We start from the raw sequence: 114,765 nt of genomic DNA, 5'->3' as shown, positions 1-114,765 counted from the left end.
AAGGATAAAATGCTAATAAGAACGATAGCTGTGAGCTTTTGCATCGCCGGGGGAAATCCTCTATCTTGAAATCGCCTGCGTGAAGCAGGTGTGAAACGGGTTGTCCGTTGAACGGCGGCTTCATCATACCGGAAGCCGTAAGGCACACCAACGAGTGAATAGTAACATGCCATCTGAAAACGCCGAATTACGAAAGGTCGGTCTGAAGGTAACTCTGCCGAGAGTCAAGATCTTCAATATTCTGGAACGTGCTAAAGAGCATCACCTGAGTGCTGAGGACGTGTATAAGAAGCTTCTGGAGCACGGTGACGATGTGGGCCTGGCAACCGTCTATCGAGTGTTGACTCAGTTCGAGGCTGCCGGCCTTGTGCTGCGTCATAACTTTGAGGGTGGCCATGCGGTGTTCGAGATGGCCGGTGATGACCATCACGATCACATGGTTTGCACTCAAACCGGTGAAGTGGTCGAATTTGTTGACGAGATCATAGAAGAGCGTCAGCAGAAGATTGCCCTGGAGCACGGCTATGAAATTGTTGATCACAGCCTGATTCTCTACGTTAAACCTTTAAAGTCCGATAAGAAGTAAGCCAAAAAAGGGGCCAGCAAATGCCGGCCCCAAGTGTTCTCCGAAGCGGGAAGCAATTCAGTGATGGGTCGCCTGACCCTTTACAAACATTTCCCGGGCATGGGCAATGGTATGCTCAGTCATGTCTACGCCTCCCAGCATTCTCGCTACCTCGCTGATTCTTCCCTGATCGTCCAGTGGCTCAATGCGTGAGTAGGTTGCATCCTGCTCAGTGAATTTGCTGACAAACAGGTGTTGATGGCATTGGGCGGCGACCTGTGGCAGGTGGGTAACGCACAGGACCTGGCCGTTGCTGCCCAGTGATCGCAACAGGCGGCCCACCACCTCGGCGGTACCGCCGCCAATGCCGACGTCAACTTCGTCGAACACCAGGGTTGGCGTGGTTGAGGTCTGAGCCACGACTACCTGAATGGCGAGGCTGATCCGCGACAGTTCGCCCCCGGAGGCGACTTTTGCCAGTGGTCGGGCGGGTTGGCCCGGATTAGCGCTGACCAGAAACTCTATGTCTTCCATGCCGTGCGGTGCCGGCTCATCGTTGCTGTTGCGGCCAAGTCGAGTCACAAACTGCACCGCGGGCATGCCCAGCTGAACCAGTTCGGCGGCAATGCGCTGGTCCAGCTCTGCCGCTGCCTGCTCGCGCTTTTCGCTCAGCTGCTTCGCCAGCTCATCGAATTGCTCCCGCTGTTTACCAAGCTCGATATCCAGTTGCTCCAGGCTGCCTTCGCCGCCATCCAGCTCCGCCAGTTCACGATCCAGGCGTTGGTGCAGTTCGGGCAGCTCTTCGGGAGTGATGCGGTGTTTGCGAGCCATCTGATAGATGGCGCTCAGGCGCTCTTCCACCTCGGCGAGTCGGGCCGGATCGGCTTCATAATCTTCAACAAAGTGGCGAAGGTTATCTCCGGCTTCGGCAATCTGTATTTGCGCCTCGGTCAGCATCTGGATGGTGTCTGCCAGCGCAGGCACATCTACCGGTAACTGTTCCAGTTGCTGCAGCGCTTGTCGGAGCAGGTCGGCTGCATTGGTGTCATCTTCGGTGCAGAACAATGCTGCCTGATGACTGCTGTGCAGCACCGCGTCGGCCTGGCTGAGCTGGGCCTGTTCCTGCTCCAGAATTTCTTGTTCGCCACTTTCAAGGGCCAGTCTGTCCAGTTCTTCGACCTGGTAACGCAACAGTTGCAATTTTGCCTCGGCTTCGTCGGCATTCTGGCGCCGCAAGTCCAGCTTTTGGCGTGTCTGGTTCCAACTTTTCCACGCGTTACGGGTGTGTTCTGCAAGATTGTCTGAACCGGAGAACTCGTCCAGTAACTTGCGGTGGGTGTCTTTTTGCAGAAGTGACTGATGCTGATGTTGGCTGTGAATGTCCATCAACTGACCGCCAAGCTCCTTAAGCTGAGACAGCGGGCAGGGACGACCATTGATAAAGGCTTTTGATCGACCGTCTTTGCTGATGGTCCGGCGCAGGATGCAGTCATCTTTGTCATCGAGCTCGTGCTCTTCGAGCCACTGGCGCGCTACCGCAATACGGGTGATATCAAAGCTCGCGGTGATATCGGCACGCTTGGCTCCGTGGCGAACAGCTCCGGCATCGGCACGACCGCCCATGGCCAGGCCGAGCGCGTCCAGAACGATGGATTTGCCGGCACCGGTTTCTCCGGTCAGGGCCGTCATGCCCTTGCTGAAATGCAGGTTAACCCGCTCAGCGATGGCGTAGTTGGATACCGTAAGTTGAATGAGCATGCCGATCACCTCCGATCAGAGCTGGAAAGTCTCTGAATGATTTTCTGGTACTGTGGTTTCATACAGTTGCTGTGAATATATACAGTGTTTTTCCTGTTTGCAAATCATCCATGGCTGAAAAACATAAAGAATGCACTGCTGAAGGTTGAAACCTGACGGGTGGGCCCCATATTCGTTCGCAAAGCCGTATTTTCCTGCCGTTTCAGGCGGGCTCATTCAGCCGCAGGCCTTCGGGTCCTGGGAAAATCCATCAGGAGTTGTCATGAGTGCTGACGATAAGCGCAACGAACAGATAGATGAACTTAATGAGGCAGTGGACCCCACTGCCGAGCAGACCGGTGGCGCAGATTCTTCCGGTTCGGCCGAAGCTTCCGAGCTTGAGGTTCTGAAAGCCAAGCTGCAGGAACATCAGGACCAGGCGCTGCGCGCCCAGGCAGAAATGCAAAATGTCCGTCGCCGTGCAGAGATTGATGTTGAAAAAGCGCATAAGTTCGCCGTGGAGAAATTTGTTAAAGAACTTCTGCCGGTCGCGGACAGTCTGGAAAAAGCAGTTGAAAGCACCGAAGGGCAGGAGAACGCCGGCGAGTTGGTGGCCTCCATTCGGGAAGGCGTGGAAATGACGCTCAATCTGTTCATGAACAGCATCAAAAAGTTCAATGTTGAGCAATTGAATCCGGTCGGCGAGCCATTTGATCCGAACCGGCACGAAGCTATGTCGATGGTGCCAGCGCCAGATGCCGAACCCAACAGTGTGGTGGCGGTGGTGCAGAAAGGTTACCTGTTGAATGGTCGTGTGGTTCGGCCAGCCATGGTAGTGGTGGCTAAGGCTGAAAGTGCACCAAAAATCGACGAGCAGGCTTGAAATTCTGATTAAAGCGCCAATATAGCGAGTAACCAGCAAAATCCGGGTACTTATCCCGGGACAGCATTCAGAAAGATTTGGAGTGATTCGATGAGCAAAATTATTGGTATCGACTTGGGAACCACCAACTCCTGCGTAGCCATCATGGATGGCGACAAGGTGAAGGTTATTGAAAACGCCGAGGGTGATCGCACCACCCCGTCCATCGTTGCCTATACAGATGACGGTGAAATTCTGGTCGGCCAGTCCGCCAAGCGTCAGGCGGTGACCAACCCGCACAACACCCTTTACGCCATCAAGCGTTTGATTGGTCGTCGTTTCGAAGACGATGTAGTCCAGAAAGACATCAAGATGGTGCCGTACAAAATTGCCAAGGCAGATAACGGTGATGCCTGGGTTGAAGTGAAAGGCGATAAAATGGCGCCGCCACAGGTGTCTGCTGAAATTCTCAAGAAGATGAAGAAAACGGCAGAAGATTACCTGGGTGAAAAAGTAACCGAGGCGGTCATCACTGTTCCGGCTTATTTTAATGACAGTCAGCGCCAGGCGACCAAAGACGCCGGCAGGATTGCCGGCCTGGATGTGAAGCGAATCATCAACGAGCCGACCGCTGCTGCCCTTGCCTATGGTATGGACAAGAAGACCGGTGATCGCACCATCGCGGTATATGACCTGGGTGGTGGTACCTTCGATCTGTCCATCATCGAAATCGCAGACGTTGACGGTGAGCACCAGTTCGAGGTGTTGGCCACCAACGGTGATACCTTCCTGGGTGGTGAAGACTTCGATCTGAAAATCATTGAATTCCTGGCAGACCAGTTCAAGAAAGACAGTGGCATCGACCTGCGCGGCGACTCCCTGGCTATGCAGCGGCTGAAAGAAGCGGGTGAGAAAGCCAAGATCGAGCTGTCCAGCAGCCAGCAGACTGACGTGAACCTGCCGTATATCACGGCCGATGCGTCGGGTCCCAAGCACATGAATGTCAAGTTGACCCGCTCCAAGCTGGAATCCCTGGTGGAAGATCTGGTCCAGCGCAGCCTTGAGCCCTGTAAGGTGGCGCTGACGGATGCTGGCATGAAAGCGTCTGAAATCGACGAGGTTATCCTGGTTGGTGGTCAGACCCGTATGCCGCTGGTGCAGGAGAAAGTGAAAGAGTTCTTCGGCAAAGAAGCTCGCAAAGACGTTAACCCGGATGAAGCTGTGGCCATGGGCGCTGCTATCCAGGCGGCCGTTCTCTCCGGTGATGTGAAAGACGTTCTGCTGCTGGACGTAACCCCGCTGACCCTGGGTATCGAAACCATGGGTGGTGTGGCGACCCCGCTGATTGACAAGAACACTACGATTCCGACCAAGAAGTCGCAGACCTTCTCTACGGCAGATGATAGTCAGACGGCTGTAACTATCCACGTAGTTCAGGGTGAGCGTAAGCAGGCTCAGCAGAACAAATCGCTCGGCCGTTTCGACCTGGCCGACATTCCGCCGGCTCCGCGCGGTGTGCCGCAGATCGAAGTCACCTTCGACATCGATGCCAACGGCATTCTGAACGTGTCAGCCAAAGACAAGGCGACTGGCAAAGAGCAGTCTATCGTGATCAAGGCCTCTTCCGGTCTGAACGATGATGAAATCGAAAAGATGGTTCGTGATGCCGAAGCCAACGCTGACGAAGATCGCAAGTTCGAAGAGCTGGTGCAGGTACGTAATCAGGGCGATGCCATGGTTCACGCCGTGCGCAAGACGCTGACCGATGCGGCAGACAAGGTCACTGACAGCGAGAAAGAATCCATTGAGGCCGCGATCAAAGACCTCGAGGAAGCGCTGACCGGTTCTGACAAGGAAGCCATCGAGAGCAAGACTCAGAAACTGACCGAAGTGTCTTCCGAGCTGGCTCAGAAGATGTACGCGGATCAGGCTGCGCAGGAGCAGCAGGCAGGCGGCCAGGAGGAAGGTCAGTCGCAAAAAGCTGACGACGCTGTCGACGCCGAGTTCGAAGAAGTCAAAGACGACGACAAGAAGTAAATCCGAAGTACATCAGGCAGTTGGGGAAACGCGAGCAAGACTCGCGTTTTCCTCGTTATATAACAGGGTTTTAAAGCATGGCCAAGCGCGATTATTACGAAGTACTCGGCGTATCCCGGGACGCGGACGAGAAGGACATTAAGCGGGCATACCGAAAGCTCGCGATGAAATACCATCCGGACCGTAACCCGGACGACGTTGACGCTGAGAATAAGTTCAAAGATGCCAGCGAAGCCTACGAAATTCTGGCGGATTCCAGCAAGCGAGCCGCCTACGACCAGTTCGGTCATGCCGGCGTAGACGGTCAGGCCGGAGGTGGTTTCGGTGGCGGCGGCAGTGGCAGCTTCTCCGATATTTTCGGCGATGTGTTTGGCGATATTTTCGGTGGCGGCGGTGGTCGTGGTCGAAATACCCGCGGCGCCGATCTTCGTTACACGCTTGAAATTGACCTGGAAGAAGCGGTCAAGGGCAAAACTGTCAAGATCAACATTCCCGGCCACAAAGAATGTGATACCTGCGACGGCAGCGGTGCCGAGAAAGGTTCTCGTCCCGAGACCTGTGGTACCTGTCAGGGTATGGGGCAGGTGCGGATGCAGCAGGGTTTCTTCACCGTGCAGCAGGCCTGCCCTACCTGTCGGGGGGCTGGCCAGGTTATCAAGAACCCGTGTAAGTCCTGTCACGGCCAGGGTCGGGTCAGGCAGGAGAAGACTCTGTCGGTGAAAGTGCCTCCGGGGGTTGATACCGGTGATCGCATTCGCCTGTCCGGGGAAGGTGAAATGGGTGTGGACGGTGGGCCTCCTGGCGATCTTTACGTGCAGATGGCGGTGCGCGAGCACTCTATCTTCACTCGTGATGGCCGTAACCTGTATTGTGAGGTGCCCATCAGCATCGTGGATGCAGCCCTGGGTGGCGAGCTGGAAGTGCCGACCCTGGATGGCCGGGTAAAACTGAAAATCCCGCCGGAAACCCAAACCGGCAAGCTGTTCCGTCTGCGTAACAAGGGCGTTAGCCCGGTCCGCGGTGGCCCCGCCGGCGACCTGCTGTGCCGGGTAACAATCGAAACGCCGGTGCATCTGACCAAGCGTCAGAAAGAGCTGCTGGACGAGTTCCAGAAAACTCTGGATGGCACCAACGGCACCCATCATGCGCCGAAGAAAACCTCCTGGTTTGAGGGCGTGAAAAGCTTCTTCGACGAAATGAAATTCTGAGGGCAGAGCAGATGCGGGTAGCAATCATTGGCGCCGCCGGGCGCATGGGTAAAGTATTGATCGAGGCGGTCGACGGCACCGAGGGGCTTGAGTTGGGCGCCGCGGTGGTTGAGCCCGACAGCAGCCTGATTGGCGCCGACGCGGGCGAAATGACCGGTGTTGGCAAAACCGGCGTGCACATGGCTGGCAGTCTGGCAGAGGTGAAAAACGACTTTGACGTGCTGGTCGACTTTACTTTTCCGGACCTGACCCTGGAAAACGCGGAATTCTGCAAGGCCAACGGTAAAATGCTGGTCATTGGCACCACCGGTCTGACCGATGCCGAGAAAGCGCAGCTTGCCCTGGCGGCAGAGTCCATCCCGGTGGTCTTTGCGCCCAACATGAGTGTGGGCGTTAACGTGGTTCTCAACCTTCTGAAAACCGCCGCGGCGACGCTGGGTGATGACTACGACGTCGAAATCATCGAGGCCCACCACCGCCACAAGAAAGATGCGCCCTCCGGTACCGCCTTGCGGATGGGCGAAGTGGTCGCCGATGCGTTGGGTCGTGATCTCAAGGAGTGTGCCGTCTACGGTCGCGAAGGTTTCACCGGTGAGCGTACCCGCAAGGAAATTGGCTTCGAAACCATTCGTGCCGGCGATGTGGTGGGCGATCACACGGTGTTGTTCGCCACCGAAGGCGAGCGCATCGAAATCACCCACAAGGCCAGCAGCCGGATGACCTTTGCCAAAGGTGCCATGCGCGCCGCGTTATGGCTCGACGGTAAAGCAGCCGGTTTGTATGACATGCAGGACGTTTTAAGCCTGAAGGGTTAATGGTCGTGGACAAAAATCGCCAGATTTCTTACAATGGGGCGATTTAACTGCACCAAGCGTACCTTTGAAAAGTTTATAAGAAAGCGGGACCGGGTTAAGACTCTGTCTCGCTTTTTTGCAACCTGAATATGCGCTTGCGTTCCTGTTCGTGACGAACTTACGCCACTCGATGAGGATACAAGCCTTGAGTACACCAGCAATCCTTGCACTCGCAGACGGAAGCCTTTTTTACGGCACCGCCATTGGCGCAGACGGAGAAACCAGCGGCGAGGTCGTGTTCAACACTGCCATGACCGGCTATCAGGAAATCCTGACCGATCCGTCTTATTCACGCCAGATGGTCACCCTGACCTACCCGCACATCGGCAACACCGGTGTCAACGAGGAAGACGTGGAGTCTGACCGCATTCACGCCGCCGGGCTGATCATCCGTGATCTGCCCCTGGTCGCCAGCAGTTGGCGCAATCAGGGCAGTCTCGACGACTACCTGCGACGCAACAACATTGTTGGCATTGCGGACATCGATACTCGCCGCCTGACGCGCATTCTTCGGGATAAGGGTTCCCAGAATGGCGCCATCGTCGCCGGCGACAACGCCACCGCCGAGCGCGCGCTGGAACTGGCCAAAGCCTTTCCGGGTCTCAAAGGCATGGACCTTGCCAAAGAAGTCACCTGCGACAAGGCTTATCAGTGGAGCCAGACCGAGTGGGATCTGGCCACCGGTTACGGCGAGCAAACCGAGGCCCGATTCAAAGTGGTGGCCTGGGATTACGGCGTAAAGTACAACATTTTGCGGATGCTAGCGGCCCGTGGCTGCGACGTCACCGTAGTGCCTGCGCAAACCCCGGCCTCCGACGTGCTCGCGATGAATCCGGACGGCATCTTCCTGTCCAACGGCCCGGGCGACCCCGAGCCCTGCGACTACGCCATCACGGCGATCAAAGAGGTGCTGGAAACCGAGATTCCGGTGTTCGGCATCTGCCTGGGGCATCAGTTGCTGGCCCTGGCCAGTGGTGCCAAAACCCTGAAAATGGGCCACGGCCACCACGGCGCCAACCACCCGGTGCAGGACTTGGCCAAAGGTACGGTGATGATCACCAGCCAGAACCACGGTTTTGCGGTGGACGAATCGACCTTGCCCGCGAACGTGCAGGCGACCCACAAGTCGCTGTTTGACGGCACCCTGCAGGGAATCCGTCGGACCGACAAGGCGGCCTACAGCTTCCAGGGTCACCCGGAAGCCAGCCCCGGTCCTCATGACGTGGCGCCGCTGTTTGACGAGTTTATCCAGTTGATGCAGGCACGATCCGCCTGAGGGCTGATCACCACGGATAACGCACAGGCGCCGCGTTTTGCGCTGCAAGAATTCAAAAGTTGCTGACAGGTTTACCAAGACATGCCAAAACGTACCGACATCAAAAGCATCCTGATCCTGGGCGCCGGCCCCATCGTGATCGGGCAGGCGTGCGAATTCGATTACTCTGGAGCTCAGGCCTGTAAAGCCCTGCGGGAAGAGGGATACCGGGTCATTCTGGTGAACTCCAACCCGGCTACCATCATGACCGATCCGACCATGGCCGATGCCACCTACATCGAGCCGATCACCTGGAATACGGTCGAAAAGATCATCGAGAAAGAGCAGCCAGACGCCCTGTTGCCCACCATGGGTGGTCAGACCGCGCTCAACTGTGCGCTCGATCTGCAAAAACACGGCGTTCTGGACAAGCATGGCGTGGAAATGATCGGCGCCAATGCCGATACCATCGATAAAGCCGAAGACCGTGACCGTTTCGACAAGGCGATGCGGAAAATCGGCCTCGAATGCCCGCGCGCCACGATTGTGCACTCCATGGCGGAAGCCTGGGAAGCGAACAAAGACATCGGTTTTCCGTGCATTATCCGCCCGTCCTTTACCATGGGCGGCTCCGGCGGGGGTATTGCATACAATAAAGATGAGTACGAAGAAATCTGCACCCGTGGTCTGGACCTTTCCCCGACCAATGAGCTGCTGATCGACGAATCCCTGATTGGCTGGAAAGAGTACGAGATGGAGGTTGTCCGCGACAAGAACGACAACTGCATCATTGTCTGCGCCATCGAAAACTTCGATGCCATGGGCGTGCACACCGGTGACTCCATCACCGTAGCGCCGGCCCAGACGCTGACGGACAAAGAATATCAGATTATGCGGAACGCCTCGCTGGCGGTTCTGCGTGAAATCGGTGTGGAAACCGGCGGTTCCAACGTACAGTTCGGGATTAACCCGGACGACGGCCGTATGGTGGTTATCGAGATGAACCCGCGGGTGTCCCGTTCCTCGGCACTGGCGTCCAAAGCCACCGGCTTCCCGATTGCCAAAGTGGCGGCCAAGCTGGCTGTGGGTTATACCCTGGATGAGCTGCAGAACGAAATCACCGGGGGCGTGACCCCGGCGTCGTTCGAGCCGAGCATCGACTATGTGGTTACCAAGATTCCCCGCTTCACCTTTGAAAAGTTTCCGCAGGCGGATGCCCGACTGACCACCCAGATGAAGTCAGTGGGCGAGGTGATGGCCATTGGCCGCACCTTCCAGGAATCCATGCAGAAAGCTCTGCGCGGTCTGGAAGTGGGCTCTGATGGCTTTGATGAACAGCTGGACGATCTGGTCTGCGAAAATTCACGGGAAACCCTCACCCGTGAACTGAACGTGCCGGGCGCCGAGCGGATCTGGTTCATCGGTGACGCCTTCCGTGCCGGCATGTCGGTCGACGACGTGTTCCAGCACACCAAGGTGGACCCCTGGTATCTGGTGCAGATTGAAGATCTGATTCGTGAGGAGCAGGCGCTGAAGTCTGCGGGCAAGGCTGATATCGATCACGCCACCCTGTTCCGCCTAAAGCGTAAAGGTTTCTCTGATGCCCGCCTGGCCAAGTTGCTGGGACTGTCGGAAGGCAGTCTGCGCAAACTGCGCCACGACCTGGGTATCCGTCCGGTCTACAAGCGGGTAGACACTTGCGCAGCCGAGTTTGCTTCCGACACTGCCTATATGTACTCCACCTATGAGGAAGAGTGCGAGGCGGAGCCAACTGACCGTGACAAAATCGTCGTCATCGGCGGTGGTCCCAACCGTATTGGTCAGGGTATTGAATTTGATTACTGCTGCGTACATGCGGCTTTGGCCATGCGCGAAGACGGCTACGAAACCATCATGATCAACTGCAACCCGGAGACCGTGTCGACCGACTATGACACCTCTGACCGGTTGTACTTCGAGCCAATCACCCTGGAAGACGTGCTGGAGATCATCAACGTCGAAAAACCCAAGGGTGTGATTGTTCAGTACGGTGGTCAAACGCCGCTGAAACTGGCTCGTGGCCTGGAGGCCGCTGGCGTGCCCATCATCGGCACCAGCCCGGACGCCATCGACCGGGCCGAAGACCGTGAGCGTTTTCAGCAGATGATTCAGCGCCTCGGCCTGAACCAGCCTGAGAACGCGACGGTACGCAGTCACGAAGAAGGTATTGTGGCCGCTCGCGAAATCGGTTACCCGCTGGTGGTACGCCCGTCCTACGTGTTGGGCGGCCGCGCCATGGAGATCGTCTATGATGAAGCCGAGCTGACGCGCTACATGCGCAATGCCGTGCTGGTCTCCAACGACAGCCCGGTTTTGCTCGATCACTTCCTGAACGCTGCCATAGAGGTGGATATCGACGCCATCTGTGACGGCACTGATGTGGTGATCGGTGGCATCATGCAACATATCGAGCAGGCCGGTGTTCACTCCGGTGACTCTGCCTGTTCGCTGCCGCCCTACAGTCTGCCCAAAGATGTGCAGGATGAGATGCGCGAGGCCGTGAAGAAAATGGCCATCGAACTCGACGTTATCGGTCTGATGAACGTGCAGTTGGCCTGGCAGGATGGCATGATTTATGTCATCGAGGTGAATCCACGGGCCTCTCGCACGGTGCCTTTCGTGTCAAAGGCCATCGGCGTTTCGCTGGCTGCGGTTGCCGCCCGGGTGATGTCCGGCAAGACCCTGAAAGAGCTCAACTTCACCCAGGAAATTGTGCCGACCTATTACGCAGTGAAGGAATCGGTGTTCCCGTTCAACAAGTTCCCGTCGGTTGACCCGATCCTTGGCCCGGAGATGAAGTCTACCGGTGAGGTGATGGGGCTGGGCGACAGCTTTGATGAAGCCTTTGCCAAGGCCGCTCTGGCCATTGGTGAGCGCTTGCCTCGTGAGGGCACGGCGTTTATGTCGGTCCGGGATGTCGACAAACCCGGGGCCGCCCAGGTGGCCCGTGAACTGGTGGATGCCGGTTTCAAGATCATTGCCACCACGGGCACGGCCAAAGCACTGAAAGAGGCGGGTATCACCGCGGAGCGTGTTAACAAGGTTCGTGAGGGTCGTCCCCACATCGTTGACGCCATCAAAAACGGCCAGGTACAGCTGATTATCAATACCACTGAAGGTCGCAAGGCGATTTCGGACTCGGCGCAAATCCGCCAGTCGGCGCTGCAGACCAAGGTGACCTACACAACGACTCTGGCAGGTGGCGAAGCCTTCTGTCGGGCGATCAAATTTGGTCCGGAGCGCACCGTTCGTCGCCTCCAGGACCTGCACGCAGGGAAGTAAGATTATGGCTGACAGAGTACCCATGACGCAGACGGGTGAAACCCGTTTGCGTGAAGAGCTGAAAAAACTGAAGTCCGAAGATCGCCCCCGGGTCATTCAGGCCATTGCTGATGCCCGGGAGCACGGTGACCTCAAGGAAAACGCTGAATATCACGCCGCTCGCGAGCAGCAAAGCTTTATCGAAGGTCGTATTCAGGAAATCGAAGGCAAGCTGTCGGTGTCTCAGGTGATCGATGTCACCGCTATGGAAAACACCGGCAAGGTGATTTTCGGTACCACAGTGCACCTGGTGAATATGGACACTGACGAAGAAGTGAAATACCAGATCGTTGGCGAAGATGAGGCGGATATCAAGTCCGGTAAGCTGTCGGTATCCTCACCGATTGCCCGTGCTCTGATCGGAAAGAGCGAGGGTGATGTGGTGGCCATCCGGATTCCGTCTGGCACCGTGGAGTACGAAATCTCTGAGGTGGAATACATCTAAGCGATTTCTGGCAACAACAAAAGCCGGCGTGGAATTAATATCCAGGCCGGCTTTTTTATCTGCCGATTATTTGGTTCGAAGCAGGTTGGACAGCTTCGGATTCGGTTTCTTGGCCCGGCGCAGGATAACGGCAATTTTGCCGATGGTTTGCACCAGCTCGGCCTTGGAGCTCTCGCACAGAGCCTCGATGGCCTGCTGGCGCGCTTCGCGATCCTGGCTGGCTACTTTGATCTTGATCAGCTCGTGATCGTTCAGGGCGCGGTCCAGTTCATCCTGAAGCCCCTCGGACAGGCCTTTGTCGCCAACAATGATGACGGGCTTGAGGTTGTGGGCAATGGCCCGGTACTCCCGGCGCTGTTCCGGTGACAAACTCATGATGTAATCTCTTTATCGGTGCAATTAATAAAAGGTCAGCGGCATACCGGCTGACAACGTCGTATAATTTCAAGATTGTAACAGATAGATACTCACTACAAATGGCTGTAATCACGTACAGAAGAGCGTTAAAGACGACGAGCCTGTAAATAGCTTGATTTGCCGCTTTCCGAAACCGGCAAGCGTGGGCTGTGGGAACGTTCTGGCGTTGTCTGGGTCATAAAGACACGATGCATTGGAATTGTGTTTGTGTGGTTTTATCGGGGATAAGGTGTTTGGATGACGACTGGTTTTAGGGTGTTCGTCCTGCAGGCGTTGTAATTTCAGATATGGCGCCCAATATGAGTAGTAGTCGGTCGGTAGCGGATGGGCCGTTTCTGGTGGACGAGCGTACATTTGGTGTAAGGTGTCCGAAAAGGGCTGGCGGCCTCGCAGCCGCGGCCCTGCAATTCACAGGTGATGATCCTTGAACGATATGGCAAAAAATCTGGTTCTCTGGCTAGTAATAGCCGCCGTGCTGCTGATGGTGTTTCAGAATTTCACTCCCACCACCAGCGGGCAACAAGTCAACTATTCACAGTTTGTGGAGATGGTCCAGCAGGGCCAGGTCCGGCAGGTGACGATTGACGGTCTGCAGGTTCAGGGTGTCCGCGGTGACGGCTCCCAGTTCCAGACCGTTCGCCCGCAGGTCTCTGACAACAAGCTGATGGATGATCTGCTCGCCAATAGCGTCGAAGTGATTGGTAAGGAGCCTGAGCGCCAGAGCCTGTGGACACAGCTTCTGGTAGCGGCGTTCCCGATCCTGATTATTATTGCGCTGTTTGTGTTCTTCATGCGCCAGATGCAGGGCGGTGGGGGTGGCAAAGGTCCCATGTCGTTTGGCAAGAGCAAAGCCAAACTGATGAGTGAGGATCAGATCAAAACCACCTTCGGTGATGTCGCCGGCGTGGATGAGGCAAAGGAAGACGTTAAGGAGCTGGTGGACTTCCTGCGGGATCCTAGTAAATTCCAGCGGCTCGGTGGCAGTATCCCCAAAGGGGTGCTCATGGTGGGTCAGCCGGGTACCGGTAAAACCCTCCTGGCCAAGGCGATTGCGGGGGAGGCCAAGGTGCCGTTCTTCTCGATCTCCGGTTCGGACTTTGTAGAAATGTTTGTGGGCGTGGGTGCATCTCGAGTCCGGGACATGTTCGAGCAGGCCAAGAAGCAGAGCCCGTGCATTATCTTTATTGACGAAATTGATGCGGTGGGTCGTCATCGTGGTGCTGGAATGGGGGGTGGTCACGATGAGCGTGAGCAGACCCTGAACGCGCTGCTTGTCGAAATGGACGGCTTTGAGGGTAACGAAGGCGTTATCGTGATCGCTGCCACTAACCGTCCGGATGTACTGGACCCTGCATTGCTGCGCCCGGGCCGTTTTGATCGGCAGGTCGTGGTTGGTTTGCCAGACATTATCGGCCGCGAGCAGATTCTCAAGGTGCACATGAAAAAAGTGCCACTGGATGAAAGTGTTGAGCCGGCTCTGATTGCCCGTGGCACCCCCGGATTCTCCGGTGCCGATCTTGCTAACTTGGTGAACGAGGCGGCTTTGTTTGCGGCACGCCGTAACCAGCGCCTGGTATCCATGGAAGAATTTGAACTCGCCAAAGACAAGATCATGATGGGCGCTGAGCGCAAGTCGATGGTAATGAGCGAGAAAGAAAAGCGGAATACGGCATTCCACGAGTCTGGCCACGCCATCGTTGGTCGGCTGGTGCCGGAACACGATCCTGTCTATAAGGTCAGTATCATTCCGCGTGGGCGTGCTCTGGGTGTCACCATGTTCCTCCCGGAAGAGGACAGGTACAGTCACAGTAAGCGCTTTCTGATCAGCTCCATCTGCAGCCTGTTCGGTGGCCGTATCGCCGAAGAGCTGACGCTTGGGTTCGATGGCGTTACCACCGGTGCGTCTAATGACATTGAGCGGGCAACCAGTCTGGCCCGCAACATGGTGACCCGTTGGGGTCTGTCTGAGAAACTTGGGCCGCTGCAGTATGATACGGACAGCGAAGAGCCCTTCCTCGGCCGTTCTGCAGGCCAGAGCCAGACGGTGTACTCGCCGGAGACGGCCCAGCGGATTGATGAAGAAGTCCGGAACATTATCGACACCTGTTACGAGACCGCCAAGCAAATCCTGGTCGACAATCGTGACAAGCTGGACCTGATGGCCGATGCTTTGATGAAGTATGAGACCATTGATCGTCACCAGATAGATGACATCATGGAAGGCCGGACGCCCCGCCCGCCGAAGGGTTGGGGAGACAACGGTCCCACGGGTGGTGTTAAAGCCGATGAGCCGGAAGTGGCTCAAGAGCCGCGGGGCTCAGATGATGGTCGGCAGCCTGGAGTGGGTCGGCCCGCCGGCGAGCACTGATCGCTCAGGCTGATTAAAGCCACACAAACGCCGCCCGAACTTCGGGCGGCGTTTGTGTTTGGCGCCTCTGAATCTTGAATATCCGGAACACTTGCTATGAAAATGAACTTTGCCGGCCGAGTGCTGGACCTGTCCCGATGTCATGTGATGGGCATTCTAAACGTAACGCCGGATTCTTTCTCGGACGGCGGTCGATTTAACTCGGTGGATACGGCGTTGCTACGCGCCCGGCAAATGGTCAACGATGGCGCGGCGTTTATTGATATCGGTGGAGAATCGACCAGGCCGGGGGCATCGTCGGTTTCCACGCAGGAAGAGTTGGACCGGGTATGCCCTGTAGTCGAGTCGGTGGCCCGGGAGCTGGATACGGTGATTTCAGTAGATACCAGCAACCCGGTGGTGATGACGGAAACGGTAAAGCTGGGTGCGGGCCTGATTAACGATGTTCGCGCGCTGCAGCGGGATGGAGCGGTGGAGGCAGCCGCAACTGCCAATGTGCCGGTTTGCATCATGCACATTCAGGGTGAGCCGGATAGCATGCAGGATGATCCCCGCTACCGCAATGTCCGCCGAGCGGTTAGCTCGTTTCTGACCGAGCGAGTGCGGAGAGCAGAGTGCGCCGGTGTGCGGGCAGAAAATATTATTCTTGATCCGGGGTTCGGATTTGGCAAAACCGTTGAGCATAATTTTCAGTTACTGGCAGCGCTGGAACAACTACATTTGCTTGGCCATCCGCTGTTGATTGGGGTGTCTCGCAAATCCATGCTGGGTGCTGTGACCGGTCGGGAAGTAAACGAAAGGTTGCCGGCGAGCCTCGCTGCCGCGACAATATCCGCCATGAAAGGCGCGAGCATCCTGAGGGTGCACGATGTGCGGGAAACTGTGGATGCCGTCAGGATCGTGACGGCCGTAAAGGAGGCAATCTGATGTCCCAGCGCAAGTATTTTGGTACTGACGGTATCCGGGGCCATGTGGGCGAAAGCCCGATTACACCGGAGTTCATGCTGCACCTTGGCTGGGCAGCAGGCCAGGCATTCAAGCGCAAAGGTCAGCACAACAGCGTATTGATTGGTAAAGACACCCGGTTGTCCGGTTATATGTTCGAATCAGCGCTGGAGGCCGGGTTGTCGGCCGCCGGGGTGGACGTGAAGCTGCTGGGGCCGATGCCGACCCCGGCCATTGCCTATCTGACCCGGACGTTCCGGGCATCGGCTGGGATTGTGATCAGTGCGTCTCACAACCCGCACCACGATAACGGTATCAAGTTTTTTTCCCCTTCCGGTACCAAGCTCGACGACGCTTTGGAGGCCGAGATTGAGCGTTGGTTGGATACACCCATAGAAGTGTGTGACCCCAACGAGTTGGGTAAGGCAAGCCGCGTGGATGATGCGCCGGGTCGCTATGTCGAGTTCTGCAAGAGCACTGTGCCCAATGAGTTCACTCTCGACGGCATGCACATTGTGCTGGACTGCGCCCACGGTGCCACCTATCACGTGGCCCCAAAAGTGTTTCAGGAGCTGGGGGCGCAGCTGACTGTGATTGGCGCCAATCCGGATGGCCTTAATATCAACCTGAACGTGGGCTCCACCCATCTGGATGCGTTAAAACAGGTTGTTGTCGAAAAGAAAGCAGATTTGGGTATTGCCTTTGATGGTGACGGCGATCGGGTTTTGATGGTTGACCAGGACGGCTCTGAAGTCGACGGCGACGAATTGCTGTATATCCTGGCTTCACAGCGTCACGCCAGGGGTCGGTTGCACGGTGGGGTGGTCGGAACTCTGATGACCAACCTGGGTGTAGAGTTGGCACTGCGCGAGATCGGTATCGAGTTTGAGCGCGCCAGTGTTGGCGATCGTTACGTGATGGAGCGGCTGTTGGCAAATAATTGGCTGGTCGGCGGCGAAGGCTCCGGGCACATGGTGATTCGTGACTGCACCAGCACCGGCGACGGTATCGTCTCGGCATTGCAGGTGCTGCTGGCGATTCGGGGCTCCGGAAAAACTATGGCGCAATTGCGTCAGGGGATGAGCAAGTTGCCACAGAAAATGGTCAATGTACGGGTTGCCCAGCGCTTTGATCCGCTCAGTCGTGCTGATATTGTCGAGGCCATGCGCAGGGCAGAGGCGGATCTTGGTGGCGCCGGCAGGATCCTTTTGCGGGCCTCTGGAACCGAGCCGTTGATCCGGGTGATGGCTGAGGGGCAGAACGCGGACGATATCAATCGCGTTGTTGATCAGCTGGCCCGGGTGGTTGAGCAGTCAACACCCTGATTTTGTGGGCTGAGGCGGGTTGTGCAGGTCAAATGACTGCTGTATAGTTCGCCCTCCCTAAAGTCGGGACGATTGAGATTGGGTATGCGTCGCAGAATTGTAGCCGGTAACTGGAAAATGAACGGGTCAAAAGACCTGGTGCAGCAGCTGGTTGGCGATATTCGCGAGCAGGTTAGCAATCTCGACGATTTAGTGAGAAGTGGGTTGGATGTGGTTATTGTTCCTCCCGCGCTTTACGTTGATTCGGTCGTTTCCCTGTGTGGAGCCGAGTTGGCTGCTGGGGTTCAAAATGTCAGTCAGTGGCGTTCAGGTGCATACACTGGTGAGGTTTCGTCCGATATGGCGCGGGATCTGGGTTGTCAGTATGCGCTGGTAGGGCACTCCGAGCGCCGTCAGTTGTTCGACGAAACGGATTCGGTGATTGCCCTGAAGGTCGCGCGTGTTATTGAATCTGGTCTGGCCGCTGTGCTGTGTGTCGGCGAAACGCTTGAAGAGCGTGAAGCTGGTGAAGCAAAGCGAGTTGTTGCGGATCAGGTTGAGAAGGGGTTGGCGATGGTAGGTGCCGATCAATGGTCGCGTGTGGTGGTTGCCTACGAGCCTGTATGGGCGATTGGTACCGGCAAAACCGCCACCTCAGAAGATGCCCAGGCCATGCATGCAGAAATTCGCGGCGTGCTTGAGCGAATAAACGCTCCGTCCGAGAACATTTCGGTACTTTACGGGGGCAGTGTAAAAGCGGATAATGCGGCCGCTCTGTTTGCAGAGCCCGATATCGATGGTGGTCTTATTGGTGGTGCGTCCCTCAAGGCCGAAGAATTTGTCAGTATCTGCCGGGCTTTTCCGGCAGGTGCGTAAGCCGACACGAATACGAGAGTCTGTATGGATTGGATGGAAACACTAGTAGTGGTAGTTCACGTCGTGATTGCCGTGGCGCTGGTGGGCCTGGTTCTTATCCAGCAGGGCAAAGGCGCAGATGCCGGTGCGGCATTCGGTGGTGGAGCCTCCCAGACGGTCTTCGGCAGCCAGGGCAGCGGTAGCTTCCTGACCCGTATGACCACGTTGATGGCGGTTGTTTTCTTTGTAACAAGTTTTTCGCTGGCAATCTTTGCTAAGCAGCGTGCAGAAGTGGCAGGTGAGGCTGGTATTCCGGTGGTTCAGGAATCCCGTCAAGCACCGGCTGATTCCGTACCTGGTAACGAAGCATCTGCAGATGGCGAAGCCGGGGTCGGGGAGTCACAACTTCCCGATCTCGAGTAAAGGGTGCTGCCCAAGTGGTGGAACTGGTAGACACGCTATCTTGAGGGGGTAGTGGCGAAAGCCGTGCCGGTTCGAGTCCGGCCTTGGGCACCATTATTAAGTACGGCGGCTTGGAGTATCCAGGCCGTTTTTTTTGGTCAGTCCTTGACCACTCCGCGCGGCGTCACTATAATCCGGCGGATATTGGTTGCTGCGATAGTTTCGTGGTGTCCAGGCAGGCCAGGTGTCTGTCGGCAGGGGGCCGGTTTGGGTTGGCTTTCTGCGTATTCTTGCAACAAAAAGCCCCACTCGTAGGGGCTTTTTGATTAAGGGGCCTGGCATAAAGGGCCCTGGTGCATAAAAAGGGCTGATCAACAGCCCTTTTTTTGTTTTTGTGGTACGAAAATCTCAAGACGGAGGCGGCGACACTTGTCAGCCAAGCTTAGACAACTGGAAGACATCCTGCGCCCGGTAGTAGAAGGGCTGGGGTATGAATTCTGGGGTATCGAATATCGTTCCCGGGGCTATCAGTCCATGCTTCGGGTATTCATTGATGATGTCGAGAATGGCATTGGCATCGAAGACTGCGAAAAAGTCAGTCGTCAGGTCAGTGGCGTAATGGACGTGGAAGACCCGATTCAGAGTGAGTACACCCTTGAGGTGTCTTCTCCGGGTATGGACCGGCCATTGTTCCGTCTTGAGCAGTACGAGGCATTTGTTGGTCACCAGGTACAGATCAAGTTGCGCATGGCCTTTGAAGGACGGCGCAAATTTCAGGGGCTGATCAAAGGGATAGAGGGCGACGAAGTCGTGATCGTGGCGGATGACCATGAGTACCTGTTGCCGTTTGACAGTATAGACAGAGCCAACATAATTCCGGTTTTTGAATGACACATTCGAATAAATTTGTAGGTGTATCGATTATTTTTAGGGCAGGGCAATCCAATGAGTAAAGAGATCTTGCTGGTCGTGGAATCCGTCTCGAACGAAAAAGGTGTCGAGAAGGATGTGATTTTTGAGGCGATCGAACTCGCACTCGCTACCGCTGCCAAAAAACGTTATGACGACGAAGAGGCAGACATTCGGGTTTCCATCGATCGCCGGACCGGGGAATATGAAACTTTTCGCCGCTGGCTGGTGGTGGATAACGATGCGGTTCCGGCGCTGGGCACAGAGCTCACCATGCAGGAAGCGGAAGAAATCGACACCAATCTGCGTCCTGGCGACATGCACGAAGAAAAGGTTGAGTCGGTTGCCTTCGGTCGGATTGGTGCTCAGGCTGCCAAGCAGATCATTTTCCAGAAAGTTCGCGAGGCTGAGCGCGCCAAAATTGTCGACAGCTACCGTGACCGCGTAGGCGAGCTGGTGTCTGGTACGGTCAAGAAAGTGACACGTGACAACGTCATTGTAGATCTGGGTGCCAACGCCGAAGCCTTGTTGCCCCGCGAGCACCTGATTCCGCGTGAAACCTTTCGTATGGGCGACCGCGTGCGGGCACTGCTGCTGGAAATTCGTACCGATCACCGCGGCCCACAGCTGATTCTGAGCCGTTCTGATGCTCAGATGCTGATTGAGTTGTTCCGCATTGAAGTACCGGAAATTGCTGAAGAGCTGATTGAAATCCGTGGCGCCGCCCGTGACCCCGGTTCGCGCGCCAAGATTGCGGTTAAAACCAACGATCGCCGTATCGATCCGGTAGGCGCGTGTGTTGGTATGCGTGGCTCCAGGGTGCAGGCGGTATCCAATGAGCTGGGTGGTGAGCGGGTTGATATCGTGCTGTGGGACGATAATCCTGCGCAATTGGTTATCAACTCGATGGCGCCGGCGGAAGTGGCCTCCATCGTGATGGACGAAGATCGTCATACCATGGACGTTGCCGTTGCCGAAGACAATCTGGCTCAAGCCATTGGTCGGAACGGGCAGAACGTTCGTCTGGCGACCGAACTGACCGGTTGGACGTTGAACGTGATGACCGAAGAGGAAGCGGGTGAGCGCCAGGAGCAGGAGTATACTCGACTGGTTGAGCACTTCACCAAGCACCTGGATGTGGATGAAGAATTTGCCAGTGTTCTGATCGACGAGGGCTTTACCTCTATGGAAGAGGTGGCTTATGTGCCGATGGAAGAAATGCTGGCAATTGACGGGTTTGATGAAGACACCGTCACAGAATTGCGGACCCGTGCAAAGGACGTGCTGTTGAACCAGGCGCTGGCAAGCGAAGAAGCCCTGGAAGGCGCGGAACCCGCGGAAGATCTTCTGGAAATGGAAGGCATGGACCGTTCTCTGGCGTTCAAACTCGCCGGTATGGGTGTGCGTACCATGGAAGATCTGGCCGAGCAGTCTGTAGATGACCTGCTCGATATTGAAGGTATGAATGAAGAACGTGCGGGTCAGTTGATTATGACGGCACGTGCACCCTGGTTTGAAGACCAGGCCTGATTCGGGAGAGGAGACCAGTATGGCTGATGTAACGGTAAAACAACTGGCCGCAGACGTAGGCGCTCCCGTGGATCGTTTGCTGAAGCAGATCGTAGAAGCGGGCCTGAAAGCCCGCAGTGAAAACGATGCTGTCACCAGCGATGAGAAGCAGCAGTTGCTGGCGTATCTGAGAAAGAACCACGGCGATGCCGGGGCTGAGCCGCAAAAGATTACACTGAAGCGCAAAACCACCACCACGCTGAAGGCCGGTAAGGCCAAGACTGTGAATGTGGAGGTGCGCAAGCGTCGGACTTATATCAAGCGTGCCGAAACGCAGCCTGAGGAAGCCGAGGCGGAAGTGCAGAAGCTGGAAGACACGGTAGTGCAGCCGGTGGCCGAAACGCCGGTCGTCGAAGAGGCGCCGAAGGTGGCTGCAGAGCAGCCAGAAGAAGTGTCTGCGGCGCCAGAGCCGGAACAGGCTGAGGCCGCACCTGCGGCGAAGAAAGCGCCTGAGCCGGCAACAGCGCCGGAGGACATGCCCATGCCCCCGCCGGAAGACGAAGGCCGGGATCGCAAGCCAAAGAAAAAGAAAGAGAAGGTGCGCGAGCGTAGCGACGATGTCGAAGAAGGCAAGCCCAAGAAGAAACAGGCTGGCCATCGCGGTCCTCGCAGCCGTCCGGTTGACGAACCACTGGTCATTTCTGAGGACGAGGACGATAGCAGCCCTCGTAAGCAGTTGCGGGCTAAAAAGAAACCGAAAGAAAAGCGTCATGCTTTCGAGAGGCCAACCAAGCCCATGGTTAGAGAAGTACAGATACCAGAAGTCATCACCGTCGGTGATCTTGCACAGCGCATGGCGGTAAAAGCCGCCGATGTGATTAAAACGTTGATGGGAATGGGCGTTATGGCCACTATCAACCAGCCGCTGGACCAGGAAACCGCCATGCTCGTCACCGAAGAGCTGGGCCACAAGCCCAGAGCTGTCAGCGACGATGCTCTGGAAGAGGAAGTGCTGAGCAACATCTCTGTGCAGCACGAAGGCAAAGAGAAGATCAAGCGTGCGCCAGTGGTCAGTGTGATGGGTCACGTTGACCATGGTAAGACCTCGCTGCTGGATTACATCCGCCGCACCAAGGTTGCTGCGGGCGAATCCGGTGGTATTACCCAGCACATTGGTGCTTACCACGTTGAAACCGATCACGGCATGGTGTCCTTCCTGGATACTCCGGGTCACGCTGCCTTTACCGCTATGCGTGCCCGTGGTGCCCAGTGCACCGACATCGTTATTTTGGTGGTGGCCGCCGACGATGGTGTTATGCCGCAAACCAAGGAAGCGGTGCAGCACGCCAAGTCAGCCGGTGTACCCCTGGTGGTTGCCATCAACAAGATGGACAAGGAAGGGGTTGATCCTGACCGCATCAAGAACGAACTGGCTGCTCTTGATGTGATTCCGGAGGACTGGGGCGGTGACGTTCAGTTTATCCCGGTTTCTGCCCATACCGGCGCCGGTATCGATGATTTGCTGGAAGCCATTCTGCTGCAAGCCGAAGTGCTGGAGCTTGAAGCATCCCCGGATGCTTCCGCCAAAGGTGTGGTGGTTGAATCCAGTCTGGAACGTGGTCGCGGTTCCGTCGCCACTGTACTGGTACAGAACGGCACCTTGCGCCAGGGTGACATGGTCGTTGCGGGCTCGTTTTTCGGTAAAGTGCGCGCCATGACCGACGAAGCGGGCAAGCCAGTTAAAGACGCTGGCCCGTCGATTCCGGTCGAGATCCTGGGCCTCAACGGCACACCCGATGCCGGTGACGAGTTCTACGCGGTTGCTGACGAAAAGAAGGCGAAAGAGCTGGCAGAATTCCGCCAGACTCGTGAGCGTGAACACCGCTTGCAGCGCCAGCAGGCATCCAAGCTTGAAAACTTGTTCGAGAACATGGGCAAAGATGAGGTTAAAACCCTCAACGTTGTGCTTAAAACCGACGTGCGCGGTTCTCTTGAGGCCATCGTCAAGGCTTTGCAGGATCTGGGTAACGACGAAGTGCAGGTCAAGATTGTGTCGTCCGGTGTTGGCGGTATCGCCGAAACCGACGTCAGTCTGGCCATGGCGACCAACGCCGTTATCTTTGGTTTCAATGTGCGGGCGGATACGGCTTCCAAGCGTCTGGTTGAGCAGGAAGGTCTGGATCTGCGCTACTACAGCATCATCTACAACCTGCTTGATGACGTGAAGGCAGCCCTGACGGGTATGCTGAAGCCCGAGTTCCGGGAAGATATTATCGGTATTGCCGATGTGCGTGATGTCTTCCGTTCACCGAAGTTCGGCCAGGTGGCGGGCTGCATGGTGATCGAAGGTAACGTCTACCGTAACAAGCCGATCCGTGTCCTGCGCGACCACGTGGTGATCTTTGAAGGCGAACTGGAATCCCTGCGTCGCTTCAAAGATGACGTACCGGAAGTTCGTAACGGTATGGAATGTGGTATCGGTGTTAAGGGTTATGACGTGAAAGTAGGCGACCAGATCGAAGTGTTTGATCGCGTCCGTGTTGAACGTCAGCTTGAATCGACGGGGGCCTGATGCCACGGGAATTCAGTCGCATAGATCGCATTGGTGATCAGATGCAACGTGAACTCGCCCAGCTCATCCAGCGTGAGGTGAAAGACCCTCGCGTTGGTATGGTCACAGTGAATGCCGTCAAGGTTAGCCGTGATCTGGGTTATGCGGATATCTATGTTTCGTTGCTGTCTACAGAAGAGCTGACCGAGCAATCTCCAGCCGTGCAAGACTCGCTGTCTGTGCTGAACAGTGCTGCCGGGTTTTTGCGGGGCCAGGTCGGGCGGGCAATGAAATTGCGGGTGGTACCTCAGCTGCGTTTTCATTTCGACAGTCTGCTCAACCAGAGCCGCAAGATGGATCGCCTGATCCGTGAAGCGGTGGGTGATCAGCCCGCCGTTCCTCGGGACGACAACGACGAACCCGTATCCGATAACCCGGAGCGTGACGCTTGAGTCGTAGGCATAAAGGGCGTGAGGTAAACGGCATCCTGGTGATTGATAAGCCCCAGGGTGTCACTTCCAACGGGATTCTCCAGCAGATTAAACGCCTGTACGGTGCTGCCAAAGCCGGCCATACAGGTGCCCTTGATCCTCTCGCCACCGGCGTTCTGCCACTGTGCTTTGGTGAAGCGACCAAGTTCTCCCAGATGATGCTGGACAGTGACAAGGCCTACGTAACCACCGCTCGTTTGGGTGTGCGGACAGAAACTGGTGACAGCGAGGGGGCGGTGGTTGAAGAAAAGCCAGTGCCCGCGCTGACTGCAGCAGAGGTCGAGGCAGTCCTGGAGAACTTCCGTGGCGAGATCCAGCAGGTTCCCTCCATGTACTCGGCGCTCAAGCACAAGGGCCGACCGCTCTATGAGTATGCCCGGGAAGGTATTGAGATTGAGCGTCCGGCCCGTCCGGTTACCATCTATGAGCTGAAACTGCTGGCGGTTCGTGACAACGAGCTCGACATGGCGGTTAGCTGCACCAAGGGTACGTACATACGCTCATTGGTGGAGGACATTGGTGCAGCACTGGGCTGTGGCGGTCATGTCATTGCCTTGCGGCGCACCCTGGCGGCAGGCTACAGCCTGTCACAAGCCCATAATGTCGAAGCCCTGGAGGCCATGCGGGAAAATGGCGAGAGTCTGGATGGGCTGCTACTGCCGCCGGAAAGTGCTCTCACCATGTTCCCGGAGTACCGGTTGTCGGGCTCGTCGCTGGTATCGATATTGAACGGACAACCGGTTAGAATACCGGATCAGCCCTTTGAAGGTCTCGTGCGTGTCTACGGCGATCGTTCCTTTGTCGGGTTGGTAGAAGCTCTGCCGGAAGGTGACGGTACCAATCTGGTGCCTCGCCGTCTGGTCAAGAATAACGGCAATTAACATCGCCGTTGAATAGCCGGGCTGTAGAGATGCGCGGTTCGGCCGGATGTATCAGCATCGCAACCAATGAGGTGTAATATGGCACTTTCTGCCAATGAGAAAGCACAGATCGTTAATGATTATCAGCAAGCTGATGGCGACACCGGTTCCCCTGAAGTTCAGGTGGCACTGCTGAGCGCTAACATCAACAAGCTGCAGGATCACTTCAAAGCCAACAAGCAGGATCACCATTCCCGCCGCGGCCTGATCCGGATGGTAAACCAGCGTCGTAAGCTGCTGGACTACCTGAAGCGTAAAAACGCTGACCGTTACCTTGAGCTGATCAAGCGTCTGGGTCTGCGTCGCTAATCCGGTTTAACGACCTGACGGCTGGCCCGGAATTGTCCGGGTTCAGCCGAGCTTCTCTCCCGCTGTCTGTGCTTACCCGTTATGGGGAAGCCGGAAAGCGAATTTGCTGCAGTTGATTTGTCAGTGACACCGAAGGATTTTTCCTGTCGTAATGGAAAGCCGAAATTGATAGCAGGTTGTTGAAAAACCCGGGTGCAGCAGCTTATAACTGCGCGCCTCGCCGGGGTTTTGCAACAGCCTGTTAGCTTTCAGACGGGCTGCCTTTGGTTCACAGATTGAGCTGCTGCGGTGATGGACACACGAGTACGGATGAATTGGTCATCCGGCCCTGGATCAACAGTCGAAAAGCAGGAGTTAATAGTGGATCTGCAACCACGTACGAAAACGTTTGAAATGGGTGGCGAAACCTTCACCCTGGAAACTGGCCGTGTTGCCCGTCAGGCTACCGGTTCTGTTCTTGTTACCACCGGTGACACCTCCGTTCTGGGCACCGTTGTGGGTGCCAAAGACGCCAAGCCGGGTCAGCCTTTTTTCCCGCTGACCGTTAACTACTTCGAAAAAACCTACGCTGCGGGCAAAATCCCTGGTGGGTTCTTCAAGCGTGAAGGCCGTCCCTCCGAGAAAGAGACGCTGACCTCGCGCCTGATCGATCGTCCGATCCGTCCGTTGTTCCCGACCGGTTTCATGAACGAAGTTCAGGTCATCCTGACGGTCATGTCGGCCAACAAGAACCACGATCCTGATATCGCCGCCATGCTGGCGGCTTCTGCCGCACTGGCTATTTCAGGTATTCCGTTTGACGGTCCGATCGGTGCTGCCCGCGTTGGTTTCACCAACGAGAAAGGCTACTTCCTGAACCCGACTTTCGAAGAACTGCAAACCTCCGTGCTGGACATGGTCGTTGCCGGTACTGAAGACGCGGTTCTGATGGTTGAGTCTGAGGCCAAAGGCCTGAGCGAAGATCAGATGCTGGGTGGTGTACTTTACGCTCATCAGGAAATGCAGACTGCGGTTACCGCGATCAAGGAATTCGCCGCTGAAAACGGCAAGCCCCGTTGGGATTGGCAGCCAGAGCAGGTCGACAATGAGCTGCTTAACAGCATCAAGGCAGAGTTCGGTGGCGCCATCGAAGAAGCCTATGCCATTCGTGACAAGATGGCCCGTTACACCCGTCTGGGTGAAATCAAGGCTGGCGCTGTTGAAAAGCTGGCCGGTGAAGAGGAAGGTCAGCCTTCCGCAGAGCTGGTCAAGAAGTACTTTGGCAAGGTCGAAAAGTCGGTAGTTCGTCAACAGGTTATCGAAGGCAAGCCGCGTATTGACGGCCGCGACAACAAGACCGTGCGCCCGATCGAAGTGGAAGTAGGCATCCTACCGTCTGTTCACGGTTCTGCGCTGTTCACCCGCGGTGAGACCCAGGCTATCGTAACAGCCACTCTGGGTACCACCCGTGACGTTCAGATCATCGACGCCCTGGAAGGTGAGCGTAAGGATCCGTTCCTGTTCCACTACAACTTCCCTCCGTACTCGGTAGGTGAAGCTGGTCGTGTCGGTACTCCGGGTCGTCGTGAGGTTGGTCACGGTCGTCTGGCCAAGCGTGGCGTGTTGGCGGTTATGCCGACTCTGGAAGAGTTCCCGTATGCCATTCGTGCGGTATCCGAGATCACAGAGTCCAACGGTTCCAGTTCCATGGCATCTGTTTGTGGTTCCAGTCTGGCGCTGATGGACGCGGGTGTACCGATCAAGGCTGCAGTTGCCGGTATCGCTATGGGTCTGGTCAAGGAAGGCGACAAGTTCGCGATTCTGACCGACATTCTGGGTGATGAAGATCACCTGGGCGACATGGACTTCAAGGTTGCCGGTACCAAAGAGGGCATCACTGCCCTGCAGATGGACATCAAGATCAACGGCATCACTGACGAGATCATGGAGCTGGCTCTGGAGCAGGCTCACGAAGCTCGCCTGCATATCCTGGGCGAGATGAACAAGGTGATCTCCGAGCCGCGTGCCGAGCTGTCTGATCGTGCGCCGAGCATTACCACCATCAAGATCCATCCGGACAAGATCCGTGACGTCATTGGTAAGGGCGGTTCTGTAATCCGTTCTATCTGTGAAGAGACTGGCGCGTCTATCGATCTGGATGACGATGGCAACGTGAAGATCTATGCCGATAACGCAGAAGCCGCTCAAGCTGCTGTCAATCGCGTGAAGGAGATCACCGCCGAGATCGAAGTGGGCGCACTCTACAAGGGCCGCGTTGAGCGGATTGTCGAGTTCGGTGCGTTTGTGAACATCTTGCCAGGCAAGGATGGTCTGGTGCACATTTCCCAGATCTCTGAACGCCGTATCGAGAACGTGACTGACGAGCTGAGCGAAGGTCAGGAAGTTCTGGTCAAGGTACTGGATGTGGACAATCGTGGCCGCGTTAAGCTGTCCATGAAGGAAGTTAAGGAAGGCGAGCAGCCGACTGACTTCGCTGACTAAGGTTTCTTAGTCCGTTGTATGAAAACCCGCCCTTCGGCGGGTTTTCTCGTTTATGGGCGGTCTTGTTTGGATGTTGTGCGGAGATTGGGAAGGCCTTTTCAAAAGACGCTACGAGCACATCCATGTGCGCTTCTTTCGGGCCGTCCCTGGCCCTCAAGACTTTTGAAAGGGCCTTCCCAACCTCCGCGCCAGACATTTTCCTGGCTGCTTGTTAGTCTCCTTTTTTCCGTGTTATTTCGTGTTCTTCCGTGGCAAAAACTGTCTTTCCATAAACTCTAACATCGCCTCCCGATACGCCGGAATGATAAACGTCGCCCCGTGGGGCGTATCGGTGCTGAGAAATTCCTTCGGCTGCTTGGCCGCCTGATAAAGTCTCACCCCATGCTCAAACGGAATAATGCCGTCCCGCTCGCTGTGGATGATCATCACCGGCACCGGCGAGATGGCGGCAATCCGGTCCACTCCCTCGTAGTCGTCGGGTATGGTCTGGCTCAGGGGAATGTGGAAGGGCCAGGTTAACCAGAATTCGCCAAGTTTTTCCCGTGCGATCAGGCGGAAGCCGGAGAAGGTGCCGTCGAGGATCACGCCGTTGAGGGCGGGTTGTTCGTCCCGCTGGACCCATTCGCTGGCGAGGGCGATGCCCAGGGCGCCACCGAGGCTTTGGCCGAGCAAGAACAGTGGCTGGTGGCTTTCGCCTTGGCGCTGCGCCAGCCAGCGCAGGCCGGTTTCGACGTCGTGCAGGGAGCCTTCGATGTCCGGGGCACCGCTAGACTGGCCGTAGCCGCGGTAGTCGATGGTGAAGACGTTATAGCCTTGTTCGGGCAGCCAGGCGACGTTGAAGATGTGGGCGCTGACGTTCTGGGCGTTGCCGTGCAGGTAGTAGATGGTGCCTTTGGCGGGTTCTTCGGACATCGCGGGTAGCCACCAGCCGTGCAGGGTTTCGCCGTCGGCGGTGTCGAGGTAGACGTCTTGGTAGTCCAGGTTGAGCCGGTCCGGGGTGATGTAGGTCACTTTGTCCGGGTAGAAGAAGACGCTGCTGCAGCTGGTCAGCAGCACGACCAATGCCAGTGCGGCGGTCCGGGCGCTGAGTGTGACTGCGCGTTGGATAAAACGCTGGCTCAGAAGTAAGCGTGGATGCCGGCCTGCCATAGGCTTTGGTACCTGTCGAAGTGGTCTTCCCGGGTGAATTCGGCGAACAGGCTGAATTCCCGGCCGATGTGCAGATTGCCTTTCAGGTAGAGCTGATCCTGGCGGTGCTGGCTGTTGATGATCCAGGCTTTGGTTTTGGCGCCGGCCAGCAGGCTGAAGCGGTTGTTCTGGTGCAGCAGGCCGAGGTCTGCGCCCGGGGCAAAGTCGTGGCCGCGGCGGAGGTCGTCGTCGATTTCCAGGTCGGCGGTGGCGACGGCAAAGGCCTGGGTGTACTGGCCCAGGCTCCAGCTGCCGCCGGCGCCGCCTTCAAGGTAGGGCGTAAACACCCGGTCGGTGCCGGTGTCGGTGCGGCGGCCGCCAAAGCCAACCTGCCAGGAAAGGGGCGAGAAGAACGGGTTGCGGGGGCTCAGGGAACGTATCTCCACGCCGACAAGCTGTTCGACCTGAAGCTCGTTATTGTTGTGGTAAAGGCGCGCGTCCAGTCTCAGAAATTGCAATTGCGCCCCGGTGCGGTATCCCGCCGGAGGGTCGAGCACGTCGTGGTAGGCGGGGCGCAGGGTCAGCTGGGTGAACGCCTGATGCTCCAGTTGCCCGGAGCCCAGACTGACTCGGAAGGTGTCGTGGCCCTGATCATCCCGAATTTTGGGTTCGGGAGCCGGCGGAATTTTCTGAGCGTTTTCGAGCCGGCTGCGAGACACCAGTAACTGGTGCGACAGCGGCGCGGCAAACTCTCTTGGCCAGCCTTTGGCTTCGCTCTGGTAACGCACGTAGTCATAAGTGGCGTCCAGCACCCAGGCGCGCTCCTGATCCGACAGCTGCTGCATTTCAGGGCCGTCCACTTGCACGTAACCATTGGCGATCGCCGCCGCGATGGTCTGATGATCCCGGGGCAGGGTGTCCAGGCTGTGGCTGACGGCGGTGGCGGCTGACGGCCGGTAGCGAACGCTCTCCACCAGGTCGGCATCGCGCACCCAGCGCACGGTGTCGGACGGAATGGCGTGCGTGCTGACTTCGTCCAGCAGGTCGGTGCCGGGGCGGGCCGCATCAATCAGCGCCAGCAGCCGGTAGGCGCAGTTTTCGTCGAAAAAATAATAGTCGAAATTCTTGTCCTGAATTTCCCAGGTGTGGGCGAGCAGGGTGTCGACCTCAGGCTGGCTCAGGTTCAAGGTGTATTCCCACAGATCCCGGTGCTCGATGTCGTTATACAGCCGGATCATCTCGTAGTATGGACGGATGGAGGTTATGCCCGGATAACCACCGAAGATGCCCCGGTAGGCAAACAGCAGCTCACTGTCGTGCTCGGCGGCGTCGGCCGCGTAGGAAATGGTGTTGGCTAGCAGCAGATCGGCTTCGGTATCGTCTTGGGGTGGGTCGAGCCGCAGAAAGGTGTGGCCGAACATGGAAGACGGGCTGTTCAGGTAAGACGCCGCAAACACCAGGGTGACTTTTTCGGTGTTCAGTGCCTCGAACCATTCTTCATAGGCCGGGCAGTCCGCCGAAGTGCTCGGTAAATTGAGCTGCTCACGCAACCAGGCGTCTCGGGCCGGGAAGCGGCAGCTGGCGTGGTCATCGCCACCACCGGGTTGTTGTATCGCCTCAAGCGTGGCGGCCAGTTCGTCCCGGGGGGAAGTTTTGCCGTTCTCGCTCAGGAAAAATGCTGGATCATCCGCCTGGCTAGTGTGGCCGGAGCCGAGAGTGTCTTCATGATAGTGACCGAGCGTCAGCCAAACCGGGTGCTTGTGGAGTTGTTCGGGTGTGGCGGCGATAGCTGCCTGCGTTGCGAGAGAACATGCAAGCCAGAGTGCGGCTTGCCCAGTGCGCAAGGGGTTGCCCATAGGAAAAGTGTGCGTCCGGTTTGATTGGGAGAAGCGATTGCGCGCCATCCATGGCGCTTACGGAATCCATTAATTGACAGATATCAGGCCGCTACGTACTTGCTCAGCGACTCGTTCTGTTCCAGTAGCGAAACGATAGCATCAACCGCCTCGCCAGATGTGGTATCGGCGTTCGGGAAGATTAGGGCGAAGTTGTCTTGCAGGACTTTGCGGAAGGAATCACGATCTGCCTGACCAACGCCAAGAAGAACGGCCAGAGTGTCGAGGTTCTCGCCAGTACCGCGGGACATATCTCGGGCTACTTTATCGATGTTGCTGTCCATATACATGGCCATGGACTGAACGGACTGGTTGGTCTGACAGCCGAGAGTACCGGTCGTCATGCCAAAGGTCTGGTTGCCGAAGGTTCCGTTAGTGGTTGCGGCCAGTACGTGTGGGGCAATACCGGACTGTCCTTTCCAGATCATGGCGCCTACACCACAACCTGGTTGTGCGAATGCCATGGAGGATGCGCCAAGAAGAATTGCACCTGCGATCAGTTTTTTCATTATCCACTCCTTTATGTGGTTTTTTGCTTGCGTCGCAAAACACCTAACGTCAGAACGGTTAAACCGGTTAGGTGAGAGCGGCCCGGAAGGGAAAAGCCCTGCGCTATAGACCGCTCATTTGAGTATAGACGATATTTTAATAACACAAGTTAGTCATAACGCGCCACTGCTGGATGGTTGTTTTACAACCAAATAGTCTAAAAAGTAATCGATTATGCGGTATTGTTATATATAGCCCTGTTCCGTATAGTGTGTTGGCCAAGAAGGCTTTAAAAAACACATGGAGACATCATTATGAAAAAAGTTCTTATTGCATCTGGCCTGGTCCTGGCTGGCGCGCTGTCTGGCTGTAGTTCACTGAATACCAGTGCACCTTCCTTGCCGTTGACCGGTGGTGTAACTACCGACATCAAGGCGGACATCGAAATTGGTGAAAAAATCACCGGCAAGTCTTCCGTAACTCAGTTGTTCGGTCTTTTGACTCTGGGCGCAGAAAGTGAGTATGCGGATGGTATTTCTTACGGTGTGAACGGCACAGCTTCCTCATTCCTGCCGATCGGCGGAGCCTCCCTGACTGAGAAGGTTAAAGCTGCTGCTGCCTACAACGCCATCACCGAATCTGGTGCTGACGTGATCGTGGCTCCTCGTTACACAGTTAAAGAAGAAGGCTACGGCTTCTTCGGTACCATTGACGTAACGGTCGAAGGCTACAAAGGCACCATCAAGAGCATTAAGTAACGCGTCTTGATTTAGCCAACAAAAAAGCCGGAACGGGCCTATCCCGTTCCGGCTTTTTTGTTGGCTGGCAATGATCACCTCCCCAGATACGCCTCCCGCACTTCCGGGTTCGCCAGCAGATTCTTGCCGGTGTCATGCAGTCGTATGCGGCCTGTCTCCAGTACATAGCCCCGGTCAGCCAGGTTCAGCGCCTGGTGGGCGTTCTGCTCGACCAGAAACACGGTAATGCCTTCTTCCCGCAAGTGACCGATGATCTGGAAAATCTGCTGGATGATGATGGGCGCGAGCCCCAGTGATGGCTCATCCAGAATGATCATTTTGGGTTTGCTCATCAGCGCGCGGCCGATGGCGAGCATTTGTTGCTCGCCACCAGACATGGTGCCGGCACGCTGGTGTTCCCGTTCTTTCAGGCGGGGGAACAGCTCGTACACGTGGTCCAGACTTTTGCGGATCTCGGCTTTGGTGTTGAAGAACCCGCCCATGTGCAGGTTTTCTTCAACGGTCAGGCCGGAGAATACTCGCCGGCCTTCCGGCACAATGGCAATGCCCGAGCGCATGATGTTGGAAGTGGCTTCGTTGGTGATGTCTTTACCTTCCAGGATGATGCGCCCGGAGCTGGCCTGGGGGTTGCCGCAGACCGTCATCAGCAAAGTGGTTTTGCCGGCGCCATTGGCGCCAATCAGAGACACAATCTCACCTTGCTTAACTTCAACGGAAACCCCGTGCAGCGCCTCGATTTTGCCGTAGTGAGTGTGAACGTCTTCCAGTACTAGCATGGTTTGTCCTCAGGCCTCGCCCAGGTAAGCTTTGATCACGTCGTCGTTCTGGCGGACTTCGCTCGGGGTGCCGCTGGCCAGCGGCCGGCCCTGGTTGATCACGGTAATCCGGTCAGAAATGTCCATCACCAGGCTCATATCGTGCTCGATCAGCAGCACGGAAACGTTGTAGTCCTCTTTCAGGCTGACAATCAGTTGGTTGAGCTCTTTGGTTTCCGCCGGGTTCAGGCCTGCGGCCGGTTCGTCCAGCATCAGCAGTTTGGGTTCAGTCACCATGCAGCGTGCAATTTCCAGGCGTCGCTGCTGGCCGTAGGCCAGGTTGCCGGCGTCGCGGTTGGCCAGTTCGAGCAGGCCGACGCGGTCCAGCCAGTAGGCAGCCCGGTCCAGTGACTTTTTTTCTCGTTCCCGGTAATTCGGGGTTTTGATCAGGCCGGCCAAAAGATTGGTGTTCAGGTGCCGGTGTTGGGCCACCAGCAGATTTTCAACCACGCTCATCTGATTGAACAGGCGTACGTGCTGGAAGGTACGCACCATGCCCAGTCGGGAGATTTTGTAATCCGGTTTGCCTTGTACCTCCCGGCCTTCAAACAAAATTTTGCCTCCGGTCGGCTTATAAAAACCGCTGAGGCAGTTGAACACGGTGGTTTTTCCGGCACCGTTCGGGCCGATGACGGAAACAATCTCATGCTCCTGAATATCCAGGCTTACCTGGTCTACTGCCAGCAGGCCGCCGAAGCGCATGGACAGATTCTGAACGTCTAACATGTCTGTCACTCCTGCCTTTTGAGTTCAATGTGAGTTCGGCGCATGGGCATCAGGCCCTGCGGTCGCCAAACCATCATCAGCACCATCGCAGCACCGAACACCAGCATGCGGTAGTCAGAAAACTCACGGGCCAGCTCGGGCAGAATGGTGACGGCAATGGCAGCCAGGATCACACCAAGCTGTGAGCCCATCCCCCCCAGCACCACAATGGCCAGGATGATGGCCGACTCAAGGAACACAAAAGACTCGGGGCTGATAAAACCCTGCTTGGAGGCAAACACAGTTCCGGCAAAACCGGCAAAGAAGGCGCCGATGGTGAACGCTGACAGTTTGACGGCGGTGCGGCTCAAGCCCAGTGAGCGGGCGGCAATTTCATCCTCCCGCAGGGCTTCCCAGGCACGGCCAACGGGCATGCGCATCAGGCGGCGAATTACCAGAGCGGTAATGACGGCGAGCACCAGGGCAATCAGATACAGGAAAATCACCTTGTGCTCACCACTGTACGCAATGCCGAAGGTGTCGTGGAAGGAGGTGTTGCCTTCTTCCTTCACCCTGCGGCCAAACTCCATGCCGAACAGGGTGGGTTCCGGTATGCCGCCGATACCGTTAGGACCACCCGTGACCGCAGTCCAGTTGTTCAGCAGGATGCGGATAATTTCGCCGAAGCCGAGGGTGACGATGGCCAGATAATCGCCTCGCAATCGCAGTACCGGGAAGCCGAGTACTAGCCCGAACAGGGCTGCGAACAGGGCGCCCAGCGGCAGTGCCATCCAGAATGAGATGCCCATGTACTGGGACAGCAACGCGAAGGTGTACGCGCCCACTGCGTAGAAGGCGACGTAGCCCAGGTCCAGCAGGCCGGCCAGACCAACCACCACGTTCAGGCCGAGTGCCAGCATCACGTAGATTAACACCAGAGTGGCCAGGTCAACCGAGCCGCGGGATACGAAGAACGGCCAGAACAGGGCCAAGACAATGATGCCGGTCAGTACCCAGGATTCCAGTTTGACCCTTCTGGCCTGAGGCATTGGCTCCCGCCCCGCCAGGGGGTTCAGCCTGGGTGCTTTGCTCAAGCTTGCCATGATGGTGTCACGGTAAAGCTGGAAAGCAAATACCGCCACCGAGGCCAGAAAAATGATGATAATGGTGCTGGCATCCGCCCCTTCCAGACCAACGCGGGTGCCCTGCGCCACCAGGTTGAGACCGAGGATGGGGTAGGCGACCACCAGCGTGACCACTGCACAGAACAAGGCGTGTTTAACATTATGTGCTGCCATCAGATCTTCTCAACCTCCGGTTTGCCAAGCAGTCCGGTTGGTTTGAACAGCAGGATCAGGATCAGCAGGCTGAACGCCACTACATCTTTGTACTCGCCGCTCAGATAGCCGGAAGTCATGCTTTCCGCGACTCCCAAAATCAGGCCGCCAAGCATGGCGCCGGGAATACTGCCGATGCCGCCAAGCACCGCTGCGGTGAAGGCCTTGAGGCCGGCGATAAAGCCGAACAGCGGGTCAACCGAGCCGTAGTACATGCCCAGCAACAGCCCCGCGACGGCCGCCAAGGCAGCGCCAATGACAAAAGTTGCGGAAATAATGCGGTTAGTATCGATGCCGAGCAGGTTGGCCATGCCCAGATCTTGAGACACGGCCCGACACGCACGGCCGATGCGCGAGCGTGAGATAAATAACGAAAGCACCGTCATACAGATTAACGTGGTGATGAAGATGGTGATCTGCATGTAAGAGATAGACATCTGAAAGCCTTCGCCACTGCCAAACCGAAAACTTCCATCGATCAACGCCGGAAAGCCGATGTTGCGAGAACCCTGGGCCAGGTGGACATAATTTTGCAGAAATATCGACATGCCAATGGCGGAAATCAGTGGGATAAGCCGATGCCGGCCGCGTACCGGCCGGTACGCCACCCGCTCCACCGCCCAACCCATAGAACTGGAGACAATGATGGCACAGAGCAGTGCGACGATCAGGATCAGCGGTAGCCAGGCAATACCCAGGGTGGCCAGTCCAGTAATGGCGATCAGTGCCGTATAGGCGCCAATCATGTAGATCTCACCATGAGCGAAATTGATCATGCCGATGATGCCGTAAACCATGGTGTAACCGATGGCGATCAGAGCATAGGTACTGCCGATCGTCAGCCCGTTAATGAGCTGCTGTGAAAAATAGAGGAGGTCTTGCATCAGTGTGGAACTCCGAATGCCTGGTGTCCGCACTCCTCGTACCCTTGCCGCGGTGTCCGGCGGGTAGCAAAGCGGAACAGCAGAAGCCCAGAAAAACACCTTCCCTCCGGGTTGCGGCAGGAAGGTGTTCTCATGTTTACCGTTTGTTAACGATTTTGGCTCAGTTTACTGGAGTTTTGCTGCCGTCTGTATGCCATTCGTAGACCACAAATTCGAAGGACTCCATGTCCCCGGCCTGGTCAAACTGAACGGTGCCGATGGGTGTTTCGAAGGTTCCGGCCCGCAGGGCTTTGGCCACTTCAAACGGGTCTTTAGAGCCGGCCTGCTCAATGCCGTCGGCAATCAGCTGAACGGCCGCGTAAGAGGTCAGTACGAACGGGCCGGAGGTGTCTTCACCCTTGGCGGCAAAGGCGGCGACCAGATCCTGGTTTTCCTCTTTTTCGTCAAAGCTCGGTGGCAGAGTAACCAGCAGGCCCTCGGCGGCTTCACCGGCGATGGTGTTGATGTCTTTGTTGCCAACCCCTTCCGGGCCCATGAACTTGGACGATACGTCACCCTGGCGCGCCTGGCGCAGAATCAGGCCCAGCTCCGGGTGGTAACCACCGTAGTAAACGAAATCGACGTTGGCTTGTTTGATCTTGGTGACCAGTGACGAGAAGTCCTTGTCGCCGGCAGTAATGCCTTCGAACATGGCCACGTCAACGCCGGCATCACGCAGTGTATCGCGCACGGCGGTGGCGATGCCTTCACCATACTGCTGCTTGTCATGAATGACGGCCACCCGGTTCGGGTTCTGGCTGACGATGAAATTGCCGGCCACCGGCCCCTGCATGCTGTCCAGACCGATGGTGCGGAATAACAGCTCATAACCGCGCTGGGTGATTTCCGGGCTGGTGGATGCCGGAGTGATCATCAAGATGCCTTCGTCTTCATAGATGTCGGACGCAGGTTGGGTGGAGCTGGAGCACAGATGGCCAACTACGTATTGGACGCCCTCGTTCACCAATCGGTTGGCCACGGTGACGGCCTGTTTGGGGTCGCACACGTCGTCCACTTCAATGCCCACGAGCTGTTCGCCCATCACGCCGCCGTCGGCGTTGATTCGCTCAATGGCCATGCGGGCGCCAGAGAACTGCATGTCACCATACTGGGCAACAGGGCCGGTCATCGGGCCGGCAATGCCAATGCGAATTTCAGCGGCGGCCTGGCCGGCCGCCATCAGGGCAACGGACGCGCCGACTGCAGTAGCGAGTTTCTTTACGGACGTTTTCATCGTGTCATTCCTGTTCAGGTCAGGGTTATTGTTATGTTCTCAGAGACTTAAACAAACACCACAGCCTACTGCTTGTCAAGCAGATCAGGCCAGAGTGGCTCCGGAACACAAAATTGCTGCTCGTGGTTAAGCCAGCAAGGATTGTGCCGGTCTCTGTGATGCTAGGCGTCCGTACTGTCGTCCTGGTCAGTAAAGACGAGATTCCTGAAGCTCTCGTGATCCTGCAGCTGTTTGAAACTTGGGTCAACAGACGCATCGTCGCGGTAGGCCTCAGAGATTTCGAGGGCTTTGGCCAATGTGTTGGTGGCATCTTCCCAGCGACCGATCTCTGCGTAGGCGCAGGCCAGCTGGTAAAGAGCATGGCCGTTTTCCGGTGCCAGCTTCAGCGCTCGCTGACACAGACTGATGGCCCACAGGGGTTCGCGTATTTCCAGAACCGCGTCGGCCTTGTAGCTGAGTGCTTCGACATCGTCTGGGCGCAGGTCGAGAATCTGGTCATAGGCGGTGATCTTGTTCTGATGTGATGTTTCCTGGCTTGCTTTTAACCAGAGCCCGTGCACCTCGTTGGTGCGTTCAATGTCGACCTGGTTCTGGTGGATAATCTCGGATTTCAGCTGCAACTGTTCTTCGATGAACTTCAACCGGGTTTCATATTCTACTACCAGTTCGTTAACGCGTTTTTCCGCCAGGGTGGTGAGCTGGTTGCGCATGTCGCGGATGGAGTTCCAGCCGATAACCACGAGAATAGAGGTGGCAGCGGCAATCAGGTAAAAGAAGTAGGTAACGGTGTCGGCGGCGTAAGACATGGTTTTGTCCGCCACAGACAGTTCTTTCTCGACAACCTTTTCAATCAGCTCTGCGCGGGTGTCCTGCATTTCCTTGCGGATGGCCTTGGTCTCGTCCAGCAGGTACAGCTCCACAAACGGGGTGTACATGGGCTTTTCCAGGGTTCTGATGCTTTCCTCGACATCTTCGGGAGTCAACTCTTTATCCGGCCCCAATTCTCGTTGCTGGGCGTGGATGTTACCGACCATGGCGAAGGCAAGAACGAGCGCGAGGTAATACCTGATCATCAACCGTTTCCGTTTGTGGGTGAATGGCAAAGGCGTGACCTTAGCATAGTGGCTGGCAGAAATAATGCCGCATGGCGGCGGGTTAATAGTGGTGCTGCAAAACACGAAGCAAGTTAGGTGATATTGCCCACTTGCAATCGTCAGAATAACGACCTCTAATAATTAGAGGTATAAATAATGGGCTTATTCTGGAGTGGTAGTGTGAAGAATTACGAGCAGGTGTTGGTGGCACTTCGGCGGGTGATCCGGGCAACGGATCTGCATTCCAAGCGATTGAGCAAGCACGCCGGGCTCACCGGGCCGCAGTTGCTGATTATGCGTACCATCCGGGACCTGGGGGAGGTGACCATCGGCACCATCGCCGAGAGTGTCAGCCTTAGCCAGGCGACGGTGACGACGATTCTGGACCGGCTGGAACTGCGCAAGCTGGTGTATCGGGTGCGCAGCACTCAGGACAAGCGCAAAGTGCACGCCCACCTGACCGAAGCCGGCGCCGAGCTGCTGGCCCGCGCGCCGAATCCGTTGCAGGAAGATTTTATCCAGAAGTTCCAGAGCCTGGCGGAATGGGAGCAGACCATGATTCTGGCCTCCCTGCAGCGTGTGGCCAATATGATGAACGCCGACGATATCGACGCCTCGCCGTTGCTGACCGTCGGCTCGGTGCTCAAGGACGATGGCTGGAAAGAGAAAGCCTGAAATCTGGAGTCTGGTCCTGGGTGGGGTGGCTGTTTTCTTTGGAAAAACAACTCGCTTCGCTCAGGCATCTTTTTCCGGCATAAAACAGCCACCCCACCCAGGACCGATCAGACTTGTGAGGGTGGCTCCGATGCCAGCTACGGGGTCAGTCCCCGAATGGGGACTGACCCCAATCGTACCAACTGAACCTTACCTGAACCCGGATCAATGCACGCTGGCATCACTTCGGGGCTTGTTACCAAAACAAACCTGAAACACATCGTTATAGTTCCTGGCAAAGTTCACCGTCAGCCCCTCCTTCAGGTAATCCGGCAGCTCCTCGTAATCGCCCCGGTTGGCTTCCGGTAGAATCAGGTTATTGATTTTCTGGCGCCTCGCCGCAATCACCTTTTCCCGAATACCGCCCACCGGCAGCACCTGACCGGTTAGCGTCAGTTCGCCGGTCATTGCCAGATTTTGCTGCGGCGCTTCCCTTCGGGCAATGGAGAGCAGGGCGGTGGCCATGGTCACGCCAGCGCTGGGGCCGTCTTTGGGTGTCGCACCTTCCGGTACATGCAGGTGCACGAACGACTTGTCGAAGAAGGTTGGGTCACCCTTGAAGCGCTTGAGATTGGACGATACATAGCTGTAGGCGATCTCGGCTGACTCCCGCATGACCTCGCCCAGTTGTCCGGTCAGTTTAAAGCCGCGCTGGTTGGTGTGAATGCGAGAGGCTTCAATGCTCAGGGTGGCGCCGCCCATAGCGGTCCAGGCCAGGCCGGTAATCACACCAGTGCCTTTTAGGGATTTCTCTTTACGGAACGCTGGCTGGCCGAGATAACCGAGCAGATCGGAGACGCCTACCTTCACCGGCTCGCCGGGATGCTCCAGCAATCGGACAATGCCTTTACGGACAATCTTGTGCAGCAGTTTCTCCAGATTACGCACGCCGGCTTCCCGGGCGTAGCCCTCAATCACCTGGCGAATCGCCGCATCGGAAATGTTCAGCTGCTTTTTCAGTAAGCCGGCCCGCTTCAGCAGGCGTGGCAACAGGAAATGCTTGGCGATGGCCAGTTTTTCTTCGGCGATGTAGCCGGACAGGCGGATTACGTCCATCCGGTCGAGCAGCGGCCGGGGAATGGTGTCCAGCTGGTTGGCAGTGCAGATGAACAGTACCTTGGACAAGTCCATGCGCACATCCAGGTAATGATCGAGAAAGTCCTTGTTCTGTTCCGGATCGAGGGTTTCCAGCAGGGCAGAGGCCGGGTCGCCCTGGTAGGACGAGCCGATCTTGTCGATCTCATCCAGCATGATCACCGGGTTGGCCACCTTACTGTCTTTCAGGGCCTGCACGAACTTGCCCGGCATGGCGCCGATGTAGGTGCGGCGATGGCCCTTGATCTCGGCTTCATCGCGCATACCGCCGACGCTGAACCGGTAGAACTCCCGGCCCAGGGCATCGGCCACCGAGTGGCCGATGGAAGTTTTGCCTACCCCTGGCGGGCCCACCAGCAAGAGTATGGAACCACTCACTTCGCCCTTGAAAGTGCCTTCCGCCAGGAACTCGATGATGCGGTCTTTAACATCGCCCAGACCGTCGTGATCCCGGTCCAGTATCCTGCGGGCTTCGGCCAGGTTGAAGTGATCCTGCGAATGCACGCCCCAGGGCACCTGGGTGATCCAGTCCAGATAATTCCGGGTAACGCCGTACTCTGGCGAGCCCTGTTCCAGCACCCGGAGTTTCTGAACTTCATCCTTGAAGCGTTCCTGCACCGCCTCTGGCGGGTTGAGTTTGGCCATGCGCTCTTCAAAGCGCTCCACATCGGCGGTCTTGTCGTCCTTGGCAATGCCCAGCTCGCGCTGGATCACTTTCATCTGTTCGCGCAGGAAGAATTCGCGCTGGTGCTTTTGCACCTTCTCGCTGACTTCCTCGTTGATTTCCGTCTGCAGGCGGGCCACTTCCTGCTCTTTGCGCATCAGCAGCAACACCTTCTCCATGCGCCGGAGCAGGGGCACGGTGTCCAGTACGTCCTGAAGCTCGGGGCCGGGGGCGCTGGTCATGGAGGCGCCAAAGTCCGCCAGTGGCGAGCTGTCCTCCGGGCCGAAGCGGGACAGGTACTGCTTAACGTCTTCACCGTAGAGCGGGTTGGTGCGCAGCAGCTCCTTGATCGCGCCGATGATGGCCAGGGTGTAGGCCTTGAGTTCGGCGGTCGGTTCTTCCGGTTCCTCCGGGTATTCCACTTCCACCAGATAGGGCGGGCGGCGGCGCAGCCACTGAACAATCTTGAAGCGCTGCAGGCCTTGGGCAATAAACTGCACTTTGCCGCTTTCGTTCTGGGCCTGGTGCACCCGCACTGCACAGCCCATAGTTTCCAGCGCCTTGCTGTCGGGAATGCCGGATTCCGACTCCGGGTCTTCGACAAAGCAGATGCCCAGCATCTTGTGGTCGGTTTCAGCGACCCGCTTGAGGGTTTCTTGCCAGGGATCTTGATTGACCACCACCGGCTGAACCTGTGCAGGGAAGAACGGACGGTTCGTCACCGGCAGCAGATACATTCGCTGCGGCCTCATTTGCTGCGGCAGCGCCAGGCTTTTGCTGTTCTCGTCTTTGCCAATGTACTCGGTGATGTCTTCTTCGAAGTCTTCCAGGGAGTCTTTGCGGCTCTCGTCGTTCATACCGTTTGCTCTCAAGGTGTGGGTGATTAACAACCTATGTGACGGCAAAGGCGGGTTTTTCAAGTTGGCTTGATTTTTAGTCACTTGGCCCCATAACCAGAGCCATCACATGTTTTATTAATCGGGTAAATCTATGACAGCTTCGCCGTACATTTTTGACGCCAACATGGACAACTTTCAGCAGAAGGTCATGGAAGCCTCTGCCAGCACGCCGATACTGGTGGATGTATGGGCAGAATGGTGCGCCCCCTGCAAACAGCTGATGCCGATACTGGAAAAGCTGGCGGAGGAATACCAGGGCAACTTCCAGCTGGCCAAGGTGAATGCCGACGAGCAGCAAGAATTGACGTCGTCTTTAGGCGTGCGCAGCCTGCCGACGGTGATTCTGGTGAAAGACGGCCAGGCGGTGGACGGTTTCAACGGTGCCCAGCCGGAAAGCGAGATCCGCAAGGTGCTGGAGAAGCACATCGAAGCCCCGGCTGAAGATCCTTATGAAAAGGCTCATGGCCTATGGGAAGCCGGTGACGTCGACGGCGCCCTGGCCATCCTCACCGAGATGAACCAGAAAGACCCGGAAAACCTTGACGTACTGATTGACTTGGCCCAGCTGAAAGCCGAGCAGGGTGACCTGGAAACCGCCGAACAGGTTCTGGAGAGCCTGCCCCCGGAAGAAAAGCTTCAGCATAAAGCCAAGCAGCTGGCGGCCCGCATCAAGTTCATGAAGCAGTCCGCGGAATTGCCCCCCATCGCCGGGTTGGAACAGGCACTCGAAGCCAACCCGAAAGATCCGGAGGCCCTGCACCAGCTGGCACTGCATAAGGTGCTGCAGGAGCAAAATGCCGAGGCGATGGATTTACTGATTCGGCTGATGCTGGCGGATGGCACCTACAAGGACGGCGTGGCCAAAACCACACTGGTGGAACTGTTCGAGAAGCTCGGCAACAACAATCCGGACGTGCGCACATACCGTAGGAAGCTGTATACCCTGATGCACTGACACAGCAACAGGAATCGCAGCGCGTGGCCGGATCAGCCTGTTGTCCGGCCCACTACCTCTGACCAGCAGCCATGCTCAAACTCCCGCCCCAGCCAGATAACTGTGAACTGTGTGAGCGCCCCGTTGCCAGGCTCACCCGGCACCACCTGATCCCCAAGCACCTGCATCGCAAGAAGCGTTTTCAGAAGCTGTTCAGTAAAGAGGAGTTGATTACTCGCACGCTGTGGGTCTGTCGGCCCTGTCATAACGCCATCCATAAGGCGCGTTCTGAGCACGATCTGGGGCTGCACTACAACACGCTGGAGCGGTTGCTGGAATTGGAGGAGTTGCGGGTGTTTGTGGGGTGGGTTCGGGAGAAGCCGGCGGGGTTTGTGCCGAAGAAGGGGAGGTAAACAGGCCCGCCGGAGCGGGCCTGAAAGCCTGGTGGCTTAGTTGCGGGTCATGAAGCCCGGCTGGATGTCAGAGACAAGATCCGGTTCGGTCATGACAAAAGCGAACTCATCGTTGCTTGTCGCCAATTGCCAGATCTGGGTTACAACGTTCTCTCCAGCAAATGAAAGCTCAGCTTTGCCACTGGCATCAATTGCCCATGTGCAAGGAGTTCCATCGTAGGAGCAGGTCTTATCGCTGTTGATGACCAGTGCATTATCAACCGTATTTTCGGTTGGCACATTCACGTTGAATGAGCCAACGAAGCTTGCTTCAGTGATCGCTTGCGTTTTGCTCAGTGTCTCGACAGAAGCACCTTCTTCATCTGGCGCATACACTCGAGTGTTGGATTCAAATACGCGGAAGGTTTCCGTGCTTTCTTCGCCAGACTCGGTTGTTTCTGTGTAGGTCAGTTCACCGGTTTCGTCATTCACCTCCCAGGTGCTGACATTAACGCCAGCTTTCTGGGTGCTGCCTTGATACGCATCATTGTGGTAGTCAAAAGCCGTACCGTCGCTTCTGTGAACAAGAATGATCGTCTCATTATCCGCTTCGTTGCGCGCAACGAAGGTGTTGCCAGCTACGGAAGAAGTTGTAACCGGAGTGGTGACCGGGATGCCAGCAGCAATACCTACATCCACCAAAGTTTCGGACCCGTTGAAGTCAAGGTAGATGCCGATTTGCTTGCCTTGGGCGGCCAGCAGATATAGTGCGTCGGTGCTGTTGTCCGTGCTGTCGGAAACTTCCAATGCACCGCTTTGCGCAATGCTGGCGCTTTCAAAGCCAAGACTAGAGATGAGTTCTGCGTTTAGCTCAGAATCGATGGTTACAATGTTGTGCTGAAGCTCGTTCAAGAGGCTATCGATTGAAGTCAATAGGTAGGACTGCGAAGCGCTGGTCGCATTATAGGCTTTGGTTGAGTAAAGCGTGACTGCACCATCATCGCTATTGAAAATTAGATAATAGGGCGCTTCGGTTGGGCCTACTGCGCAGGCAGTGAAGGTCTCAGTTCCGTCTGAATCGGTGAATGACACCTCTCCGTTGGTCACTACTCTCCAAGTCGTGCCCGTTTTCTTTTCGACGAAGCCCAAGTCGTTATGGAACTCAATCAGGCTATCACTGGCACCAAAACTCATCAGGTTGATTTCTTTATCGTCCTCTTCGAGTCTGATGTAGCCAAAAGTGTTGTTCTGGAGATGAACTTCAGTAACCGGGGTTGTGCTCACTCCGCAGCTGGTCACTGGTTTTTCTGCTGCCAGCGTCTCATTCAGATGGCTTTCAGCCTTTTCGCGGGTAACCACGTCTATGGGCGCGCTAGTGTTGTCGCTGGCCAGTGAGAGAATGATCTCCTTTGCTGTATCCAGATTAACGGTAGCTACGTCCGTAGGATTCTGGATGGCCGCTTTTTCACGGGTGGCTGGCGTAATTGTGATGCCGTTATCCGGAATGCCGTCGTCATCGAGGGTTTGCAGAACGCGGGCAATGTTTACTGATTTTTCGCTGTCGCCGCCGGCCAGCTCGACAGGGGTGATAAGGCTGCCTGCTTGAACGGTGCCGAAGTTTAGTTGGCCAAGCCGAAAGGTTACGGTCTCGCCTTCGTTAAAGCGGAACTCGCCGTTATCGTTGGTGATGCTCATGTAGCCGGCACTGGTTACGTACTCGATGCCGCCAACTGCACTGTCAACAAAGCGACCTGTTTCAGAGCCAGCAGCGACCGTTGTATCGTCACCTGGTGCGGGCGTGCCATCCGAATTGCCATCGAGCTCCTTGTCTGGATCGTCAATGCCCCCCTGATCCCCGGAATTGGAAGAACTGCCGCCGCAGGCGGTGAGGCCGACTGTAAGTGTCGCCGCAAGAATCGCAATTAAAAGCTTATTTTTTTCGAACATCACTGTTTCCGTTATCGTTAGTCGTCAGAGTTGGCACAGATCGGAGTGCCGAGAAACAGGAGTATTGGGCAGGGGGATTGTGAATATTCGCAGTCATCCCTGACCAACATTCCCTTCGCCCAAGCGCGTCTATTTGGGCTGCATTAAAGGTAGGCTCTAAATGAAGTCTCAACAATTTCAGGTATGTAAATGATTGTTAAATAAAAACTTCAAGATTGTTCATTATTCGACAAGTCAATAGGCAATAGAGGCATCTGAGCTGAATGTCAGTGAGCTGGCACAAAAAAAGGCCAGATGAATCACTCCATCTGGCCTTTTTCTCGATCTTCGTCAGGCAGCCGCCTTAGCCATTGCCCTGCTTCATCTCCTCAAACTCGTCTTCAAAGAAGAACTTCTCTTCCCCGAAGGCCGGTTCCAGTTCATGCAGCCAGGTGGCGGTTTCGCTGTACTTGGCGAAGAACGGGCGCTGCACCCAATCCGGGTTGCGGCCTTGCAGGAAACGCAGCACGAAGACCTTCTCGCCCTGGATGTCGGCGATGCCCTGGATCTCTACCTTGCCGGGGCCGGCACTCATGCTGGGGCCGCGAGCGGTGCGAGCCAGGCCGGAGACCTTTTTCATGGCGTCGCGGTAAATCTGGAAGGCCTCGGCCAGAGGCACTTCAAAGTAGTTCTTGGCGCCGGTGTCGCGCTCGACAAACATGTAGTAGGGGATGATGCCCAGCTGCACTTCTTTCTTCCACAGCTTGGCCCAGTCATCGGCGTTGTCATTCACATGCTTGATCAGTGGGCCCTGGGCGCGGATTTCAGCACCGGTTGCGCGGATGCGGCGAATGGCTTCTTCCGCAATGTCGGTGGTGATTTCCTGCCAGTGGTTGTAGTGCGCCATGATCGCCACGTGCTTGCCGGCATCAACCAGTTTGGCGAACAGCTCAATCAGCTCGTCGGCGTCTTTGTCGGTGACAAAACGGTACGGCCAGAAGGTGAGGGCCTTGGTGCCGATGCGGATGGTCTGGATATGGTCAAACTCCGGCTGCAGCAGCGGCTCCAGGTACTGCACCAGGCTTTTGGTCTTCATCACCATGGGGTCGCCACCGGTCACCAGCAGGTCGGTGACTTCGGTGTGCTCTTGCAGATAGCCATGCAACTTTGATGCTTCGGTGCTCGACATCTTCAGGTCTTTGTCACCGACAAACTGCGCCCAGCGGAAGCAGAAGGTGCAATAGGAGTGGCAGGTCTGGCCCTGGGCCGGGAAAAACAGCACCGTCTCCCGGTACTTGTGCTGCACGCCGTCCAGCACTTCGCCGTCCAGCTCCGGCATGTTCATTTCCATCTGGCCGGCCGGGTGCGGGTTCAGCTCGTCCCGGATTACTTTGGCAGCGGCCTGGATGTCTTTCTTGTCGGCGCCGTCCCGGTGCAGCTGTGCCATCTGTTCGTAATGTTCATCCTTGAGCATACCCTTCTGAGGGAACACCAGCTGATAGATGGGGTCGTTCGGTACCTTGTCCCAGTTGATCAGTTCGTTGATCACATATTCGTTGACCCGGAACGGCAGCACGCTGGCGACCACCTTCATTTCAAACAAGGTCGCCTCGGGCAGGCTCTGGATGGCTTCAATTTTGTCCAGCTGGCGGTCAGTAAAAACCTTGAACCGGCGTTCTTCGAATTCCTGCACCGGAATACGGTTTGGAAAGGTGACGATGGAGTTCATAGATCGCCCTCAGTTGGGTGCCAAAAAAATACAAGGAGGGTGTGTGCCTTCCTTACTGGTTAAAAAACGGGCAGGTAAGTATACATAAATCGAAATTCATTTTCAGGGCTAATTAATAGCGGGTTGATGAGCGTGAGTTTTCTGTCGGTAAATATCGTAAAAATCACCAAATATAGTGAAACACCGTTCAATGTCGTCGAAAACATAGAGTCAAGACTGTTTTGTCGGGCGATGGATTTCGCGCAAAACGCCAGAGTGAGACATTGGTCTGAGTTGGATTGTTTTAGTCATCAAGATTCGCCATTATTACGTAACTAATAGTACATAACAGGGTTTTCATGTGCATTAAAACGCTTGTTTGTTTGTGTTTTTGGGTCTTTTTGTAGTAAAAATACGTAAGTTTCGGTCGCAATGCGTTTTCAGAGCGCCGAAAGCCTGGCGTTCAGGCCGGCCAAGAGCCAAAAGCCCTACTGCTGGCCGGCTCTGGAGCAGGAAAAATATGAAAGCTGTTCTATGCTTGAAAGACGTTATTCGCACTATTCAGCGTTTGTCACAAGCTGACGTATCCACAATATAAAACTGCAGCTTTTTGCAGCTTTTCGTTATTGCACCGTGTGCGGCTGCTGATCGTGGCCCACGTTGCACCTTAAGATGCTAAGGGGAGGTTTGATGTACCAGGACGATGATCCCACTGAAACCAGTGAATGGCTTGATGCGCTGGAATCTCTGATCGAGAACGAAGGCGTAGACCGGGCCAAATTTATTCTGGAACGACTGTCAGAGCGAGCGAGCAGAGACGGCACCGAGCTGCCCTATGCCATTACCACGCCGTTTCGCAACTCAATTCCCGTTGCCCAGCAGGCGCCGATGCCCGGTGATCTGTTCATGGAGCGTCGAATACGTTCGCTGATTCGCTGGAACGCCATGGCCATGGTGATGCGTGCCAACCAGCGGCCCGGTGACCTGGGCGGTCACGTGTCATCCTTCTCTTCTGCCGCCACGCTTTATGACGTCGGCTTCAACTACTTTTTCCATGGCGGGGATGAGAAGCGCGAATCCGACCTGATCTATTTTCAGGGGCATTCCTCGCCTGGCATTTATGCCCGATCTTTCCTGGAAGGCCGGTTCGAAGAGTCGGATCTGGACAAGTATCGTGAGGAAGTCGATGGCACCGGTCTGTCGTCATATCCACACCCCTGGTTAATGCCGGATTACTGGCAGTTCCCAACGGTTTCCATGGGCCTTGGTCCGATCCAGGCCATCTATCAGGCCCACGTGATGAAGTATCTGGATAGCCGCGAGCTCATCGAAATGGGCGATCGTAAAGTCTGGTGTTTTGTCGGCGATGGTGAAACTGACGAGCCGGAAACCCTGGGTTCCATTTCAATGGCCGGCCGGGAAAACCTCAGCAACCTCATCTTCGTGGTTAACTGCAACCTGCAGCGACTGGATGGCCCGGTGCGTGGTAACGGCAAAATCATTCAGGAACTGGAAGGTGTGTTCCGGGGTGCGGACTGGAACGTGGTGAAGGTGGTCTGGGGCCGTCACTGGGATCCTCTGTTCGAGAACGACAAAGACGGAAAAATGCAGCAGGCCATGGACGAAGTCTGTGATGGCGAACTGCAGAACTACAAGAGCAATGGGCCAGCCTATACCCGCAAGCACTTCTTCAACAAGTTCCCGGAGATGGCCAAGCTGGTTGATAACCTCTCGGATGAAGACATCAACAAGCTCAACCGTGGTGGCCATGACCCCTACAAGATCTACGCCGCTTATCATCATGCCATCCACAAGAATGGCGGCCGACCGACTGTGATTCTGGCCCATACCGTTAAAGGTTACGGCTTTGGTGAGGCGGGCGAAGCCCAGAACACCGCCCACTCCCTGAAGAAACTCGACATTGAGCAGCTGAAGTCGTTCCGTGACCGCTTTGCGGTGCCACTGAAAGACGAAGAACTCAAAGACGTACCCTATTATCGACCAGCGCCGGACAGCCCGGAAATCGTGTACATGAATAAGCGTCGGCAGGAGCTGGGTGGCTTCTATCCCAAACGACGCAAAGACAGCCAGCCGTTGCAGGTTCCGGAGCTGGATATCTTCAAAGCCGTGCTGGAAGGTTCTGGTGATCGCAAGATTTCCACCACCATGGCGTTCGTGCGGTTGCTGACCGCGCTGACCAAAGACAAGCGTATCGGCAAGCGGGTTGTGCCCATTGTCCCGGACGAGGCCCGTACTTTTGGTATGGAAGGCATGTTCCGCCAGCTGGGCATTTACACTGCGGAAGGCCAGAAGTACGTCCCGGAAGACCGGGATCAGATCATGTATTACCGGGAAGACAAAAAAGGCCAGATTCTGGAAGAAGGCATCAATGAAGCCGGCTCTATGGCGGCCTGGATGGCGGCGGCAACGTCTTACAGCACCAACAACTTCCCGCTGATCCCTTTCTATATTTTCTATTCCATGTTCGGCTTCCAGCGCGTTGGTGATCTGGCGTGGGCCTCTGGCGACATGCAGGCACGGGGCTTCCTGGTCGGCGGCACCGCCGGACGGACTACCCTGAACGGTGAAGGCTTGCAGCATCAGGACGGCCACAGCCATGTTTTGGCCAACACCATTCCGAACTGCAAAGCCTACGACCCGGCTTACGGTTACGAAATGGCCGTGGTACTGCGCCATGGTATGAAAGAAATGTTCGAGGACAACCAGAACGTTTTTTACTACCTGACCATCGAGAACGAAAACTACGAACAGCCAGCGATGCCTAAGGATTGTGAAGACGGCATCATCAAGGGCATGTACAAGATCGAATCGGTCGAAGTTAAAGGGGGCAAGAAAGCGTCCCGAGTACAGTTGCTCGGTGCCGGTGCCATCCTGAATGAGGTGCTTGCTGCTGCTCAGATGCTGAAAGACGACTGGGGTGTGGCGTCGGATGTGTGGAGTGTCACCAGCTACAACGAGCTGGCCCGTGATGGCCAGCACATTGAGCGCTGGAACCGTCTGCACCCGGATGACAAGCCCAAGAAAGCTTACGTAACGCAGTGTCTGGAGAAGCAAACCGGGCCGGTGGTGTCCTCTACCGATTACATCAAGCTGCATTCCGAGCAGCTCAGGGCGTTCATTCCCAAAACCTACCTGACTCTGGGCACCGACGGCTTCGGCCGCAGCGACACCCGGGAAAAGCTGCGCAGCTTTTTTGAGGTAGACCGTTACCACGTGGCGGTCAGTGCGCTGTCTGCCCTGGCGCAGGATGGTGAAGTGAAGAACGATGTGGTTCTCGACGCGATGCGCAAGTACGGAATCGATCGAAACAAAACGAACCCGGTGCTGAGCTAAGGAGACCGCAATGAGTGAACAGGAAATCAAGGTTCCGGATCTCGGCGGTGCGGACGAAGTCGAAGTCATCGAAATCACCGTCAGTGAGGGTGACTCGGTTCAGGAAGAAGATCCGATTCTGACGGTTGAATCCGACAAAGCCTCGGTGGAACTGCCAGCCCCCGGTGCCGGAAAAATCACCAAAATCACCGTAAAAGTCGGTGACAAGGTGAAAGAGGGCGATGTGGTCGGCCTGTATGAAGCCAGCGATGACGCTGGCGGCTCAGATGCTGGTGACGACGCCAAGGAAGAAAAAACCGAGGACAAGGCCGAGGCGAAACCTGAAGCCAAATCTGAAGACAGCAAGCCGGCGCCTAAAAAGAAATCCGGCGGCTCCCGCACCGAACTGGTGAAGGTGCCGTCGCTGGATGGCTTTGACGACGTGCCGGTAATCGAAATCAACGTGGCGGAGGGCGACACCATCGGTGTCGACGACCCGCTGGTGACCGTGGAGTCCGACAAGGCCACCATGGAAATTCCGTCGCCCTATGCCGGCAAGGTCGGCAAGATCCTGGTCAAGGAAGGCGACAAGCTGTCTGAAGGCAACGACCTGCTGGAAATGACCATCGAAGAAGAGGGCGGCGAGGCCGACGAAGCTTCTGACTCTGGCGAGCAAGCGCAAGCCAAACGTCAGGATAGCAAGCCCCAGCCGACGTCGGACAAGCAGGAATCGGCCCCGCAACCGCAGGGGTCCACCTACGAACCCCCGGCTGCGGGCACCAAGGTTCACGCCGGCCCGGCCGTGCGTAAACTGGCCCGGGAGCTGGGCGCGGACCTGGCGCGGGTGAAAGGCACTGGCCCAAAAAACCGCATCATCAAAGATGATGTGCACGCCTACGTCAAGAGCCAGCTGCAGCAAGCCCAGCAGGGCGGGTCTGTGGGCACCGGTAGCGGTATTCCGGGGGTCAAGTTACCCGACTTCAGCCAGTTTGGTGAAATCGAGCGCGAGAGCATGTCCCGCATGATGTTCGCCACCGCGAATAACATGCAGCGCAGCTGGCTGAACGTGCCCCACGTCACCCAGTTCGACGATGCCGACATCACCGAAATGGAGAACTTCCGCAAGAGCCAGAAAGCGGCCGGCGAGAAGCGTGGCATGAAGATGACGCCGCTGCCATTCCTGCTGAAAGCCTGTGCCGCGGCCCTGGCCGAGCTGCCACAGTTCAACGTGGCGCTCGACATGGAGCGCAAAGAGGTGGTGCGTAAGAAGTACATCCACATTGGCATTGCGGTGGACACGCCCAATGGTCTGATGGTGCCGGTGATCCGGGATGTCGACCAGAAAGGCCTGTGGGAACTGGCCGCCGAAAGTGCCGAACTGGCGCAGAAGGCTCGGGACAAGCAACTCAAGCCTGCCGAAATGCAGGGCGCCTGCTTTACCATCACCAGCCTGGGGGGCATTGGCGGCACCGCGTTCACGCCGATCGTGAACACGCCGGAAGTGGCGATCCTCGGTGTCTCCAAGGCTTCCATGAAGCCGGTGTGGGACGGCAAGGAGTTCCAGCCCAGGCTGCTGCTGCCGCTGTCGTTGTCTTACGACCACCGCGCGGTCAACGGGGCCGATGCCGCCCGGTTTACCAACCTCCTGACGCAGCTGTTGGGGGATATTCGCACCCTGCTGCTGTAGTCGTCGCGAGCAACAGCGCCCCGACCTTTTCAGGTGTGGGGCGCTTATCTCCTTCCAGCACTGCCGTTGTCCGCTGGCGTATTTTATTGTGTTCGTTATGTTTGTGTCCCGTCGGCCAATGCTCGAACCGTCGAACAGATCCACCATCAGCCTCATGGAATTTAATAACAACCATTCGAGGCCACCCATGACTCCCGCTGAACGTCTCTCCCAACCCTTCAAACTCCCGAACGGCTCCACCTTACCCAACCGCTTCGCCAAGTCCGCCATGAGCGAGACCCTGGGCACCATTGATAACCACCCCACCAAAGAGCTGGCGACCTTGTACCGGGCCTGGGCGGAGGGTGGCACGGGATTGTCGATAACCGGCAACGTGATGATTGACCGCCGGCACATCGGGGAGCCGCAGAATGTGGTGGTGGAGGATGAGTCGGATCTGGAATTGTTGTCGGCCTGGGCGCAGGCCGGGCAGGTGGGTGGCAAGCAGATCTGGGTGCAGCTGAATCATCCGGGCAAGCAGAGCCCGAAGATGCTGAACCGGGGCCCGGTCTCGCCCAGTGCCATTCCGTTCAAAAAAGAGCTGCGAGGCATGTTTGCCACGCCTCGGGCGCTGACGGGGCCGGAGATTGAGAACATCATTCATCGGTTTGCCCGCAGTGCCGCGGTCATCAAGAAGGCCGGGTTTGATGGCGTGCAGATTCATGGCGCCCATGGCTATCTGGTCAGTCAGTTCCTGTCGCCGCACCACAATCAGCGCACCGACGAGTGGGGTGGTTCAGCAGAGCGTCGTCGGCGCTTTGTGCTGGCGGTGTACCGGGCTATCCGGGAGGCATGCGGTGACGCTTTCAGTATCGGGATCAAGCTCAACTCGGCGGACTTTCAGCGAGGCGGCTTTACCGAGGACGAGTCGCTGGCGGTGATCGAGGCCCTGGTGGCCGAAGGCATTGATCTGGTGGAAATCTCCGGTGGCAATTACGAGAACCCGGCCATGGCCAAAGGTGGGGAGCATGGCCAGGTGAAGGCCAGTACCATAGCCCGGGAAGCCTACTTTCTGGAGTTTGCCGAGAAGGTTCGCCAGCTTACCGATGTGCCTTTGATGGTGACGGGTGGTTTTCGTACCGAAACCGGCATGGCAGAGGCGATTGCCTCCGGTGCGACTGACCTGGTGGGCCTGGCCCGGCCATTGGTGGTAGAGCCGGATTTGCCGAACCGGATCATGAGTGGGGATTCCGTAGTCAGTGCCGTTCGGCCGATAAAAACCGGTATCCGGATGATTGACGACATGGCGTTGATGGAAGTGAGCTGGTACACCCGCCAAATCGGCCGTATCGCCAAGGGCAAGGCGCCCAAACAGCATGACCGTGGTCTTTGGTCATTGATGGAAGTGCTCGGGGTGATGACCACCCGCAGTGTCCGCACCCGCTTGCGGGCCGGGGAATAACCAAAAGCCAGACCGGGGGAACCCCCGGTCTGGCTCTAAACCTGATCAGCTCGCGAAGTACATCCAGTCGAAGTAGTTGTGCAGATCCTGCATGGCCCCGCCTTTTCGAAGGGCTGAGTCAGTTCAACCAGGCGTTTCTGGTCTTTGGCCTTTTTCTTGGTGTCACCTCATCAGCTGCAACGAAAAACCCCGACCGAAGCCGGGGTGATTCTGAGTTAACTACTGACAGGAAGGATTAGAAGTTGTACTGCGCTGCGAACATCAGACGGTTAGCATCTTCGCTGTCGCCGCCTTTGGTTTCGGTTTTCCAGTACTGGTATTCCACGCCCATCATAACGCTCTGAACAGGGGTCCACATGTAGTTGGCGATCACGTTGGAGCGAGTTTCCTCTGCAGCAGCGCTATCAACATCCATTTGAGTCATACCGTAGACCAAATTGACGCTGCGGCCATTGCCGAGCGAGATGCTGGTGCCGAGCGAGCCGCCAATGCCAGAAACTGTTTCCAGATCGTCATTCGCATCAACGAAGCCGTCAGACGCTCCAGACAAATAGAGGTACGAGTTCGCGCCATCTGTATAGTTGATGCTGCCTTGAACCGAAATCATGTCGGAAGCTTTGAACTTTGCCGCGCCAAAAACGCCGTAGCCCATCGCCGTGTCGTCCGTGTCATTTACCACGTTTTCATAGGCGTTTTGCTTGACCAGTGCCGCGGCAGCAAATGAAAGCGCATCAGCAGAGCCTTCATAGCGAGCAGTGAAGGCGGGCATGGTGTCTTTTTTGGTGCTAACGGTCTCTCCACCAATCACTGTAGTTGCGCCGGTCACTGACCCCTTAGGATCTTCTACGGAGACAGAAAGACCTCCGGTGGTGTAGCGCAGCTGGGCGGTACGAGCCTGATAACCAGCCCAACCCGCAGAACCGTTAAAGTCCAGAGTTGGGGTGTTACCAGTAAAGCTGTTGTAGTTGGACCAGGTTTGGCCCGCGAGGACACCGTTGTATTCACCGAAGGCATGACGCAAACGGAAGTTTCCGGCGCTGGCAAAATCGCCCTCTACGACAATTTTGAAATCGTTAGGCAGTGTAGCTCTGACACCGATACGGCTTTGTGTGGCTGACGCATCAAAGTGACCTTCGTTGTCGGAGCCTGAAACTTTTCCAAAGTCACCGGCAAGGGTGCTGTCGTCGCCGGTAATTTTTTCGTTGATATCATAGGTAGCGGTCAGTCGAGCGTAACCATAGATGTCGGCATTGACGTCGCCAGCTTGAATTTCAAAGGCTTGCGCCTGAGAAGCTAGACCCAAAACCGTCACAGCCGCCGTCGCACGAATGGCCATTCTTAATTTGTTACTTTGCATTGTTGTTGTCTCCACAGATTTTTTGTTGTTGGACCCAAATGCAAGGTAGTTACGAATCTGTGACATTTCAAACATAATCGGTGGTGATTTAGACGAATGTCTATGACGCCTGAACATCGCTCTCGGAGCATCTGGCTCTGATTAATGGTCGTAAAACAGCGGATGGCACAGAAACTGACAGCTCTTGAAAACGAGACATTTGCTTTCCTTGATATCGAAACCACCGGCGGTAATCCGCAACGGGACAGGATTACCGAGATTGGTGTCCGGTTCTGGCGGGCGGGTGAGGTAGTCGGGGAATGGCAGACGTTGCTGAATCCGGAAACCCGGGTTTCCGGCTTTATTGAGCGGCTGACCGGTATCTCCAATGCGATGGTGGCGCAAGCCCCTTTGTTTGCAGAGATGGCGGATGAGCTCGAGCAGCAACTTGAGGGCGTCATTTTTGTGGCCCACAACGCCCGCTTCGATTACGGCTTTATCAAATCCGAATTTCGCCGGTTGGGGCGGGCGTTTAACGCCCGGGTGCTGTGCACGGTCAGGCTGTCGCGGGCGCTGTATCCGGGCGAGGCCAGGCACAACATGGATGCACTGATTGCCCGGCATAACTTGCCCCAGGTGGAGCGGCACCGGGCCATGGGCGATGTGTCGGCCATGCTGGCGTTCTTCGAACACGCTCGGGGTGAGCACGGAGACGATGCCCTGAACAGCGCTGTTCACCGTTTGCTGCAGCGCCAGAGCACGCCGTCGAACGTGCCGTCGGAAATCTTCAGAGAGTTACCACACTCACCGGGCGTGTACCGCTTTTACGGAGACAACGATGTACTGCTGTACGTGGGCAAAAGCACCAACATCGCCCAACGGGTGGCGTCGCATTTTTCCGGCGATCACCAGTCCAGCCGCGGCTTGCGTATGTCGGAAAGCCTGCGTCGGGTGGAGGTCACCGAAACCGCCGGCGAGCTGGGGGCGCTGCTGCTGGAACTGAAACAGATCAAAACTCTGAGCCCGCTCTACAATCGCCGCTCCCGGGCCGCGAAAAGCCTGGTCAGCATTGCCCTGAGCACCAACGCCGACGGCTACCTGCAGTCGGAGCTGGCGCGCACCATCAGCCCGGATCGGCTGGGCGACTATTTCGGGCTATTCCGCAGCAAACGCGATGCCCAGGGCGCGATCCAGGGCATTGCTGCCAAAAACGACCTGTGTGGCAAACTGCTGGGCCTGGAGCCTGCTGGCCCCGGCCCTTGCTTTCAGCGCAGCCTCGGCCGTTGCAAAGGGGCCTGTGAAGGCGCTGAAGATGCCATCCGCTACAACCTGCGCATGCAGATTGCCTTCCACGCCCTGCGCCTGAAAACCTGGCCCTGGCCCGGCTCGATCGGCCTGGTGGAAGAGAACCGCGAAACCGGTCGCACCGACATACTGGTGATCTGCAACTGGATACACATTGCCACCGTGCACAGTGAGCAGGCGCTGAACGAATTCGCACCGGGGGCAGAGCCGGTCACCTTCGATCTCGATTCCTACAAACTGCTGGTTAAAGCCCTGCTTGGCCCAGACAAAAACCGCTTGCGCATCATCGAATTGCCGCCCTTTACGCAACCGGCTGTTCTTATGCCCTGAGTGGCGTATTATGTGAATATTCACCTTGTCACTTAGCAATGAGTCACTGAGAGAGATCCATGAACAGAGAACCTGTCTCCCGCGAACTGTTTGATGAAGTAATGGTGCCCAACTACGCGCCGGGTAATATTATCCCGGTCCGAGGCGAAGGCTCCCGCGTGTGGGATCAGGACGGCCGCGAGTTCGTGGACCTGCAGGGCGGCATCGCCGTTACCAGCCTTGGCCATTGCCATCCGGGCCTGGTGGGTGTGTTGCAGGAACAGGCTGAAAAAATCTGGCACCTGTCCAACGTCATGACCAACGAGCCGGCCCTGCGCCTGGCCAAAACTCTGTGCGACCAGACCTTCGCTGACCGGGTGTTCTTCGCCAACTCCGGCGCCGAAGCCAACGAAGCCGCCTTCAAGCTGGCCCGTCGCTACGCCTGGGAACACTACGGCCCGGACAAACACGAAATTATCTCTTTCACCAACTCCTTTCACGGCCGTACCCTGTTTACGGTCAGCGTGGGTGGCCAGGCCAAATACCTGGAAGGTTTTGAACCGGCTCCGGGTGGTATCCACCACGCCGAGTTCAATAACCTGGATTCAGTAAAAGCACTGATCTCCAAAGAAAAAACCTGCGCCATAGTGGTTGAGCCCATCCAGGGCGAAGGCGGCGTTATGCCCGCAGACCCCGACTTCCTCAAAGGCCTGCGCCAACTTTGCGACGACCATAACGCCCTGTTGGTGTTCGACGAAGTGCAAAGCGGCGTCGGCCGCACCGGCCACCTCTACGCCTATGAAATGTACAACGTAGTGCCCGATATTCTCACCAGCGCCAAAGGCCTGGGTGGCGGCTTCCCGGTGGCCGCCATGCTGGCCACCGCCAACGCCGCCAAAAGCCTGGGTGTGGGCACCCACGGCAGCACCTACGGCGGCAACGCGTTGGCCTGCGCGGTGGCGCAGAAAGTCATCGACACCGTCAGCCAGCCGGAAATCCTCAAAGGCGTCAAAGCCCGCTCCGACAAACTGCGCAAAGGCATGATGGACATCGGCGAACGCTACGGCATATTTTCCGAAGTGCGCGGCGCTGGTCTACTCTTGGGGTGCGTGCTGACCGAAAAGTGGCAGGGCAAAGCCAAAGACTTCCTGAACGCCGGCCTGGATGAAGGCGTGATGGTGCTGATGGCCGGGGCAAACGTGATCCGGTTAGCCCCGTCGCTGATCATCCCGGAAACGGATATTGACGATGCGCTGGAGCGCTTCGAAGCAGCGGTTAAAAAGTTGACGGCATAGTTCCCAGTGCGGGACCGGTCGTCACACTCCGGACGAATCTTGCGGGAGTAATGGAATGTGGCAAGTAAGGCCAGCCAACCCGGATGACCTGCAGCAAATACTCGATATAGCTGGCAGCCAAAGCGCCAGGCTATCGTCTACGCTGCCCAAAACAGAACACACCCTGGCAAACAAAATCGCCCAGTCCCAGGCTTCCCTTGCCAGCCAAAGCAAAGGCAACAGCCCGCGCCGGTTGCTCTTCGTCCTCGAAAACACCGACACCGGCCAGATCGCCGGCACCGCAGGCATCGACGCCCGGGCCGGCAACGGCCACCCGTTTTACAACTACCGCCGCGACAACCTCATTCACGCCTCCCACGAACTCAACGTCTCCCGGCGCGTAGAAGTACTCTACCCCAGCCACGCACTGACCGACCTTACCCTGCTGTGCGCCTTCACCCTGAGGCCCGAGCTGCGCGAAACCCCCGCGTTTGAACTGCTCTCACGGGCCAGAATCCTGTTCATTGCCAGCCACCGCGACTGGTTCACCAGCCGCGCGGTGGTCGAAATCCAGGGCATCCAGCACGACGGCGGCCACGTGCCCTTCTGGGACAGCCTCGGCCGGCACTTTTTCAATATGGATTTCGAAACCGCCGACCAGTACTCCGGCCAGCTCAGCAAAACTTTTATCGCCGAACTCATGCCGCCCAACCCCGTCTACGTCACCCTGCTCAGTAAAGACGCGCAGGCTGCCTTGGGCGAACCCCATCCGTTGACCAAAGCCAATTACGATCTGTTGCAACGGGAAGGCTTCCAGCCTGGTAGCTACGTGGATATCTTCGATGGCGGGCCCGTGCTGGAAGCCCGCACCGACAGCCTGAAAACCCTGGTCACCAGCCAACAGAAAACTCTGCACGGCAGCGAAACGCCCGATGGCGAAACCTGCCTGATCAGCGCCGGCGAGGGCGCCGAGTTCCGCTGCCTGCTCACGCCTGTTGCCGAAACCCTGACCGACGAGGTGAAGGTGCCCGTCAGCACCTGGCATGCCCTCAATCGCAGTGCCGGAGACCAGGTAAGGATCTCGCCGCTATGAACAGAACCATACAGGGGAGGGCGTAGCATGCTGGTTATCCGCCCATTGCAGGAAAATGATCTGGACGATCTGTACCTGATGACCCAGAACGCTGGCAAGGGGCTGACCACCCTGCCGGCGGATCGGGAAATGCTGCAACGCAAGATCGAGCGCGCCCGCGAATCCTTCAACCAGCGCTGTGCCCCGGAAGCGGGCCTGTACCTGTTTGTACTGGAAGACACCGTCACCAAAAAAGCGGTGGGTATCAGTGGGGTTGAGGCTCGGGTTGGGCTGGAAGAGGTGTTCTACAACTATCGCCTGAGCGTTACCGTGAACGCCTCGCGGGAGTTGGGAGTGCACGTGCGTACGCCGACGCTGCACCTGTCCAACGACATGACCGACACCACGGAAATCTGCTCCCTGCTGTTGTCAGACGATTATAAAGGCGGTGGAAATGGCCTGTTGTTATCCCGCTGCCGGTTCATGTACCTGGACGACTTTCGCAGCCATTTCTCCGAGAAGGTGTTTGCAGAAATGCGCGGAGTGTCCGATAAAGAAGGTCGCAGTCCTCTGTGGGATGCCCTGGGCAGCAAATTCTTCGATATGGAGTTCATTCAGGCCGATATGCTCTCTGGCCTGGGCAACAAATCCTTTATTGCAGAACTGATGCCTAAGTACCCGATCTACCTGCCCATGCTGCCGGACACAGCCCGGGCCGTGATCAGCAGGGTGCATGAGAACACCCGCCCGGCGCTCAAGATGCTGCAGGCGGAAGGTTTCAATTTTAACGGCATGGTGGATATTTTTGATGGCGGCCCAGTGGTTGAGGCGTTCGTTAACAACATTCGCACTGTGCGCGATTCGGTCAACCGGCATGCCATGGTGGTCACCAAAGCCATCAATCTGGACGTGCCTCCGGAGCAGAGAGTAATGATCTCCAACCGCTCGTTTCGGGATTTCCGGGTCACCACCATACCGATGGCATGGATCGGGCCGGATAACGTGCGCCTCCCCCGTGAGGTGGCCGACGTGCTGCGGGTGGAATCCGGAGATCCGGTTCGCCTTGCCCCCTTGAAGGATAGCGGTGTATCGCCCATCTATAGTCTCGAAGGGCCGGAAAATGAGGAGGAAAAGATTCTCGACCGAGTCCGCAACTATCGCAATCGGCACGGGCAGGATTGATGCTGCCCGTGCCGGTGTCTTTCCGATCCGGGAGGTAACAAGACATGGCAAACCTGTCAGGCAATCTGTACATCGACGGGCTGTGGATCCAGGGCCACGGGGTGCCGTTTGAATCGATTCAGCCGGTGACTGGTGAGACCGTCTGGGACGGCAATGGCGCAGGCCTGGAGGATGTCGATGCCGCGGTTCGGGAGGCGCGTGCCGCGTTTGTCAGTTGGCGCCGGAAGAGTTTTGCCGAGCGCCAGGCGGTGATTGAAGCCTTTGCGCAGCAGCTGGAAGCCAACAAGGAAGCGCTGGCCCATCAGATTGGCCTGGAGACCGGCAAGCCGCTGTGGGAATCGCGCACCGAAGTGGCGGCGATGATCGGCAAGATCCCGATCTCGATCAAAGCCTACAACGAACGCACCGGGCATTCGGAATCCGATGTGGCCGGTGGTCATGCCGTGTTGCGTCATCGCCCCCACGGCGTGGTGGCGGTGTTCGGGCCCTACAACTTTCCCGGGCATCTGCCCAACGGTCATATCGTACCGGCGTTGCTGGCGGGCAACACCGTGGTGTTCAAACCCAGCGAACTGACTCCGGGCGTGGCGGAAATGGTGGTCCGGTTCTGGGAAAAAGCCGGCCTGCCGGATGGCGTGATTAACCTGGTGCAGGGCGGTGCCGATGTCGGCAAATGCCTGGCGCGACACGGGATGGTGGATGGGCTGTTTTTCACCGGCAGCTCCAATGTGGGTCATAAGCTGCACGAGCAGTTCGGCGGCCAGCCGGAGAAAATTCTGGCGTTGGAGATGGGCGGCAACAACCCTCTGATTGTCCAGAATGTGTCAGATGTAGACGCTGCCGTGCACCACACTATTCAATCCGCATTCCTGTCAGCCGGCCAGCGTTGCACCTGCGCTCGCCGGCTGCTGGTACCCAAGGGCAAGAAGGGCGATGAGTTTCTGGCGCGTCTGGTGGCGGTGGCATCACGCATTGAGGTGGCCGAGTTTGATGCCGAACCGCAACCGTTTATGGGCGCGGTGATCTCGGTGGCGGCCGCCGAGCAGTTGCTGCGGGTGCATGCCGGCATGCTGGCCAAAGGTGCCCACTCCCTGCTTGAGATGAAACACCTGAAGCCGGGCACCGGCCTGGTGTCGCCGGGTATTGTCGACGCCACCGGGATGGAGCTGGACGATGAAGAATACTTCGGGCCACTGCTGACGGTGTACCGCTACAAGAGCTTTGATGATGCCCTGGAGCTGGCCAACGACACGCGCTTTGGTTTGGCGGCCGGTATTCTGAGTGATGATCGCAAACTCTATACCCGGCTGCTGGAAGAGGTTCGCGCCGGCATCGTGAACTGGAACCGGCCGCTCACAGGGGCCAGCAGCGCGGCGCCGTTCGGCGGCATCGGTGCCAGCGGCAATCACCGGGCCAGTGCCTATTACGCGGCTGACTACTGCGCCTGGCCGATGGCGTCACTGGAGGCCAGCAAAAGCGAGCTGCCGGAAGACCTGCCACCGGGCCTGAAATTTGACTGACAGGAATGCCAGCTATGGTGAAACACGCGGTTGAAGCGAATTTTGACGGGCTGGTGGGCCCCACCCATAACTACGCCGGTTTGTCCTGGGGCAACGTCGCGTCCAAATCCAATGTGAACGCGGTGGCCAATCCGAAAGAAGCCGCGCTGCAGGGCCTGGCCAAGATGAAGCAGCTGGCGGACCGGGGCTATGTTCAGGGCGTTTTGCCGCCCCACGAACGGCCTCATATTCCGACCCTGCGCGCGCTGGGCTTTGAGGGCACCGAGCGCCAGATTCTGGAAGCCGTGGCGAGCACCGATCCGTCCATTCTGGCCGCAGTGTCGTCGGCGTCTGCCATGTGGACCGCCAATGCGGCTACGGTGTCGCCCAGTACCGATACCGCGGATCATCGGGTGCACTTCACCCCTGCCAACCTGAGTGCCAAGTTTCATCGCGCCATTGAACATCGGGTTACCGGGCGGGCGCTGAAGTCGATATTCACCGATGAAAGCTACTTCGCTCACCATCCGGCCTTGCCCTCGGTCAGTCACTTCGGCGATGAAGGCGCGGCTAACCACACCCGCTTTTGCAGCCGCTACGGTGAACCTGGAGTAGAGTTGTTTGTGTACGGACAGGTGGCGTTCAACGAACAGGCCCCGGCCCCGGCAAAATACCCGGCCCGGCAGACCCTGGAGGCCTCCCAGGCCATTGCCCGGCTGCACGGCCTGAGCGATCGCCATGCGGTGTTCGCCCAGCAGAATCCGGCGGCCATTGATGCCGGTGTGTTCCACAACGATGTGATCGCGGTGGGTAATGGCAACTGCCTGTTCTATCACCAGCTTGCGTTTCTCGACGAAGACCGGGTGCTGGCGGAGCTCCGTGACCGGCTGATCGGGGCGGAACTGGAGGCGATCCGGGTGTCCTCAGCGGAGGTGCCCCTGGGCGATGCGGTCGCCTCCTACCTGTTCAACAGCCAGTTGCTGAATACGCCTGATGGCATGTTGCTGGCGGTGCCCGGTGAGTGCCGGGAAGTGGCTTCGGTTAGCCGCTATCTTGATGATCTGGTCAAGACGGGCGGTCCGATCACTGCGGTGGAAGTGTTTGACGTCAAGCAGTCCATGAGAAACGGCGGCGGCCCGGCCTGCCTGCGCTTGCGGGTGGTGTTAAACCATGAAGAGCTGCAGGCCATCAACCGGGGCGTTATCCTGAACGATGCCCTTTACGACCGCCTGGTCAGCTGGGTGAATGCGCATTATCGCAATGAGCTCAGCCAGCAGGATCTGGCCGATCCGATGTTGCTGGATGACGTGCGTAAAGCGCTGGATGAACTGACCGGGATTCTGGGCCTGGGCTCCATCTACGATTTTCAGCGGTAATCGGTAGAATCGGTTAACTGGCGATGGAGCGGGTCAGCATATCCATGCTGTGGCGGATCAGGGCGTCGGCCGGAAAACTGGAGGTCTGGGTGGCTTCCGATTGGCACAGCATGATCACGCCGTGCAGCGCGCCGCGCAGGTAGAGTGCGGTATGGCGTGGCGATTGGATGCGTTCACGGCTCATGGTGCCGTCTTCCAGCCCCTGGTGAATCGCAGCTTCCATCAGCGTCATCAATTCGTTCTTTGAACAGAGCATTTCCCGGGTCTGGTGTTCGTCCGCGTCAGCAATCGCCGTGGAGGCCTTGGTCAGCGCAGAGAAGTAATCCGGTGCCTCGATGTAAAAGCGGTAGTAGGCCTCACCCATGGCTTTGATCTGGGCCAGCCCGGTGTCGGCCGTGCTGCGGGCACTTTCGAAGCGGTCCACCAGGCTTTGCCCGGCCCGCAGCATGATGCCCCGCTGAATGGCGGCTTTGTCTTTGAAGTATACGTACAGCAGCGCCCGGCTCAGGCTGGCGGTGCGGGCAATGTCGTCCATGGAGGTGCGCTCGTAGCCTTTTTCGGCAAAGGCCAACTCAGCGGCGTCCAGTATGGCGTCATACCTTGCCTGTTTTTCCCGTTCCCGTCGTGATTTCAGGGGCTCGTTCATGGTGTTCCTGACTTCCTGTGCGATGACTGCATGATACCTGAAAGGGGATGAAAGCCGATTATTGACAATTTGTCAAAGAATGACATTATGTCTGAAAATAATCGGCGGCTTCCGATGGATCGGAATCCTACAATCAACACGTTCAGGGAAAGGGGCTGAACCTCATGTCTCTCATCAAGCGCGCTGCGCCATTTACTCTCATCGGCCTTGTTCTGGCTACTCTGGTGTTATCCGGCTGCCGTGGTGGTACCGACGATTCGCCGGATCAGGCAACGGTATCTGTGCGCGTGGCCGAGGTTACCGGTGGCGAAATCGAAGAAATACCGCTTCGGTTCTCCGGCATCGTACGTGCGGCCCAACGGGCGACCCTGACGTTTCAGGTTAGCGGTGCCCTGAAAGAGCGGCCCATCGAACTGGGCCAGAACGTGAAGGCCGGTGATGTGCTTGCCCGCTTGTACAATCCGGCCCTGGAGCCCGCGCGGGATTCTGCCCTGGCGCGCATTGAAGAGCTGAGAACCCAGTTCGATCAGGCCCAGAGAGAGTGGGAACGCTCCAGCCGGCTGCATCAGCGTGGTGTGGTCTCGGAACAGAATCTGGAACAGATTGCCGCTCGCCGGGATTCCCTGCGGGCCAGCATGGCCACCGCCGAGGCATCACTGGCGGAAGCCACCCGGTTGCTGGAAGAGAGCGTGTTGAAGGCGCCGTTTGCCGGCCAGGTAGAAGCACTGCTGGTGGAGCGGGACGAGTTTGTGTCCGCCGGCCAGCCGGTCATGCGATTGTCTTCCCCGCTCGGGCGGGAAGTGGAAGTGCGGGTGCCGGCGCATTTGCTGAGCCATGTGCGGGTAGGGCAGGAACTGCCGGTGTGGTCAGTTCAGGACCGTAACCGGGCGCCGGAAACCGGCACGGTGATCGAGATTGCCCGGGGCAGCTCCATCCGTGGTGAGCTGCATCCGGTGCTGGTCAGCCTGCCGGTGCATTCGCTGGGCTCGGGTGAGCCGGTAGAAGTCGGCATTACGCCGGTGCGTTCCTCGGCCATCACCGTGCCTCTGCTGGCGGTGGTTCGTAACGATTCCGGTACCAGTGTGTTCCGCGTGCAAGACGCGATTGCCCGGCGGGTACCGATAAAAATCGATCGGGTTATTGGCGAACGGGTGATGGTGCACCCGGGTGAACTTGGTGCTGGAGATCTGGTGGTTTATGCCGGCACCACCCGCCTGGTGGACGGTGATCCGGTGGAGATTCGCTGATGACCCGCCGACTGCTGAACTATCAACGTTTGCTGGGCATGGTGGTGACCATGCTGTGCCTGTTGGGGATTGCGGCCTACAGCACCATGCCCCGGCAGGAAGATCCGTCATTTCCGTATCGTGCCGGCATGGTGACCGTCAGCTATCCCGGTGCCAGCGCAGAAGCGGTTGAGCGCCTGGTGTTGCGGCCGTTGACCGATGAGCTGCGCCAGGTGGAAGAGCTGGATTTCAGTTTTGGCACCGCCCGCACCGGCGTGGCGCTGTCTCGCCTCAAGCTCAGAGACCACATCTACGACACCGATCCGGCCTGGGATCGGGTGCGCCAGGCCATGGAGCGGGCGCGGCAGGATTTCCCTGACGACGTTGGCCAGATGACCCTGGATGACCGCCTGATCGACATTCCGGCGGTGGTGCTGGCGGTGGGTGGCTCACCGTCGGTGACCGAATTGTCGAAGGTCGCCGAGCGTCTGAAGCAGAACCTTTCGGACATTCCGGGCATTTCCCGGATTGAACTGGAGGGCGATGCCGATGAGCAGATCACTCTGGCTCTGGACGATGCCGCGCTGTTCCGTTTGGGCATTTCTCCGAAACGCGTGCTGGAAACCCTGGCCCAGCGCAACCAGACCATCCCCGGTGGCTTTGTGGTGGTGGACGGCAAACGCTTGTCGGTGCTGCCCAACACCGAATTTGCCGATATCGATGCCATCCGCGCCACCCCCATAGCGCTGCCTGATGGCTCCCAGGTGCCCCTGGCCGCCGCTGCTGATGTCTGGCGCGGGCCACAGGAGCCACGCCAGCCGGAAACCTGGTTCAATGGTGAGCGGGTGGTGTTGCTGTCGGTCATCATGGAGGAGGGCAGCACCGACGCCATCCGCTTTGGCCAGCGCATCCGTGAACGGGTAGAGGAGGTGCGGGCCGAGTTCGGCCCCTACGAAATCCGGGAAATGTTCTTTCAACCAGACAAGGTCTCTGAGCGCCTCGTCAATCTGGCCTGGAGTCTGGTGCTGTCGGTACTCATCATCGTGGCGGTGGTGTTCACCGGCATGGGCATCCGCATGGGGCTGTTGGTGGCGTCGATCCTGCCCATGGTGGCGCTGATCAGCATCGGCCTGTATGACCTGGGCGGCGGTGTGTTGCACCAGATTGCGGTGATCGGCATGGTGATTTCGCTGGGGATTCTGATCGACAACGCCATCGTGATCGTCGAAAACATTCAGGGTCATCTGGATGAGGGCATGCGCCGGCTGGATGCCTTGCAAAAAGCCGTCGGTGAGCTGGCCGGCCCCCTCGGTGCCTCTACCGGAACGACCCTGGCCGCTTTTGCGCCCCTGCTGATGGCCAAGGGTGGGGCTGCAGATTTTACCCGTGGCGTGCCGGTGATGATCATGCTGACCCTGTCGGTCAGTTATCTGCTGGCCATCTCGGCGGTGCCACTGCTGGCGGCAAGGTTCCTCAAACCCCGCAAGAGCGTTCATGGTGACCGCCTGATGGGGTTTGCCCGTTTTCTGGGCGGGATGGTGTTCCGGTATCCCGGGCGCTTGATTCTGGCGGGTGCGTTACTGGTGGTCATGAGCCTGGGCATGACACCTTTCATGGCCCAGCAATTTTTCCCCAATGCCGACCGTCCCAGGGTAATCGTTGAGCTCTTCATGCCGGAGGGCACCGATCAGGCCCGTACGGCCGAAGTCACCGAGCGCCTGGAGCGGGCGGTACGCACACGGCCGGAAGCCGTAGAGGTGCACCGGTTTGTCGGCTTTGCCGGCCCGGCTTTCTACTACAACCTGCAGCGGGCACCGCAAGCACCGAATCGGGCCCGCCTGGTGGTCCGGACACCGACCCTGGATGACACCAATGACCTGATCCCGTGGATTCGGCAAGAAGTGGCGGCCAGTCTGCCAGAAGTGGAGCTGTCCGTTGGCATTCTGGGTCAGGGGCCACCCCGGACGGCACCGGTGGAAGTGCGGGTGTATCACGCCGATGACGATGCCCGGGCAAGGGCAACGGAGCAGGTGTTCGCCCTGCTACGCGGTGTGTCCGGCACCGTGGATGTGCGCCACGATGTGGATATCGGCGTGCCCAGCATCGCCATCAATGTCGACGACGCAACCGCCGCTCGCTATGGATTGAACCGGGCTGACGTTGCCCAGAGTCTGTATGGTCAGAGTTTCGGCGCGGTGGCTGAACGCTATCGCCAGGAGTCAGACCCCATCCCCATAATTCTGCGTTCACGGGAAGGCACTTCGCTGTCACTGTCGCGACTGTTGTCGGTCAATACCTACAACGATCAGGGCGATGCGATTCCGTTGTCGGCCGTGGCCACGGTGGAAACCACCTGGGAGCCGGCCGCCAGATACCTGCGTAATGGCGTGCGGGTAAACACCGTCAGCGCCAATCTGGCAACCGGCTTCAGCTTCAGTCAGGTACTCGACGGTCTCGACGCCGCTATGGCGCAGCAGCCTTTACCGGCCGGTACCCGGCTGGAAATGGGCGGTGACGCCGAAGGCTCCAGTGATGCCAATACCGCGCTGCTGACCGCCGCGCCGATCGGCATGCTGTTGCTGCTGTTCTTCCTGCTGTTGCAGTTCAACTCGTTCCGGCGGGTCGGGATTATCTTGTTGACGGTGCCGCTGGCCACCGTCGGCATCTTCCCAGGCCTGGTGCTGTCCGGCTCACCCTTCGGCTTTCAGTCGTTGTTGGGGGTGATTGCGCTGGTGGGCATTGTGGTGAACAACGCCATCGTACTGCTGGATGTAATGGACCGGGAGCTGGAAAGGGGCAGGGCAATCCGCGATGCCGTGCGCACGGCGGTTGAACGCCGCACCCGGCCCATCCTGCTAACCACCGCCACCACCGTGGCTGGCTTGCTGCCTTTGGCATTCTCCAGCTCCACGCTGTGGCCACCCATGGCCTGGGCCATCATCTCTGGCCTGCTGGCATCCACCGTGCTGACGCTGCTGGTGATCCCGTCAGTCTGCATCAAGCTGATCAAGCTGCCGGTCAGCGAACCCGAGAACGCCCCGGCCTGACCATCAGGCCAACCCTTTGCCCCACCGGGACCTCCCGGTTGGGGAATACAATCGCCTCCGGCGCCGTACCCACCCGGTAACAGCTCTGGTCATCCTCCCAGATCACCGTGCCGGGCTGGTACTCGGTAAAATTCGCCACCTCGTCCGGCACATGAAACCGGAACGATGGCCCGGTATTCAGAATCTCGTGCACCACCTCAAACACCGTCAGATGATCAAACGGTGGCTCAACGGCCGGTGCCGGCTGACCACCAAACCGCCGCCGCAACGCCCGCTCAATGCCCCGGAACCGCCGGAAATCATTCCGCCCGAATGGCTCGACTTTACCCAGCTCAACCGTGAAACTTTCCGCCTTCAACAACCCGGCCGTGAACGACGAAAACACCGTCGATTCCTTATGCTGCAGCAACAGCGTCTCCACCTCCGCCTCCAGCAAAAACGCGCACTGCTCTGGCGGCACCGAACGCCCTTCCACATACGGATACAGCGCAAACCGCTCCCGCTTAGACGGCCGGATCGCCGTGTGCAAATCATAATGACCCAACGTGAGAGGCTGATGCACCATCGCAAACTGCCGGCACATCTCCTCCAGAAACCGCGCCCGCCGGGCCTCCGGCAACGCCGCATAGTCCGCTTTGCCATGGGCCCCGTTAAACAGCCGGTTCATGTTCACGTCCATAAACCGGGTACCGGCCTTCATCGCGGGCGGATTGCCCAGCATCAGCAACAGCGGACACGCCAACTGCCACACCTCGGCCAGCAGCTCGGACACCAGCTTGTTCAACACCTCAATCGGCGCGGTCTCGTTACCATGAATGCCGGCCGAAATAATCAACGCCTCGCCGTTCGGGTTGTCCCGATCGGTCGGCGGCGTCAGCCACAGCACGCCGTTGGCCTTGCGGGAAATCTGAGTACCATCAGGCAGCCGGGTTTTGATTTCGGGGAGGTCATCACCGGCATTGGCGAGGGTATGGGCCAGCCAGTCAGGGTGGGATTCGAAGAGGTCATTTTGAGCGTTCATGGAATCCCCGTAGAGAGGTCGGGGTCAGACGGCAGGGAGTGCCTTCCGGGAATTTCGAAGGCCATGGATGGCCTGAGAGAAGCGCACATGGATGTGCTCGTAGCGGTTCCCGGAAGGCACTCCCTGCCGGCTGGCCTTACACCAGACCTTTAATGTTAATGAAACGTCAAAGTATCAGGAGTTAGCCGGCCTTTGATGCCGCAACAAATAATTTTCCAGCTTACGGAAGGCAAACACCAGAATAAACGTCAGTACCATGTACAGCAGCGCCACAAAAATAAACGCCTCAAATGGCGCATAAAACCGCGAGTAAATATTCCGCGCCGCCCCGGTCAGATCAATAATCGTCACCACACTGGCAATCGCACTCGCATGCAGCATAAAAATCACCTCATTCGAATACGCCTGCACCGCCCGCCGCGCCGCATTGGGCAGAATAATCCGGCGCATCCGCAACAGCCAGCTCATGCCATACGCCTTCGCCGCCTCAATCTCGCCATTGGGCGTGGCAATAATCGCACCCCGCAGAATCTCCGTGGTATAGGCCGCCGTATTCAGCGTAAACGCCAGCAGAGCAGGGTAGAACGGCTCCCGGAAAATAACCCACCAGAAAGTCTCATGAATGCCAGGAGTCTGCGCCACACCATAGTAAATAATGTAAAGCTGAATCAGCAGCGGCGTGCCCCGGAACAGATAGGTGTACAGCCAGATCGGACCTGACACAAACGGATTTCTCACCGTGCGCAGGATCGCCAGCGGCACCGCAATAATCAGACCGATCACCAGCGACAGGAACACCAGCTGCACGGTGGTCACCATGCCACCCCAGTATTCCATGAGCGTCATGGCATTGAAGATATCGTTCTCGTTTAACCACTCGGCCATGAAATCAGGCATTGATCAATTCCCCCGAACCACGCCGACATTGGCTCGCTTGTCGAGCCACTTGATGAACAACTCCGAACCCGCCGTCAGCAACAGATAAACCGCTGCCACCGGAATGAAAAAGTGGAACGGCATGCGCTCGGCCTTGGCGGCTTCTTCGGCCACCCGCACCATATCGGTCAGGCCGATAATCGACACCAGGGCCGTGGTTTTCAGCAACACCTGCCAGTTGTTGCCGATGCCGGGCAGGGCATGGCGCAGCATCTGCGGAATCATTACCCGGCGAAAGGTGTGCCAGCGGGAAAAGCCATAGGCTTTGGCTGCTTCAATCTGACCTGCGTCGACCGCCAGAAAGGCGCCGCGGAAGGTCTCGGTCATGTAGGCACCGAAAATCAGCCCGATCGTCACTACACCGGAAATGAACGGATCAAACTGAAAGAAAAAGTCGATTTCACGGGTTTCCCAGAGATAGTCTGACAACGCATTCACCGCCACCTGGCCGCCATAGTAGAACAGCAGCATCATCACAAGGTCCGGTACACCTCGGATCAGCGTGGTGTAAATCGTGGCAACGCCAATCAGCACGCGGTTGCCAGAGAGTTTGGCACTGGCGCCAAGCAGCCCCAGGGTGAGCGCGAGGGCCAGCGAGAGGAAGGCCAGCTCGATGGTAACCACCGCCCCCTCGGCGAGGGCCGGGCCGTAGCCTTTCAGATCAAACATGGGAATATCCGGAAAGCGGGGAGCAGCCTGATGGCCGCTCCCGGGGTCGGGTTAGATCTTGATGTCGTAATTGAAGTACTTGGCCATGATGGCATCGTAGGTGCCGTCTTCTTTCAGTTTCCTGAGTGCGGCGTTGATGTCTTCAGCCAGATCGGCATCACGCTTGCGCATGGCTACGCCGACGCCTTCACCCAGTTTTACCGACTCGCCGACTTCTTTGTAGCCGTCGCGGTTCATGATGGTCTGCTCACCTACAGGGTAGTCGACGAAGACTGCGTCCAGGCGCTGGCCTTCAAGGTCCAGAACCATGTCTTCTGCCGTGGTGTAGCGCTTGATGGACACTATGCCGCCCATGTTCTCGGTCACGTAGGTGTCCATGGTGGTGCCGCGCTGCACGCCCACGTTCTTGCCTTTCATGGCGTCCATATCGGTGACGTCCGTGTTGAAAGACTCAGGGCCAAACCAGCCACCCGGGGTGATGTAGTACGGCTCGGAGAACAGCACCCGCTCGGCGCGCTCGGGAGTGATCGACATGGAAGACATGATGATGTCGAACTTGCGAGCCAGCAGGCCGGGAATCATGCCGTCCCAGGCCTGGATGATGAATTCGCAGTTAGCGTTCAGTTCTTCACACATGGCGGTCGCCAGTTCGACTTCGAAACCGGTCAGTTCACCGTTTTCATCACGGTACTCGAATGGCTCGTAAGGAATGTCAAAAGCAACCCTCAGGTTGCGATCCTGGGCCTGGGCAGTGCCCGCGATCATGGCCAGGGCACAGCTTGCTGCAATAATCAGTTTATTCATGTGTCACTTCTCCAGTGATTTGCCTGTACGGCTTTATTCTTGATGGAAGCTTTGTGTTCCGGTACCGGTTTCAAGATAGCACCGGATTCAGAACTTGGGAGCAAGAAATTGCTGCATGCGTTCGGACTCCGGATGGTCGAAGACCTTTTCCGGCGAACCCTGCTCCTCAATCACGCCCTGATGCAAGAACAGGACCTGAGTTGACACATCCCTGGCAAAAGCCATCTCGTGGGTGACCACGATCATGGTACGGCCTTCCTCGGCCAGACTCTGCATAACCTTCAATACTTCGCCCACCAGCTCCGGGTCCAGCGCTGAGGTGGGCTCATCAAACAGCATTACTTCCGGCTCCATGGCCAGGGCGCGGGCGATGGCCGCACGCTGCTGCTGACCGCCCGACATCTGGGCCGGGTAATAATCCTTGCGCTCGTAGATACCCACTTTGTTCAGGTAGGCTTCTGCCCGCTCGATGGCTTCTTTTTTCGGAACCTTGAGTACATTGATTGGTGCTTCGATGATGTTTTCCAGCACGGTCATGTGGGACCACAGGTTAAAGCTCTGAAAAACCATCGAAAGCCGAGCCCGCATCCGTTCGACCTGGCGGTTGTCAGCGGGTACTCGCTGACCTTTGCGGTTGTGTTTGAACCTTATTGGGTCACCGTGCACGATAATGTCGCCAGAGGTCGGCGTTTCCAGCATGTTGATGCAGCGTAAGAACGTGCTTTTACCTGAGCCCGAACTGCCGATCAGGGAGATGACATCGCCTTTGCGAGTTTCCAGAGAGATGCCCTTGAGGACTTCGAGTTGGTCAAAGGTCTTGTGGATGTCCCTGCAAATCAGAGGCGCTGTTTCCGCCATGGGGTGACTCCTGGGGGCTGTCGTACAAAGGCGCATGTTTTACGGACTGTCGCCGTGGAAATCAATACCGCTTTGTTGGGTTTTGGTGAATTTCGCAGCACATACAGCCCGGTTGGCGTGCGGGCCTTGATGTCATTCTGGCGCAATCAATGATCAATGCAAGCATTTTGCCAGGTTAACGGTTGGCTGGATCCGTCAGCAGGTTTTCCAACTCTTCCGGCGCTGGCACCCTCAGCAATTCGTCTCCCCGTTTCTCCATCTCTGTCATGGTTTGCCTGACCTGGCGGACATGTGCCGTGGCAATCTTGCGGGCCTGTTCCGGCTTCGCCGCCATGATCGCCTCATAAAGTTGCCGATGCTGGCGCATGATCTTGCTGCGCATGTCTTGCCTTGGGTTCAGGTTGGAGACCGCAGCCTGCACCGTCAGCAGCATCATGTTCTTCAGCCCACTGAGAATGTGCACCAAAACCGGGTTGTGGGAAGCCTCCACAATGGCCAGATGAAAGCCGTGGTCCGGCCGGGCATTGCTGAGTGGGTCGGTGCTTTCCAGTGCCGTGAAAGCCTTGGTCAGCTTGTGTCGATCCATATCCGTGGCACGCTGGGCTGCCAGATATGCCGCCTGGCCGTCGAGCTGCTCGCGAACTTCCAGCAGATCGTAGAGCGTTCGGGGGTGGCCTTGGTAGAGATGCATCAGCGGGCTATTGGAAGTTTCGGCACTGGCGTCCGGGACGATGCTGGCAACAAACGAGCCCTTACCGTGCCGGGTTTCAATCACTCCCCGGGCCTGCAGTTCATGCAGTGCCTCGCGAACGGCAGAGCGTGATACGCCCAGTCGGGCCGATAGCTGTCGCTCGGAGGGAATCTTCTGGCCGGGGGCGAGCCCGCCGTCCAGAATCAGATGCTCCAGCTTGTACGCAACTTGGTTTGCAATGCCCATGACGATAATGGCCTGACCAGTTTCCGGGTTGAACGCTCAGTTTACGATACCGATGCGTTACAAGAAACTGGTCGGACCAGTTGGTAAAAAGATGGACGATGCCGGCAGGGATGACGAGTATAGGGTTCTATGTCGCTAGCAAGTTGCTGGAAACGCTATGACTGATAAATCAACAATAAGCCGTGAACAGCTGGCGGATACGTTCAGGCAATTCATTGATCCCGCCTTTGTCATCAGCGATGACGAAACCATGAGGCCCTATGAATGCGATGGCTTGGCAATGTATCGCGAGCAGCCCATGCTGGTGGTATTGCCGGAAACAGTTGCCCACGTGCAGCGTGTCATGTGTATTTGCCACGAGCACAATATTCCCGTTGTGGCGCGCGGCGCAGGCACCGGTCTGTGCGCCGGGGCTATGCCGCACAAAGACGGTGTGGTGTTGTCGCTGGCGCGTTTCGATCGCATTCTCGAGATTGACCCACTGGCCCGAACGGCGCGACTTCAGCCGGGTGTTCGCAACCTGGCAATCAGTGAAGAGGCAGCACAATACGGGCTGTATTATGGCCCGGACCCCTCATCCCAGATAGCCTGCTCGATCGGCGGTAACGTCGCCGAAAATGCCGGTGGCGTGCACTGCCTCAAATATGGCTTGACGGTTCACAATATTCTGAGCGTCGAGATGATTACCGCAGAAGGTGACCGGGTAACTCTCGGCAGCGACGGCCTCGACAGCGGCGGTATGGACCTGCTGGCGCTGATCACTGGCTCCGAAGGACTGTTGGGCGTGGTCACCGAGGTGAAAGTGAAACTGCTGCCTAAGCCGGAAGTGGCCCAGGTGATCATTGCCGGCTTCGACAGCATCGAGAAAGCCGGCGACGCGGTGGGCGGCATCATCTCCCATGGCATCATCCCCGGCGGCCTGGAAATGATGGACAGCCACGCCATCATCGCGACCGATGATTTCTGCCACGCCGGCTACCCTAGAGAGGCGAAGGCCCTGCTGCTGTGCGAGGTGGATGGCACCGAAGAAGAAGTGCAGCAACATATCTCCGAGGCCGAGGCGGTGTTTCGCAAACTCGGTGCCACCTCAATCCGCACCTCTCAAAGCGAAGAAGAGCGCGCGCTGCTGTGGAAGGGCCGCAAGTCGGCCTTCCCGGCGGTGGGGCGGATATCACCGGATTATTACTGCATGGACGGCACCATTCCGCGCCGGCATCTGGCCCGTGTGCTGCTGGAAATGGAAAAAATGTCTGAAGAATCGGGCCTGCGTGTGGCCAACGTGTTTCACGCCGGCGACGGCAACCTGCATCCGCTGATTCTGTTTGATGCCAATGTGCCGGGTGAGTTAGAAAGCGCCGAGGCATTTGGCAGTCGGATTCTTGAGCTGTGTGTGGAGGTCGGGGGTTGTATCACCGGGGAACACGGCGTTGGCGTGGAGAAGATTCGGCAAATGGCGGTGCAGTTCAATGATAACGAACTGCAGCAGTTCCACGACATAAAAGCCGCGTTTGATCCGACCGGTATGCTGAACCCGGGCAAGGGTGTGCCGACACTTCGGTTCTGCCAGGAGTACCGGTCCATCGAACACAAGCAACACAAGCACGAACAGGTGGACGCCAGCCATGGCTGATCAGATCCAACAGCTACAGGAGCAAGTGCTCCAGGCTCGCAGTAACGGCCAGGCGCTCAACATTGTCGGCGGTGGCACCAAGTCCTTTATGGGCCGACCAGCCAGTCCCGATGCTGGCACCCTGAGCCTGACCGGGCACACCGGCATTGTCGAGTACCACCCGGTCGAACTGGTGCTGACGGTGCGAGCGGGTACGCCACTGAAAGACATCGAAACGGCACTGGCGGAACATGGCCAATGCCTGCATTTTGAGCCACCCCGGTTTGGTGACGGGTCCACCATCGGTGGCATCCTGGCCTGCAACCTGTCTGGCCCGGCGCGGCCCTGGAGCGGCTCGGTGCGGGATCAGGTGTTGGGCGTTCGCCTGCTCAACGGCAAGGGTGAACATCTGCGCTTTGGCGGCCAGGTTTTGAAGAACGTCGCCGGCTATGACGTGTCTCGCCTGCAGGCCGGCGCCATGGGCACTCTGGGTGTGATCACCGAGATCAGCCTGAAAGTCATGCCGAAACCCGCCACCACCGTTACCCTGATGCAGGACATGGCCCTGGACGAGGTGATCCACTACATGAATCAGCGCGCCGGTGAACCCAAGCCCATCACGGGGGCCTGTTGGGTGGATGGCAAGGTATATCTGCGCCTGGCCGGAGCCCATTCGGCAGTGGAGGCCACGGCCGAGAAGTGGTCGGGTGAGGTGATGGCGCAGGGTGACCAGTTCTGGCAGCAGGTGCGTGATCAACAGCATGACTTTTTCAAGGACAGCGCGGCTCCGCTCTGGCGGTTCTCGGTAGGTTCCGCCGCGGCTATGCCCGCGCTTGAAGGCCCGTGGTTGCTGGACTGGGCCGGCGCTCAGCGCTGGTATCGGGGTGAGGCCACACTGAGTGATCTGGAACCCCTGGCCAGAGCCGCCGGTGGCCAGGTCAGCCTGTTCCGGGGCGGCGACCGCACCGGCGAAGTGATGCACGCCCAGCCTGAGCCGTTGAAAACAATTCAGCGCCGGGTAAAAAACTCGTTTGATCCGGACGGCCTGTTCAATCCCGGCCGCCTCTACAGCTGGTTGTAATTATGCAGACGAATCTGGTTCAGCACTTTGCCAACACACCTGACGGTCAGGAGGCAGAAGACATCCTCCGGGCGTGTGTGCACTGTGGCTTTTGTAACGCCACTTGCCCGACCTATCAGGAGCTGAATGATGAGCGCGACGGCCCCCGGGGCCGCATCTATCTGATGAAGATGTTTCTGGAAGGCGGGGAGGCCACCGAAAAAACCCGGGAGCATCTGGACCGTTGCCTGACCTGCCGCAGCTGCGAGACAACCTGTCCCTCCGGCGTGCAGTATGGCCGGCTGGTAGATATCAGCCGAGGGCTGCTCGAACAAGAACTGCCAAGATCGCCGAAACAGCGAGCGATGCGCTGGGCGTTGACCCGCATCCTGCCACACCGCCGGTTGTTCGGCTTGTTGCTCCGGGTGGGGCAGGCGTTGCGGCCGATGCTGCCGGCTCAGCTGCGCATCAAGGTGCCGGCTCGTCGTGAGGCCAGCCCTTGGCCCGCCTCCAGCCATAACCGGATTGTGCTAGGCCTGGCCGGTTGCGCGCAGCCCTCTGCGGCGCCCAATACCAATGCCGCCACGGCGCGGGTGCTGGACAAACTGGGTATCACCTTGGTGGAAGCGCCCAAGGCCGGATGCTGTGGCGCGGTGAACTACCACTTGTCGGAACATGAACGGGGCCTGGAGGAAATGCGCCGCAACATCGACGCCTGGTGGCCCGCGATCGAAGTCGGAGCCGAGGCAATTGTGATGACAGCCTCCGGGTGCGGCGCGATGGTGCAGGATTACGGCCACCTGCTGAAAGACGATCCGATGTATGCCAACAAGGCGCGCAAGGTCAGTGAGCTGTGCACGGATCTCGGTGCCTTCCTGTTGCGGGAAGATCTGGAGCCGCTGAAGGCCAGCGCCCAGGCCGGTAAAGTGGCTTTTCATTGCCCTTGCACACTGCAGCACGCCATGAAGCAAAGTGGTGTGGTGGAGCAGGTGCTCACTCGCGTTGGAATCGAGTTGGCGGCGACCAAAGACAAGCACCTGTGTTGCGGTTCTGCCGGCACCTACTCCATCCTGCAACCGGAGATGAGTCAGACCTTGCTGGCTAACAAGCTCAAGGCGCTGACCGTGGATGATCCGGTGAAAATTGCGACCGCAAACATCGGGTGCCAACTGCACCTGGAGACCCGTTCCGAGGTGCCGGTGCAACACTGGGTCGAGTTGCTGGACCGTTAAGCGGATCCCAAAAGGGTTGGGGATATTGTCGTATAGTCGTACCCGGTGTCATTAATCGACTCCGGGCACTTCAGATAAAATCCAACTTCACAGGATGTGAACTCATGCCAAGGACCATGGCCTTATCTCTGCTTTTTGTGTTTTCCTGCAGTTCCGCTCAGGCTGAAATCTACCGCTGGATTGATGCCAACGGCTCCATCCATTTTTCCGATAAGCCACCAGCGTTGCAACCTCATTCGCAAGTGCAGTTGCGCTCTACGGCGACGGTACCGATGAATGAAAATATTCACCAGGCAGAGCGCATCAGCCGTCAACGGAAAGAGCTGGATGAATTGCTCGCTCCGAGCAGCAAAGCGCGCTACGCAAAAGCCCGGCGTAAGCAGGGCGACCGCGATAAACAGTGCGAAAAATACCGCCAGCAACTGGATCGTCTGCAAACCAGGTTAAGGGCGGGTTACGGCAACGACCGCGGTAACAGTCTGCGGCAACAACGGCGTGAACTCAGCCACTCCTTCAGCCTGGAGTGTATGCTGAATTAGTCGTATTTCGGAAAGCGCCCATTGCCCTTTTGTAAGGATTATTGTTAGCTATCTACCTTGTCTGAGGAGGTAGATTTTGTCCCATTTTCAGCTTGCCTTGTTGCTGGGCATGACCGTGGCGCTGGGGCCGCTGGCCCTGGATGCCTATTTGCCAGCGTTTCCTGAAATTGCCCGCGGCTTCGGCATTTCCCATTCTGATGTCGGCCTCACCCTGAGCGCGTATGTGGCCACGCTGGGCCTGGCCCAGCTGGTCGGTGGCCCGTTGTCTGATCGCTATGGTCGGAAAGGTATCCTGTTCGGCGGGCTGGCGGTTTTTGCCCTGGCCAGTGTGATGATTGCGCAGGCAGAAACCCTAGGCTGGATGATCGTGTGGCGGGTGGTTCAGGGTATCGGTGGTGCCTTCTGCGCGGTGTCGGTACCGGCGATTGTACGAGATCAGGTAGGCGGGCAGGATGCGGCCCGTTTGTATGGGCTGATCGGGCTGATCATGTTTATTGCTCCCGCGGCGGCGCCTTCCATAGGAGCGTTGATGCTGGCGCTGGGCGACTGGCACTGGATCTTCCTGGTGCTGGCGGGTTATGCGGTGTTTGTCACCCTGGTGTTACAGCTGGCGCTGTTTCCTCGCCTCAAGCCCCGGCCCCGGGCTGTCACCCCGGTCAAAACTCTGGTCACCAATTACCTGCTGGTGCTTCGCCATAAAACCACCATGCGTTTCATTGGTATCCAGGTGCTTTGCTTCAGCGCCATGTTGCTGTTTATCACCCATTCGTCGTTTATCTATCAGGAGTGGTTTGGTCTTTCCAACAGTGCTTTTTCAATGTTGTTTGCAGCAAATATCGCCTTGATGGCGGTGCTGAATGTGATCAACCGTCCTTTGCTGAAATACTTCTCGTCTGTGGTTTTGCTCAGGGTACAGATAATTCTTCAGTTCCTGGCGTTAGTGGCGCTGGTTTCTGTTGTGGTGATGGGCGGGCCGTTCTGGCTGGTGGCAGCCTGCATCATTGCGGCAATCGGTTTTCAGGGCGGCATTGTGCCCAACAACATGGCTAACGCACTGGAGTTCTTCCCGCACCTGGGTGGCACGGCCGCCGCCATGCTGGGGGCGTCGCAATTTACCCTGGCGGGTGCGGTCAGTGCCTTGTCATCCGCGTATGCGGGAGAGGCTTTGTTGCCCATTGTGATCAGCATGACGGTCTGTTCGGCCGGTGCTGTTTTGCTGTCGCTGGGCGCGCCCAAGGCGGTTGCCCGGGAGAAAGCCGCCGAGGCAGCCAGATCGCCGGGTTAGCGCTTCCGGTTGTGGCTCCGCACATTGATCAGCAGTGGGCTACCGGAGGAGTTTGTGCTGGATCTTGACAGTTACCCTGGCGTTGGTAAGTGGTTACTCACGCCCGGGTTGTTGCAATATTGACCCAGAATTCGATGCCGCTTCATTCTGTTTCCGATACTCCGTCGGAGTGCACCCTACTTGTTTTCGAAAGGCCGTGTTAAAGGTCGATTTCGAATTAAATCCGACGGCATAGCATATCTGGGATACCCCCTCGCTCGTGTTGCGAAGAGCATTGCAGGCCTCGTTGATGCGGTAGTGGTTTACCCAGTCGTAAAAATTGGAGCCAAAACACTGATTGATTGCAGCCGATGCCTGATGTGTGGTTGCGCCGCAGGTGTCAGCAAGGGTTCTCAGTGTCAGGTTGTTGTCTTTGAATAGCCCTTGCTCCATGGTCTTCGTGAGATGGTCAAACAACGCAAGATCGATACTGTCGGCTGCGGACTGGCTCTTTACATCTTCCATTGTTTTCGGCGCGGTTGCGGCGCCTGTTGTTCTTGCAACATGGGTGGGCGGGTGCGCATGTGTCAGTAAAAGATAGGTCAGATATGCAGTGGTGGGTGCCAGCACATAAGCGACAGAAAAGCTCTCTCCAAAAGCATGATAAATGAAGATCCTGACAGTCATGCTGCCAGCAATAATTAACTGGATGAGCTGAAGCCGGCTAACCCATTCTCTGACGGCTGGTTTTCGGGTATTCACGCCTAGGTGGCGCTGTAACCACCAATAGAACAGGCTGGCTGCAGCGATAACAGCCAGATAGGAATTGCCATGCAGAGTGAGCGGTTGCCACAGTGATTCGGCGATCCTGCCCTGAAACATCCAGTAAACTTTAAGCTCACCGGGCATACTCCAGAACGGGATAGCGAGTATGGCCACCAGTATCATGGGGGAGGCATGCAACCACCACATTGCTGGGCGGTTCAAAGCATTTTCACCCTGGATCGCCCGAATGTAGCCATAGATCGTGAACGGAATCATCACGATCAGGGGATCGACGAGCTTTAAAAAGAACGGGAGGCGTGCCATCCAGTCACTTGCCTGGTAAACAAACTCCAGCGATTGAAGCACGACCAGGCAGACCAGTGCCAACAAGTATGCCATCGGAAGCCTGTCATTTTGCCGGTTAACAAACCAGCCCAGGCTGGCAAAAAGCAGAATAACGCCGATGCAGAGACAGATCAGCGCAACAGTGCCTACCCAGTAATTCATCGCTTCTCCACGTTCGGATCGATCCGATCGATCCTTTAACTTTTTGTTTTTGATGTGTTAATAGAAATACGTTCGGTTCTATCGCCAAGGACGATTCGAGTCATTCGGATTGCTTTAATAACGGCTCCAGAAACACAACCACAATAAAGAGGAACCGTTCATGCACATGCGTTCACTTACAGTGATCTCGCTTCTTTGTCCGTTACTTTTGGTCGGCTGTAACGGTGGGTCTGGCGGGTCAAGTTCGTCAACCGAACTGGAGCAAAACCCGGCCTATCAGGTCGATATACGTTACACCGAATTCGGGGTGCCGCACATCACCGCCAATGACTATGGCTCGTTAGGTTACGGCGCCGGATACGATCACGCCAGAAATAATCTGTGCACACTTTCTGAGCAGTTGGTGAAATTGAAGTCTCAGAAGTCCCGGTACTTTGGCCCCGGTGAGGGGAGCAAGAACATCCTCACAGACGTTGGCTACAAGGCTCTGGACTATCCGGCCCAGGCGGTTGAGCTGTTTGATCAGCTTTCCCCGACGTCCACTGAGTTACTGCAGGGCTATGCCGCCGGATTCAATCGGTCACTCGCTGAGCGGCAAGGCCCTCAAGACTATCCGTCGCCTTGCCGGGGCGCGGAATGGGTAGAGCCGATCTCTGCCGAAGATCTGCTGGCCTACCAGCTGGATCTTGCTGGGTTGGCGAGCGCCCGCAACTTTATCAGCGCCATTGCTGCCGCCCAGCCGCCAGGAGCGAGCATGGCATCACTTGACGTACAGCTGGATGCCGCCAAAGTGTTCACCTCCGAAGGCATCGGCAGCAACGGCTGGGCGCTGGGCGAAGACAAAGTTGAGGACGGCACCAAAAGTCTGCTGTTAGGCAATCCACATTTCCCCTGGGACGGCGAGCTCCGGTTTTATCAGAACCATCTGACCATTCCGGGAGAGCTCAACGTCAATGGCGTGACCATGATCGGTTTGCCGGCGGTTGTGATCGGATTTAACGATGACCTTGGATGGATCCATACGGTTTCGCAATCAAAACGTTTTACTTTTTACCAGCTGACGCTGGACCCTTCCGACCCAACCCGTTACCAGTACGATGTGGGTGGTCAGACCGAGTTCCGCAACATGTCCAGTAAAACGGTGCAGATACAGGTTAAACAGGCTGACGGAAGTCTTGCCGATTACAGCCAGCCGGTCTACTTCAGTCACCATGGGCCGGTTGTTAATCTCGCGTCTCTCTCACCCGCGTTGGGCTGGACTGCCGACACAGCAATCGCCTTCCGGGATGCCAATGCCGGCAACACCCGGATGCTGGATCAGTGGCTTGCGATGGGCAAAGCAGACAGCCGCGAAGCCTTCTTCAGCGCCTTTGAGGAGAATCAGGGGATTCCTTGGGTCAATACCTTGATGATCGACAAAGAGGGCACGGCCAATTACATCGATGGCACTCAGGTGCCGAACCTGGGGCTGATGGCAGAGGGGTACTGGCGTCAGGCTTCGCAGTCGCCCTTGCTGGCACCGATCTGGCAGGACGGCGCCGGAAGCGTCTTGTTACCGGGCGATGATGCCAGGTACGAGTGGATAGACACAGGCGAAACCAAAACACCAGGCGTTGTGCCATTCGCTAAAGCGCCAAAACAGACACGCCGTGATTATGTATTTAACGCCAACAGCAGCCACTGGCTTTCCAACCTGGAGGAGCCATTGGAGGGTTCCAGTATTATGTACGGCCCTGAGGGAACGATTCGCAGCACTCGTACCCGTTACAACGCCCAGTTGATCTCGGACAACAGCAATTCCGGGTTGGCTGGCGCTGATGGGCGCTTTTCTCTGGAAGAGCTCAAAACCGTGATGACCCACAACGGCTCACTGTTTGGCGGAGAGTGGAAGACTCAGTTAACCAGTCGTTGCACGGACTATCCGGCCGTGGATTACGAAGGCGAAATTTTTAATCTGGGTGAGGCGTGTCAAACACTGAGCAACTGGGATGGTCGCTACAATACCGACAGTAAAGGCGCTCACCTGATGCGCGAGTTTCTGGCGGCGTTCCGGGTTTCTGGCCACCGGGAGCTTTCCGACGATTTGTTCTCTACAGCGTTTGATCCCGCGGCACCTGTAACCACGCCCTCCGGTCTGTCCCCCATAGACACAGCCAATGCCAACACTGATCCGGTGCTTCGGGCTTTGGCTGCAGCCGCTGACAGGCTTAACAAAGCCGGAATTGAATTGGGTGCTCCGCTGGGCAGTGTTCAGTATGTTCTCAAAGCCGAAGGCGAACAGCCGATTGCCATCTCCGGTGGCTACTCCTTTGAGGGCATGTTCAACATGGCCGAAACCAAAGCCAGTTCCAGAAGCACCTCAGATCTTGCCAATGCCCTGACCGGCAGCCCGGTCGACGGTAGCTCTCTGTTTGCACTGGATGAGAATGGCGATGGCAGTGACGAGTTGGCTTACCGGATCAACTATGGCTCTAGCTTCGTAATGGCACTGGAGTACACCGATAACGGTCCGAAGGCTGAAATGTTCCTGAGTTACAGCCAGGGTCACGACCCGCAGAGTGAGAATTTCAAAGATCAGACAGAGCTATACAGTAATCTTCAGTGGCGACCGATGTTGTTTGACGAAGGGGACATCGCAGACGCTGTGGTAGAGGCGATTACTCTACAGGAGTAATTTACATTGGCGGCCCTGGCTCAGGGTCGCCAGCTTCGGTTGCTATTGCTTACGCTCTTGAAATTTAGGGGTGTGTTATAATGGTGGGTGTTAAGTAAGGGCCGACAGAGGAGAAATCGAGATGGCCAGAAAGCAGGCGAAAGCCACACAGCACAGCGCTGTGCAACGGGAACTGAGAACGCCAAAATACCACATGCGAGTGGTTGAGGATAAAAGCAAATACAAGCGCAAGCGTGACAAGACGGTGCGGATGGAGGATTTTCGCAAGGCCGCATAACGGTGGTTTTACGAAAATCTTCCCTCTGCATTGTCACAAAAGCTTCACAGTAGTGCGTTAATAGCCTGATAGCCTATAGTGTTTTGTTACATGAGACACGGCAGGAGCCTGGGCTATGAGGATAATTGCGTTTTACAGTCCCAAAGGTGGTGTGGGTAAAACCGCCGCTGCGGTCAATGTCGCTTACCTGGCCAGCCAGGACAATCGCGCGACGTTGTTATGGGATCTGGACCCACAGGGCGCCGCCAGTTTTTACCTGGCCGGTGCCGAGCTGGTCAAAGGCCGCAAGCTTTCCAAGCTGTTGGAAGGCAAATCCCCCATCTCCGAATTCATTCACGAAGACGTCTACCCCGGCCTGGATTTTATTCCGGCGCACAGCAGCTTCCGCAATTTTGATATCAAGCTGGAACAGGAGCAGGGTGCCAATGTGCTCAAGGAAATGCTGGCGCCGCTGTCCGAGGACACCAGCCTGGTTATTCTGGACTGCCCGCCAACCCTCTCCCGTTTAACGGAACAGGTTCTGGATATTGCCGACCAGGTGTATGTGCCGGTGGTGCCGACCTGGTTGTCGCTGAACAGCTGGAATCAGCTGCTGGAGTTTGTGAAGACCAAGAAACTGGGCACCAAAAAGCTTCGGCCCTTTTTCTCTATGGTCGACCGCCGGAAAAACCTGCACAAGGAATTGGTGGAAAGGGGCCCGGAGTTGCTAGGCAATCCTCTGAGTGTGGCGGTTCCCTATGCCAGCGTGGTTGAGCGCATGGGCGAAGAGGGCTTGCCGCTTGAGCTGCTGGCACCCGGCAGCCCGGCGGCTGACGTCTATCGCAAAATGTGGCAAAGCATCCGCAAGGATCTTCGCTCACGCTGAATCCGGGCCGGTAACTAGCCTTGAACCCCCACTCTGAAAATGGACGTAAACCCGAACTAGTAACTACACTCTTTACGGGTATTCGAGGAACGAATGATGTCCCAGTGATAACTCATCCAATTCAAACGGAGAACGCATCATGAGCAAAGGCACCCCAAGCATTGTGATCGCTTGCGATGGTTCGGATCATTCGTTGCACGCGGCGAAAATGGGCGCTGAGCTGGCCAAGGTTACTGCCCAACCACTCAAACTGCTGGCCGTGTTTCCGGGTTCAAGAGTCGAGCGACTGGTGATCAGCGGCGTTTGGCCGAGTGATCTCGAACAAGAAGTAGAAGAATACGGGCGCAAAGTTTTTGATGCCGCACAAGCGGCCGTGCGGGAAATCGTGGAGCCGGCCGAAGAAGTGCTTCTGAAAGGCGATCCTGCCAAAGAAATCATCGATTACCTGGAGAAACATCCCGGCGCTCATATGTTTCTTGGGCGGCGCGGCCACTCACTGGTGCGTAGCCTGACTCTGGGCAGCATCAGTGAAAAAGTCATCCGGCACGCGACTGGGCCTGTGACCGTTGTAAGCGAGTAATATCGGTTTTAAACTCGCGCTCGCCAATTGTTTGTCATTCAACATTAGGCTCAACATTTCATTTACTCGTCGCCAGGGGAGTCCCACCGCCGATGCGGGGGCTGAGAGGGCAAAACGCCGACCCTGGAACCTGATCCGGTTAATACCGGCGGAGGAAGTGCGACTTGTTCTATCTAACGGTTGCCGTGCTCAGCGCGGCGCTCCTTGGTTTTGCTGTTCTTGGTCTACGCGCACGACGTGCAGACGGTCTTCTGGATGACTACGTTACCGCCCGAAACTCCCAGAGTGCGCAAGCTATCGGCCTGTCGTTTCTCGCTTCCGGTATGGGCGCGTGGATTCTCTTTGCGCCACCGGAAATCGGTGCGTTTGTTGGCCCTGTGGCGCTGGCGGGTTATGCGGTCGGCTCCGCGTTGCCGTTTCTGGTGCTGGGGTTCTATGGCCCGGCCATCCGTAAGCGGCTACCGGCAGGCCGGAGTATCGGCGAGTTTGCCGAGGCTTGTTACGGCGCCGGTGTCAGGCGCTGGGTGTCGATGGTTTCGGTCGCCTACATGGCCTGTTTCCTGGCGGCGGAACTCACCGCTATCGGCGCCATTGCCGCGCTGCTTTCCGATGTGCCGCCCGCGTTGGTGATTCTCGGTGTGGCGCTGGTCACACTCATCTATACCTCTGTCGGTGGTTTGAGGGCGAGTCTGGCCACTGACCGTTGGCAGGCCTGGTTGTTGTTGGCCCTGTTGCTGCTTGTGGGTGGCGTGGCCTGGTACTGGTTGCCTTCCATGCCAACGGAGGCAGTCATGCCTTCCGTGCCTGTTGGCAGCGCGCTGTCAGTGGCGCTCACTCTGGTAATTGCGGTAACCGCCGCCAACCTGTTTCATCAGGGGTATTGGCAGCGAGTGTGGGCTGCTGAAACGGACCGTGCCCTTGGGCGCGGCGCGTTGTTGGGCGGCGTCAGCACGTTTCTTGTGGTTATGGCCATTGGTGGCCTGGGGATGCTGGCGGCCATGCATGCTCTGCCGCTCGGCGAGCCTCCCATTCCATTCTTCGCGTTGCTCTCCGCCGCGCCCGCCTGGCTTGCTTTGCCGGCGCTGGTTCTGGCGGTGACGCTGGTGGCCTCCAGTGTCGATACCTTGCAGAACGCCATTGCTTCCATGGCGGTGGCCAGTTCCGGAAGGCGCGGCCTGTCAGTGCGTTCTGCCCGCTGGGCGACAGTGATACTGATGGCGCCGGTGATCTGGGTAGCGCTTCAGGGCTTCTCTGTGCTTCGGCTGTTCCTGATTGCAGACTTGCTGTGTGCGGCGATTGTGGTGCCGGTCCTGCTGGGATTGTGGCGCCGTATGTCGCCGCTGGCAGCGGTAGCTGGTGGCCTGGCCGGGTTGCTCGGTGCCGTGCTTCCCGGCTGGGTGAGCCACGGGAGCTTCACCGCAGGTGCGCTGGAGGCGAGCTTTCCGGACAGCATCCCGACGCTGGCACCGTTCCTTGGCGCCTTGCTGGCATCCAGCCTGGTCAGTTTGCTGATTGCCTGGCTGTATCCGGGTGCCCGGGCCCGGGAGGCTGTCGGGCGGCCTTAAACGGTCTTGCTCGCGGCCTCTTCTGCCAGCAGGCGGTAATCCTTCAGCTCCAGATCGGCCATCTGCTTCGCGTATTGTGTTGCGAAGCCGGGGTACATCGTCGCGTTGAATCCATCCTCGGTGAGGTACCAACTCTGGCATCCGGAATTCCAGTTGGTTTTGGCCAGCCGTTTCTGGATGCTCCGGTTGTGGTCGTCCTGCGCGGATTGCCGAACATCCAGGGCTTTGAGCTTGAGGCTCTTGATGGTGCGAATGCTCCGGACGATGTAATCCATCTGGGATTCCATATAGACCAGTGCAGAGTTATGGCCCGGTCCGGAATTTGGCCCGAAGGTGAAAAACAGATTGGGGTAGCCCGACACGTTGATGCTCTTATATGCCTGGGCGCCTCGCTTCCATTCTTCGTTCAGTGAGCGCCCGCCGATGCCGGTAATCGGGAACGGCGTACCGGCGTTGCTCACCTCAAAACCGGTGGCAAACACAATACAGTCGAACTGGTGTTCGATGCCCTCTACTGTGCGAATGCCGTTTTCGCTGATCCGGTCTATCGGCCAGGTGATTAGCTTGGTATTCGGTTTCTGCAGGGCCGGGTAGTAGTCGTTAGAAACGAGAATGCGTTTGCAGCCCAGGCGGTAGTCGGGGGTCAGTTGCCGGCGCAGCCAGCGATCCGGTACCTGTTTGCGCAGGTGCCACTGCCCGAGCCGCTCGGCAAAACGGGTCAGCGGCGAGTTCCAGATAACCGCCAAGGCCATCGACTCATGGGCCAGATAGAGTGCCTTGCGGACCGCGCTCTGACTCATGGGCGCTTTGCGGAACAGTGTCTTGTTCCACTCCGGTGTGGTGAAGTCCGGCCGTGGCATGATCCACGGCGGAGTGCGCTGGAAAACCGTCAGCTTGCCGGCGCATTTGGCCAACTCCGGCACGATCTGTATGGCGCTTGCCCCCGTGCCGATCACCGCGATGCGTTTGCCCTTGAGGTCGTAATCGTGATCCCAGGCGGCGCTGTGTATCTTCTTACCTTCAAAGTCCTCAATGCCGGCGATGCCGGGCCAGCCGGGGTTGGAAAGCGGCCCCTGGGCCATCACGGCGGTACGGCCTGAAAATACACCTCCATCCGTGGTCGTTGCTTGCCAGAGGCCCTTGTCTTGGTCCCAGGCCAGGTTGCTGACATTCTGGTTGAACCGGATGTATTGCCGAAGGTTGAAGTGATTCAACAGGTGATGGATGTAGTCCAGAATTTCCCGGCTTCCTGAAAAACTTCGGGACCAGTTCGGATTCTGGGCGAACGAGAAAGAATAGAGGTTGGAGGGGATGTCGCAGGCGGCGCCCGGATACTGGTTGTCTCGCCAGGTACCGCCCACGTCATCGGACCGCTCCAGAATGACGATATTGCGAATACCCTGCTGCTGTAAACGGATGGCAGTACCAAGCCCGGCAAAGCCGGCGCCGATAATCAGGACGTCGGCGGTCGGGTGTTGTTCAGGTGACGGCTGGCTTTTCTTCATCAGATACTCTCGGCAACAAGTTGTTTACAGGCACTAGCAGCCGGCACGGGCACCGGCTGAGTAACAGCGTTTCAAGGTTGGATGGTCAAGCGGTCGGCTGATAGGTGATTTCCTTGACCCAGCTTGGCACTGCAGGGAAGGCCTTTCTCGGGATGAGGTCGGCAACTTTGACCAGCGCATCAATGGGGGCGTGGTAGAAGCGCTTTTTGCGATCAACCACAAAGCGGCCATGATGTTTGATGATCTGAAACCAGGGGTTTCTGCGGCCATCTTCTGTGCGGCCCCCTATTTTTTCAAATTTGCGCATGGCTTCGTAAAGCTTCTCCTCAGGCAGCCCCATCTCAACGATGTTGTCTCGCATTTTGTTGAGTAGCGGAAAGTAGGAAGCAATGCCCAGAATCAACCTTGGATCCATCAGCTGCGCGGTCATCCGGACCAGATCGATGTAGGTTCTTCCGTGGCCCTGCATCTCCATAACGCTGAAGCCCACACCAAGATGCCTTGCTTCGTCGCCATTAATCAGTTCGAAGGCCTGGTGGCATACCGGGTCGTCTACCGTGTCCAGGAGGAACTTGCACAGAGCGCCGTCCAGGGCAATCTCCAACATTGGGACAACGGTGCCCAGCACATAGATTGGCTGGTCATCGGCAAATCGGTCCAGCCACTCGATGACCAGCCTGAGATTGTTGTTTGGCTCCGGCAATTCGCCATCTTCGAGCATGCCCCAGCGCTTCATCAACGCCATTTCAGCGTTGGCATGGCGCTGCTCTTCGGCGTGAAAGTAGGTGTAGATCTGTCGCAAGGTGTCATCAGGCGCTTTCTTTGCCATGGCAGCGAAAGCCCTGGCGCCAACGTGCTCAATCCACATCAGGTCTGCCATGAACGCTTTCAGCTTTGGCCATTGCTCGGGTGTGATCAACTCAGCGCCCGGAGCATCCCAATCCACGTCTGAGAGGCTCCACTGAGTGTCTTTGATTTTTTCCAGCATTTTGTCGAGATCAATCATAGCCATGTCAGTTTCCTACTTCTTTTGGGGGGCGGAATCAGGTGAGATTCGAGGTGATCCGGCGATTTATCAGTCCGGTCACGGCAGCATAGGTGTTTGGTAACAGGCGCTTGAGCCGCCAGATCATGCGGGCATCGACCTGCGGCATTACGTACAGCTGCCCCCGGTCAAGGCCGTCGAGCGCCATGCGGGCCACTCGTTCCGCCGACATGCCGAAACGGTCCATCAGCCGGTTAAACAGCTCGTTGGATTCGCCTTGTATTCGGCCGTTGGCGGAGATGTTCGTTTTGACCAGGGTGGGGCACAGGGCGGTGACGGTGACGCCGGTGCCTGAAAGTTCAGCCGCCAGTGTTTCTGAGATTGCCAGCGCGGCGGCTTTGGTCGCGTTATAAGGTCCCATGAGAGGGGCGGCCGAAAAACTGGCGGTTGAGGCCACGTTGATGATGCCGGCCTGTTTTTGCTGGCGCAGCCTGGGAGCAAACACGTGGCAGCCGTAAACAACGCCCCAGAAGTTGATGTTGACCGTCCATTCCCAGTCTTGCATGGAGGTTTCACCAATGGCCTTGCCTCCGACACCCACGCCGGCGTTGTTGATCACCAGGTTGACCGGCTCTGGTAGCAGCTCATCGGCTTTATCAGCCAGAGCCTGCACCTGCGCCAGATCGCTGACGTCGCAGGCAACGGCCCAGGCCTGCCCTCCTGAACGCCGGATTTCGCTGGCGGTCTGCTCGGCGGCGTCCAGGTTTATGTCGGAGCAGACAACAAGGCTCTGCCGACGGCCCAGCTCCAGTGCCATCGCCTTGCCGATACCGCTGCCGGCCCCGGTGATAACGGCGCGGGCGTTTTTACTCAGAGTATTCGCGAACATGGTGTTTCCTGCAGTTTGGAAGTGGTGTGTGACGATGCCGCCCCGATTCGGGCCGAAAGGGACAAAGCCAGTGCCAGATAGGCCTGGAGGCGTTGTCGCGCTTGTGTCGACGTCAACTTGAGTGCAGATTAAAGCGAACGCTTGTTCGGATTCAATTCGGAAAATTATGCCTAGAAAACCAAAGCAGGATCGCGCACGCGCAACCGTAGATGCGATTGTGGAAGCCGGATTTATTGCACTGAGTCAGCGGGGGCCTGCCGCTACAACCACGCGGCATATCGCCGAAATCGCTGGCGTCGGCGTAGGCTCGTTGTATGAGTATTTCGAGAATAAGGAGGCAATTTTCAGCGCTATGAGCCAGCGTTTCATCGCCGACACCGCAGCGATGATCAAACCTTTAACGCCGACCCTTGTGCAGATGCCCATTGATTCGGCAATTCGAATGCTGCTGAACGAATTCCGGAATTTTCTCGGGCGTGATGATGGCCGATATCTTAAGTGTGTCCGGCATGCCATGGCGGTGGATTTCGAGTTGCACCTAGACCCTCTGTTCCAGGTTCTCAACAATGTGATCATGCGTTACCTGACGGGACACCCGGAAACCCTTCGGGTTAGCCGTATTCCTGCCATAACGTACATAGGGATTAATGGCGGCATTTTCGCCGTTATCCGTCATCTATCTGACCCTGATCCGCTAGTCAGTTTTGATGAAATGGCGGACGGTCTTGCCAGCATGATTGGTCATTACATAGAACAGGAGCTTTTGCTTTTGCGGGGTGTTGCGGAATAGCCGGGGGGTAAAAACAACAAAGCCCGCACGAGGCGGGCTTCATCGGAAATCTTAATGGTGCCCGGAGGCGGAATCGAACCACCGACACGAGGATTTTCAATCCTCTGCTCTACCAACTGAGCTATCCGGGCGTGTTGCGGTGTGTACTGCAACGGGGCGCTATTAAACCGGTTTAGGGTTTGCGAGTCAAGGCTGGCCGGCAAAAATTTTCTGAAAGTTTTCGCGGCTGTACAGGCCTTGATCAGCTTGGCTATTTTTCCGGTGGCACGTAGCCTTCAGCCTTGTCGAACGGCTCGTTGTTAAAGAAGCGATCCGTCTGGGCCTGCAGGTATTTCCGGTGGTTCGGGTCCATCATGCTCAGGTGCTTTTCGTTGATCAGCATGGTCTGCTGGTGCTGCCATTCTTCCCAGGCTTGCCTGGAAATATTTTCGAAGATGTCCTGCCCTTTTGCTCCAGGCATGGGTGCAAAGTCCAGGCCTTCCAGGTCTTTTTGGTACTTACGGCAAAAAACGGTGCGGCTCATGGCGGCTCCAGTGTTGATGGTGATTGTGCCGGATAGTAACAGATCGCCGTGGTGCCTGGCTTGAGCATGAGCAATTGCAGGGCTCAGAGCAGGGCGGTCTGTTCCGGTTCGGTCAGCAGGGTGCGAATGGGTGCGGGCAGGCCCAGTGCGAGGGCCTGGTCGCGGTGCAGCCAGCGCAGCCGGTCGGTGTCGGCCACTTGCGTGTTGTGTACGACGGGTAAGCGGGCCGGCTGAATGTGCAGGTGGTAATGGCTGAAGGTGTGGCGAAAGCCGCTGATCAGGTCCGGGTCACTGCAGGTAATACCCAGTTCCCGCTCACAGGCCTCCTGAAGCTCTTCGGAGCCATAACCAGGGTCGAGCTCCGGCAAGCTCCAAAGGCCACCCCAGATGCCGCTGGGCGGTCTGCGCTCAAGTAATATCCGGCCTTCTGCATCTTCCAGGATCAGTATCCAGGTGGCTTTCTCGGGCTTTGCTTTTTTGGGCTTAGATCCCGGGTACAGGCGGGTTTCCGAGTTGGCGTAGGCCTGGCAGCCGGCACTTAACGGGCAGGCTTCGCATTTTGGTTTGCTGCGGGTGCACACCATGGCGCCCAGGTCCATGATAGCCTGGGTATAGTCCCGCGCTCGATTATTGGGTGTGTGTGTTTCGGCGTGTGCCCAGAGCTGGTTCAGGACCGACGTCTGGCCGGGCCAACCGGGCACCGCGTGGTAGCGGGCCAGAACCCGCTTTACGTTGCCATCCAGAATGGTGGCGCGTTCACCAAAAGCCTGGGCGATGATGGCGGCAGCCGTTGAGCGGCCAATGCCAATGAGCGATTCCAGTTGCTGCTGGCAGGCGGGGAACTCGCCATTAAACTCCTCATCGACCTGTGCCGCAGCCTTGTGCAGGTTGCGGGCGCGAGCATAGTAACCCAGTCCAGACCAGTGGCTAAGTACGTCGTCGACCGGGGCCCTGGCCAAGGCATGAACATCCGGAAATCGGGCCATAAAGGCTTCGAAGTAGGGGATGACGGTGGCTACCTGGGTCTGCTGAAGCATGATTTCAGAGACCCAGACCCGGTAGGCGTTGCGGTCCTGGTGCCACGGCAGGTTGTGCCTGCCATGTTGGTCGTACCACGCTAAAAGCCGATCGGCGAACCGGTCTTTCATCGGTTGAACAGCCCCCGGACAGCGTCCCGAACGCTATCGCCTTCTTCACCCAGGCGCTTGTCGATTTCTTCGCGGGCTTTTTCTTCAACGCGCTCCTTGGCTTTGTCAGTTTCTTCCCGAACTTTTGCCCGGGCGGCATTGGCGGCGATGTCTTTCAATGTGTCGCGGAAGCGAGAGCCGTCAAAGGAGCACAAGCTTGCTGGGTCATCGGCAAAGTTACCCCGACATTCAACAGGGATGACGACGTTCTCGACGTACTCGGTCACTCGGCAGGCGTTATCACGATGGATTTCGCCGACAATTCGCAGGCCCAGTTCATAATCGAGCTGGGTCTGCGCCAGATCAACGGTGCCGTTGCCTTCCAGGCGCATGCCGGCCAGGGCCGCGACCAGGTCTGTGTTGTTCAGGATGTTGCCGTCAATTTTCAGGGTGCCGCGCATGTCGTTGAATGGAGTATGGGTGCCCCAGTCTGTGGCGCTCAGGGTGTCCTGATTGGCCAGTGCGATGCCCTGACAGGCCATGCGGGTCAGGTTTATGTTGCGCAGCAGGCCTTCGGCCAGGTTGAAGCTGATCTCACCTTTGGCGCTTTCGAGCAGAGTCGAAACGCGGTTGCCGTTGGTGTCGATGGCTACCTTCATATTGGCGGCGCCAGAAAGCATATCGACTTCCGCCAGGTCGGTGAGCAGCGGCAAGGTTTGCACACCGGTGACGTCAGAGCGCAGGCGCCATTTCGGGTTGTCGGTGCGGGCATCGATCGTGACATTGGCGCCGAAGCTGCCCTCGTAAAGCTTGCCACTGAACTCATCCAGCTGCACCAGGCCATCTTTGGCCGTGGTGCTGGCCTTGATGTCGCGGATGGTCAGGTTACTGACGATCAGCTCGCCCAGGCCGAGATCGATATCCAGTAGCAGGGTGCGCAGGGTTTCCAGGGGCAACAGATCTGCTTCCGGGCCGGCCTCAGCGGTTTGTTGAGGCGCTGCGTCTTCCTCGCCTTCCGATGCTGGCGGCAGGTAACGATCGGCATTGATTTTGTCGCCTTGCAGGTTGAACACCAGGCCGCCGGTGGCAAGGTCATAGCTGCCACTGCCGTTGAAGCTGGTGTCGTCCAGAGTGATGTTCAGATCGCTCAGGGCAACGGTGCCGGGCTGTCCGCCCAGGTTGACGGACAAGGCGATGGCCTTGAGCACTTCTGGGTCTTCAGTTTCGAGTTCCGGCTGGCCCAGGTTGCTCAGCAGCTGCTTGAGGGAGAATGAGGAGATTTCCATGCGCCCGTCAACGGCTGGTGTGTCGCCGAAGCCTTTGACGTTCAGGTTGGTGCTCAGTTCGAGATTAGCCAGGCTGGCGCTGAAGTTGGTCAGCGACGCGGTTTCGCTCTCCAGGTTGGCCACCAGCGAGCCGCCCATTTCCGCTGTTACCGATTTGCCACCGAACGGTTCGCCGCTCATATCAAAGACCGCGTTCAGGCCAGACATGGCGAATTCATTGAGCGCCTCGTTTGCCTTCATGCGTGCGTTGATGCTGCCGTTTACGGTGAGCTGGGGTTGAGCGGTTTCTACCTTGAAACGGATATCCAGCGGAAACTCAGAGCCCAGGGTGATGTTGCTGGCAGATACTGAAAGATCTTCCAGAGTAGCGGATTGGCCGGTGCTCAGGTCGTTGTAGTGGACCCGGGCATTGCTGATTTCGACGTTTTCGACGTTGAAGTTCAGGGTGTCACCAGCGCCGGTTTCCTCTGTCGTCTCTGCGGTCGGTTCTTCTGTGTCAGTCACAACACTGTCGGCATCCCGCTCCGGCATGATCCTGGCCCAGTTGCCTTCGCCTTGTTCGTTCACTTCCAGCCTGGCGTCCAGGCCGTTCAGCAAGAAAGTGTTTACTTGCGGAGACATGGCGATCAACGACCAGAAATCGATCTGCGCGATCAGTTGTTCCAGGGCCACAAAGCGCTCACCTTCAAGTGTGGCCTCGACCTGATTGAGTTCCAGGCCAAGCGGAATGAAGGACCAGCCAATGTCACCATCGATGATCAACTCCAGATTGCTGTGCTTTTTCACCGCAGCTTCAATATGTGGTTTGTAGTCGTTTGGGTTGATCACGGCGACAGCGATGGCAACTGCAATAACGGCCAGTAAAACCAGTGCGATTACGGCGTATAGCGCGTAGCGAATAACTTTCATGTTACGAATTCCTTGTCTTCCCGGCAGGGTGTGCTACCCGGCATATTTCGGATGAATAACCCAAAGGATAACGCAGGGTTAGTAAATTAACAGCGCAGGAATATGACAATGCGGTAGTCTTGGTTCAAAATACATCCCGTCCAGAAGTCAGAGCAACCACTCTGGCGCGCACAAACAAGCATAAAAAGGAGTTGGCTGTGGCCATTACCGTATCGATTGAGCTGAACCGGGACATCGAGATTCCGGCAGGCTATAACGAAGTGTTCGATCTGTTGGCAGACGTACCCCGTTCCGCCAGTCACTTTCCGAAAGTAGACAAGCTGATCGACCTGGGTGGCAATGCCTACCGCTGGGAAATGGAAAAGGTGGGTGTCGATAAGCACGCCATCCAATCGGTTTATGCCTGCACCTACCATGCAGACAAAGAAGCCGGAAAGATTACCTGGGAGCCGGTAAAAGGCGAGGGTAATGGTGTCGTCAGCGGTGCCTGGACGCTCAATGCCAATGGCGACAACTCAACCAAAGTGCGCTTCCAGACCAGTGCCCAGCTGACCGTGCCGCTGCCGAGCCTGCTCAAACTGGCCATCAGCCCTGTCATCAAGCATGAATTCAACAGCCTGGTTGACACCTACATGAACAACCTCAAGAAAGCGTTCTGAGCTATCAGGGTGATTGATCCCGTTGCGGGACTCCGGTTGTCTTAACGGGTATAATCGCGTGACAACTAGTTCTCGGTAGCAAGCCAGTTTTTTAACGGAGTCTCCATGGCCGAACGTAAGGCACGGGTAGAACGAAATACCCTTGAAACCCAGATTGCCGTCGAGATTAATCTCGACGGCACTGGTGAATCCAACTTTGACACCGGTGTGCCCTTTCTTGATCACATGATGGATCAGATCGCCCGCCATGGTCTGGTGGATCTGGATATCCAAAGCAAGGGTGACCTGCACATTGACGACCACCACACCGTGGAAGATATCGGCATCACTCTGGGCCAGGCGTTCAAACAGGCGGTGGGCGACAAGAAAGGCATTGTCCGCTATGGCCACGCCTATGTACCGCTGGATGAGGCGCTGTCCCGCGTGGTGATTGACCTCTCCGGCCGTCCTGGCCTGTGCATGAATGTCCCCTACACCCGTGGCTCTGTGGGCGGGTTTGACGTGGATCTGTTTGAAGAATTCTTCCATGGCTTCGTCAACCACTCCATGGTGACCCTGCACATCGACAACCTGAAGGGCAAGAACACCCACCACCAGATTGAAACCGTGTTCAAAGCCTTCGGTCGCGCCCTGCGTATGGCGATTGCAATGGATGAGCGTATGGCGGGTATCACCCCGTCCACCAAGGGCGCTCTGTAACCGGTTACCGACAGGAATCTGAAAACATCATGAAGACCGTTGCCATCATCGACTACGGCATGGGCAACCTGCATTCCGCCCGTAAGGCGGTGGAGCACGTAGCCCCGGATTGCACCGTGCTGGTCACCGACAACGCCGACCAGATTCGCGAAGCCGACCGGGTCATCCTGCCGGGCGTGGGTGCTATCCGCGACTGCATGGCCGAAATGCATCGCCTGGGCGTGGTTGATCTTGTCAAAGAGGTCTCTCAGGACCGTCCCTTCCTTGGCATCTGTGTCGGCATGCAGGCTCTGATGGCCCGCAGTGAAGAAAACAGTGGCGTGGAGGGTATTGGCCTGTTCCCGTCTGAAGTCCGCTACTTTGGCGACAAACTCACCGAAAACGGCGAGCGCCTGAAGGTGCCCCACATGGGCTGGAATCAGGTCTGGCAGACGGTTGACCACCCCTTGTGGCAAAACATCCCGGACGGCGACCGCTTCTACTTCGTGCACAGCTTTTACGCCGAAGCCGAAGGCAATGCTGACATGGCCGGCCGCACTCGTTACGGGGTCGATCTGGCCGCCGCCGTCGCTCGCGATAATATTTTTGCCGTGCAGTTTCACCCGGAGAAAAGCGCTCGGGCAGGGCTGCAGTTGCTGGAAAACTTTACCAACTGGACCGGAACATGCTGATTATTCCCGCCATTGATCTGAAAGACGGAAAATGTGTACGCCTGCGCCAGGGCCGCATGGAAGATTCCACAGTATTCGGCGACGATCCGCTGGATATGGCCACCAAATGGGTCAACGCCGGCGCCCGCCGCCTGCACCTGGTTGACCTGAACGGTGCTTTTGCGGGCGAGCCGGTCAACGGTGAAATCGTCAAATCCATCGCGGTAAAATACCCGAATCTGCCGATTCAGATCGGCGGGGGCATACGCTCCGCAGACACCATTGAAGCCTATCTCAGGGCTGGCGTGCAGTGGGTGATTATCGGTACCAAGGCGGTCAAAGAGCCGGAATTTGTCACCGAGATGTGTCAGCGGTTTCCTGGCCATATCATCGTTGGCCTGGACGCCAAAGACGGCCGCGTTGCCACCGACGGTTGGGCGGAAGTGTCTGAAGTGATGGCGGTTGATCTGGCCAAGCGCTTCGCCAACGACGGTGTTGAAGCCATCGTTTACACCGACATCGCTCGGGACGGCATGATGCAGGGCGTCAACGTGGAAGCCACGGCAAAGTTGGCGGAAGAGGGCGGCATTCCGGTGATTGCGTCTGGCGGCGTCACCAACATGGATGATCTCAAGCGTCTGGCAACCGTAGCAGACAAAGGCGTGATCGGTGCCATCACTGGCCGGGCCATCTACGAAGGCACCCTGGATGTTGCGGAAGCTCAGGCTTTTTGTGACAGCCTGCGAGACTGAGGTCGTATTATGGCATTGGCAAAACGCATCATTCCCTGCCTGGACGTCGATAAAGGCCGAGTGGTCAAAGGCGTCAACTTTGTTGATATCCGCGATGCCGGCGACCCGGTAGAGGTCGCGCGCCGCTACAACGAGCAGGGCGCCGATGAAATAACCTTCCTGGACATTACCGCCAGTCACGAAAGCCGCGACACCACCTATGAAACCGTGGAGCGAATGGCGTCGGAAGTGTTCATTCCACTGACCGTTGGCGGTGGTGTGCGTACTGTAGACGACATTCGTAGGTTATTGAATGCAGGCGCCGATAAAGTGTCGATCAACACCGCGGCGGTATTTAATCCGGAATTTGTGCGGGAGGCGGCGGATCGCTTTGGCCGCCAGTGCATTGTGGTGGCTATCGATGCCAAGCGCGTCGGTGCTGAAGGCGAGGAGCCGCGCTGGGAAATTTTCACTCACGGCGGTCGCAAGCCGACCGGACTGGACGCTGTTGACTGGGCCAGGAAAATGGTGGAAATGGGAGCAGGGGAGCTGCTGCTTACCAGCATGGACCGTGATGGCACCAAGGTTGGTTTTGATCTGGGGCTCACCCGTGCAATCAGCGATGCGGTTGTAGTGCCGGTGATTGCCTCAGGGGGTGTCGGTGAACTCCAGCACCTTGCAGATGGCGTTATCAAGGGTGGCGCGGATGCCGTGCTGGCAGCATCTATCTTTCACTTCGCTCAGCATACCATTCCCGAAGCCAAGGCCTTTATGAAGGCTCAGGGCATCGAAGTCCGCGATTAATTACTTCTCGCATAAGCGGGCCGAATGGCCTGCTTTTCACCTTCCGCAAACATTTTCTGATTACCATTGCGCATAGCCCAGATACCGCTGATCGTAGCGATGGCGATGCCCTGCTCATCCAGTTCTGGCAAATGCTTTGCCAGATAGTCCACGGTGACCTTGTGCGGGTGGCCTATGCCGATAGCCGTGCCGTTTTCTTTGGCAGTCTTGATCAACAGTTTGAATTGCTGATCGACAAACTCTTCGGTTTGTTCATGGTCCAGAAACACATCGCGGGTCAGGCTTGGAATCTGGTAGGCAGTTGCGACACTGCCGGCGATAGAGCTGGCAATGGTTCGGCTGTCGACAAAATACACTGGGTAGCGATGCAGTTCTTGCATGATCCAGTCCATGGGCCGGAGCTGCTGAGTCAGCAGGCTGCCCATGTGATTGTTGACGCCGCTGACATGGGGAATCGACTGCAACGAACGCCTGAGCGTTCGGGTCAGCGTGGCTTCATCCATGTCTGGGGTCAGGCCGCCCTGGCCAAGGCCAAAGTTGCGGGTATTGGCCATGGGGGCGTGCAGCATAATTTCTTTGTTCTGCTGGTAAGCCAGCTTGGCCAAGGGAACGGTGTGCCTCAGATAGGGCAGAAACGCCAGTGTCAGCGGCTGATCCATCTGTGCCAGTCGCTCACCTTCATAACGGTTGTGGCCCATGTCATCAATGATGATGGCGATGGTTGGTGGAAACTGTTGGCTGGCCGGTGGGTCAGATAGCACCGCTGGGCTGGCGGTAAGACCAGCCATCAGCGCCATGGTTTTCAATAAGTTCACTGATTCTTGTCCTGCTCTTTGCGGTTGAGAATGTTCATACCTTTGAGCAGGTTCAAAGCAGAATTCAGCTGATAGTCACGCTCTGCGGCGGAGGCCTGGGATTCGGTGTCCTGATCCTGTTTATCACGGCTGTCACCTTCGTTGCCACCTTCAAGGTGGCCACTAAGGTCAGCTTCGGTGAAGAATGGCCGGCCATCAAGTTCGGTCAGTTCCGCTGGACGAACCACAATGTCAGGTTTGATTCCGGTGGCCTGGATAGAGCGGCCGTCAGGGGTGAAATAGCGGGCCGTCGTCATCTTGATGGCGTGAGTCTCATCCAGTGGAATAACGGTTTGCACGCTGCCTTTGCCGAACGACTGGGTGCCCATGATTACCGCACGACCGTGATCCTGGAGTGCCCCGGCCAGAATTTCAGATGCCGAGGCGGAACCGCCATTGATCAGGACCACGATCGGCGTGCCCTCCATGATATCGCCAGCTTTGGCGCTGAAGCGCAGGCGCGAACTCTGAATCCGGCCTTCGGTGTAGACGATCAGGCCTTCATCCAGCAGTGCATCTGAGGTTTCAACGGCGGCCTGCAAGACGCCACCCGGATTGTTTCGTACATCAATGACCAGGCCGTCAAGGTCACTACCGTACTCTTCTTCCAGTCCGATCAGGGCCTGCCGGAATTGAGAACCGGTTTCGGCCTGGAACTGTGTGATACGAACATAGCCATAGCCATTTTCAATCATCCGGGACTTTATGCTGGTCACCTTGATGACATCGCGAGTTACGTCAATCTCGATGGGCCCGACTTCGCCATCACGCATGATGGTGAGGGTGATCACGGTGCCGGGTTTGCCGCGCATCAGTTTTACGGCCTCCTCAAGCGACATGCCCTTGACCGGTTTGTCACCCAGTTTGATGATCAGGTCGCCGGCCAGAACGCCAGCTTTTTGGGCGGGCGTGTCATCGATCGGAGCGATCACTTTGATAAAGCCGTTTTCCATGCCGACTTCGATGCCCAGGCCGCCGAACTCACCAGAGGTGCTTTCTTCAAGCTGTTCGTAGTCTTTGGGTGCCAGGTAGGTGGAATGCGGGTCCAGGTCGGAAAGCATGCCTTTGATGGCGCTTTCCAGCAGCTTGCGGTCCGACACTTCTTCAACATAGGCCGCTTTGATGCGGCTGAAGACTTCGGTGAATTTTCTTAATTCGTCCAGTGGTAACTGTTCTTCTGGATCAGGAAGCTGAATCTGTACCCTTTCCCCGTTCTGAATGCCCTCCAGAATTTGTTGGGTCTGAGCTTCCGGGTCTTGTGCCAGTGCCAGTCCGGGCGCGGCAAACAAACAGGCGGCAAGGGTGAGGCAACGCAGTGGTGAGTTATTGAATGTACTTCTGACCCGTTTCATTCACATATCCTGTTGAGTTTCCGCAAGTTGGACTGGCTGGTGCTCAAGACAGTATGGCGCCCGACAGGCCGTTTGTCAGCCCCTTGCTTCAGGGTTTGCCCAGCCAACTGCGGGGGTTAACCGGTTTGCCGTTCTGGCGCACTTCAAAATAGAGCGCCGGGTCTTCGGTGCCACCGGTGCGGCCTGCCAGGGCAACGGTTTCACCTGCCGCCACCCAGTCGCCGGGTGCGGTAAAAAGACTGCTGCTATGGCCGTACAGGGTCAGGAAGCCATCGCCGTGATCAATGATGGTTATCAGGCCAAAACCCCGGAGCCAGTTAGCAAAAACCACACGGCCATAATGTACCGCTTTGATTTCTGCTTCTTCCTGGGTGTTCATAATAAAACCACTTCGGCGTAACTTGCCCTCGGCATAGGCTGCGCCGTAGTGGCTGACCACGCGGCCATTGGCGGGCCAGGGCAAGCGGTTGCGAAGGGACTTGAATGGCCTGGATTCGTTGGGGGCCGGTATGCTGGCGATGGCTTGCTGAACTTCGTCGAGCAGCCGCTCCAGGCGTTTGCGGTCAGCGTCCAGGTCTTTCCGTTCACCGCGGCGGGAGCGGATATCGGCATCGAGTGCGGCCAGGGTTTGTTCCCTTTCTTTTCGGGTGTCGGCCAGCTGTTGCTGGCGCTGCTCCAGGCTGGTTTCGGTCTTTGCCAACTCTACCCGGCTGGCCTGCACTGCGGCCCTGGCTGCTTTCAGTTCCCGCAGGCTGGCCTGAAAAGCCTCAAGGCGTTCGACGGTGTCCCGGCTCAGATATTCGTAATAGGTCATGGTGCGCGCGATCATGCCCGGTTCGATTTCGTTGAGCAGGATTTTCAGGGCGGGGGCGTCGCCTTCCATCCAGGCGGCACGAATCTGTTTTTTCAGGCCTTCGCGTTGCTGCTCAAGCGTATTGGCAAGTTGGTTTTCCTGTTTTTGCAGTTCCGTCAGTCGTTGTTGCTGTTGATCAGCCTGAACTCTCAGGCTTCGGCGTTCGCGGGTCAGTTCGCTTATTCTGCGCTCGGTAGCGACCAGCTGCTTTTCGAGGTTAGAGCGGCTGCGTTCAGCGCTGACCAGCCATTTGTCAATGCTGTCAATACGCTTTTTCAGCGCTTCTACCTGCGCCGGGGTAACGTCCTGTTCGGCATGAGCCAGCGAGGCCCCCAGGAAGAGGGCCAACGCCAGTATCGCGGAGCGCATCAGCATGGGGTGGGCTCGCCGCCGGATCAGGCCAGGTCTGCCAGGTTGTGGCCGGTCATTTCTTTTGGTGGCGTGTCCCCCATCAGGGCCAGCAGTGTGGGTGCGATATCGCTCAGGCTGCCGCCATCTTTCAAGGTGAGCGTTCGGTGGCCGGTGTAAACCAGTGGCACTGGGCCGATGGTGTGGGAGGTATGCACCTGGCCCGAGTTCGGGTCGCTCATCTGCTCGCAGTTGCCGTGGTCGGCGGTGATCAGCGATTCACCGCCCACTTCATCGAGCGCCTCGACGACGCGTTGAACACATTGGTCCAGGCACTCGGCGGCCTTGATGGCCGCATCCAGTTTGCCAGTGTGGCCCACCATGTCACCGTTGGCGTAGTTGCACACGATAAGGTCGTACTTTCCGCTCTTGATGGCTTCGACCAGTTTGTCAGTGACTTCGGGCGCGCTCATTTCCGGCTGCAGGTCGTAAGTGGCCACTTTGGGTGATGGCACCAGAATGCGATCTTCGCCCGCAAACGGTGTTTCCATGCCACCGTTAAAAAAGAATGTTACGTGGGCGTATTTCTCGGTTTCGGCGATGCGCAGCTGGGTTTTCCCTTGGGTGGCCAGGTACTCGCCGAGACCGTTGGTCAGTTGCTCAGGCGGATAGGCGCAAGAGGTTTCAATATCGGCGGCGTATTCGGTAAGCATCACAAAGTCAGCCAGTTGCGGCTGCTTGCGACGGTCAAAGCCGTCGAAGTCTTTATCGACGAAGGTGCGGGTCATTTCCCGGGCGCGGTCAGCACGGAAGTTCATAAACAACACGGCGTCGCCGTCGTTGATGGTGCCGGCAGGCTGGCCTTCGGCATGGATGTGGGTGGCCTTGACGAATTCGTCATTTTCACCGCGCTCGTATGCCTGCTCCAGTGCCATGACCGGGTCTTCGCAGGTAAATTCGGTATCGGCCAGGGTCATGGCATTGTAAGCGGATTCAACGCGTTCCCAGCGATTGTCGCGGTCCATGGCAAAGTAGCGGCCGACAATGGTGGCTACCCGGCCGACACCGAGACTCTTCATTTTGGCGGCGGCCTTTTCCAGAGACGGGCGGGCGCTGCGCGGTGGCATGTCGCGGCCGTCCAGAAAGGCGTGGATGTAGACTTCTTTAGCGCCATGGGCGGCGGCCACTTCGGCGGCGGCCAACATGTGATCTTCATGGCAGTGAACACCGCCGGGCGACAGCAGGCCCAAGATGTGCACGGCTTTGCCTTTAGCAACGGCTTTGGCGATGGCATTACACAAGGCTTCGTTTTTCTGGAACAGGCCGTCTTGCAGATCTTTGTCGATCCGCGTCAGGCTCTGGTAGACCACCCGGCCGGCGCCAAGATTCATGTGACCGACTTCCGAGTTACCCATCTGGCCCTGGGGCAGCCCCACAAACATGCCCGAGGTATTGATCAGGGTTTTGGGCTGATTCTGCCAGAGCTTGTCCCAGAACGGGGTCCGGGCGTTGGAGATGGCGTTGTCCTCGGCCGGGTCACGGTGGCCCCAGCCGTCGAGAATGATCAGTGCAGTGGGCTTGCGCGTCTCGGTCATTATTTCGTCCGGTTGGTTGCGAAGTAACAATGTAAAATAGGGATCAGATTGTAACCGTTTTCATTTGTGCAGGCCACGCGGTTTACCCCGCCTTCTTTGACCGTGCGTGGGTGTGTATAATCCGGCCAAACCAATTTTCAGGGTAGTTTCATGGACCGTTTGTTTGAATTCGTTGTTAATCACTACATTCTGGTATCACTGTTCGTGGCCTTTCTGATCGCTATTCTGTTGCTGGAGTCGCGCCGGGGTGGTGCCAAGATTTCAGCCCAGGGTGCGGTGTCGCTGATCAACAAGGATGAGGCCGTGGTCGTGGATATACGTGACCGTAAGGAATTCGGGGAAGGTCGGATTACCGGCTCTGTTAACATTCCTCTGAACAGCATCAAGACACGGGCCAATGAGCTGAGTAAGTTCAAGGACAAGCAGATTATAGTGGCGGACAAAATGGGCCAGCACTCCGCCATGGCGGTCAAGCAGTTGAAGGCCGAAGGTTACGCCAATGTGCTGCGGCTGAACGGCGGCATTGCCGACTGGAAAGCCAGCAACCTGCCGCTGGTAAAGAAATAACAGGGCTTGATCTGATTGGCGATCTGACGCACTGTTTCACATTACCGGCCGGAGCCTGGAAGTAGACTGTTCCGGCATATGTGACGATAACAACGGGCCTCGCCCTTACTACGAGAACGAAAGGACTGATCATGGCTGAGAATCCGCAAGCCGCAGGCAATGAAAACCAGAACCAACCCCAGTTTGCCCTTCAGCGTATCTATGTGAAGGACCTGTCTTTTGAATCCCCGAATGCTCCGACAGTTTTTCAGGAGCAGTGGAAGCCGCAGGTAAACCTGGATCTGAACACGTCCCATAACAAGATCAGCGACAACCAGTTTGAAGTGGTGTTGTCCCTGACCGTTACCGCCAAAATGGGCGAGAAAGTCGCTTACATTGTTGAAATTCAGCAGGCGGGCGTGTTTATGGTTTCCGGTATTGAAGGTCCGCAGCTGGGCCAGATGCTGGGAGCTTACTGCCCGACCATTCTGTTCCCTTATGCTCGTGAAGCCATTGACGGTATCGTCAACAAAGGCAGCTTCCCGGCCTTGATGCTGGCGCCGGTGAACTTTGACGCCATCTACGCCCAGGCGCTCAAACGCAAGCAGGAAGAAGCCGCAGGCGAAGCAAAAGAAGAGCAGACCCATTAAACGTTTAGCCTTCTGGAAATTTGAAAAACCGGCCAAGGCCGGTTTTTTTGTGTTCGCTTGATATTCGTCGATGGCACTTGATCTATAACAAAAACTAAACAATAATCGTTCGCATTACGTTTATTGGTGAGTGGTCATGATGAATTCAAAAGACGGTCTCCGGCGGTGGTCGCTGTTCTTTTTGCTTTTAGGAGGCTCCGGCAATCTGGTTGCCGAGGCCTTCTATCTGGATGAGCTGGTTGTCACTGGAACGAGAACGGAGCGTAAGTTGTTGGATGCTCCTGTACGCACCGAGGTCGTCACCGCTCAAGAACTTGAGAAAACCCATGCGCGAAGTGTGAAAGAGGCGCTGGAGAACGTGCCTGGGCTTCAGTTGAGGGAAATTCACGGAAAGCCCGGGTATGAGGTTTGGTTGCAGGGCGTTGAGGCTGACCGGGTTCTAGTGCTGATCGATGGTATGCCAATTACTGCTACGACTGGTTCATCGGTCGATGTCAGCCAGTTGGCTGTTCTTGATATCGAGCGTGTTGAATTGGTCAAAGGGGCGGTGTCGGCTCAATACGGTAGTGCCGGTATTGGTGGGGTCGTTAACATTATTACTCGTCCACCGGCCTCCGGGCTCTCCGGTCAGTTCACCACCGATATCGGTAGCTATGGCGATCAGAACCCCTCCGGCGAAAAAGCCGACCCTGCGCGATATTCGGCCCGGGCCACTATCCAGGGAGGCAATGAACAGCTGGCCCTGCGTTTATCTGCGTCACACCAGCATTCCGATGGCATTGATCCGGAACCGGAGACCTGGGCCCGCCCGGGTGATGAATATGATCGCACCGATATCAGCTTCCGCACCGACTGGTCTCCGAGCGGCAACCACCGACTGAGCGCCGCGGTCGCCCGGTTCGAGGAGGAGTCCGGGTCACGGTTCACCGAACGCAACCCGCCTTTTTTCGTCAATCAGGGTAAGGATGAAGCGGTCACTCGCACCCGCTATACCCTCTCTGGCGATCATGGTCGCAATTCCGATTTGCGTGCCGGTTGGTCCGCCGTCCATGAGATCCTGAACGACGATACCTTGAAGTATACCGGCGGCGGGGTCTTTGATGACCGTCGTGCCGAATCCAGGTTGTCCCGTTTCTCGGCCCATCTGGGCAAGCCGGTAGGGCTCAGTCACCACCTGCAGGGTGGTGTCGATTTCAATCGCGAAACGCTCAATCAGACCAAGGACGGCGCTTCCGAGCTGGGCGCCGAACCTCGCCGACAACGTGAGAGCCAGGAAGTCTGGGTTCAGGACACCTGGATGCCCACCGCGAATCTTGAGTTGGTACCCGGCGTCCGGCTCCAGAATGACTCCGATTTCGGAACCCACTCGGCACCGAAGATCAATGCGCGTTACGACCTGATCCGGAGCGATTCCCTGACCGGCTTTCTTCGTGGTGGTGTTGGCGCCGGATACCGGGTTCCGAATCTGAAGGAACGGCATTTTACCTTTGACCACAGCCAGCTTGGCTACATCGTGCAGGGGACTCCCGATTTGCAGCCGGAGGAGTCCGTCAGCTATCAGTTTGGCGGGGGGCTGTCCTGGAACCGGACGATGTGGCTGGAAGCGAACGCCTTCGTTAACGACATCAAGCAGTTGATTCAGACTTCACCCGATGCTGAGGCCACCCAGGCACGGAACGACGGTGTTCAGGTTTTCAGTTATGAAAATCTTGCCGAGGCAAGGACCTGGGGGGTCGAGACCACCGCTGGCTGGGAACCCTCCGGGAACTGGCGGCTCACCGCCGGCTATACCCTGACCCGAACCGAAGATGTAGCGACCGGCGATGAACTCAATCGCCGCCCGAGGCATCAGGCCCGCCTCGGACTGGATGGTCCGCTTGGACTGCAAGGCCTGTCCTGGAGCGCCCGGCTTCGCTACCAGAGTAAAGAGTTCGTGGATGCTGCTGCCGGAACCGAATCCCCGGGGTATACAACAGCCGACCTTAAACTGAATTACCGGTTTTCAGACCAGCTCCGGCTGTTTGCCGGGGCTGACAACATCACCGACGAACAGCGCGATTTTTCCAATGCCAGCGAAGATTTCAGACCGGTTGCCGGGCGTTTTCTCTACGCCGGGCTGACGGTTTCCTTTGGCGAATGATGCCTGACCACCAAAAAAACGATAGGAAGGAGATATCCATGGATCTTTTTGATACCAGACCCCCGGCCATTGTGCTGGCTGCCCTGGCTCTAACGGCTTGTGGCGGGGGCAGCGACAACTCCATCGCCGAGAACGATGCAGATAATGTCAGCCGTTTTTCTGAGCAGTTGATGCCTGCGGCAACTGAGACCGTCTACCTGAATCTGGAAACCGGAGAGATGGTGGAGGAAGGCGACGATTGGCAGATCGCGGCGAACCGTTTGAACTTCAAGGTGAACAGTGGTGCTTCCGGAAATGGCAGCGTTGTTGGCGCCCTGGCAATTGCCCAGGACGATTTCTATGACGGTAGCGGTGATCCCGATGCGAACGTGTTCACCAACGCGACCGACAACTCCGAGGAGGAACATCTGCTGGGCATTCTCGAAGCACCGGGGAGCTGGCAGGAGGATGCCTTCGCCAGTGCGTTTGGGTCTTCAGATAGCTGGTCTCAATACGACTTTGCCACGGGCGTGATCAGCGAGGCCGAAGATGTTGGCTATCTGGTGCGCTCTGCTGAGGGAAACAGCTATGCCCGAATGCGGGTTGTCGACTTCGACTTTCCGACTCGGGATACAAGTATACCTGGTATTCGAGAGTTCACTTTCGAGTTTGATGTGCAGGCAGCGGGCGCGACCCAATTTGGTAGTTCCCCGGTAACGTTCACTGCGCCAACAGGGTACGCCGAGAACGACGGAGGGGATGTTTGCTTCGATTTTGACTCTGCTTCCGTTGTCGATTGTGAAACCAGCGAGGTCTGGGATGTCCAGGTCGGCTTCTCCGGTCGCGACTGGTATCTGAAATCCAACAGCGGGGTATCCGGCAACGGCAGTGGCGGCGCCTCCGACCCGATGACCTGGGCCGAACTTTCTGCCAATGACAGCGATCCGGGTGTTCCACAGCTCTATAACACGGACTCAACCGGCGGGGTATTCACGGATAACACCTGGTACGCCTACAACCTGACCAATCAGCATAAGATCTGGCCGAATTTCCGGACCTTCCTGATTAAGGCCGATGCCGATGATCCTGAGTCGACGGTCTGGGCGCTGCAGATTGTCGGCTACTACGACCAGAACGGAACAAGTGGCCAGCCCACGGTGCGTTGGTTGCCCGTTGAACTTCAGCAGGCGCAGGAGTAATCCCATGCAACAGACAGCGATGGCAACAGGCACAGCAACCGATTCGCTCGCAGCGCGCTGGCGGACACTGGAGGAAGCAGAGCCAAATATGAGGGTCCGTCAGATGGCGGATAAGTTGGGGGTGAGCGAGATGGAATTGGTTCGGCTGCGTGGCGGCGACGCACTGATTCCTCTCAAGGACAATTTCGGGGATCTTCTCAAGGCCCTTGAGAACGTCGGTCCGGTCATGATTCTGAGCCGCAACAACGAAGTGGTCCATGAAGTGACCGGCACCTTCAAGGATTTCACCAGCGGAAGGTCCGGGGCCATGGGGCTGGCCGTTGGTGAGATCGACATCCGCGTGTTTTTCAAACACTGGGCCTATGGCTACCGGGTGCACGAAAAGGTTCGCTCCGGTTCGAGGGAGAGTCTGCAGTTCTTCGACCAGTACGGGGCTGCGGTCCACAAAATCTACCGGGTTGCCGATACCGATAGCGAGGCATGGGAGCGCCTGGTCCATTCCTTCGCAGATCAAGAGCTGCGGCCGTTCAAGCCTCAGGGCACCCGCCCGGTTCCTCAACGGGTCGCGCCAGAAGCGGTTAACGCGGAGGTTCTTCGCGAGGGCTGGCGGGAGCTCAAGGATGTCCATCATTTCGGTGCGCTTCTGAAACGGGCCGGTACTGATCGGCTGACGGCGCTGGAACTGTTGAGAGGCGAATGGGCTACCGAGCTTGAGCGAACCGATGGCGACGTGCTGGACCGGCTACTGGAGCTGCTTCGGGATGCTCAGTGCCCAGCTATGTTCTTCGTCGGCAATCCCGGGATCGTGCAGATTTTCACGGGCAAGGTGGCCAATTTGCGCCGCACCGGTCCCTGGATGAACGTTCTGGACACCGGCTTTAACTTGCACGCCAACACCAAATCAATCCGGCACTGGTGGCTGGTCCGGCGCCCCTCCGCAGACGGCATCATTACCTCTGTGGAAGCGTTCAATGCCGACGGCGAGCTGGTGTTGACGGTGTTCGGGGAGCGTAAGCCGGGTACCCCGGAATCCGGGCTCTGGCGGGAACAGGCGGCCGCGCTGGAGACGTTGTCATGATCTTTCGGGTTGTTGCGTGGTTCCTGTTGGCGACAGTATTCGTGTCTTCCGCTCAAGCGGGAGATCCGCCCCGGGTTGTGACCGCTGACGGCGCCATTACCGAGATCGTCTATCGGCTGGGTCTGGAGTCACTGTTGGTGGGGGTGGACACCACCAGCGGATATCCGGAACAGACCGAGTCTCTTCCGAAGGTCGGTTACCTGAGGGCGCTGCCCTTTGAAGGAGTGCTGGCCCTGAAGCCGGATCTGTTGATTACCTCCGAGCAGGCCGCTCCGGAAGAGAATCTGGACCGCCTGGCAAGGGCCGGTGTTCAAGTGGAGAAGCTGCCTTCGGCATGGACGCCGAAAGCAGCACTGGAGCGGATCGAGTCTGTGGGCAGCTTGCTGGGAAGCGAAGAAAGGGCTGTGCGGCTGGCTGCTGACCTGCGGTCAAAGATCAACCGGATTCAGCAGGCATCGTCGGCCAGGGGAAGCGAGCCAAAGGTGCTCTTTATTCTTGCAGCAGGTAATCACTCGGTGATGCTGGCGGGGGAGGGCACGGCTGCTACAGCACTGCTGGACGCTATCGACGCGGTAAATGCGGTGTCCGGAATCCAGGGCTATAAGCCGGCAAATCGGGAAGCGATCCTGGCCTCGCAGCCGGATGCCATTGTGATTGCGGAATCCACACCGGGCCAGTTCGAGATCCGATCCTGGCCGGAGGTGGAGCGTCTTGACGCCTGGCAAAACGGGCGCCGGCTGGTGGCAGACAGCATGATGCTGTTGGGTTTCGGCCCGCGCCTACCCGATGCGATGGCTGCGGTGAACGAAGTATTGCCTGCGCCATCGGATGTGGCAGCCAATGATTCGTGACGCCGCAGGCCGACTCGGTTTTGCGCCATCCCTCGCGATTGTGATCTCAGCTGCGGTTATTGTGGCCCTGGTGTCCATCACTAGTGGAGCCTATCCGCTGGCGGTCGCTGATATCCTGAGCGTGATCACCAGCCGTGAAGCCAGCGATCCGGTAGCGTCAATGGTCCTGCTGGAAGTGCGCATGCCGAGACTCTTGCTGGGTTTTCTGGTCGGAGCGGTGCTGGCGGTCTCGGGGGCCCTTCTGCAGGGCCTGTTTCGCAATCCATTGGCCGACCCGGGGCTGATCGGGGTCTCCGCCGGTGCGTCCCTGGCCGCTATTGCGGTGATCGTGCTGGGCAATACCTGGCTTGGTGGCTGGCTGGCCATGACTGGCGAATGGGCTCTGCCCATTGCGGCTTTTTTCGGAGGCAGCTGTACTGTGCTGCTGGCCTGGCGCATTGCCAATCGGTTCGGGCAGACCTCGGTGGCAACCCTGCTACTGGCCGGTATCGCGATTAACGCCGTGGCAGGTGCCGCCACTGGTCTTCTGACGTTTTACGCCAACGATGAAGAGCTGCGTTCGCTGACCTTCTGGACCATGGGCAGCCTCGGCCACGCCGGCTGGGACGATCTTTTGGTGGGCGCTCCATTCATGCTGTTGGCATTGTGTGTCGCTCCCTTGCTGGCCCGCCCACTGGATGCTTTTTTACTGGGAGAGTCGGTGGTCGGGCATCTGGGTTACCGCACTGATACCGTCAAGAAGGCCGCTATCCTGGTGGTCGGCCTGGGGGTCGGAGCGGCTGTTGCTGTAAGTGGGTTGATCGGGTTTGTCGGGTTGGTGGTGCCCCACCTGGTTCGTCAGTTGCTCGGGGCCAGTCACCGGGTGGTGTTGCCGCTCAGTGCCCTGGTGGGGGGGACCCTTCTGGTGGCCGCCGATTCCCTGGCAAGGGTGGTGGTAGCGCCGGCGGAGTTGCCCATTGGCCTGATGATGGCGCTGGTCGGTGGGCCCTTCTTCCTGGCACTTCTGTTGAGGACAAAGGTGATCTGATGGTTCTTTCCGTTAACAGCGTCAGCGTCTCACTGGGGCGTTCCCGGATCGTGAATGACATCGATTGTTACCTGCGGGCAGGAGAGCTGTTGATGCTCCTGGGTCCGAATGGCGCTGGTAAATCAACGTTGCTGAAGGCGATCAGTGGCGATCTTCCCTACGTTGGGAGTGTCCGTCTTGCAGGCCGGGAGCTTGGACAATGGCGCCCGGAATGGCTGGCACGGCAGCGTGCCGTGATGCCCCAGAGGGTGGAGGTGAATTTTCCGTTGACGGTGGAGGAGGTCGTACGCCTTGGCCGACCCAAAACAGCGTCTGTTGGCAGTGACCCCGTGGTCGATCAGCTGATGAGCGAACTGGATATTGGTCACCTGAGGCATCGGCTGGTTCCCGCTCTGTCAGGGGGTGAGCAGCAGCGACTGCAACTGGCACGGGTTCTGGCCCAGATCATGGATAGTCCTGGAGACAGGCTGCTGTTGCTGGATGAATGCACATCCGCCCTTGACCCGGCGCATCAGCAAATGGTGCTGGAGCTTGTTCATCGCCTGGCGAAGAACCAGGGCATAGCCGTACTGGCGGTTGTACACGACCTGAACCTTGCCGCCCAGTTTGCGGATCGCCTGCTGGTGATGAAGGCCGGATGTCTTGTTCACGAAGGCTCAGCCAGGGAGGTGCTTACGCCTGACCTGCTTGAAGCCGTCTACGGGTTTACGGCCAGGGTGATTGAGTTGGATGAAGGTTACCCTATGGTGGTGCCCCGGCGTGGGGGGCTCCCGAATGCTTATCTGGCACCCGGGAATCCTAGCTGCCGCCAGGCCTCGTAAACCACCAGGGCTGCTGTGTTGGAGAGATTCAGGCTCCGGCTTTCCGGCTGCATTGGAACCCGCAGGCGATGGTCAGGCAGAAGGCCTTCACGGATGTCGGCGGGCAGGCCCCGGGTTTCCGGGCCGAACATCAGGTAGTCTCCGTCATGATAGCTCACCTGATGGTAGTGAGTACTGCCTTTGGTGGTCAGCCCGAACAGGCGTGCGGGTTGCTCGCTGGCCAGAAAGTCCTGGTAGTTCTTGTGGATCCTGACCGTGGCGTACTCGCTGTAATCCAGCCCGGCCCGCCGCATCTGCTTGTCTTCGAGGGAAAACCCCAGCGGTTCGATCAGATGCAGCTGGCAGCCGGTGTTGGCGCAGAGCCGGATGATATTGCCGGTGTTCGGCGGTATCTCCGGCTCGTACAGGACAACGTGGAGCACCGGGCTTAGCGTTCCACGGCCAGGGCGACACCCATGCCGCCGCCAATGCAAAGCGTGGCCAGGCCTTTTTTGGCATCACGGCGCACCATCTCATGCAGCAGGCTGACCAGGATGCGGCAGCCGGAGGCGCCGATCGGGTGGCCCAGGGCAATGGCGCCGCCGTTCACATTCACTTTACTGGTGTCCCAGCCCATGTCGCGGTTGACCGAGATGGCCTGAGCGGCAAAGGCTTCGTTGGCTTCAATCAGATCCAGGTCGGTCGCGGCCCAGCCGGCCCGTTCCAGGCAACGCGTGCTGGCAGGGATCGGGCCAGTACCCATGATGGTGGGGTCTACGCCGGCGCTGGCGTGAGCCTTGATGGTCACCAGCGGGGTCAGGCCCAGTTCTTTCGCTTTCTCGGCGCTGCATACCATGACCGCAGCGGCGCCATCGTTCAGGGACGACGCGTTACCAGCGGTAACCGAGCCGTCTTTTTTGAAAGCAGGGCGCAGTTTACTCAGGCCATCGGCACTGACACCGTCACGGGGGCACTCGTCTTTATCGATGATCAGCGGGTCGCCTTTGCGCTGGGGAATGCTGACCGGAACAATCTGGCCATCAAAGTGGCCGGCGTTCTGGGCCGCTACTGCTTTCTGCTGGGAGGCGGCCGCAAACTGATCCTGCTCTTCCCGGCTGATGCCATACTTTTCAACGATGTTCTCAGCCGTAATGCCCATGTGGTAATCATTGAAGGCATCCCACAGGCCATCGTTCACCATGGTGTCGACCATGCTCCAGTTACCCATGCGCTGGCCGTTGCGGCTGTTGGGCAGCACGTGTGGGGCCTGGCTCATGCTTTCCTGGCCACCGGCGATGATCATTTCGGCATCGCCACACTGAATGGCCTGGACCGCCATGTGCACCGCTTTCAGGCCAGAGCCGCACACCTTGTTGATGGTGATCGCGGGTACCGATGCGGGCAAGCCGGCATGGATTGCGGCCTGGCGCGCCGGGTTCTGGCCGCAGCCGGCCGTCAGCACCTGGCCGAGAATCACTTCGTTTATCTGCTCGCGGGCCACACTGGTTTCTTCGATCAACGCTTTGATCACGGCGGCGCCGAGCTGGTCAGCGCGCAGACTGGACAGGCCACCACCAAAGCTGCCAACCGCGGTACGTTTTGCGGCAACAATCACAACATCACGCATGGGAAATCTCCGTCGCAAAGGGCAGGCTCAGAAAGTGGCCCGCCAGCAATTTCTAATGAAGGGAATCAATGAAGAGTATTGTAGCGGGAAAGCTCAGGCGCGCCAAAACAACCAAGGTCGGGGTTGTGGTGGCGCGGAGCTTACATATTGAGGCTGCGGCCGCCGTCTATGGCCAGGACCTGGCCGGTGACGAAGGGCGCATCGCACAGCAGGTACGCGATTGCTCCGGCAATATCATCGGGATTGCCGGTGCGGGCCAGCGGGGTTTTGTCGAGAATGGCTTGTTGGTGTGTCGGGTCTATGTCGGCATCGCCTTCGGGCCAGAGAATAGCGCCCGGCGATATTCCGTTCACCCGGATCCGCGGCGCGAGATCTTTTGCCCAGGACCGGGTCAGCGCTGCCAGGCCGGCCTTGCTGGCGCAATACAGGGGGTGATCCTTCAGTGGCTTCTCGCTGTAGATGTCGATCAGGTTGATCACGCTCCCGTTCGATTTCTTCAGTTCCGGCAGGCAATGTTTGAGCAAGAAGAACGGGGCTTTCAGGTTGGCGCCCATGATGTCGTCCCAGTCATCTTCGGTGCAGGCTTCTGTTGCTCGGGGATAGAACACCGAGGCATTGTTGATCAGGCCATCCAGGCGCTCCCAGTGTTGGCTGGCCGCCCGCGCCAGATTTGCAATATTGTCAGCCCTGGTAAGATCGGCCTGTACGGAGGTGGCGGAATTCGCTCGTTCGCGATTCAGCTTTTCGACCAGTTGCTCCGCTTGTTCAGCCCGCGAACGATAATGAATCACCACATTCCAGCCGCGCCCATGCAGGGTTTCGGCGGTGCGGGCGCCAAGGCGGTGGGCGGCACCGGTAATCAGAGCGACAGGAGCTGGCATGGAAAATTCCTCAGGGTTAGGGAGTCAGTACCTGCGTGATACGAGCCAGCCGTTCATTACGGATTGCCTCGCCCAGTTCTTTGCCATGGAAACCCTGTTTCAGCAAGTCTTGTGGACTGACATCCTGAGCGGATTGCGCCGCTAGCCGCAACTTGCCGATGAGTTCTGCCAGTTCGGCGCCGGTAGTGCAGGCCAGGGTATCGAGCAGTTGCTCGAAGCGTTCGGGCCGGCGCCAAAGGTCGGCTTTGTCGAGTAATTCCATGATGTCTTCCGGAGTGACTGTCCGGGTTTCATGGATGGCCAAGCGGTGCATGAACAGGCAAACGAGGTGGGTCATGTCCCGACAATCGTTCGGGCTTTTCATGGCTTTGGTTCGGTGTACGGCGGTAGGTTCCGGCACCGCACTCAGCAGCGAGGCAAAACGCTGGGCCGTGGTTCCGTTCATGCGGTGCATGCAGTGCAACGCCTGCAGTCCGGCCCGGAAGGTTTGTTCCCTGGCCAGTTCCGGAATCAGAATATCCAACGCGCCCAGCTCCCTGAGCACATCAAAGAATACCCCCGGGGCACGCTCGTGCAGCGACCGTTGTACTTCCTGCCACACCCGTTCCGGAACCAGATCGGCTAACTCACCGAGACTGACCATGGTGCGCATCAGGCTCATGGTCTGTTGGCAAACGGTAAATCCCATGGGTTGCAGGCGGGCCGCAAAGCGGGCGGTGCGCAGGATGCGCAGGGGATCTTCGGCGAAGGCCTCAGAAACATGCCGGAGCCTTTTCTGGTCCAGGTCGGCGTAACCGTGAAAGGGGTCTACCAGCCGGCCATCTTCGGTTTCGGCCATGGCATTGATAGTCAGATCGCGGCGCTTGAGGTCTTCTTCTAGCGTGACATCCGGAGCGCTGTAGACGGTAAAACCATGATAACCCCGGCCCTGTTTGCGCTCGGTACGAGCCAGCGCGTATTCCTCACCGGTTTTCGGGTGCAGGAACACCGGGAAGTCCGCCCCGACCTGTTTGAACCCCTTGGCACGCATGTCATCCGGCGTCGCGCCCACCACCACCCAGTCCCGGTCTTTGACTGCAAGGCCGAGTAACTTGTCCCGGACGGCGCCGCCTACCAGATAGGTTTGCATGATGTGGGGGCTTCCTGTGTGGCGTGTGAAGTAGTGTTCAGTGGATTATCCGGCCAGGGGCAGGCGGAGGCAAATGCCGAGGCAGGCGGGTTCAGTGGCTTGGTTATGAAATGAGCACAAAAAAGCCCGGCGTGCAGGGCAGGCCGGGCTCTGGATGTGACGTTTTTAGAAGGAGGTGCCAAGCTCGATGGCTGCACCTACATCCGCACTGCTGAAGAGCGCGCCAAGATCAAGCCGTGCGCCGAGGATGTTCAGGCCCAGACCTGCAGTAAACTGGGTGTCCTCTTCGATGCCGTCGTTGTCATCGTTGCTGGCCAGGTTGTGGCGTACACCGACGCGCAGCTGGGCGTAACGCCAGGCGTCAAATTCCGCACCCACGGCCAGCCACTGGGTGTCGTCCTCATAACCGAAGGCTTCTTTCTTGGTCAGGTCCAGTTCGGCGGTGACCACGTGGTAGTCGCTTTTATGGGCTATGCCGGCCGTGACCAAGGGGTTGAGTTCAAGGGTGAACTTTTCCTCAATATCAGGGCGGCTCTGGGCAGAGTCCAGCTCCATCGGAATCAGGTTTTTCACCACCACACCTGCGTTCCATTCCCTATTCTGGCCGAAGGCATAAGCGGCACCGATGTCGAGGTTGAAGCCGCTCTTGTCGGTCTGATACTCGTCACCGTCGAAGTCATCGTCTTCAAAACCGGACACGGTTTCGGTGTATTGGAAGGTACGCAGTTCAATGTACTTGGGAGACACGCCAACTTGCAGAGCGTCGCCGTTGTTAAGCTGGAAGGTGGTGGCAAAACTGACGCCAGCTTCGATGACGGCAGATGCCAGAATGCGACCGCGAGAGTCGAATTCAATGTCCCGGTTGTTGTCGTTCAGGATGGTTTCGATATCGCCTGCAGTTTGGGCATTG

The 114,765-nt window shown here is 57.5% G+C and carries 98 protein-coding genes, 2 tRNA genes and 1 riboswitch (2 of these 101 cut by a window edge); of the genes, 60 read left to right on the top strand and 40 right to left on the bottom strand.

The annotated features are described in order from the left end of the window. Positions 1-44: the 5' portion of an outer membrane protein assembly factor BamE gene (locus C7H08_RS07945; protein WP_106671202.1), read on the bottom strand. Its footprint begins 289 nt before the window's first position; the window shows 44 of its 333 coding nt (coding positions 1-44); the start codon lies at positions 42-44; its stop codon lies off the left edge, out of view. A gap of 122 nt (positions 45-166) precedes the next feature. Here C7H08_RS07945 and fur point away from each other — a divergent pair, with 122 nt between their 5' ends. Beyond that, a complete protein-coding gene (fur, locus tag C7H08_RS07940; RefSeq protein ID WP_106671201.1) occupies positions 167-586 on the top strand; it encodes a ferric iron uptake transcriptional regulator in 420 nt (139 codons plus the stop codon). 57 nt (positions 587-643) lie between these two features. Here the strand turns inward: fur and recN are convergent, their stop codons facing one another. Beyond that, positions 644-2,323 carry a DNA repair protein RecN gene (gene recN, locus C7H08_RS07935; protein WP_106671200.1) on the bottom strand — a complete coding sequence of 560 codons (1,680 nt, stop codon included), beginning with the start codon at positions 2,321-2,323 and terminating at the stop codon, positions 644-646. 262 nt (positions 2,324-2,585) lie between these two features. On the opposite strand from recN, the gene grpE reads away from it, so the two are divergent. The 7 genes from grpE (at position 2,586) to greA (ending at position 12,323) form a co-directional block, all read left to right on the top strand. Continuing rightward, the gene (gene grpE, locus C7H08_RS07930; RefSeq protein WP_106671199.1) at positions 2,586-3,185 is read left to right on the top strand and encodes a nucleotide exchange factor GrpE; all 600 of its coding nucleotides are present in this window, start codon (positions 2,586-2,588) and stop codon (positions 3,183-3,185) included. 90 nt (positions 3,186-3,275) lie between these two features. Then, positions 3,276-5,201 carry a molecular chaperone DnaK gene (gene dnaK / locus C7H08_RS07925; protein ID WP_106671198.1) on the top strand — a complete coding sequence of 642 codons (1,926 nt, stop codon included), beginning with the start codon at positions 3,276-3,278 and terminating at the stop codon, positions 5,199-5,201. Positions 5,202-5,278: 77 nt separating this feature from the next. After that, the gene (gene dnaJ / locus C7H08_RS07920; protein WP_106671197.1) at positions 5,279-6,409 is read left to right on the top strand and encodes a molecular chaperone DnaJ; all 1,131 of its coding nucleotides are present in this window, start codon (positions 5,279-5,281) and stop codon (positions 6,407-6,409) included. An 11-nt stretch (positions 6,410-6,420) separates the two neighbouring features. Further along, positions 6,421-7,224 (top strand): 4-hydroxy-tetrahydrodipicolinate reductase, encoded by an 804-nt coding sequence (dapB, locus tag C7H08_RS07915; RefSeq protein ID WP_106671196.1) that lies wholly within the window; start codon positions 6,421-6,423, stop codon positions 7,222-7,224. 184 nt (positions 7,225-7,408) lie between these two features. Next, a complete protein-coding gene (carA, locus tag C7H08_RS07910; protein ID WP_188445180.1) occupies positions 7,409-8,539 on the top strand; it encodes a glutamine-hydrolyzing carbamoyl-phosphate synthase small subunit in 1,131 nt (376 codons plus the stop codon). 81 nt (positions 8,540-8,620) lie between these two features. Beyond that, a complete protein-coding gene (gene carB / locus C7H08_RS07905) occupies positions 8,621-11,839 on the top strand; it encodes a carbamoyl-phosphate synthase large subunit (RefSeq protein ID WP_106671194.1) in 3,219 nt (1,072 codons plus the stop codon). 4 nt (positions 11,840-11,843) lie between these two features. Continuing rightward, positions 11,844-12,323 (top strand): transcription elongation factor GreA, encoded by a 480-nt coding sequence (gene greA, locus C7H08_RS07900; protein ID WP_106671193.1) that lies wholly within the window; start codon positions 11,844-11,846, stop codon positions 12,321-12,323. A 66-nt stretch (positions 12,324-12,389) separates the two neighbouring features. On the opposite strand, the gene yhbY is transcribed toward greA, so the two are convergent. Then, positions 12,390-12,698 carry a ribosome assembly RNA-binding protein YhbY gene (gene yhbY, locus C7H08_RS07895; protein ID WP_106671192.1) on the bottom strand — a complete coding sequence of 103 codons (309 nt, stop codon included), beginning with the start codon at positions 12,696-12,698 and terminating at the stop codon, positions 12,390-12,392. Between the two features lie 466 nt (positions 12,699-13,164). On the opposite strand from yhbY, the gene ftsH reads away from it, so the two are divergent. The 13 genes from ftsH (at position 13,165) to pnp (ending at position 27,784) form a co-directional block, all read left to right on the top strand. After that, the gene (gene ftsH, locus C7H08_RS07890) at positions 13,165-15,108 is read left to right on the top strand and encodes an ATP-dependent zinc metalloprotease FtsH (protein WP_243411421.1); all 1,944 of its coding nucleotides are present in this window, start codon (positions 13,165-13,167) and stop codon (positions 15,106-15,108) included. Between the two features lie 96 nt (positions 15,109-15,204). Then, entirely contained in the window at positions 15,205-16,035 is an 831-nt protein-coding gene (folP, locus tag C7H08_RS07885; protein WP_106671191.1) for a dihydropteroate synthase, read from the top strand. Beyond that, positions 16,035-17,378 carry a phosphoglucosamine mutase gene (glmM, locus tag C7H08_RS07880; RefSeq protein ID WP_106671190.1) on the top strand — a complete coding sequence of 448 codons (1,344 nt, stop codon included), beginning with the start codon at positions 16,035-16,037 and terminating at the stop codon, positions 17,376-17,378. The genes folP and glmM overlap by 1 nt, the downstream gene beginning before the upstream one ends. Positions 17,379-17,462: 84 nt before the next feature. Continuing rightward, positions 17,463-18,233, top strand: a complete 771-nt coding sequence (tpiA, locus tag C7H08_RS07875) for a triose-phosphate isomerase (RefSeq protein WP_106671189.1) — start codon at positions 17,463-17,465, stop codon at positions 18,231-18,233. A 24-nt stretch (positions 18,234-18,257) separates the two neighbouring features. Next, positions 18,258-18,635 (top strand): preprotein translocase subunit SecG, encoded by a 378-nt coding sequence (gene secG / locus C7H08_RS07870; RefSeq protein WP_106671188.1) that lies wholly within the window; start codon positions 18,258-18,260, stop codon positions 18,633-18,635. Positions 18,636-18,643: 8 nt separating this feature from the next. Next, positions 18,644-18,728 (top strand) — tRNA-Leu (locus C7H08_RS07865). A 315-nt stretch (positions 18,729-19,043) separates the two neighbouring features. After that, a complete protein-coding gene (gene rimP / locus C7H08_RS07860; protein WP_106671187.1) occupies positions 19,044-19,505 on the top strand; it encodes a ribosome maturation factor RimP in 462 nt (153 codons plus the stop codon). A 54-nt stretch (positions 19,506-19,559) separates the two neighbouring features. After that, positions 19,560-21,053, top strand: a complete 1,494-nt coding sequence (gene nusA, locus C7H08_RS07855) for a transcription termination factor NusA (protein ID WP_106671186.1) — start codon at positions 19,560-19,562, stop codon at positions 21,051-21,053. 19 nt (positions 21,054-21,072) lie between these two features. Next, positions 21,073-23,604, top strand: coding sequence for a translation initiation factor IF-2 (gene infB / locus C7H08_RS07850; RefSeq protein ID WP_106671185.1), 2,532 nt, complete (start codon positions 21,073-21,075; stop codon positions 23,602-23,604). After that, on the top strand, positions 23,604-24,035 hold the full coding sequence (gene rbfA / locus C7H08_RS07845; protein WP_106671184.1) for a 30S ribosome-binding factor RbfA: 432 nt from the start codon (positions 23,604-23,606) through the stop codon (positions 24,033-24,035). Before infB ends, rbfA begins: the two co-directional genes overlap by 1 nt. Further along, positions 24,032-24,955 (top strand): tRNA pseudouridine(55) synthase TruB, encoded by a 924-nt coding sequence (truB, locus tag C7H08_RS07840; protein WP_106671183.1) that lies wholly within the window; start codon positions 24,032-24,034, stop codon positions 24,953-24,955. The genes rbfA and truB overlap by 4 nt, the downstream gene beginning before the upstream one ends. Positions 24,956-25,033: 78 nt before the next feature. After that, positions 25,034-25,303, top strand: coding sequence for a 30S ribosomal protein S15 (rpsO, locus tag C7H08_RS07835; RefSeq protein WP_044389340.1), 270 nt, complete (start codon positions 25,034-25,036; stop codon positions 25,301-25,303). 366 nt (positions 25,304-25,669) lie between these two features. After that, entirely contained in the window at positions 25,670-27,784 is a 2,115-nt protein-coding gene (gene pnp / locus C7H08_RS07830; protein ID WP_227663255.1) for a polyribonucleotide nucleotidyltransferase, read from the top strand. Between the two features lie 231 nt (positions 27,785-28,015). Here pnp and C7H08_RS07825 read toward each other — a convergent pair whose 3' ends face one another. The 3 genes from C7H08_RS07825 to C7H08_RS07815 all read right to left on the bottom strand — a co-directional run bounded on the left by C7H08_RS07825 (position 28,016) and on the right by C7H08_RS07815 (position 31,316). Then, entirely contained in the window at positions 28,016-28,933 is a 918-nt protein-coding gene (locus C7H08_RS07825; RefSeq protein WP_106671181.1) for an alpha/beta hydrolase, read from the bottom strand. After that, positions 28,903-30,768 (bottom strand): Lnb N-terminal periplasmic domain-containing protein, encoded by a 1,866-nt coding sequence (locus tag C7H08_RS07820; protein ID WP_106671180.1) that lies wholly within the window; start codon positions 30,766-30,768, stop codon positions 28,903-28,905. Before C7H08_RS07820 ends, C7H08_RS07825 begins: the two co-directional genes overlap by 31 nt. A gap of 83 nt (positions 30,769-30,851) precedes the next feature. Then, on the bottom strand, positions 30,852-31,316 hold the full coding sequence (locus tag C7H08_RS07815; protein WP_106671179.1) for a DUF3015 domain-containing protein: 465 nt from the start codon (positions 31,314-31,316) through the stop codon (positions 30,852-30,854). Positions 31,317-31,610: 294 nt separating this feature from the next. Between C7H08_RS07815 and C7H08_RS07810 the strand changes: the two genes are divergently transcribed. Then, the gene (locus tag C7H08_RS07810; RefSeq protein WP_106671178.1) at positions 31,611-32,054 is read left to right on the top strand and encodes a hypothetical protein; all 444 of its coding nucleotides are present in this window, start codon (positions 31,611-31,613) and stop codon (positions 32,052-32,054) included. 74 nt (positions 32,055-32,128) lie between these two features. Here C7H08_RS07810 and C7H08_RS07805 read toward each other — a convergent pair whose 3' ends face one another. The 6 genes from C7H08_RS07805 to C7H08_RS07780 all read right to left on the bottom strand — a co-directional run bounded on the left by C7H08_RS07805 (position 32,129) and on the right by C7H08_RS07780 (position 38,141). Continuing rightward, positions 32,129-32,830 carry an ABC transporter ATP-binding protein gene (locus tag C7H08_RS07805; RefSeq protein ID WP_106671177.1) on the bottom strand — a complete coding sequence of 234 codons (702 nt, stop codon included), beginning with the start codon at positions 32,828-32,830 and terminating at the stop codon, positions 32,129-32,131. Between the two features lie 9 nt (positions 32,831-32,839). Then, positions 32,840-33,595 (bottom strand): high-affinity branched-chain amino acid ABC transporter ATP-binding protein LivG, encoded by a 756-nt coding sequence (gene livG, locus C7H08_RS07800; protein WP_106671176.1) that lies wholly within the window; start codon positions 33,593-33,595, stop codon positions 32,840-32,842. 5 nt (positions 33,596-33,600) lie between these two features. Next, complete coding sequence (locus C7H08_RS07795; protein ID WP_106671175.1) at positions 33,601-34,872, bottom strand: high-affinity branched-chain amino acid ABC transporter permease LivM; 1,272 nt, start codon at positions 34,870-34,872, stop codon at positions 33,601-33,603. After that, a complete protein-coding gene (gene livH, locus C7H08_RS07790) occupies positions 34,872-35,795 on the bottom strand; it encodes a high-affinity branched-chain amino acid ABC transporter permease LivH (protein ID WP_106671174.1) in 924 nt (307 codons plus the stop codon). The genes C7H08_RS07795 and livH overlap by 1 nt, the downstream gene beginning before the upstream one ends. A 160-nt stretch (positions 35,796-35,955) precedes the next feature. Further along, positions 35,956-37,068, bottom strand: a complete 1,113-nt coding sequence (locus tag C7H08_RS07785) for a branched-chain amino acid ABC transporter substrate-binding protein (RefSeq protein ID WP_106671173.1) — start codon at positions 37,066-37,068, stop codon at positions 35,956-35,958. 161 nt (positions 37,069-37,229) lie between these two features. Further along, on the bottom strand, positions 37,230-38,141 hold the full coding sequence (locus C7H08_RS07780) for a tetratricopeptide repeat protein (protein ID WP_106671172.1): 912 nt from the start codon (positions 38,139-38,141) through the stop codon (positions 37,230-37,232). A 201-nt stretch (positions 38,142-38,342) separates the two neighbouring features. Here C7H08_RS07780 and C7H08_RS07775 point away from each other — a divergent pair, with 201 nt between their 5' ends. After that, positions 38,343-38,837: a MarR family winged helix-turn-helix transcriptional regulator gene (locus tag C7H08_RS07775; protein WP_106671171.1), complete on the top strand. Its 495-nt coding sequence runs from the start codon at positions 38,343-38,345 to the stop codon at positions 38,835-38,837. 204 nt (positions 38,838-39,041) lie between these two features. On the opposite strand, the gene lon is transcribed toward C7H08_RS07775, so the two are convergent. After that, on the bottom strand, positions 39,042-41,492 hold the full coding sequence (gene lon / locus C7H08_RS07770) for an endopeptidase La (RefSeq protein WP_106671170.1): 2,451 nt from the start codon (positions 41,490-41,492) through the stop codon (positions 39,042-39,044). Positions 41,493-41,625: 133 nt separating this feature from the next. Here lon and trxA point away from each other — a divergent pair, with 133 nt between their 5' ends. Together trxA and C7H08_RS07760 are read left to right on the top strand one after the other, a co-directional pair. Further along, positions 41,626-42,489: a thioredoxin gene (gene trxA / locus C7H08_RS07765; RefSeq protein ID WP_106671169.1), complete on the top strand. Its 864-nt coding sequence runs from the start codon at positions 41,626-41,628 to the stop codon at positions 42,487-42,489. Positions 42,490-42,560: 71 nt separating this feature from the next. Further along, positions 42,561-42,881 (top strand): hypothetical protein, encoded by a 321-nt coding sequence (locus tag C7H08_RS07760; protein ID WP_106671168.1) that lies wholly within the window; start codon positions 42,561-42,563, stop codon positions 42,879-42,881. Positions 42,882-42,917: 36 nt separating this feature from the next. On the opposite strand, the gene C7H08_RS07755 is transcribed toward C7H08_RS07760, so the two are convergent. Together C7H08_RS07755 and C7H08_RS07750 are read right to left on the bottom strand one after the other, a co-directional pair. Continuing rightward, positions 42,918-44,807: a hypothetical protein gene (locus tag C7H08_RS07755; RefSeq protein WP_106671167.1), complete on the bottom strand. Its 1,890-nt coding sequence runs from the start codon at positions 44,805-44,807 to the stop codon at positions 42,918-42,920. A gap of 343 nt (positions 44,808-45,150) precedes the next feature. Further along, positions 45,151-46,515, bottom strand: a complete 1,365-nt coding sequence (locus C7H08_RS07750) for a KamA family radical SAM protein (protein WP_106671166.1) — start codon at positions 46,513-46,515, stop codon at positions 45,151-45,153. 669 nt (positions 46,516-47,184) lie between these two features. Between C7H08_RS07750 and aceE the strand changes: the two genes are divergently transcribed. The 3 genes from aceE (at position 47,185) to C7H08_RS07735 (ending at position 52,955) form a co-directional block, all read left to right on the top strand. Then, positions 47,185-49,848: a pyruvate dehydrogenase (acetyl-transferring), homodimeric type gene (aceE, locus tag C7H08_RS07745; protein WP_106671165.1), complete on the top strand. Its 2,664-nt coding sequence runs from the start codon at positions 47,185-47,187 to the stop codon at positions 49,846-49,848. 10 nt (positions 49,849-49,858) lie between these two features. Further along, positions 49,859-51,514, top strand: a complete 1,656-nt coding sequence (aceF, locus tag C7H08_RS07740; protein WP_106671164.1) for a dihydrolipoyllysine-residue acetyltransferase — start codon at positions 49,859-49,861, stop codon at positions 51,512-51,514. Between the two features lie 187 nt (positions 51,515-51,701). Next, positions 51,702-52,955 (top strand): NADH:flavin oxidoreductase/NADH oxidase family protein, encoded by a 1,254-nt coding sequence (locus tag C7H08_RS07735; RefSeq protein WP_106671163.1) that lies wholly within the window; start codon positions 51,702-51,704, stop codon positions 52,953-52,955. Between the two features lie 235 nt (positions 52,956-53,190). Here the strand turns inward: C7H08_RS07735 and C7H08_RS07730 are convergent, their stop codons facing one another. Then, on the bottom strand, positions 53,191-54,378 hold the full coding sequence (locus tag C7H08_RS07730) for a DcaP family trimeric outer membrane transporter (protein WP_227663148.1): 1,188 nt from the start codon (positions 54,376-54,378) through the stop codon (positions 53,191-53,193). A gap of 96 nt (positions 54,379-54,474) precedes the next feature. Between C7H08_RS07730 and C7H08_RS07725 the strand changes: the two genes are divergently transcribed. From C7H08_RS07725 to astB, 6 genes are read left to right on the top strand one after another with little or no spacing between them, the layout of a single operon-like run. Next, positions 54,475-55,926, top strand: coding sequence for an exonuclease domain-containing protein (locus C7H08_RS07725; RefSeq protein WP_106671545.1), 1,452 nt, complete (start codon positions 54,475-54,477; stop codon positions 55,924-55,926). A gap of 59 nt (positions 55,927-55,985) precedes the next feature. Further along, positions 55,986-57,200, top strand: coding sequence for an aspartate aminotransferase family protein (locus C7H08_RS07720; RefSeq protein ID WP_106671162.1), 1,215 nt, complete (start codon positions 55,986-55,988; stop codon positions 57,198-57,200). Positions 57,201-57,255: 55 nt separating this feature from the next. Further along, entirely contained in the window at positions 57,256-58,272 is a 1,017-nt protein-coding gene (locus tag C7H08_RS07715; protein ID WP_106671161.1) for an arginine N-succinyltransferase, read from the top strand. A 27-nt stretch (positions 58,273-58,299) separates the two neighbouring features. After that, the gene (gene astA, locus C7H08_RS07710) at positions 58,300-59,433 is read left to right on the top strand and encodes an arginine N-succinyltransferase (protein ID WP_106671160.1); all 1,134 of its coding nucleotides are present in this window, start codon (positions 58,300-58,302) and stop codon (positions 59,431-59,433) included. 44 nt (positions 59,434-59,477) lie between these two features. Then, positions 59,478-60,953 (top strand): succinylglutamate-semialdehyde dehydrogenase, encoded by a 1,476-nt coding sequence (astD, locus tag C7H08_RS07705; protein ID WP_106671159.1) that lies wholly within the window; start codon positions 59,478-59,480, stop codon positions 60,951-60,953. Positions 60,954-60,967: 14 nt separating this feature from the next. Continuing rightward, positions 60,968-62,308, top strand: coding sequence for an N-succinylarginine dihydrolase (gene astB / locus C7H08_RS07700; protein WP_106671158.1), 1,341 nt, complete (start codon positions 60,968-60,970; stop codon positions 62,306-62,308). Between the two features lie 13 nt (positions 62,309-62,321). Here the strand turns inward: astB and C7H08_RS07695 are convergent, their stop codons facing one another. Next, complete coding sequence (locus C7H08_RS07695; RefSeq protein ID WP_106671157.1) at positions 62,322-62,954, bottom strand: TetR/AcrR family transcriptional regulator; 633 nt, start codon at positions 62,952-62,954, stop codon at positions 62,322-62,324. A gap of 164 nt (positions 62,955-63,118) precedes the next feature. Between C7H08_RS07695 and C7H08_RS07690 the strand changes: the two genes are divergently transcribed. Together C7H08_RS07690 and C7H08_RS07685 are read left to right on the top strand one after the other, a co-directional pair. Continuing rightward, entirely contained in the window at positions 63,119-64,201 is a 1,083-nt protein-coding gene (locus tag C7H08_RS07690) for an efflux RND transporter periplasmic adaptor subunit (RefSeq protein WP_106671156.1), read from the top strand. Beyond that, a complete protein-coding gene (locus tag C7H08_RS07685; protein ID WP_106671155.1) occupies positions 64,201-67,227 on the top strand; it encodes an efflux RND transporter permease subunit in 3,027 nt (1,008 codons plus the stop codon). The genes C7H08_RS07690 and C7H08_RS07685 overlap by 1 nt, the downstream gene beginning before the upstream one ends. Here C7H08_RS07685 and C7H08_RS07680 read toward each other — a convergent pair. The 6 genes from C7H08_RS07680 to C7H08_RS07655 form a co-directional block, all read right to left on the bottom strand. Next, on the bottom strand, positions 67,199-68,248 hold the full coding sequence (locus tag C7H08_RS07680; protein WP_106671154.1) for a succinylglutamate desuccinylase: 1,050 nt from the start codon (positions 68,246-68,248) through the stop codon (positions 67,199-67,201). The genes C7H08_RS07685 and C7H08_RS07680 overlap by 29 nt on opposite strands. A 174-nt stretch (positions 68,249-68,422) precedes the next feature. Next, entirely contained in the window at positions 68,423-69,145 is a 723-nt protein-coding gene (locus C7H08_RS07675) for an ABC transporter permease (protein WP_106671153.1), read from the bottom strand. Between the two features lie 3 nt (positions 69,146-69,148). Further along, on the bottom strand, positions 69,149-69,853 hold the full coding sequence (locus C7H08_RS07670) for an ABC transporter permease (protein ID WP_106671152.1): 705 nt from the start codon (positions 69,851-69,853) through the stop codon (positions 69,149-69,151). A gap of 51 nt (positions 69,854-69,904) precedes the next feature. Further along, complete coding sequence (locus C7H08_RS07665) at positions 69,905-70,657, bottom strand: transporter substrate-binding domain-containing protein (RefSeq protein WP_106671151.1); 753 nt, start codon at positions 70,655-70,657, stop codon at positions 69,905-69,907. A gap of 87 nt (positions 70,658-70,744) precedes the next feature. Continuing rightward, positions 70,745-71,515 carry an ABC transporter ATP-binding protein gene (locus C7H08_RS07660; protein ID WP_106671150.1) on the bottom strand — a complete coding sequence of 257 codons (771 nt, stop codon included), beginning with the start codon at positions 71,513-71,515 and terminating at the stop codon, positions 70,745-70,747. Between the two features lie 175 nt (positions 71,516-71,690). Beyond that, complete coding sequence (locus C7H08_RS07655) at positions 71,691-72,452, bottom strand: FCD domain-containing protein (RefSeq protein ID WP_106671149.1); 762 nt, start codon at positions 72,450-72,452, stop codon at positions 71,691-71,693. 157 nt (positions 72,453-72,609) lie between these two features. Between C7H08_RS07655 and C7H08_RS07650 the strand changes: the two genes are divergently transcribed. The 5 genes from C7H08_RS07650 to C7H08_RS07630 all read left to right on the top strand — a co-directional run bounded on the left by C7H08_RS07650 (position 72,610) and on the right by C7H08_RS07630 (position 78,177). Further along, the gene (locus tag C7H08_RS07650) at positions 72,610-74,082 is read left to right on the top strand and encodes an FAD-linked oxidase C-terminal domain-containing protein (RefSeq protein WP_106671148.1); all 1,473 of its coding nucleotides are present in this window, start codon (positions 72,610-72,612) and stop codon (positions 74,080-74,082) included. Beyond that, entirely contained in the window at positions 74,075-75,142 is a 1,068-nt protein-coding gene (gene glcE, locus C7H08_RS07645) for a glycolate oxidase subunit GlcE (RefSeq protein ID WP_106671147.1), read from the top strand. The genes C7H08_RS07650 and glcE overlap by 8 nt, the downstream gene beginning before the upstream one ends. A gap of 2 nt (positions 75,143-75,144) precedes the next feature. Next, positions 75,145-76,353, top strand: a complete 1,209-nt coding sequence (glcF, locus tag C7H08_RS07640) for a glycolate oxidase subunit GlcF (protein ID WP_106671146.1) — start codon at positions 75,145-75,147, stop codon at positions 76,351-76,353. 104 nt (positions 76,354-76,457) lie between these two features. Continuing rightward, entirely contained in the window at positions 76,458-76,892 is a 435-nt protein-coding gene (locus C7H08_RS07635; protein ID WP_106671145.1) for a DUF4124 domain-containing protein, read from the top strand. A 76-nt stretch (positions 76,893-76,968) separates the two neighbouring features. Then, complete coding sequence (locus tag C7H08_RS07630) at positions 76,969-78,177, top strand: multidrug effflux MFS transporter (RefSeq protein WP_106671144.1); 1,209 nt, start codon at positions 76,969-76,971, stop codon at positions 78,175-78,177. 93 nt (positions 78,178-78,270) lie between these two features. Here the strand turns inward: C7H08_RS07630 and C7H08_RS07625 are convergent, their stop codons facing one another. Beyond that, positions 78,271-79,428 (bottom strand): helix-turn-helix domain-containing protein, encoded by a 1,158-nt coding sequence (locus C7H08_RS07625; protein ID WP_106671143.1) that lies wholly within the window; start codon positions 79,426-79,428, stop codon positions 78,271-78,273. A gap of 166 nt (positions 79,429-79,594) precedes the next feature. Here C7H08_RS07625 and C7H08_RS07620 point away from each other — a divergent pair, with 166 nt between their 5' ends. The 5 genes from C7H08_RS07620 to C7H08_RS07605 all read left to right on the top strand — a co-directional run bounded on the left by C7H08_RS07620 (position 79,595) and on the right by C7H08_RS07605 (position 85,389). Further along, positions 79,595-82,102, top strand: a complete 2,508-nt coding sequence (locus C7H08_RS07620) for a penicillin acylase family protein (RefSeq protein ID WP_106671544.1) — start codon at positions 79,595-79,597, stop codon at positions 82,100-82,102. Between the two features lie 121 nt (positions 82,103-82,223). Next, positions 82,224-82,379: a hypothetical protein gene (locus C7H08_RS18175; RefSeq protein WP_165793947.1), complete on the top strand. Its 156-nt coding sequence runs from the start codon at positions 82,224-82,226 to the stop codon at positions 82,377-82,379. Positions 82,380-82,494: 115 nt separating this feature from the next. Then, a complete protein-coding gene (locus C7H08_RS07615) occupies positions 82,495-83,244 on the top strand; it encodes a ParA family protein (RefSeq protein ID WP_106671142.1) in 750 nt (249 codons plus the stop codon). Between the two features lie 139 nt (positions 83,245-83,383). Beyond that, positions 83,384-83,824, top strand: coding sequence for a universal stress protein (locus C7H08_RS07610; RefSeq protein WP_106671141.1), 441 nt, complete (start codon positions 83,384-83,386; stop codon positions 83,822-83,824). Between the two features lie 64 nt (positions 83,825-83,888). Further along, positions 83,889-83,999, top strand: a riboswitch (TPP riboswitch). Beyond that, a complete protein-coding gene (locus C7H08_RS07605) occupies positions 83,989-85,389 on the top strand; it encodes an SLC5/6 family protein (RefSeq protein WP_106671140.1) in 1,401 nt (466 codons plus the stop codon). Its footprint overlaps the riboswitch before it by 11 nt. Here the strand turns inward: C7H08_RS07605 and C7H08_RS07600 are convergent. The 3 genes from C7H08_RS07600 to C7H08_RS07590 all read right to left on the bottom strand — a co-directional run bounded on the left by C7H08_RS07600 (position 85,386) and on the right by C7H08_RS07590 (position 88,768). Further along, entirely contained in the window at positions 85,386-86,894 is a 1,509-nt protein-coding gene (locus tag C7H08_RS07600; protein WP_106671139.1) for a flavin-containing monooxygenase, read from the bottom strand. The genes C7H08_RS07605 and C7H08_RS07600 overlap by 4 nt on opposite strands. Positions 86,895-86,979: 85 nt before the next feature. Continuing rightward, positions 86,980-87,906, bottom strand: a complete 927-nt coding sequence (locus C7H08_RS07595; protein ID WP_106671138.1) for a ferritin family protein — start codon at positions 87,904-87,906, stop codon at positions 86,980-86,982. Between the two features lie 31 nt (positions 87,907-87,937). Next, on the bottom strand, positions 87,938-88,768 hold the full coding sequence (locus C7H08_RS07590) for an SDR family NAD(P)-dependent oxidoreductase (protein ID WP_106671137.1): 831 nt from the start codon (positions 88,766-88,768) through the stop codon (positions 87,938-87,940). A 166-nt stretch (positions 88,769-88,934) separates the two neighbouring features. Between C7H08_RS07590 and C7H08_RS07585 the strand changes: the two genes are divergently transcribed. Then, the gene (locus C7H08_RS07585; protein WP_106671136.1) at positions 88,935-89,558 is read left to right on the top strand and encodes a TetR/AcrR family transcriptional regulator; all 624 of its coding nucleotides are present in this window, start codon (positions 88,935-88,937) and stop codon (positions 89,556-89,558) included. Between the two features lie 55 nt (positions 89,559-89,613). Here the strand turns inward: C7H08_RS07585 and C7H08_RS07580 are convergent. The 4 genes from C7H08_RS07580 to C7H08_RS07565 form a co-directional block, all read right to left on the bottom strand. After that, positions 89,614-89,689: transfer RNA gene (locus C7H08_RS07580), tRNA-Phe, on the bottom strand. Positions 89,690-89,808: 119 nt separating this feature from the next. Further along, complete coding sequence (locus tag C7H08_RS07575; RefSeq protein ID WP_106671135.1) at positions 89,809-90,081, bottom strand: oxidative damage protection protein; 273 nt, start codon at positions 90,079-90,081, stop codon at positions 89,809-89,811. 83 nt (positions 90,082-90,164) lie between these two features. Then, a complete protein-coding gene (gene mutY, locus C7H08_RS07570; RefSeq protein ID WP_106671134.1) occupies positions 90,165-91,229 on the bottom strand; it encodes an A/G-specific adenine glycosylase in 1,065 nt (354 codons plus the stop codon). Beyond that, positions 91,226-93,403 carry an AsmA family protein gene (locus C7H08_RS07565; RefSeq protein ID WP_106671133.1) on the bottom strand — a complete coding sequence of 726 codons (2,178 nt, stop codon included), beginning with the start codon at positions 93,401-93,403 and terminating at the stop codon, positions 91,226-91,228. The genes mutY and C7H08_RS07565 overlap by 4 nt, the downstream gene beginning before the upstream one ends. Positions 93,404-93,600: 197 nt before the next feature. Between C7H08_RS07565 and C7H08_RS07560 the strand changes: the two genes are divergently transcribed. The 5 genes from C7H08_RS07560 to hisF all read left to right on the top strand — a co-directional run bounded on the left by C7H08_RS07560 (position 93,601) and on the right by hisF (position 96,946). After that, positions 93,601-94,062 carry an SRPBCC family protein gene (locus tag C7H08_RS07560; protein ID WP_106671132.1) on the top strand — a complete coding sequence of 154 codons (462 nt, stop codon included), beginning with the start codon at positions 93,601-93,603 and terminating at the stop codon, positions 94,060-94,062. Positions 94,063-94,167: 105 nt separating this feature from the next. Then, positions 94,168-94,761: an imidazoleglycerol-phosphate dehydratase HisB gene (gene hisB, locus C7H08_RS07555; protein ID WP_106671131.1), complete on the top strand. Its 594-nt coding sequence runs from the start codon at positions 94,168-94,170 to the stop codon at positions 94,759-94,761. A 29-nt stretch (positions 94,762-94,790) separates the two neighbouring features. Further along, on the top strand, positions 94,791-95,432 hold the full coding sequence (gene hisH, locus C7H08_RS07550) for an imidazole glycerol phosphate synthase subunit HisH (RefSeq protein WP_106671130.1): 642 nt from the start codon (positions 94,791-94,793) through the stop codon (positions 95,430-95,432). Next, positions 95,426-96,163, top strand: a complete 738-nt coding sequence (hisA, locus tag C7H08_RS07545; RefSeq protein WP_106671129.1) for a 1-(5-phosphoribosyl)-5-[(5-phosphoribosylamino)methylideneamino]imidazole-4-carboxamide isomerase — start codon at positions 95,426-95,428, stop codon at positions 96,161-96,163. Before hisH ends, hisA begins: the two co-directional genes overlap by 7 nt. Before the next feature lie 9 nt (positions 96,164-96,172). Next, positions 96,173-96,946: an imidazole glycerol phosphate synthase subunit HisF gene (hisF, locus tag C7H08_RS07540; protein WP_106671128.1), complete on the top strand. Its 774-nt coding sequence runs from the start codon at positions 96,173-96,175 to the stop codon at positions 96,944-96,946. Here the strand turns inward: hisF and C7H08_RS07535 are convergent. The 4 genes from C7H08_RS07535 to gpmI all read right to left on the bottom strand — a co-directional run bounded on the left by C7H08_RS07535 (position 96,943) and on the right by gpmI (position 101,948). Next, the gene (locus C7H08_RS07535; protein ID WP_243411425.1) at positions 96,943-97,734 is read right to left on the bottom strand and encodes a divergent polysaccharide deacetylase family protein; all 792 of its coding nucleotides are present in this window, start codon (positions 97,732-97,734) and stop codon (positions 96,943-96,945) included. The two genes, hisF and C7H08_RS07535, sit on opposite strands and share 4 nt — an antisense overlap. Before the next feature lie 23 nt (positions 97,735-97,757). Then, positions 97,758-99,152, bottom strand: coding sequence for a S41 family peptidase (locus C7H08_RS07530; protein ID WP_106671127.1), 1,395 nt, complete (start codon positions 99,150-99,152; stop codon positions 97,758-97,760). A gap of 88 nt (positions 99,153-99,240) precedes the next feature. Beyond that, a complete protein-coding gene (locus C7H08_RS07525) occupies positions 99,241-100,380 on the bottom strand; it encodes a murein hydrolase activator EnvC family protein (protein WP_227663143.1) in 1,140 nt (379 codons plus the stop codon). Between the two features lie 20 nt (positions 100,381-100,400). Beyond that, positions 100,401-101,948 carry a 2,3-bisphosphoglycerate-independent phosphoglycerate mutase gene (gene gpmI, locus C7H08_RS07520; RefSeq protein WP_106671126.1) on the bottom strand — a complete coding sequence of 516 codons (1,548 nt, stop codon included), beginning with the start codon at positions 101,946-101,948 and terminating at the stop codon, positions 100,401-100,403. 150 nt (positions 101,949-102,098) lie between these two features. Between gpmI and C7H08_RS07515 the strand changes: the two genes are divergently transcribed. The 8 genes from C7H08_RS07515 (at position 102,099) to C7H08_RS07480 (ending at position 110,239) form a co-directional block, all read left to right on the top strand. Then, the gene (locus C7H08_RS07515) at positions 102,099-102,515 is read left to right on the top strand and encodes a rhodanese-like domain-containing protein (protein WP_106671125.1); all 417 of its coding nucleotides are present in this window, start codon (positions 102,099-102,101) and stop codon (positions 102,513-102,515) included. Positions 102,516-102,646: 131 nt separating this feature from the next. Then, positions 102,647-103,144, top strand: a complete 498-nt coding sequence (secB, locus tag C7H08_RS07510; RefSeq protein WP_106671124.1) for a protein-export chaperone SecB — start codon at positions 102,647-102,649, stop codon at positions 103,142-103,144. Between the two features lie 136 nt (positions 103,145-103,280). After that, entirely contained in the window at positions 103,281-105,284 is a 2,004-nt protein-coding gene (locus tag C7H08_RS07505) for a TonB-dependent receptor plug domain-containing protein (RefSeq protein ID WP_052503163.1), read from the top strand. 38 nt (positions 105,285-105,322) lie between these two features. After that, positions 105,323-106,462: an HmuY family protein gene (locus tag C7H08_RS07500; protein WP_165793946.1), complete on the top strand. Its 1,140-nt coding sequence runs from the start codon at positions 105,323-105,325 to the stop codon at positions 106,460-106,462. Between the two features lie 4 nt (positions 106,463-106,466). Further along, on the top strand, positions 106,467-107,540 hold the full coding sequence (locus tag C7H08_RS07495; protein WP_106671122.1) for a hemin-degrading factor: 1,074 nt from the start codon (positions 106,467-106,469) through the stop codon (positions 107,538-107,540). Then, positions 107,537-108,391, top strand: a complete 855-nt coding sequence (locus C7H08_RS07490) for a heme/hemin ABC transporter substrate-binding protein (protein ID WP_227663142.1) — start codon at positions 107,537-107,539, stop codon at positions 108,389-108,391. The genes C7H08_RS07495 and C7H08_RS07490 overlap by 4 nt, the downstream gene beginning before the upstream one ends. Beyond that, positions 108,381-109,418, top strand: coding sequence for a FecCD family ABC transporter permease (locus C7H08_RS07485; protein ID WP_106671121.1), 1,038 nt, complete (start codon positions 108,381-108,383; stop codon positions 109,416-109,418). The genes C7H08_RS07490 and C7H08_RS07485 overlap by 11 nt, the downstream gene beginning before the upstream one ends. Next, positions 109,418-110,239 carry a heme ABC transporter ATP-binding protein gene (locus tag C7H08_RS07480; protein WP_106671120.1) on the top strand — a complete coding sequence of 274 codons (822 nt, stop codon included), beginning with the start codon at positions 109,418-109,420 and terminating at the stop codon, positions 110,237-110,239. The genes C7H08_RS07485 and C7H08_RS07480 overlap by 1 nt, the downstream gene beginning before the upstream one ends. On the opposite strand, the gene trmL is transcribed toward C7H08_RS07480, so the two are convergent. The 5 genes from trmL to traF all read right to left on the bottom strand — a co-directional run. Continuing rightward, positions 110,197-110,661, bottom strand: a complete 465-nt coding sequence (gene trmL, locus C7H08_RS07475; protein ID WP_106671119.1) for a tRNA (uridine(34)/cytosine(34)/5-carboxymethylaminomethyluridine(34)-2'-O)-methyltransferase TrmL — start codon at positions 110,659-110,661, stop codon at positions 110,197-110,199. The genes C7H08_RS07480 and trmL overlap by 43 nt on opposite strands. Before the next feature lie 5 nt (positions 110,662-110,666). Then, a complete protein-coding gene (locus C7H08_RS07470) occupies positions 110,667-111,845 on the bottom strand; it encodes an acetyl-CoA C-acetyltransferase (RefSeq protein WP_106671118.1) in 1,179 nt (392 codons plus the stop codon). Positions 111,846-111,985: 140 nt separating this feature from the next. Further along, on the bottom strand, positions 111,986-112,726 hold the full coding sequence (locus C7H08_RS07465) for a pteridine reductase (RefSeq protein ID WP_106671117.1): 741 nt from the start codon (positions 112,724-112,726) through the stop codon (positions 111,986-111,988). 16 nt (positions 112,727-112,742) lie between these two features. Beyond that, entirely contained in the window at positions 112,743-113,855 is a 1,113-nt protein-coding gene (locus C7H08_RS07460; RefSeq protein WP_106671116.1) for a tRNA nucleotidyltransferase/poly(A) polymerase-related protein, read from the bottom strand. A gap of 165 nt (positions 113,856-114,020) precedes the next feature. Beyond that, positions 114,021-114,765, bottom strand: the 3' portion of a protein-coding gene (traF, locus tag C7H08_RS07455) for a conjugal transfer protein TraF (protein WP_106671115.1). Its footprint extends 554 nt past the window's final position; the window shows 745 of its 1,299 coding nt (coding positions 555-1,299); its start codon lies off the right edge, out of view; the stop codon is at positions 114,021-114,023.

This window comes from Marinobacter halophilus (genome assembly GCF_003007685.1).
In the GTDB taxonomy this organism is placed as follows: domain Bacteria; phylum Pseudomonadota; class Gammaproteobacteria; order Pseudomonadales; family Oleiphilaceae; genus Marinobacter; species Marinobacter halophilus.
This window is presented reverse-complemented; position numbering and strand designations above follow the sequence as displayed.

What these genes read in the sequence shown, in the direction of transcription:
- gpmI (WP_106671126.1), bottom strand. Translation starts at nt 101,948, where the DNA reads ATGACCGAGACGCGCAAGCCCACTGCACTGATCATTCTCGACGGCTGG.
- C7H08_RS07810 (WP_106671178.1), top strand. Translation starts at nt 31,611, where the DNA reads ATGAAAAAAGTTCTTATTGCATCTGGCCTGGTCCTGGCTGGCGCGCTG.
- tpiA (WP_106671189.1), top strand. Translation starts at nt 17,463, where the DNA reads ATGCGTCGCAGAATTGTAGCCGGTAACTGGAAAATGAACGGGTCAAAA.
- C7H08_RS07760 (WP_106671168.1), top strand. Translation starts at nt 42,561, where the DNA reads ATGCTCAAACTCCCGCCCCAGCCAGATAACTGTGAACTGTGTGAGCGC.
- C7H08_RS07610 (WP_106671141.1), top strand. Translation starts at nt 83,384, where the DNA reads ATGAGCAAAGGCACCCCAAGCATTGTGATCGCTTGCGATGGTTCGGAT.
- fur (WP_106671201.1), top strand. Translation starts at nt 167, where the DNA reads ATGCCATCTGAAAACGCCGAATTACGAAAGGTCGGTCTGAAGGTAACT.
- secB (WP_106671124.1), top strand. Translation starts at nt 102,647, where the DNA reads ATGGCTGAGAATCCGCAAGCCGCAGGCAATGAAAACCAGAACCAACCC.
- C7H08_RS07615 (WP_106671142.1), top strand. Translation starts at nt 82,495, where the DNA reads ATGAGGATAATTGCGTTTTACAGTCCCAAAGGTGGTGTGGGTAAAACC.
- rpsO (WP_044389340.1), top strand. Translation starts at nt 25,034, where the DNA reads ATGGCACTTTCTGCCAATGAGAAAGCACAGATCGTTAATGATTATCAG.
- recN (WP_106671200.1), bottom strand. Translation starts at nt 2,323, where the DNA reads ATGCTCATTCAACTTACGGTATCCAACTACGCCATCGCTGAGCGGGTT.
- dnaK (WP_106671198.1), top strand. Translation starts at nt 3,276, where the DNA reads ATGAGCAAAATTATTGGTATCGACTTGGGAACCACCAACTCCTGCGTA.
- C7H08_RS07660 (WP_106671150.1), bottom strand. Translation starts at nt 71,515, where the DNA reads ATGGCGGAAACAGCGCCTCTGATTTGCAGGGACATCCACAAGACCTTT.
- C7H08_RS07515 (WP_106671125.1), top strand. Translation starts at nt 102,099, where the DNA reads ATGGACCGTTTGTTTGAATTCGTTGTTAATCACTACATTCTGGTATCA.
- nusA (WP_106671186.1), top strand. Translation starts at nt 19,560, where the DNA reads ATGAGTAAAGAGATCTTGCTGGTCGTGGAATCCGTCTCGAACGAAAAA.
- hisF (WP_106671128.1), top strand. Translation starts at nt 96,173, where the DNA reads ATGGCATTGGCAAAACGCATCATTCCCTGCCTGGACGTCGATAAAGGC.
- C7H08_RS07490 (WP_227663142.1), top strand. Translation starts at nt 107,537, where the DNA reads ATGATCTTTCGGGTTGTTGCGTGGTTCCTGTTGGCGACAGTATTCGTG.
- infB (WP_106671185.1), top strand. Translation starts at nt 21,073, where the DNA reads ATGGCTGATGTAACGGTAAAACAACTGGCCGCAGACGTAGGCGCTCCC.
- C7H08_RS07525 (WP_227663143.1), bottom strand. Translation starts at nt 100,380, where the DNA reads ATGCTGATGCGCTCCGCGATACTGGCGTTGGCCCTCTTCCTGGGGGCC.
- astD (WP_106671159.1), top strand. Translation starts at nt 59,478, where the DNA reads ATGGCAAACCTGTCAGGCAATCTGTACATCGACGGGCTGTGGATCCAG.
- C7H08_RS07685 (WP_106671155.1), top strand. Translation starts at nt 64,201, where the DNA reads ATGACCCGCCGACTGCTGAACTATCAACGTTTGCTGGGCATGGTGGTG.
- C7H08_RS07505 (WP_052503163.1), top strand. Translation starts at nt 103,281, where the DNA reads ATGATGAATTCAAAAGACGGTCTCCGGCGGTGGTCGCTGTTCTTTTTG.
- hisH (WP_106671130.1), top strand. Translation starts at nt 94,791, where the DNA reads ATGAAGACCGTTGCCATCATCGACTACGGCATGGGCAACCTGCATTCC.
- C7H08_RS07665 (WP_106671151.1), bottom strand. Translation starts at nt 70,657, where the DNA reads ATGAATAAACTGATTATTGCAGCAAGCTGTGCCCTGGCCATGATCGCG.
- C7H08_RS07585 (WP_106671136.1), top strand. Translation starts at nt 88,935, where the DNA reads ATGCCTAGAAAACCAAAGCAGGATCGCGCACGCGCAACCGTAGATGCG.
- lon (WP_106671170.1), bottom strand. Translation starts at nt 41,492, where the DNA reads ATGAACGACGAGAGCCGCAAAGACTCCCTGGAAGACTTCGAAGAAGAC.
- C7H08_RS07590 (WP_106671137.1), bottom strand. Translation starts at nt 88,768, where the DNA reads ATGTTCGCGAATACTCTGAGTAAAAACGCCCGCGCCGTTATCACCGGG.
- livG (WP_106671176.1), bottom strand. Translation starts at nt 33,595, where the DNA reads ATGTTAGACGTTCAGAATCTGTCCATGCGCTTCGGCGGCCTGCTGGCA.
- mutY (WP_106671134.1), bottom strand. Translation starts at nt 91,229, where the DNA reads ATGAAAGACCGGTTCGCCGATCGGCTTTTAGCGTGGTACGACCAACAT.
- C7H08_RS07465 (WP_106671117.1), bottom strand. Translation starts at nt 112,726, where the DNA reads ATGCCAGCTCCTGTCGCTCTGATTACCGGTGCCGCCCACCGCCTTGGC.
- C7H08_RS18175 (WP_165793947.1), top strand. Translation starts at nt 82,224, where the DNA reads ATGGCCAGAAAGCAGGCGAAAGCCACACAGCACAGCGCTGTGCAACGG.
- C7H08_RS07495 (WP_106671122.1), top strand. Translation starts at nt 106,467, where the DNA reads ATGCAACAGACAGCGATGGCAACAGGCACAGCAACCGATTCGCTCGCA.
- carB (WP_106671194.1), top strand. Translation starts at nt 8,621, where the DNA reads ATGCCAAAACGTACCGACATCAAAAGCATCCTGATCCTGGGCGCCGGC.
- grpE (WP_106671199.1), top strand. Translation starts at nt 2,586, where the DNA reads ATGAGTGCTGACGATAAGCGCAACGAACAGATAGATGAACTTAATGAG.
- dnaJ (WP_106671197.1), top strand. Translation starts at nt 5,279, where the DNA reads ATGGCCAAGCGCGATTATTACGAAGTACTCGGCGTATCCCGGGACGCG.
- C7H08_RS07690 (WP_106671156.1), top strand. Translation starts at nt 63,119, where the DNA reads ATGTCTCTCATCAAGCGCGCTGCGCCATTTACTCTCATCGGCCTTGTT.
- C7H08_RS07470 (WP_106671118.1), bottom strand. Translation starts at nt 111,845, where the DNA reads ATGCGTGATGTTGTGATTGTTGCCGCAAAACGTACCGCGGTTGGCAGC.
- C7H08_RS07780 (WP_106671172.1), bottom strand. Translation starts at nt 38,141, where the DNA reads ATGATCAGGTATTACCTCGCGCTCGTTCTTGCCTTCGCCATGGTCGGT.
- glmM (WP_106671190.1), top strand. Translation starts at nt 16,035, where the DNA reads ATGTCCCAGCGCAAGTATTTTGGTACTGACGGTATCCGGGGCCATGTG.
- C7H08_RS07480 (WP_106671120.1), top strand. Translation starts at nt 109,418, where the DNA reads ATGGTTCTTTCCGTTAACAGCGTCAGCGTCTCACTGGGGCGTTCCCGG.
- C7H08_RS07750 (WP_106671166.1), bottom strand. Translation starts at nt 46,515, where the DNA reads ATGAACTCCATCGTCACCTTTCCAAACCGTATTCCGGTGCAGGAATTC.
- C7H08_RS07635 (WP_106671145.1), top strand. Translation starts at nt 76,458, where the DNA reads ATGCCAAGGACCATGGCCTTATCTCTGCTTTTTGTGTTTTCCTGCAGT.
- C7H08_RS07720 (WP_106671162.1), top strand. Translation starts at nt 55,986, where the DNA reads ATGAACAGAGAACCTGTCTCCCGCGAACTGTTTGATGAAGTAATGGTG.
- C7H08_RS07565 (WP_106671133.1), bottom strand. Translation starts at nt 93,403, where the DNA reads ATGAAAGTTATTCGCTACGCGCTATACGCCGTAATCGCACTGGTTTTA.
- C7H08_RS07595 (WP_106671138.1), bottom strand. Translation starts at nt 87,906, where the DNA reads ATGGCTATGATTGATCTCGACAAAATGCTGGAAAAAATCAAAGACACT.
- C7H08_RS07805 (WP_106671177.1), bottom strand. Translation starts at nt 32,830, where the DNA reads ATGCTAGTACTGGAAGACGTTCACACTCACTACGGCAAAATCGAGGCG.
- C7H08_RS07620 (WP_106671544.1), top strand. Translation starts at nt 79,595, where the DNA reads ATGCGTTCACTTACAGTGATCTCGCTTCTTTGTCCGTTACTTTTGGTC.
- C7H08_RS07785 (WP_106671173.1), bottom strand. Translation starts at nt 37,068, where the DNA reads ATGAAAACGTCCGTAAAGAAACTCGCTACTGCAGTCGGCGCGTCCGTT.
- C7H08_RS07655 (WP_106671149.1), bottom strand. Translation starts at nt 72,452, where the DNA reads ATGGGCATTGCAAACCAAGTTGCGTACAAGCTGGAGCATCTGATTCTG.
- C7H08_RS07825 (WP_106671181.1), bottom strand. Translation starts at nt 28,933, where the DNA reads ATGGCAGGCCGGCATCCACGCTTACTTCTGAGCCAGCGTTTTATCCAA.
- C7H08_RS07650 (WP_106671148.1), top strand. Translation starts at nt 72,610, where the DNA reads ATGACTGATAAATCAACAATAAGCCGTGAACAGCTGGCGGATACGTTC.
- C7H08_RS07500 (WP_165793946.1), top strand. Translation starts at nt 105,323, where the DNA reads ATGGATCTTTTTGATACCAGACCCCCGGCCATTGTGCTGGCTGCCCTG.
- trxA (WP_106671169.1), top strand. Translation starts at nt 41,626, where the DNA reads ATGACAGCTTCGCCGTACATTTTTGACGCCAACATGGACAACTTTCAG.
- C7H08_RS07535 (WP_243411425.1), bottom strand. Translation starts at nt 97,734, where the DNA reads ATGGCTGGTCTTACCGCCAGCCCAGCGGTGCTATCTGACCCACCGGCC.
- folP (WP_106671191.1), top strand. Translation starts at nt 15,205, where the DNA reads ATGAAAATGAACTTTGCCGGCCGAGTGCTGGACCTGTCCCGATGTCAT.
- C7H08_RS07820 (WP_106671180.1), bottom strand. Translation starts at nt 30,768, where the DNA reads ATGGGCAACCCCTTGCGCACTGGGCAAGCCGCACTCTGGCTTGCATGT.
- livH (WP_106671174.1), bottom strand. Translation starts at nt 35,795, where the DNA reads ATGCAAGACCTCCTCTATTTTTCACAGCAGCTCATTAACGGGCTGACG.
- C7H08_RS07735 (WP_106671163.1), top strand. Translation starts at nt 51,702, where the DNA reads ATGACTCCCGCTGAACGTCTCTCCCAACCCTTCAAACTCCCGAACGGC.
- C7H08_RS07575 (WP_106671135.1), bottom strand. Translation starts at nt 90,081, where the DNA reads ATGAGCCGCACCGTTTTTTGCCGTAAGTACCAAAAAGACCTGGAAGGC.
- aceE (WP_106671165.1), top strand. Translation starts at nt 47,185, where the DNA reads ATGTACCAGGACGATGATCCCACTGAAACCAGTGAATGGCTTGATGCG.
- glcF (WP_106671146.1), top strand. Translation starts at nt 75,145, where the DNA reads ATGCAGACGAATCTGGTTCAGCACTTTGCCAACACACCTGACGGTCAG.
- astB (WP_106671158.1), top strand. Translation starts at nt 60,968, where the DNA reads ATGGTGAAACACGCGGTTGAAGCGAATTTTGACGGGCTGGTGGGCCCC.
- C7H08_RS07695 (WP_106671157.1), bottom strand. Translation starts at nt 62,954, where the DNA reads ATGAACGAGCCCCTGAAATCACGACGGGAACGGGAAAAACAGGCAAGG.
- C7H08_RS07485 (WP_106671121.1), top strand. Translation starts at nt 108,381, where the DNA reads ATGATTCGTGACGCCGCAGGCCGACTCGGTTTTGCGCCATCCCTCGCG.
- greA (WP_106671193.1), top strand. Translation starts at nt 11,844, where the DNA reads ATGGCTGACAGAGTACCCATGACGCAGACGGGTGAAACCCGTTTGCGT.
- C7H08_RS07715 (WP_106671161.1), top strand. Translation starts at nt 57,256, where the DNA reads ATGTGGCAAGTAAGGCCAGCCAACCCGGATGACCTGCAGCAAATACTC.
- C7H08_RS07625 (WP_106671143.1), bottom strand. Translation starts at nt 79,428, where the DNA reads ATGAATTACTGGGTAGGCACTGTTGCGCTGATCTGTCTCTGCATCGGC.
- C7H08_RS07530 (WP_106671127.1), bottom strand. Translation starts at nt 99,152, where the DNA reads ATGAAACGGGTCAGAAGTACATTCAATAACTCACCACTGCGTTGCCTC.
- glcE (WP_106671147.1), top strand. Translation starts at nt 74,075, where the DNA reads ATGGCTGATCAGATCCAACAGCTACAGGAGCAAGTGCTCCAGGCTCGC.
- secG (WP_106671188.1), top strand. Translation starts at nt 18,258, where the DNA reads ATGGATTGGATGGAAACACTAGTAGTGGTAGTTCACGTCGTGATTGCC.
- C7H08_RS07675 (WP_106671153.1), bottom strand. Translation starts at nt 69,145, where the DNA reads ATGCCTGATTTCATGGCCGAGTGGTTAAACGAGAACGATATCTTCAAT.
- rbfA (WP_106671184.1), top strand. Translation starts at nt 23,604, where the DNA reads ATGCCACGGGAATTCAGTCGCATAGATCGCATTGGTGATCAGATGCAA.
- dapB (WP_106671196.1), top strand. Translation starts at nt 6,421, where the DNA reads ATGCGGGTAGCAATCATTGGCGCCGCCGGGCGCATGGGTAAAGTATTG.
- astA (WP_106671160.1), top strand. Translation starts at nt 58,300, where the DNA reads ATGCTGGTTATCCGCCCATTGCAGGAAAATGATCTGGACGATCTGTAC.
- C7H08_RS07795 (WP_106671175.1), bottom strand. Translation starts at nt 34,872, where the DNA reads ATGGCAGCACATAATGTTAAACACGCCTTGTTCTGTGCAGTGGTCACG.
- C7H08_RS07730 (WP_227663148.1), bottom strand. Translation starts at nt 54,378, where the DNA reads ATGTCACAGATTCGTAACTACCTTGCATTTGGGTCCAACAACAAAAAA.
- hisA (WP_106671129.1), top strand. Translation starts at nt 95,426, where the DNA reads ATGCTGATTATTCCCGCCATTGATCTGAAAGACGGAAAATGTGTACGC.
- yhbY (WP_106671192.1), bottom strand. Translation starts at nt 12,698, where the DNA reads ATGAGTTTGTCACCGGAACAGCGCCGGGAGTACCGGGCCATTGCCCAC.
- C7H08_RS07680 (WP_106671154.1), bottom strand. Translation starts at nt 68,248, where the DNA reads ATGAACGCTCAAAATGACCTCTTCGAATCCCACCCTGACTGGCTGGCC.
- C7H08_RS07600 (WP_106671139.1), bottom strand. Translation starts at nt 86,894, where the DNA reads ATGAAGAAAAGCCAGCCGTCACCTGAACAACACCCGACCGCCGACGTC.
- C7H08_RS07815 (WP_106671179.1), bottom strand. Translation starts at nt 31,316, where the DNA reads ATGAAAAAACTGATCGCAGGTGCAATTCTTCTTGGCGCATCCTCCATG.
- C7H08_RS07460 (WP_106671116.1), bottom strand. Translation starts at nt 113,855, where the DNA reads ATGCAAACCTATCTGGTAGGCGGCGCCGTCCGGGACAAGTTACTCGGC.
- C7H08_RS07670 (WP_106671152.1), bottom strand. Translation starts at nt 69,853, where the DNA reads ATGTTTGATCTGAAAGGCTACGGCCCGGCCCTCGCCGAGGGGGCGGTG.
- C7H08_RS07725 (WP_106671545.1), top strand. Translation starts at nt 54,475, where the DNA reads ATGGCACAGAAACTGACAGCTCTTGAAAACGAGACATTTGCTTTCCTT.
- C7H08_RS07755 (WP_106671167.1), bottom strand. Translation starts at nt 44,807, where the DNA reads ATGTTCGAAAAAAATAAGCTTTTAATTGCGATTCTTGCGGCGACACTT.
- aceF (WP_106671164.1), top strand. Translation starts at nt 49,859, where the DNA reads ATGAGTGAACAGGAAATCAAGGTTCCGGATCTCGGCGGTGCGGACGAA.
- hisB (WP_106671131.1), top strand. Translation starts at nt 94,168, where the DNA reads ATGGCCGAACGTAAGGCACGGGTAGAACGAAATACCCTTGAAACCCAG.